This window comes from Pseudidiomarina salinarum (assembly GCF_000753715.1).
Lineage (GTDB): Bacteria > Pseudomonadota > Gammaproteobacteria > Enterobacterales > Alteromonadaceae > Pseudidiomarina > Pseudidiomarina salinarum.
This window is the reverse complement of sequence record NZ_JPER01000006.1, coordinates 1-115343: the sequence shown is the minus strand read 5'-3', so window position 1 is coordinate 115343 and position 115343 is coordinate 1. Positions and strand designations below refer to the sequence as shown.

The following is a 115343-nucleotide window of genomic DNA, read 5'->3' as shown; positions in this document are numbered from 1 at the left end:
TCTGCCAGGGGCTGTAATCAAAAATGGCTTCCGCATCATCGGTATAGCTTTGAACCTTAAGCCAACCCTTCACGCCGTAAACTGCGCCAAGCTGGCCAATAACCACGGTTTCAGATGTTGAGTTCATAGCCACCAGATGCGTTTAAATTAATACTTAAGCTGCGCTACGCGCATCTTTGATCAGCTTGTTGACGCGCTCAGATAAAGTTGCGCCGTTGCCCACCCAGTGGTCAACACGATCTAAATCAACACGCAATTTCTCTTCCTGGCCGCGGGCAAGCGGATTAAAAAAGCCGACATTTTCAATAAAACGACCGTCGCGGGCATTGCGACTGTCAGTTACTACCATCTGGTAGAATGGGCGCTTTTTAGCGCCGCCACGTTGTAAACGAATGGTTACCATTACGTTCCTCGATACAGTTTTTAATGTTAAGTAAATAAAAAAGCCTCCGACACGGACAAGCCTGAGTCAGAGCCCGGCAATTCTACTGATTTTTTGTCTGAATGCAAGTTTTCTCTGGCGTGGAGCCTTGCCTCAGTCAGCCGACTGCCTATCGTTTCGGGAGCATCCCCGGAGGCATTTTGCCCCCCATACCGCCAAGGCCGCGCATCATTTTTGCCATGCCACCGCCTTTCATTTTTTTCATCATTTTCTGCATCTGCATGAATTGCTTGAGCAGTTTATTCACATCCTGCACCTGAGTGCCCGACCCTGCAGCGATCCGGCGCTTGCGAGAGCCCTTAATTACATCGGGATGTTCACGCTCTTTCGGCGTCATAGAATTAATAATAGCTTCCATGCGCACGGTCATTTTGTCGTCCAGCTGACCTTTAACCTGTGAGCTCACGTTGCCCATGCCCGGCATTTTATCGAGCATACCCATCATGCCACCCATATCGCGCATCTGGACCAACTGATCACGGAAATCTTCAAGCGAAAATTTACCCTGCTTCATGACCTTGCGGGCAACTTTTTCAGCTTTATCCCGATCAACTTTGGTTTCCAGTTCATCGATCAGCGACAATACGTCGCCCATGCCGAGAATACGCGAGGCGACGCGCTCGGGATGGAAAGGCTCAAGCGCACTATTCTTTTCGCCAACGCCTAAAAACTTAATTGGCTGGCCGGTAATATGCCGGATCGATAAAGCTGCACCGCCGCGCGCGTCACCATCGACTTTGGTCAGAATAACACCGGTCAGGGGCAGCGCTTCACTGAAGGCCTTCGCTGTGTTGGCGGCATCCTGGCCGGTCATGGCATCAACGACGAACAGGGTTTCAATTGGCTTGACGGCGGTATGTAACTGCTGGATTTCCGTCATCATGACTTCATCGATAGCAGTCCGGCCGGCGGTATCTACCAGCACTACATCAAGAAACTTCTTGCGGGCATAATCAATTGCCGCCTGGGCAATAGCGACTGGCTTCTGTTCAGTTGAAGACGGGAAAAACTCAACGTCAACTTCTGCGGCAAGAGTCTGCAGCTGCTTAATCGCAGCCGGGCGATAAACGTCCGCGCTGACGACCAGTACTTTCTTTTTGTGCTTTTCGCGCAAATAGCGCGCCAGCTTACCGACGCTGGTGGTTTTACCGGCACCCTGCAAACCCGCCATGAGAATAACCGCTGGCGGTTGCGTGCTCAGATTGAGGGGAACGTTCCCTTCGCCCATCGCATGTTCCAGCTCCTGCTGCACAATCTTAATAAATACCTGGCCAGGCGTAAGGCTCTTGTTAACCTCAGCACCAATCGCGCGCTCTTTTACCCGGCTGATAAAATCGCGCACCACTGGCAGGGCCACATCGGCTTCCAGCAGCGCCATGCGCACTTCACGCAAGGTATCTTTAATATTGTCTTCTGTCAGCCGGCCGCGACCACCGATCGATTTTAGTGACTGTGTCAGTCGTTGGCTTAAGTTTTCAAACATGCCGATGCTTCCAATCTACTGCGTTAATTAGTTCAATTTATATGGCGACCAGTATACCTGAAATCAAGCAAAGTTTCTTGTTCCTATTGGGTTTCATTGTGACAATGCATATACTTGCTTATCACTTTATAGATCAGGTTAGGTCATGTTGATATTGCTGCTTATTACGCTGTTACTGTATCTGGCCAGCGCCATTGTACTGTGGCGCCGCCTGGCTTATCGCGCTGGCCCGCTGCTGTGGCAACAGTTACTGCCCTTTGCAGCCGTTCTGAGCCATGGTCTGTTGCTATGGCAATATCTCAGCGCCGACGATTTTGACCACCTGAACATCACCAGCAGCCTCAGTAGCGTCGCATTTTTCCTGGCGCTGTTGTCACTGGTGCGCCATAACCGCTCCGGCGGTTTGTTGCTACGGCCGGTGATTTACCTCTTTGCCGCGGTGAGTACGGTACTGCTGCTGGCGACCCCGGTGAACTGGGGCGCATCGCTGGGTAACAATTACGGGCTGGCTATCCATATCGTATTATCGCTGATCGCTTATGCCGTGCTGCTACTTGCGACCCTTTATGCGGTGCAGTTGCTGTATCTGACCTACCTGCTGAAACAGCATAAGGTGAATGCAGTGGCCAGTTACCTGCCGCCGCTAATGACAGTAGAGCGCTATTTTTTCCGGCTGCTCAGTACCGGTACCCTGATGTTGATTGCGGCTTTAATAAGCGGCTTTATTTTTCTCGACAATATGTTTGTGCAGGGGCAGTCACATAAAACTATACTAAGCTCTGTTGCTGCTGTCATTTACCTTGCCGTGGTCTATTTGCACGGCGTTCGTGGTATTCGCGGGCGCGGCCTGGTTATTGCCAGTGTGGTTGCCAGTGTCATACTGACTATCGCGTATTTCGGCAGCCGCTTTGTGAAGGATATATTGCTGGCTGCATAGCAGTACATATGATTTTGTCGCGGTTTACTTGACTTGACGGTCAGGCTGATTACATTAGGCAACTGGACTTCTACTACAGGTATCATTTTTGGACGAAATAGCCACCTCGACGCTGCTGATTATACTGGGCGTCCTTCTGTTCCTTTCCGCTTATTTTTCTGGTTCAGAAACCGGCATGATGTCGGTGAATCGCTACCGCTTACGTCATCTGGTGCAGCAAGATCATAGTGGTGCCAAACGGGTCCAATATCTGCTGGATCGTCCGGACCGGCTGATTGGCCTGATACTGATTGGCAATAACCTGGTCAATATCGCCGCCTCAGCTATCGCGACCATCGTCTGTTTACGCTGGTTTGGTGACGCGGGGATTCTGGTCGCCACGCTGGGACTAACCGTAGTGGTGCTTATTTTTGCTGAAATCACACCGAAAACCATAGCAGCGCTGCATCCTGAGCAGGTTGCTTTTCCCAGTTCGGTTATTCTCAAGCCGCTGCTGACTATCATGTATCCGCTGGTAGCAGCGATTAACTTTGTTACCAACGGTTTTATGCGGCTGCTCGGTATTAACCCCCGCAATATCGCCGGCCGGGATGCCCTTAGCAGCGAAGAGCTGCGCACTGTGGTTAATGAAGCGAATTCAATGATTCCACGCGGTCACCAGGAAATGCTAATAAGCATTCTGGATCTGGAAAAAGTAACCGTTGAAGATGTGATGATCCCGCGCGCTGAAATCAGTGGCATCGACGCCCAGGATGATCTGAAGACAATTATCCGCCAGTTATCCCAGGCGCAGCATACCCGGCTGTTGCTCTATCGCAACGAAATTGACGATGCCATAGGTTTCTTACACGCCCGCGATATTATGCAACTGGTCACCAAGGCAAGTAGTGAAATTGATAAAGCCGAGGTGATACGTGCAGCCAGGGAGATTTACTATATTCCGGAAGGTACGCCGCTTAATGTTCAGTTGCTTAAATTCCAGCGCAGCAAAGAACGCATTGGTCTGGTGGTGGACGAGTACGGTGATATTCAGGGCCTGGTTACTCTGGAAGATATTCTGGAAGAAATCGTCGGCGATTTTACCACCAGTATTTCGCCGCCACCAAGTGAATCTGTGATTATCCAGCCTGATGGTTCGGTGCTGGTCGAAGGCGTCGCCAACATCCGGGACTTAAATAAAGAACTGAACTGGAACTTACCAACCGACGGGCCCAAAACGGTCAGCGGCCTGATCATTGAACAGTTGGGAGATATCCCCCGTCAGCCGCTGTGTATGCGTGTTGATACCTATGCGCTTGAGGTTATTGAAAGTGGCGAGCATATGGTCAAGTTGGTGCGCTTTTTGCCTGATTACTTTATTTCCCGGACAGATTAACTTATCAGTCGAAAAATAGCCGCCACAGCCAGCCCCGCTGCAATTCTTCCTCACAGCTGCGTAACTGCGTGCCATAAATACCGGCGCGCTCTTTAACCCGGCGAGCGACTTTCACTAACCAGGGCTTCTTCACGTAAGTCTGCCGCCGGTAGCCGCCCCAGCCTTCATGGTAATTAAGGTACTGGGCATAAGCATCCCACTTCGATACCCCGTTTACTTTTGCGCTTTTAGTCACAAACCAGCCCATAAAATCGATGGCGTCATCGAAATTATCCCGGGATGCCCAGTTATTGCCGGTTTCACGCTGATAATCAGTCCAGGTTGGTGTTTTTGCCTGGGAATAACCATAAGCACTGCTTACCCTACCCCAGGGAATTACCCATAAGATATAGTCGCGGGGCGGTTTAGCATCGTGTTTGAATGAACTTTCCTGATACATCATCGCCATGGGAACCTGAATCGGGACACCGTATTTTTCGCTCATGCGGTTGGCGGCGTCATACCAGTCACGTTTTTCAAAAAACACTTCGCACAGGTCATCCGGCTTTTGTGGCGGCGCGGTACTACAACCAGCCAGGGCTACCGCACTAACAAGCAGCGTGGTACGCATTGTCCGATGTAATACCCGCCGGCCCATCAGAGGCACTCCGGACTGGCGCAGGCGGCGCGGCGAAAATATTCGGTAAGAAAATCATCAAATGAGCTGCCGGCATCTTGTTGCTCACGATCCTGTTGCTGCTTCAATGACAGCTCAGTCCACTCACTAAATTCGGCATCACTAAAGTAACGCAGTGGCTGCTGCATCGCGTCGCGATATTGAGCGGCAAGCTGCATACCAAATTCACCGTTATCAATATTTTCTTCCCGCAGAATGCGCATAAACTGCCCCGAGAAAGTCAGCTCCGGATTCAGGACCGCACGGTAATGATTCGCGACAGTTTGCTGATAATCGTTGCTGTTATGAGCTGCATCAAATGCGGCAGCGATTGGCTGAAAGTCAGCGAAGAGTTCTTCCAGCCAGTCTGCCAGTGGCCGCTCATACCCTTCGGTCAGTAATGTCAGCTGTGGATTACGGCCATCCAGTACCACCCGGTTGAAATTGCGATCCGCCTCATGCTGCTGCTCAAGATTAAGCCGCGGACTGGGTTGTAGCAGGCAGTACATCAGTAGCAGGTCCAGCAGGCGGATTTGTTCAGCGGTGATACCTATGGAACTGAAAGGGTTCACATCAAGGGCGCGGACTTCAATGTATTCAACACCACCGCGCTCCAGCGCCTGAGTCGGGGTTTCACCTGCGCGCGCCACCCGTTTTGGTCTGATTGGCGAGTAGAATTCATTCTCAATTTGCAGAATATTGTCGTTCAACTGCTGATACTCTCCGCCGACTTTTATACCCAGCCGGCCAAATTCCTTTGATGGCGTGGTAATAGCGCGACGCAGGCCATGGATATATTCTTCCACCGAGTTATAGGTGATCCGCAAATCCGCCTGTTCGCGGTTGGTGTAGCCCAAATCGCTCATCCGCAGCGAGGTGCTGTAGGGCCGGTAGAGCGTGCCCTTGCCATGCTCCTTAAATTCAATATCGCCTTCGGCATGTTTGAGAAAAGATTTACATACCGCCGGCGACGCACCGAACAGGTAAGGAATAACCCAGCAAATGCGCTTATAGTTACGAATCAGATCAAAATAGCGGCGCGAAATATAATGCGCGTCGGGCGTCACATTTTCCGCGGCTGCCAGTTGCTCCCAGATCGCCTGCGGTACCGAAAAATTATAATGCACGCCGGCAATGATCTGCATGCCACCGCCATAGCGCTGGGTCAGGCCTTTGCGGTATAGCGTTTTCATCTGGCCACTATGCGAGCTGCCATAACGGGCAATATGGATATCGGCGACGTCGCCAACAAAACAGGGCATGCTCAGTGGCCACAACAAGTCTTCGCCTAAATGCCGGTAAGTATACTTATGAATATCTTCAAGTTGTTGCAGCGTCACGTCGATGCTCTGGGCTACCGGCGTGATAAACTCCATCAGCATTTCGGCATAGTCGGTCGTTATATAGGGATGCGTCAGCGCAGCGCCTAAGGCCGGCGGGTGCTCAGTGGCGGCCAGTTTGCCTTGCGGGGTGATGCGCAGACACTCGCGTTCAATACCACGACTGATTTGCGTTAACGCCTCGCGGTGCGCGGGCTCAGCGAGAAGCTGCAACGAACTGGAAAATGGTAACTGCAAAAGGATATCCTGCCTTATAACGCAACTCGGTAACTTATGCCGAAAGCTTACTGGTAAATAACCCGCTAGTCCATGCCAGCAATGGCAAAAACAGGCAATTTCGTTACTTGGCGTTAGCCACTGTGCGTGGCATGATAGCCGGGACACTTTATGAGGTAAAACATCCGACTATGTCCGTTAGCTCCGTTTGGCACTGGCTCCGCAGCCGAATCAGCAAACCACAGAAACCATCCGCATCGGCCGTCCCTTCTGCGGCCGAACTGGCGCAGCTGGAAGAGATGCAACGGGCAATCCGCAGTGCTGAGCAGGCCAATCAGGCTAAAAGTGAGTTCCTGGCCAATATGAGCCACGAAATCCGTACCCCCATAAATGCCATTCTGGGCATGACCCAACTGTCGCTGAAAACCGACCTGAACGAAAAGCAGCGCGGGTATTTAAAGTCTATTGAAAGTTCGTCACGGATGCTACTTGGCATCATTAATGACCTGCTGGATTTTTCAAAACTTGAAGCCGATAAGCTAACCATTGAAGCTATTCCTTTTGATCTTGAGGAAGTGCTCGCTAACCTGGCAGATATGTTTGCCTACCGGGCGCATGACAAAGACCTGGAATTTATTATCAGTTTACCGGGCAATATCCCCACCCGCTTGATTGGCGATCCGCTGCGCATCAACCAGGTACTGGTCAACCTGGTCAGCAACGCCATTAAGTTTACCGAGCACGGCGAAATCGTCGTCTCCGCGACCTTACTCGATTTAGACACTGACGAGGTTTACCTGCGGTTATCGGTCACTGATACCGGTATAGGTATGGATGAAGAGCAGCGCGCCCGCCTGTTTCAGGCGTTTTCACAGGCTGACAGTTCCACCACCCGCAAATTTGGCGGTACCGGCCTGGGTCTGGCAATCAGCCAGCGTATCGTTAAGTTGATGAATCAGCATGGCCTGGGCGTGATCAGCAGTCTGGGTCAGGGCTCAACCTTTTTTCTCGAGTTGAAACTGCCGTTACAGCAGGACCAGGATACCAGCGCCCAGAACATGCTCCTGCCGCGGCTGGCTGGGAAGCGGGTACTGGCGATTGAAGACAATCTGACCACCCGCGAAATGCTCACCGAATTACTACGCAGCTACCAGGTGGATATCCGTACCTGTCGCACTGCCGAAGAGGGACTGGAATTAGTCCGGCAACAGGACTTTGATGTCTGTTTCGTTGACTGGCAACTGCCCGGAATCAGTGGCCTGGATTTCTGCCGCGAAATGCAGGACTACGACAATGCACCGCGGCTGATTCTTGCTACCAGCTTTCATGCCAGCGAACTGATCACTGCTGCACATCAGCTCGGAGTCGCCGATCACATCGTTAAGCCTTACACCAGTTCGGCGATAATCAGGGTCCTTTGCTCTGCGCTGGCCATAACCGCGCAGGAACAGCATCGCGATCCACTCAGCTTGCCCTGTGAACTGCACGGTGCGCCGGTTTTGCTGGTTGAAGATAACGATATCAACCAGCATATTGCCCGGGAAATGCTTGAACAGGCAGGCTTGCAGGTTGATGTGGCCAAACATGGTGAAGAAGCGCTCGCCCGGGTAGCTGAACGGGACTACGCGCTGGTGTTCATGGATATACAGATGCCGGTAATGGACGGGCTGACGGCAGCCCAGCGCATTCGTTCGCGTTACTCATACCGGCAGTTACCTATAATCGCCATGAGCGCCAATACCAGCCCGGAAGATGTGGAAAGCTCCCTGGCCGCTGGGATGCAGGATCATTTAAGTAAACCGATTGACGAACAGCTGCTGTATCAGGCTGCTGAAAAATGGTGTCTGCGGGGCGATTATCAAAACAATGCCGGCACCACCACGCTCGAACCACAACCTGCCCCTGTGGCCGGCGCCATTAACTACCCGCATCACCGGGATATTGATTTTACCGGCGCGATGAATCGCTTGCAGCATAACGTCACTTTATACGTGTCACTGGTAGAGCGTTTACATCAGGATTATCAGGAAGCACCGCTGCGGGTGGTCGACTTTCTGGCTAAGGGTCAGCATGATCAGGCACGGCGCTTCTTTCACTCGCTAAAAGGCGCGGCGGCCAATCTTGGCCTGACGCGTCTGCAGGCAACGGCAAGTACCTTAGAGCAATATATGAAAGAGGGACAGGTCGATTTACTGGCTGATCATATCACCCGGCTCGACCCCTTACTGGAACAGGCCCGCCAGGCGGCATCGGATCTGGCACTCTGGCATCAGCGCCAGCAACAAAACAGGAACTCATCATCATGACGCGCTTTTTATTTTTAATTCCCCTGGTATTGTCGATATTATGGATAGTGTACCTGCAAATAAACGGACACTCTTTGCGCCAGGGGCTGCGCGGATTCATCTATATAGCTATTATCAGCGCCTTTATTGCCGTAGTTTACACGCTGCTGCTGTGGCTAACCGGACGTTCCTGAAAACCTTCGCTTAGCCCACCAGCGCCAATAGCAAACCGGCAGCGACTGCTGAGCCGAGCACACCGGCCACATTGGGCCCCATAGCATGCATGAGCAGGAAGTTATTCGGATTAGCCTCCAGCCCAACCTTGTTAACGACGCGAGCCGCCATGGGCACTGCGGAAACACCGGCCGCGCCAATTAACGGGTTAATAGGTTTGCTGCTAAACCGCGCCATCACTTTTGCCATGAGCACACCCGATGCGGTACCTACCGAAAACGCAACTGCGCCAAGAGCCAGAATGCCCAGAGTCTGCACCGACAGAAATTCAGCGGCGGATAATTTGGCGCCCACTGCCAGCCCCAGAAAGATAGTTACGATATTAATCAGCTCGTTCTGTGCAGTCTTGCTCAGACGATCAACCACACCGGCTTCACGCATCAGATTACCCAGACAGAACATACCGATCAGCGGCGTCGCCGTGGGTAGTACCAGCAGGGTTAAAAAGAGCACCGCCAGTGGAAACAGAATTTTTTCACGCCGGCCTACCGGCCGTAACTGTTCCATTTTTACCGCCCGCTCTTCCTTGGTCGTCAGCAGTTTCATAATAGGAGGCTGAATAATAGGTACCAGCGCCATATAGGAATAGGCTGCCACAGCAATAGCACCAAGCAATTCCGGCGCCAGCCGCGAGGCCAGGAAAATGGCGGTCGGGCCATCCGCGCCGCCAATGATGGCGATGGCGGAGGCATCTGCCAGGGTAAAGTTAAAGCCGGGCAGCGAGTTCAGTGCAATAGCACCCAGCAGGGTCGCAAAGATACCAAACTGCGCGGCAGCGCCAAGCAACAGGGTACGCGGGTTAGCAAGCAAGGGACCAAAGTCAGTAAGCGCTCCCACACCCATAAATATCAAGAGCGGGAAAATGCCGGTTTCAATACCGACCAGATAAATGTAATACAGCAGGCCGCCGGGCTCGTTTAAGCCAGCCAGGGGGATGTTGGCGAGAATGGCGCCAAATCCGATCGGTAACAATAACAGCGGCTCAAACTTTTTACTGATCGCCAGATAAAGCAGCAGTGCGCCAACCAGCATCATGCCAGCCTGCCCCCAGGTAAATGCTGAGAGCGCGGTGCTGTTCCATAACATCATCCACCGTTCCATCGGCGTCTACTCCATCATCAACAAGGCATCACCAACATTGACACTGTCACCGTCACGAACCAGTAACTCTTTTACTGTGCCATCCTTATCGGCCTTAATATCGGTTTCCATTTTCATGGCTTCGAGGATGATCACGACTTCGCCGGCAGCAACCTGTTGACCAGGCTTAACCAGGATCTTAAACACGTTGCCCGCAAGCGGCGCCTTAATGGTGGTCTGATCGCCCTTAGCCGTTCCCTGAGCCTGTGAAGCTGTGGTGTCTGTGGTTGAGGTGATATTGCCAGCCGGGCCGACCTCTACATGGAATACTTTCCCTTCCACTTTAACCTGATAGCTGGCCGGTTCATCGGCGGCAGCGGGTTGTGCAGCTGGCTTATCCGCTGCTGACGGCTTATCTTCATCTGCCGTAGGGACCGGCTCAAATGCTGATGGGTCGTCGCGGTTTTTAAGAAACTTCAGACCAATCTGTGGAAACAAGGCATAGGTAAGCACATCGTCAATTTCGTTCTTGGCTAACCGGATACCTTCTTCTTTTGCCTGTTGCTTCAGTTCGCGGGTCAAATCATCCAGTTCATCATCAATCAAATCAGCCGGGCGCACGGTAATAGGTTCTTTACCCTCCAGCACTTGCTGTTGCAGCTCTTTATTGACCGGTGCCGCTGTGGCGCCGTATTCGCCCCGCAGCACGCCTTTAGTTTCTTTCGATATCGACTTATACCGCTCGCCGCTAAGTACGTTCATTACCGCCTGGGTGCCAACGATCTGGGAGGTGGGCGTTACTAATGGGATAAAGCCTAAATCTTCCCGTACTTTGGGGATCTCAGCCAGCACTTCGTCAAACTTGTCGGCGGCGCCTTGTTCGCGCAGCTGATTTTCCATATTCGTAAGCATGCCGCCCGGCACCTGCGCCAGCAGAATGCGGGCATCAACACCTTTGAGCGAGCCTTCGAAGCGGGCGTATTTTTTTCTGACTTCACGAAAATAACTGGCGATTTCTTCCAGCCGCGCTAAATCCAGTCCGGTATCCCGATCGGTATCTTCGGTCATCGCCACCAGGGTTTCAGTCGCCGAATGCCCGTAAGTCATGCTCATTGATGAAATCGCGGTATCGAGCATATCAATGCCGGCGTCAATGGCCTTCTGATAGGTTGCAGTGCTTAAGCCGGTGGTCGCATGACATTGCATGGCGATAGGTACGTCAACGGCCTGTTTGAGCGCTGTGATGAGTTCGTAGGCAGTCTGCGGACGTAATAAACCGGCCATATCTTTGATGCAGATTGAATCGCAACCTAAATCAGCCAGTTCTTCAGCCATTGCCACCCATTTTTCCAGCGTGTGAACCGGGCTGACTGTGTACGACATGGTGCCCTGTGCATGGCCGTCTACCGCCTTGGCAGCTTTAATCGCGGTGCGCAGGTTACGGACATCATTCATGGCGTCAAAAATACGAAATACGTCGACGCCGTTTTCGCGGGCGCGCTCGACAAAGCGGGTAACGACATCATCGGCATAGTGCCGGTAACCCAGCAGGTTCTGGCCGCGCAATAGCATTTGCTGTGGCGTCTTCGGCATGGCCTTTTTAATTTCGCGGATGCGCTCCCAGGGATCTTCGCCGAGATAACGAATACAGGAGTCAAAAGTCGCTCCACCCCAGGATTCCATCGACCAGTACCCGATTTCATCAAGCTGCGCCGCAATCGGCAACATATCGTCGAGCCGCATGCGTGTTGCTAGCAACGACTGATGCGCATCGCGCAGTACCAGTTCAGTGATTTTTAATGGGTTCTTCGCCATCCGTAAGCTCCTCTGTGCAGTGGGTTAGCGCCGGTCACGACGATATTTATGTACTGCTGCGGCCACCGCAGCCATAAGCTGCTCCTGCGGCTGGGCCGCGGTCCTGGCCGACGTACTCGCGGGCAGCTGGTCTGCACCAGCGGTAAACCAGCGCAATATCGCCATAGCGCCAATGAGCAAAGTCAAAAAGGCAAATACAGTCACCATACCGATGAGCATAATTGTTAGCGCTTCTGAGAGTAGTTCGTTCATTGAAATCGCCGCATTGTGTTAGTTTTGTTAACAATCTTAGCTGAAAGCCAGAATAACACAATCACCGGCGGTGTTCGAACGCGTCGGTTTATAGCAGGTATTCATCGGGGGAATGGTCAAAAAAGATGGCGCACTCGGGAGGACTCGAACCTCCAACCGCCTGGTTCGTAGCCAGGTACTCTATCCAGTTGAGCTACGAGTGCGTAGAAGACATATTGTATTAGCTAATCGATAATGGCGCACTCGGGAGGACTCGAACCTCCAACCGCCTGGTTCGTAGCCAGGTACTCTATCCAGTTGAGCTACGAGTGCGTATCGACAGTAAATGGCGGAGAGGGAGGGATTCGAACCCTCGATAGGGCTATAAACCCTATACTCCCTTAGCAGGGGAGCGCCTTCAGCCACTCGGCCACCTCTCCACTTACTTGTGGCGATGAATGATAGCGGCACCGCCAATAATGTCAAACGATTTTTTTGATTTCAACGTGCGTTTGTGGGATTTTTAAACATCTCGCTTAAAATTCCCACACAAAGGTCTATTTCTATAAGAAATCCGTGCAGCGGCCGATTCATTAAGATCAGCTTGTCGGGTGGGATTTATTTCTGATCAGAGCTATCTTCGTCATCCTGCGAGTCAGCGGAACCTTCCTGATGCTCGGCCTGAATACGCATATAGATTTCTTCCCGATGCACTGATACATCTTTAGGCGCGTTTACACCAATGCGTACCTGGTTGCCTTTGACACCCAGTACCGTCACTGTGACCTCATCGCCTATCATTAAGGTCTCACCCACTCTGCGGGTTAAGATCAACATTGTCCTGCTCCTTCCCTATTCTAGTTCAGCGCAGCCGCAACAGCCGCTATCACACGGCCTAACTACACAACCAGCTCTTGTTTTAATAGTTATCACTATTGTTATGGTAGTCTGTTCAGCCATTACACACAAGAGCGCAACGCACACCATAGCCAGATTATTCGAGTCCGCCTGGTCTGTCTACCACAGCTTCACTCTTAAATGGCCAAAACAGCCGATTTATCAGCTATCAAGCGAACTTTCAATATGCTTCTGAGCGGCCGCCAGCGCCTGTGGAATATGTTCTGGCATTGATCCGCCAGCCATAGCCATATCAGGCCGTCCACCGCCTTTACCACCGACTTCAGCCGCCGCCAGGTTAATCAGGTCGCCGGCCTTAATCTGATTCGTCAGATCTTTGGTCACACCGGCAATTAAGCTGACTTTTCCTTCGGCCGCAACCGCCAGCACCACCACCCCACTACCTAACTGGTTTTTGAGATCATCAACCATAGTGCGCAGTGCTTTAGATTCTACGTTTTCCAGTTGCGCGAGGATCACTTTATGTCCGCCAATCTTTTTTGCAGACTTCACCAGGTCACCGCCAGCCTGGGCTGCCAGCTTCTGGTTTAATTCAGTGATGGTACGCTCCAGTGCTTTGCTCCGGTCCAGCTGTTGCTGCAGGCGTTCAGCCAGATGCGTCGGATCGGCCTTCAGCAGGCCAGCAGCCTGGCGCAGCTGCTGTGTCTGCTGCTGCGTGAAGCGGATGGCGCCGCTACCGGTAACGGCATCAATACGACGTACACCCGAGGCGATACCGGCTTCGCTGACAATCCGGAATAAACCGATATCACCGGTTTGTTTCACATGGGTGCCGCCACAGAGTTCCATTGAGTAGTTGCCCATTTGCACCACCCGCACCTGATCATCATACTTCTCACCAAACAGCGCCATAGCGCCCGCTTGTTTGGCGGCTTCGATTGGCATCAGCTCGGTTGCCAGTTCGTGGTTGCTGGCAATTTCTTCGTTCACCTGGCGCTCCAGCATATCGAGCTGCCCGGCGCTGACCGCTTCATAATGCGAAAAGTCAAAACGCAGCCGCTCAGGGCTCACCAGTGAGCCTTTCTGGGTTACATGATCACCTAACAAATTACGCAGCGCCGCATGCAGCAAATGCGTAGCCGAGTGGTTACGTTTAATCGCTTCACGACGCCCGGCATCGACTTGCGCAGTAACCTGATCACCAACCCTGAGTGTCACATCACCCCGGCCATGATGAGCAATGGCTTTGCCGATGTACTGGGTATCTTCGACGGTAAATTGTCCAGCGCCGACAAGCAGTTTGCCGGTGTCACCGACCTGCCCACCACTTTCCGCGTAAAAAGGCGTACGCGACAACACCACAATACCTGGTTGCCCTGCCGCCAGTTCATTAACTGGCTCGCCTTCACTAAAGAGTTCTGCTACTTCACTCTGATCGCCAAGCAGCTGATAACCGGTAAATTCGCTGCGCTGGCTGGACTTAAGACGTTCGTTATAGTCAACCCCGAACTGGGACGCCTGCTGAGCGCGTTGCCGCTGTTGTTCCATGGCGGCGGCAAAGCCTGCTTCATCTACTGTCAGACCCTGCTCACGAGCAATATCAGCGGTTAAATCGACCGGGAAGCCATAGGTATCATAAAGCTTAAATACCAGGTCACCGGGCAGTACATTACCGCTCAGCCCTGCTAAAGCGTCCTGTAGGATCGCCAGACCACGATCCAGGGTTTTGCTGAACTGCTCTTCTTCGCGTAACAGCGCCTGTGCGATCACTTTTTCTTTTTCTTTGAGTTCCGGATACGCGGCGCCCATCTGTTTTACCAACTCAGGCACCAGCTTATAAAAGAATACATCGGTGGCACCCAGCAGGTTGCCGTGACGGACCGCACGGCGAATGATCCGCCGCAGTACATAACCGCGACCTTCATTCGAAGGTTGCACGCCGTCGGCAATCAGGAAGCTGCACGAGCGAATATGATCCGCTATTACCCGCAGCGATTTGTTTTCCCAGTCGTCGGTGCCGATGACTTTAGCCGCCGCTTCAATCAGCGCTTTAAATAAATCGATTTCATAATTGCTGTGCACTTTCTGCATAACCGCGGCGATCCGCTCAAGCCCCATGCCGGTATCAACGGAAGGCTTTGGTAACGGCCGCAGTTCACCGTCTGCCTGACGGTTATATTGCATAAATACCAGGTTCCAGATTTCTATGTAGCGATCGCCGTCTTCTTCAGGTGTGCCGGGTGGTCCGCCCCACACTTCCTCGCCGTGATCAAAGAATATCTCCGAACAGGGACCACAAGGGCCGGTATCACCCATTGCCCAGAAATTGTCTTTAGCGCCAATCCGGGAGATGCGACTCTCAGGCACACCGATCTCTTTAGCCCAGATATCGTAGGCCTCGTCATCTTCGGTGAAAACTGTTACCCAGAGCTTGTCTTTTGGCAGCTGCAATACTTCAGTCAGAAATTCCCAGGCATACTGAATAGCTTCGCGCTTGAAGTAATCGCCAAAGCTGAAATTACCCAGCATTTCAAAAAACGTATGGTGACGTGCGGTGTAACCGACATTTTCCAGATCGTTGTGCTTACCACCGGCGCGCAGACAGCGCTGCGAAGAAGTAGCACGATTGTAGTCACGTTGCTCGTCGCCCAGAAATACGTCTTTGAAGGGTACCATGCCCGCGTTAGTAAATAGCAGGGTCGGGTCGTTACCCGGAATCAGCGATCCCGACGCGACACGCTGATGGCCACGCTCGGCAAAGAACGCTAAAAATGCTTCACGGATATCGGCACTGGTCATATTCATGAACAACTTCCTACAAGAAAACGGTTAAACGAACGGCAAATTAATAGCGCGAAAGCGTACCATGAAAGCACCTTGCCGACTAGTCTGCAACAGCGTCAGATTGACGTTCCAGCGCCTGTTTTATATCAGGATAAGTAAAGCCACGTTGCAGCAGATGGCGAATGCGCCGATCGCGATCTTTAGGGGTTGCGGGTGGCTCAGAACCAAACTTTTTGCAGAGCCGCTCAAAGCATAGTTCAGCCCAATCCGGCTCTTCAGCGGCCAGTGCCTGTTCCAGCAGTTCGGAGCTGATACCTTTCGCGTTAGCGCTGGCTTTAATTTTATTAATACCATCGCCCCGTTGCAGGCAATGCCGGGTCCATAATTCAGCATAGCGTTCGTCACTCTGCCAGCCGCGCGCAATGGCTTCGTTTATGACCACCCGGATGATACTGGCAGCGAAACCGCGCTGGCTGAGCTTTTGCTCAAGCTCACGCACGCTATGCTCACGGCGCCCCAACAGTCGCAGCATAACTTCGTTCGCCTGTACCTGTTCATCATTGTCACTCATGGCTGCTCCTGACTTCTTTTCGGTAACGGCTGAATTAAAGGCGTATTCTATACTCTAAGAGAAATACCCTGCGATAAGCAAAACATTAACAACAAAAAACTAAGGATATTCCTATGCGTATGCTCTCTGGATTTATCATAACAGCAGCTTTGATCGCAGTAGCTGGCTGTAGCCCTGTCAGTACTCCTGAACGTACTATTACGGTGAGCGGCAGCAGTGAGGTCAGTGCTGTGCCTGATGTCATGAAACTCAATTTCTGGGTGACTGAGCGCGGTGCCACCGTAGCTGAACTAAAAACCCAGGTCGACATCACCACCGCGCGGGTGCTGGATTATCTGGCTGAGCAAGGCATCGAAGCCGAAGATATTAGCTCCTACGATTTGCAGGTACATCCTTATTATCACTACGACGACGATGGTGAACGCCACCTGACTGAATATAGTGTGCAGCGGCAAATTAAGCTGACGTTACATACTCCTCAACACTACGACGGCATCGTTAATTTCGCGCTGCAGCAAGGTATCACTAACGTAGGCTCGCCCACTTACGAAATCAGTAATGCCCGTGAGCTCTATCAACAGGCGCTCAACGGTGCCCTCGCCGATGCCCGCGCCAAGGCCGCTGCTATGGCCGCAGAAGGTGATCTGTCGCTAACCGGGGTTCAGCACATTCGCGAGCAATCCGGCGCGCCAGCCATGAGTCTTGAAATGGCCAGTTCGCGGATGCAAAGCGACAAGGTGTCATTACCGGGGCAACAGGATGTGCGGGCTCAGGTCGAAGTGGTCTTCGTCATCAATTAAGCTGACGCTGGCAGCAGCGGTGATTGCGGCAAGTTCAGAGTCATACAGTGCGGCCCGCCGCCGGCCATTATGAACTCACTGGCGGCAACGCCGCTAACCTGCAATTGCGGAAAAGCCTGGCGCATCGTCGCCAGCGCTTCGCTGTCGGTATCGAGACCAAACTGGGGCACAAGAATCGCCCGGGGCAGACGAATAAAATTGACGTAGCTGGGTAAGATGGCCTGGTCACCGCGCCGCCGCACACCGGCCTGTCGTCTTACCGTAATAAAGCGTTCAGCCGGCAGCCACAGCGGTTCGGGCTGGGGCAGTTCAATAATACGGTAGCACTGACCACGGCTATTACGTAGTTGCCGTACCGCGTCAGTTTCCTTCAGGTAGGCATCATAGAAAGCCGATTCTTTCGGCGGGCAGGCACAGACCAGGCTGTCTTCGTCTGCGAACAGCATCTGATTATCAACATGACCACCAGTTTCATCATCAGGGTGAGCCCAGTTGAGCCAGTGGATCTGCTGAACCCCAAGTAATTGCTTTAACTTATGCTCAATCTGAGTTTTCCGGAGCCCCGGATTATTCCGCATCACGCTCCGGCTATGGACAATAAGCGTACCCTGCCCGTCATGGCTGACTGCGCCGCCTTCCAGTACCAGCTTATCAGCCTGATAGCCGATACCCAGCTGACGTGCCAGCCCGCGGGCAAACTGCCGATCATGCTGATGATCCTGATACAGGCCGCCCCAGGCGTTAAAACCGAAGCCCTGTGCAACCGGGCTCTGCTGAAAAGCGGGCTGGCACCAGAGTGGCCCGATATCCCGCGGCCAGGCATCGTTGTAGCTTATCGGAAATAAAGGCACAGCGGCTGGCACCGACGCCCTGGCACGGGTAAGTTCGCGCGGGGTCACACCAAGTACCACAGGATGGAATGGCTGAACAGTCAGTAAGAGTTCGAGCAACTGCCGTTGGGCGGGAACACCCTGCTCACGCCACACATCGGCGCGAGCAGGCCAGAGCGCCAGCAAGGGGCCCTTCAGTTGCCAGTCAGCAAGTAGCATTAGCTGCGTGGTTTGCGGCTACCACGACCTGTTCCGGCCCGTGAGCCGGGTTTATTGGTCGGCTTACGACCTGACTTACCGGCCGGCTTCCCGGTCGGTTTGCCAGCTGGTTTGCGACTCACTGCGGCAGGCTTTTTCGGCGCCGCAGCGGCTTCAGCACGACCAGCCGGGGTCGGTTGCAGCCGTTGGGCCTGATTGCGGCGGGCCCGCGAATAACGCTTCTGCCGCGATTCAGCACGCAGCGGATCAATAAAGCTGCGTTCTTCCGGTGGCAAGCCCACCAGCTCGCGCAGATAATTAACCTTATCAAGCGGCAGCTCACCCCAGCCACTTTGCGGCAGGCCCTGCTCCAGCGGAATCGAGCCATAACGGACGCGCATCAGGCGACTGACCTGCACCCCCTGCGACTCCCATAACCGCCGGACTTCGCGGTTGCGGCCTTCAGTAAGAACAACATGGAACCACTGATTAATGCCTTCCCCGCCACCGCGTTTGATTTCCTTAAAAGCGGCCGGACCGTCTTCCAGCTGCACGCCTTTTTTCAGCTTACGCAGCATCTCATCAGTGACATCGCCAAATACACGCACTGCGTATTCCCGCTCAATCTGGTGACCAGGATGCATCAGTCGGTTGGCCAGTTCACCATCGGTAGTAAACAGCAGCAGCCCGGAGGTATTCACGTCAAGCCGGCCGACCGCAACCCAGCGCGCGCCCTGCATCCGCGGTAGCCGATCATAAACAGTCGGACGCCCTTCGGGATCACGGCGGGTACATAGCTCACCTTCAGGCTTGTGGTACATCAGCACCCGGCAAACAACATCTTCAACTGGTTTAATGGATACTTCGTGGCCATCAATACGAACCTTGGCATCGGCCTCGATACGCTCACCTAAGGTCGCGACCTGACCATCAACGCTTACCCGGCCGGCGGCAATTTTTGCCTCCAGTTCACGGCGTGAACCATGTCCCGAACGGGCCAATATTTTCTGTAATTTTTCACTCATGGGGCATTTTTACTCTGTAGCTGTCGCTGTCTCAGCGGTTGTTTGAGTGGTTTGCCCTGTATCCTTCGCCTTTTCAGCAGGCGCCGGAATAGCAGGTAACTCGGATAAATCCTGTAAACTAAAATAGTCCAGGAACTCGGCTGTGGTGGCATACAACTGCGGTCGGCCCGGTACTTCACGGTGGCCAACCACTTTCACCCAATTACGCTCCAGCAAGGTTTTCATCATCTGCGAACTCACACTGACGCCACGGATTTCTTCAATATCACCGCGGGTGATAGGTTGCCGGTAGGCGATCAGGGCGAGTGTCTCTAATAATGCTTGTGAATAACGGGGCGGTTTTTCCTGCCACAGCCTGCTTATTATACCACCCAATTCAGGCCGCGTCTGAAATCTGTAACCACTGGCCACTTGCTGCAATTGCACGCCGCGTTCCTGATAATCAGCGGCGATTTCATCAAGAATAGCACTGAGCTGTTTGCGGCTGACTTTCTGGTCTTGCAGGTGCTCAAGTAACTGCGTCTCACTGAGCGGCTGCTCAGCGACAAACAAGATCGCCTCGACAATTTGCTTAAGCTGTTGGTTCTGCATAAACAGGATCCCGGTTCGTAACATGGATTTCACTGAAGGCATCCACCTGTACAATATCTATAAGTGCTTCTTTCACCAGTTCAAGGACTGCCAGAAAACTTACCACGACGCCCTGCTTGCCTTCACTGACATCAAACAGCTCGGCGAACCGCAGTCGCTGGCGTTGCTGCAACATATCCATAATCCGGCTCATGCGGGCGCGGGTAGATAGCTTCTCGCGATGAACCTGGTGGTGATGCTGCAGTTCCGCCTGCGCCAGAGCCTGGCTAAAAGCCAGCGCGAGTTCAGCGAGGGTAATATCCGGTAGCGTCTGCTCCACATATTGGCGGGCGTCGGTAGCACTATGGGCAACAAAATTGTCGCGGCCGGTCTGCGGCAGTTCATCAAGATATTGCGCACCCTCACGGATGGCTTCATATTCCTGCAAGCGGCGGACCAGCTCAGCCCGGGGATCCAGCTCTTCGTCCTGTTCAGCTGGCGGCCGCGGCAGCAGCATCCGGCTTTTAATCTCTGCCAGCATGGCGGCCATCACCAGGTAGTCAGCTGCCAGCTCCAGCTTAAGATTTTTCATCATGTCCACATATTCCATATATTGCCGGGTGATAGGCAATATCGGCAAGTCGATGATGTCCAGCTTTTGCCGGCGGATAAGGTACAGCAACAGATCCATAGGCCCCGAGAAGCTATCGAGAATAAGCTCGAGCGCATCAGGCGGAATATAGAGATCTTCCGGCTTATCCAGTAAGGGTTCGCCGCGCACAAAGCCCAGTGGCAGCGACTGCTGCTGTGGATTGGGACCGGACACCGGTGCGCTCATCGCTGATCAGCCGCTGGTAAAAGGTGATACATCGCCGGAACCTTCACGGGTAATCCGCACTTCGTCATCGGCCATATCAACCACAGTTGTCGGAGCTTCCCCGCGGTGGCCGCCATCAATGATGACGTCGACCTGACGCTCGAGCTGATCGCGAATGTCATCGGGATCGGATTCGGCAAAATCATTACCACTTAAAACCAGACTGGTCGACATTAACGGCTCACCGAGAGAAGCCAGCAGGGCCATGGTAATAGGGTCATCCGAAACGCGGATGCCGATGGTTTTGCGTTTATCGTTCAGCAGCCGTTTGGGCACTTCTTTTGTGCCTTTAAGAATGAAGGTGTACCGGCCCGGGGTATTATTTTTCAGCAGCCGGAATGCCTGGTTATCTACCCGTGCATACACCGACAGTTCGGACAGATCGCGACACATCAGGGTGAAATGGTGTTCTTTGTCAATTTCCCGGATCCGGCAAATACGCTCCATCGCACTTTTGTCGCCGATACGGCAACCAATGGCATAGCCCGAGTCGGTCGGATACACAACTACGCCGCCACTGAGAATGATCTGCGTGGCCTGCTGTACCAGTCGGGTTTGCGGATTTTCGGGGTGGATTTTGAAATACTGACTCATAGTCTTTGTTCTACCCTTTCCTTAATGGCTTACCAATCGCTCCATATTGGCACACAGGCGGCAGGCAGACAAAGGTTTTTGCCCAATTCACGCCATGGCTTAGGGGCATGGAAATCAGAGCCCACAGAAGCTTTTAAGCCAATCTCACAGGCAAAGGTCGCCAGCGCTTCCCGTTGCCCCGGCGGTTGCTGGCCAATCGCTACCTCGACACCGTCAAGACCAAGGGATTTACCGGCCTGCAGTAACCTGCGCAGCCATTTGTTGCTGAGCTGATAGGCATGCGGGTGAGCCAGTACGGCCACACCTCCTGCCTGCTGCAATACGCTGGCAGCAGTTTCCAGCTCACACCACTCAGCGGCGATATAAGCTTGCTGGCCTTTACCTAAGTAACGGCGAAAAGCCGTTTCAAAGGACGAAACCCAGCCCTGCTCCACCAGCGCATCGGCGAGATGCTTGCGGGTTGGCATGGTGAGTTCCTGCGCCAGTGGTGGCTGTACTTCAATGCCCGCCCGTTGCAGCTTAGCGACCATAGCAGCATAACGGTCGCGCCGCCGCTGCTGTTGCTCAGCCAGCAGATCAATAATAGCCGGATGACTGGTGTCCATGTTCAGACCCACGACATGAATCTCGTGCTGCTGCCAGCGACAGGTCAGCTCCACGCCATTAATTAACCGCAACGGTAACTTATGTTCTGTGATGGCATGGCGCGCCTCGGGTAACCCGGCAATAGTGTCATGATCCGTGATAGCCAGATGGGTCACACCTTTTTCTGCAGCGCGCAGCACCAAGTCGGTTGGGCTGAGCGCGCCGTCAGAAAAATTACTGTGACAATGCAGATCGTAAACTTCAGACACCGTTAATTAAATCCTCGTTCCTAGTTCAACACCCTGGCGAATGGCGCGTTTTGCATCCAGTTCAGCGGCAACATCCGCCCCACCGATCAGATGAACAGTAACCCCTGCTTGTTTGAGCTCTTCGACCAGTTCCCGCTGGGGTAGCTGGCCAGCACAGGTCACTATAGTATCCACTTCCAGCAGCAATTCTTTATCATCGACGAGCACTTCAAGCCCCTCATCTGTAATGCGTTGATAGGTCACTGCCGGGATCATGTTGACGCCTTTCTTCTTCAATGTAGCGCGATGCACCCAGCCCGAGGTTTTACCCAGGCCGGCACCGATTTTACTGGCTTTACGCTGTAATAAATAAACTTCACGAGCCGAATGCTCAGGAACTTGCGGCTTCAGCGCACCCCTATGCTCATAGTCTTTATCTACACCCCATATTTCATGCCAGTCTTCAGGTACTAATGTCGGCGACATTTCAGTGGTCAGGTATTCGGCCACGTCAAAGCCAATACCGCCGGCGCCAATGAGGGCGACTTTTTTACCGACTTTTTTGTGATCCCGCAGCACATCAATGTAGCCAAGTACTTTGTCTGACTCAATGCCCGGCAACTTAACCTGGCGCGGCAATACGCCAGTTGCCAGCACTACTTCATCAAAGCCCGCCTGCTGCAAACTGGCGGCGCTCTGCCGGCTGTTCAGATGCAAGTGAACCCCGGTATCCTGCAAACGTTTATCAAAATAGCGAATGGTTTCGTAAAACTCTTCCTTGCCGGGTATCTGCTTGGCGTAATTGAACTGCCCACCGATTTCACTGCTACCCTCAAACAGATGGACCTCATGCCCACGTTCGGCAGCGATACAGGAAAATGCCAGCCCCGCCGGACCAGCGCCGACCACCGCCAGCTTGCGCGACTCAGCCACAGGGCTGACGACCAGTTCAGTTTCGTAACAAGCGCGCGGATTAACCAGACAACTCGCCCGTTTATTTTCGAAGACGTGATCCAGACAGGCCTGGTTACAGGCGATGCAGGTATTAATACGATCAGCCTGGTCGTTTGCCGACTTGTTGACGAAATCCGGATCTGCCAGCAGTGGACGAGCCATAGAGACCATATCGGCTTCGCCGCCAGCGAGAATTTTCTCAGCGACTTCCGGGGTATTAATGCGGTTCACCGCAACGATGGGAATCGACAGCTCTTTGCGAACCCGCGCTGTGATCCAGCTAAACGCCGCTCGTGGCACTGAGGTAACTATGGTGGGTACCCGCGCTTCATGCCAGCCAATGCCGCTGTTAATAATAGTAACGCCAGCGGCCTCAGCGGCCTTACCTAAGGCAATAACCTCGTCGTACTGATTGCCTTCCGGAACCAGATCCAGCATCGACAATCGGTAAATAAGGATAAATTCGTCGCCAACCTCGGCGCGAATAGCTTTGATAATTTCCAGCGGTAGCCGAGCACGGTTTTCAAAAGAACCACCCCACCGATCGGTGCGCTTATTGGTGCGTGGACAAACGAACTGATTAATCAGATAGCCTTCGGATCCCATCACCTCAACACCATCATAGCCAGCTTTTTTGGCCAGGCGGGCGGCGCGGGCAAAATGCTTGATGGTTTTTTTAATCTGCCGTTCACTCATCTCACTCGGAGTAAATGGCGTGATGGGTGATTTTATTTTGCTTGGTGCGAGGGAGAACGGATGATAGCCGTAACGACCGGCATGCAGAATCTGCAAACAAATTTTACTATCATGCCGGTGCACGGCTTCGGTTACCTGCCGGTGCTTGTTCACATGCCAGAACTTGCTTAGTTCACTGCCAAAAGGGCTCAGGCGACCCCGAAAGTTCGGGCTGATGCCACCGGTAACAATAAGCCCCACTCCGCCTTTGGCACGCTCCTCATAAAAAGCAGCCAGCTTTTCAAAGCCGTGCCGCTCTTCTTCAAGGCCGGTATGCATGGATCCCATCAGTACCCGGTTTTTAAGCCGCGTAAAACCAAGATCCAAAGGTTCAAGTAAGTGTGGATAAGGGCTTGTCACAGTGACCTCAACTTAAACAGGTGTTTGAATGAGGTCACTGTACTTGTTTCAGTCACAACCGACAAGTAGCCCGATCAGAAGTAATAGCCAATATTAATATTGAACCGGGTATTGGTTTCTTCCGACTCACCAACCATAGACCCGCCAATGAACGGCTGATTGCGCGCGGTGACCAGATCAAAATAGGTATACAGACCACCGGCGGTAACCGCCATGCCCAAGACATTCATCATGGTGTCTTCATCGTAACCGCGCTTATCGGTCATCAGGCTGAAGTCATTGTAGAATGTCAGGTTACTGACCGGCCCAATTTGTACCGGCATGCTGTAGGCCACATTAGCGGTATACATAGTGGCTTCTGAAGGGATGGTATCGTAGTAGGCATAGGCGCCCACGACGATTCCGTCATTGGCCATATCCATATCATAATCATACTGCGCCACCTGGCCCATAAAGGTCCAGCGGTCGATATTGTAGACGCCATGGGCGGCCCATGCCGTGCGGTCACCAACGTCATCCTGGCCATCGTGCATACTGCCCCACTGGCCTGACAAGCCAAGCTCCGCACTCTGTTCTTCGCCCAGATTAAACTTGCGGGCGCCACGTAACGCCCAGCTATTGGACTCCGCAACAGCCAGTGATGGTTCAGCGTAAATACCTTCGCCGTCTAAGCGGACGCCCAGCGGGTCATAGGCATAACGGTCAGTACGGTTACGCACCGCGCCGTCTACACCACCCTGCTCATCGTTTTTGAAGAAGGCGATATCAAGATCCCAGTCGTCGGTGCGATATAACATCTTAAGGCCGGTATCATGATCGTCTTCTAAGCCGATATAGAAATTCGAACTGAAAAAATAGTTGTTTGAGTTGTACGGCATAGTACCGAATGGCACTGTGGTAATCCCTACCTGGCCCTGCCACTGTTCGTTAAAGTTATAACCAACCCAGGCATGCTGAACGGCTTCCATATACTCGAACCAGCGGTATTGCGCAGATAAAATCACGTCACCGATTGAGCCTGAATAATCCAGCCGTAACAGGTCGAAATCAAAATCACCGCCACGATCTTTATTGCCTTCATTATAATCTTGCCAGACGTACTGGGTACGAACCGCCCCGCCGATATTGATCGGAGCGTTTTCTGCGGTCTCAAGATCCTGTTCGAGCTTATCCACCCGCGCTGCCAATGCAGCGCTGTTGATTTCCCGCCGCGATAGGGTAGTGACCTCCGCCGGAGGCCCATCACCACTATCTTGTACTACTATTTGCTGATCTGCCTGCGCCTGATCGCGCTCTTCGGCGGCCAGTGCCCGGGCTTCGAGTTCCGCCACCCGTTGTTGCAATGCCTCAACCTGCTCCAGCAACGCATGCACCTCTGCTGCGGAAACTGGCTTATCAGACGATTCCTGTGCCATGGCGGGCACAGTTAAACTGGCTGCCACGCAAAGAGCTAAAGTATGAATCTTCATGTCACCTCCGATTACCGCAGAATATGCAGAAAATGCATGTGCTTATGATAGTGGTCGATGATGTCGCCGATAACAGCTTCGCGTGACCAGCCCAGAATATCGTAGTCCTGTCCGCCTTCGCGTAAGTGCACCTCAGCGCGATAATATTTCTCTTCCTCAGCAACATTCTCGACATGGCTTTCGCCTTCAACAAATGCCGGGCGAATATGCCCTGCCAGTTGTACGCTGTAGACGAAGTCAATTTCATCGCCATGAATAACGCGATAGATAACCTGGCCTTCGGTCTCCGTGATAACTTCCACGGTCAGGCCTTTCTCACGCATCTCTGCGGCGACTTCCTTATAAGCAGGTAACACCACTTTATCGAGGAACCGCTGGCCTACCTCACGGGTCGGGAAGTCGACAATATTATTTAAGCGATCCCGCCAGTTTTTGGAACTGCTGCCGGTAGTCAGCAAGGCACTGTTTTGCAGCGTGTCGCGTTTGTGTACATCAATGCGCAACGCCTTAATCAGCCCGTAAGTGGCAACTAGCAGCACAATAGTGAACGGCAATGCAGCAGCGATCGTCATGGTCTGCAGTGCGCCTAAGCCGCCGGCTAAAAGCAGTACGATAGCGACTACGCCCTCACCACCGGCCCAGAATATACGTTGCCAGACTGGCGTGTCATCGCGACCATTCGAACACAGCATGTCGACTACCATGGAACCGGAGTCCGATGAGGTAACAAAAAACACCACCACCATCAGGGTAGCAATCATCGACAGCACCGAACTAAACGGGAAGGCCTCGAGGAAGGCAAACAGCGCCACGGATACATCACTTTGGACCAGCTCAGCAAGGCGGTCAGCGCCCTGATTCATGATGAGATCGATGGCGGTATTACCAAAGAAAGTCATCCACATCATGGTAAAGCCAGCCGGAATAAGTAATACACCGGCGACGAATTCGCCGATAGTACGGCCACGTGATACCCGGGCAATAAATAGCCCGACAAAAGGTGCCCAGCTTAACCACCAGCCCCAGTAGAATACCGTCCAACCGCCAATCCAGTCGGTTTTTTCGTAGGCAAACAGATTGAAGGTATTACCGACAATACTCGAAATATAGGACCCCGTATTCTGCACGAAGGCTTGCAGCAGAAACACCGTTGGCCCCAGTAACAGCACAAAGAGCAATAGCAATACCGCCAGGCCCATATTGAGCTCGGATAAACGGCGGATGCCTTTATCCAGACCAGTCGTGACTGAGATGATAGCCAACAGGGTTACCCCGACAATTAGCATCACCTGAACCGTCGTGGTAATGGGTACGTCGAACAGATAGTTAATACCTGCATTAATTTGGGTGACACCGTACCCGAGGGAGGTCGCCACGCCAAATACAGTACCTATGACCGCAAAAATATCGACCGCATGGCCAATCGGGCCATAAATCCGGTTACCGATAATAGGGAATAACGCGGAGCGCATGGTCAGCGGCAACCCGTGACGATAGGCAAAAAAGGCCAGGATTAAAGCAACAATGGCATAGATAGCCCAGGCATGCAGACCCCAGTGGAAGAACGTCAGGTTCATTGCCGCCCGGGCGGCTTCGACGGTGCCGGTTTCGGCTACTGGTGGATCCAGGTAATGCATTACGGGTTCGGCCACACCGAAAAACATCAGGCCAATACCCATACCCGCCGAAAACAGCATCGAAAACCAGGTCAGCTTTGAATAATCGGGGACCGAATGGTCAGGCCCAAGTTTGATGCTACCGAATCGTGAAAAGCCCAGATAAACCACGACCAGCAAAATCAGCGCCACGGCCAGCACGTAGAACCAGCTGGCATTGGTAATAATTGCGCCTTGTAAGGTCTGGAACCAGCTATCAGCGACTTCGGGCAAGATAGCGGCAAAAAGCAGGATAACAACAATTAACCCTGCTGCCGGGTAGAATACTGCGGGATTCAGTCGAGCTTGATCTTGTTTTTGCTCCATGCTGTCCTCTTTTTTATTAATATTTCAACGAAGTATAGAAAATATTCAGAATTTCGCTAATTTACGGACAAAAAAAATCGCAAAAAAAAACGGCTCCCGTAATGGGAGCCGTTTGTCTGTCAGTCAGTAATTAAATGACTTCTGCGCGCTCTACAATTTCAACCAGAGCCCAAGACTTGGTCTTAGACAGTGGACGCGTTTCGCGAATAATCACGGTATCGCCCATCTTGCACTGATTTTCTTCGTCATGTGCGTGCAGTTTTGTGGTACGGGTAATGTACTTACCGTACACAGGGTGTTTAACCCGACGCTCAACCGCAACAGTGATAGATTTATCCATCTTGTCACTGGTCACACGACCTTGCAGAGTACGTATACGCTTCTCTTGACTCATTACGCACCCGCCTTGTCATTCAGAATTGTTTTCACACGTGCGATATTACGACGCACTTGCTTCAACATGTGAGTTTGATTCAGCTGACCAGTTGCCGCTTGCATGCGATAGTTAAACTGCTCACGACGCAAACCCAACAACTCTTCTTGCAGCTGCTCAACGGTTTTATCTTTCAGTTCGTTCGCTTTCATTACATCACCGTCCGGGATACAAAGATGGTTTTGAATGGCAGCTTACGTGCAGCAAGAGTGAAGGCTTCACGTGCCAGCTCTTCTGATACACCGTCGATTTCATACAGGACACGACCTGGCTGAATCTGAGCTACCCAGTATTCCACGTTACCTTTACCTTTACCCATCCGCACTTCAAGAGGCTTCTGTGTAATAGGCTTGTCAGGGAATACGCGGATCCAAATTTTACCCTGACGTTTTACGTGACGCGTCATAGCACGACGAGCCGCTTCGATTTGACGTGCAGTCATACGACCACGGTCAATTGCTTTCAGACCGAAAGTACCGAAGCTGACTTTGTTACCTGCTTGCGCGAGGCCACGATTACGGCCTTTATGTACCTTACGGAATTTTGTACGCTTTGGTTGTAACATTTAGTCTCTCCTTACTTACGGCCTTTAGGGCGTTTTGCTGGAGCCGCTGGTTTTTCTTCGACAGGCATGCCACCGAGAACTTCACCACGGAAAACCCAGACCTTAACACCGATGATACCGTACGTAGTGCCTGCTTCTGCTGTTGCATAGTCGATATCCGCACGCAAAGTGTGCAGAGGAACGCGTCCTTCACGATACCATTCGGTACGTGCGATTTCGGCGCCGCCTAAACGACCGCTGACTTCTACTTTGATACCCTGGGCGCCAAGGCGCATGGCGTTCTGTACCGCACGCTTCATAGCGCGACGGAACATAACACGACGCTCCAGCTGACCCGCGATATTTTCAGCAACCAGTTGTGCGTCCAGTTCTGGCTTACGCACTTCTGAGATGTTGATCTGAGCTGGCACGCCAGTCAGTTTTGAAATTGCCTGACGCAGTTTCTCAACATCTTCACCTTTCTTACCAATCACCACGCCTGGGCGTGCAGTGTGAATGGTAACCCGGATGCTTTTCGCTGGACGCTCGATGACGATTCGGGAAACTGATGCATTGCTCAGTTCCTTCTTCAGCATCTTGCGAACCAGGTGATCGCTGTGCAGGTTATCGGCAAAATCTTTTGTATTCGCGAACCAGGTTGCATTCCATGGTTTGGTGATACCTAGGCGAATACCATTAGGATGTACTTTCTGACCCATAACTTATCTCCTAGCTATCTGATACAACCACAGTAATGTGGCTGGTACGCTTCAAGATACGATCAGCACGACCTTTAGCACGAGGCTTAATACGCTTCATGGTTGGACCTTCGTCTATCATGATTTTAGCGATTTTAAGCTCGTCAATGTCGGCACCTTCGTTGTGTTCAGCATTCGCGATAGCTGATTCCAGCACCTTTTTCAGCAGACCAGCTGCGTCTTTCGGGCTGTAGTTCAGAATATCCAGAGCTTTCGCTACTGGTAAACCGCGAATCTGGTCAGCAACCAACCGGCCTTTTTGCGGAGACAGGCGGGCAAACTTGTGAATAGCAATAGCTTCCATCTTTTGTCTCCCTTACCGTTTCTTCGCTTTCTTATCAGCGGCGTGGCCACGATAAGTGCGGGTTGGTGCAAATTCGCCTAACTTGTGACCAATCATTTCGTCAGAAACGAAAACTGGCACGTGTTGGCGACCGTTATGAACAGCGATAGTTAAGCCGATCATATCAGGGATAATCATTGAACGACGGGACCAGGTTTTAATTGGCTTTTTGTCCCCGGCTTCCAACGCTTTCTCCACCTTATTCAATAGGTGAAGGTCGATAAATGGACCTTTTTTAAGAGAACGTGGCATGTTTAATCCTCAACTCTTATTTGTTGCGACGACGTACGATGAATTTATCAGTACGCTTGTTCTTACGGGTCTTGTAACCCTTAGTCGGTGTACCCCAAGGAGTAACCGGATGACGACCACCTGAAGTACGACCTTCACCACCACCGTGTGGGTGATCAACTGGGTTCATGGCCACACCGCGGACGGTAGGACGAACACCACGCCAGCGCACTGCACCAGCTTTACCCAGTTGACGCAGCATATGTTCTGCGTTGCCTACTTCACCGATGGTTGCACGGCCTTCGGATTGAACCCGACGCACTTCACCAGAACGCAGACGTAAAGTAACGTACGCGCCATCGCGTGCCAGAATCTGAGCATAAGCACCGGCTGAACGAGCCAGCTGAGCGCCTTTACCAGGTTTCATTTCAATCGCGTGAACAGTTGCACCCACTGGGATATTACGCAGTGGTAAGCAGTTACCTGCTTTAATTGGTGCTTCTGAACCTGACTGGATCTTATCACCGGCTTTCATGCCTTTAGGGGCAAGAATGTAACGACGCTCGCCGTCTGCGTACAGAACCAGAGCGATGTTAGCTGAACGGTTTGGATCATATTCCAGACGCTCAACTTTTGCCGGGATGTTGTCTTTGTCACGTTTAAAGTCAACCATCCGGTAGTGATGCTTATGACCACCGCCGATATGGCGCACTGTAATGCGACCGTTATTGTTACGACCACCGTTCTTGCTGTTTTTATCCAGCAACGGGGCATAAGGCTTGCCTTTGTATAGGTCTTCGTTAACCACTTTAACTAGGTGGCGACGACCTGGAGACGTAGGCTTACACTTAACTAATGCCATGTGAATTCCTCCTGTTACTCAGCGCCGCCGACGAAGTCGATGTCCGCACCTTCTTTCAGGGTGACATACGCTTTTTTCCAGTCGCTGCGCTTACCGAAGCGCTGGCCGGTACGTTTGGTTTTGCCTTTTACGTTCACAGTACGAACGCCTTCAACTTCAACTTCAAACAGCTTTTCAACGGCTGCTTTAATTTCAGATTTCTTGGCATTCGTTGCAACTTTGAACACCACGGTGTTCATGTTTTCTGCAGTCATAGTCGACTTTTCAGAAACGTGAGGGGCAAGAATCACTTGGAGCAAACGTTCTTCGCGCATCATGACAATACCTCCTCAAGTTGCTTCACTGCTTCAGCAGTCATCAGAACCTTGTCAAAAGCAATCAGACTAACCGGGTCGATACCCTGTACGTCACGAACGTCAACCTTGTGCAGGTTACGCGATGACAGGAACAGGTTCTCATCAACATCTTTAGTCACGATCAGAACGTCGTTCAGATCCATAGACTTCAGTTTGCTGGCCAGCTCTTTCGTCTTAGGTGAGTCAACACCGAAGCTCTCAACAACGATCAGACGGTCCTGACGAACCAATTCTGACAAAATGCTTTTCAAAGCACCCCGATACATTTTCTTGTTTACTTTCTGTGCGTGGTTTTGTGGTTTCGCTGCGAAAGTTACACCACCACTACGCCAGATTGGGCTACGAATCGTACCAGCACGGGCACGACCAGTACCTTTTTGGCGCCACGGCTTTTTGCCGCCGCCAGATACTTCAGAACGCGTCTTTTGTGCACGGCTTCCCTGACGGGCGCCTGCTGCATAAGCGACTACTACCTGATGAACCAAGGCTTCATTGAACTCACGTCCAAAGGTAGCTTCGGAAACCTCAAGAGCGCCTGTTGCGTCTTTAAATGTTAATTCCATCACCATTCTCCTCAGACGTTACGCCTTTGCCTTGACTGCTGGCTTGATGATGACATCGCCGCCAATAGCACCAGGGACAGCGCCACGAATCAGTAACAAGCCACGCTCTGCGTCTACACGTACTACTTCTAGAGTTTGCACGGTAATTTGCTTGTTACCCATCTGACCTGCCATCTTTTTGCCCTTGAAAACCCGACCCGGAGACTGGTTCTGCCCGATAGAACCCGGCGCACGATGCGACAGCGAGTTACCATGGGTAGCGTCCTGAGTACGGAAATTCCAGCGCTTGATAGCACCTTGAAAACCTTTACCTTTCGAAGTGCCGGTAACGTCTACTTTTTTGGTGTCTGAGAAGAGTTCTACAGTGATTTCAGAACCAACTGAATAATCTTCACCTTCACCGTTCTCCAGGCGAAATTCCCAGAGTCCCCGACCTGCTTCTACACCAGCTTTCGCAAAGTGACCAGCAAGTGGTTTAGTAACGCGGTTAGCTTTTTTCTCGCCTGCTGTTACTTGAAGCGCGCGATACCCGTCTGTTTCCTCAGTTTTAATCTGAGTCACACGGTTTGCATTCACTTCAATCACAGTAACAGGTACAGAAGCGCCGTCTTCCTGGAAGACACGCGTCATTCCTACTTTACGACCGACTAGACCAATAGCCATTGTTAAAACCTCTCGTGTGTAATCCTATTACTGCCCGCTTAACCCAGGCTGATCTGTACATCAACACCAGCTGCCAGATCCAGACGCATTAGCGCGTCTACAGTCTTGTCAGTTGGGTCCATGATGTCGATCAAACGTTTGTGGGTACGGATTTCGTACTGGTCACGCGCGTCTTTGTTTGCGTGCGGAGAAATCAGCACAGTGAAACGTTCTTTGCGCGTAGGCAGTGGGATTGGACCACGTACCTGAGCACCAGTGCGTTTTGCAGTTTCTACGATCTCTGCAGTTGACTGGTCAATCAGACGGTGATCGAACGCTTTCAATCGAATCCGAATTCTTTGATTAGCCATAAAAAATCAAAGCCTCAAAATAAAGAGCATTTAAAAAAGAGCACAGAAAAAAACCTACACCCTGGCACATACCGGGCGAGGTATTTTCAACGAAAATCCATTCAATCCCCTATCGGGACTGCTGTGGCAACCAACTACCAACTGTCAGAACTGTGTTTAAAAAACAGTGAAGTTCAACAATTGTGGCCGCGAATTATACGCTTTCGCGGCCACTTGTCAACGGTTTCGGTAGGATAAAGCGCGGGTTAGTGGTTGGCTGCGTAGTTTTCCGCAGCACGCCACACGCGTATCAGATTCTGATACAGAATCTTTTCGATCTCAGCTTCGTTATAGCCACGATCCAGCAGTCCCTGAATCAGGTTCGGATAGGTTGAAACATCTTTCAGGCCAACTGGCAGCGAATCGCCAACGCCATCGTAGTCAGAACCTATGCCTACATAGTCGATACCAACCAGCTTCACGACGTGGTCAATATGATTAAGCACCTGCTCAAGGGTAGCGTAAGGGTATGGGTTGCTCGCCCGTAACGTGGCGATGCGGGCTTTCGCTTCTTCTGAATCAGCACCCAGTTCTTCGCGAATCTTCTCGGCCTGCTTGGCAATCATGGCATTGTAACGGTTCGCTTGCTGGGTCACGAAGGATGAACCGAAGTTAATCATGATGACGCCACCGTTTTCAGCCAGGCCTTTAATCATTTCGTCGCTCATATTACGCTCAAACCCAGGCGTATACTGACGTAACGATGAATGCGATGCGATCACCGGCACGTTAGTGACTTCCAGCGCCTGCCAGAAGGCCTCATCAGAAACATGAGAGATATCGACCATCACGCCGATGTTATTCATCGCGGTGACCAGTTCTTTACCAAACGGGCTTAAACCATTCCACTGCTTACGAATGTCATAAGACGAATCCGCGATGTGGTTGGATTCAGAATGCGCCAGGGTAATGTAGCGGATGCCACGGTTATAAAATGTGGTCAGGTTATCCAGGTCACCTTCAATTGGCGAGCCGTTTTCCATGCCCATTGCAATTGAAATCAAACCTTTTTCATACTGGGTCATCACGTCATCGACGCTATACGCGATAGCGAACTTATCGGGGGCACGCCAGGCCAGAGCTTCCATACTGTCAATCAGTTCATGGGCAAGCTGATAACTCGCACCCGGAGTCTGCTCCAGATTAGCCGGGATATAAATCGACATGAACGGGACATTGAGGCCGCCAGCTTTAGCGCGGGGGTAATCGAAATCACCACGCTCGGTGGCTACGGTGACGTCTTCCCAGTCTTTTTTCAGACGATAAGGAACGTCAATATGGGTATCAATGATAAGATGTTTCTGCGCCAGTTCATGCGCTCGTTCGCTCGCCTGATAAGGCGGTTTTTGTTCATCTGCAACAGCAACAGTGGTCAGGCTTAAGGCGCCAACCAAACCCAGCAATACCTGCTTTTTCACGATGCAACTTCCTCTTTTAATTGACAACTCTCAACGAGTTTCAGACGAAGTGCAGCCTACCACAACTGCTTCAGCGGGTCATCCGGATTTGCTGCTGCTTATCGCAGCTGAAGCGATAACGACCGTACCTGCAACCAGTGTCCCAAGTACGGGCGCTATCATGATTAGCGTGTACATGAATGGGTTAAGCAGCATCAGCTTAGTCCTCGTTCTTAGTCGTTACCGCTGTATTCAGCGCAGTCAGTTCAACCGCTTCGTCCGCCGGGCTGAAAGCCAGCTTGAGTTCAGCCAGTGTCTGTTGCAACGCATAGCGGGTAGCATTCGCTAATTCAGTTGTCACTGAGCTGGCCTGTTGTGAAAAGGCATCATTCAGATAGCTTCTGGTGCTGCTGTTATCGTCAATGTCAGCCTGGGCAGCGGTACTGCTCAGAGCAAGCGCGGCGGCAACAAAGATAGAGGCAATTTGGGTATTCATGGTAGAGCTCCTGTTTCAGTTACATGGTGGATTACCAGTTAAGTCGACAGGAGTTATGCGAAGGTTGTGCCAGCTTTCAAAACAAAATACTAAGCGATTGATTTTTAATCACATTAATCCGGGTGCCCGCGTTTTATAACGCTACCATTAAGCGATAGGGCGAGCGTCACATGACTTTATGAAGCGGGAGTGGCGAAATTGGCTACATTTTCGGCATATTTGCTACGGGCAATATCGATTTCCGCTAATGCCTGTTCCAGCAATTCGCCGGCGTCGGTCGCTGACGGGCCTTGCTGGCTGAGAACCTGACGCCAGCGCTTGGCGCCGGGAGCGCCCTGGAATAACCCCAGCATATGGCGCACCACATGCCAGCAGCGGCCGCCCTCAGCTACATGCTGGTTAATATAAGGGATCATCAGGCGTACGGCTTCTTCGTCAGTTACCGGCGCGGACTCATCCCCGAAAAACCGATCAAACTGACTCAGGAAAGCCGGATTCTGATAGGCTTCCCGCCCCACCATCACACCATCAACATGTTGCAGGTGCTGCGCGATGTCAGTGATTTGAGTGATACCACCGTTAACCGTAAGGTGTAAATCCGGATAGCGATCCTTCATCCGGTACACCCGCTCATAGTTCAGCGGCGGTACTTCACGGTTCTGTTTCGGACTCAGCCCTTTGAGCCAGGCGGTGCGCGCATGCAGGGTGAAGTGCTCACAGCCGGCTGCGGCTACGGTGTCGATAAACGTCTGCAGAAAGGCATCACTGTCATGCTCGTCAATACCAAGCCGGGTTTTGACCGAAACCCGTATCGGCGCCGCCGCCTGCATTGCCGCCACACACTCAGCGACTGTTTCTGGCGTTGCCATCAGACAAGCACCAAAGCTGCCGCTCTGAACCCGATCAGACGGACAGCCAACATTTATATTTACTTCCTGATAGCCGCGTTCCGCGGCTCTGGCCGTGCACTCAGCCATAGCGGCCGGGTCACTGCCGCCCAATTGTAAAACCAGCGGCTGCTCTGCGGGGTGATACTGGATAAAATCCTGCTTACCGTGAATAAGTGCGCCAGTTGTTACCATTTCAGTGTAAAGCACGGTTTTTTTAGTGAATAACCGATGAAAATACCGGCAATGGCGATCAGTCCAGTCCAGCATAGGGGCTACAGCCAGATAAGGCGACGACAGCTTTGCTCTGTTCATGAGATCGTTATTCACCGGTTAAAAAGGACGCCATAGTCTACTCATCAGGCTCGGTTTTGCAAGTTAAGTCCGGCGCGCGCCGGGCGCTGCTACACTGCTCATAAGCGTAGGCAGCGGCAATAAGCGTGGCTTCTGAACGCGCGGTACCAATAAAGCTGAGACCAACCGGCATTTCATGCACAAAGCCCATAGGCACGGTAATGTGTGGGTAACCTGCCACCGCCGGCGCGCTACTGGCGCTGCCAAGCAGATTATCGCCGTTGATCAGATCAATCTTCCAGGCCGGGCCTGAGGTGGGTGCGATCAGCAAATCCAGCTCATGTTTTTTCAGTAAAGCGTCAATGGTATCGTGCCCGGCAGCCTGCTTGGCACGCTTTACCGCGGCTTCATAGTCTTGCTGGCTTTCCTCGCTGAGCCCCTCGGCCAGGATAAACATTTCCTGGCCGAACCAGGGTAAAATGGCATCTTTGTATTTGCTGTTCGCTAGGATCAGATCTTTCAGCGAGTTAAATCCGGTGTCAGAGGTTTGCGCTAAATAATCGGCGATGTCCTGCCTGAATTCATGAAGCAACAAATCAAACTCATCCCGGGCCCAGCTTAGCCCGGACGGAAAGCGTAAGGCATCAACGAGTGTCGCGCCAGCTTGTTCCAGTAGCGGTAACTGCTGATCAAACAGCGCATCGACCCCGGCATGATAACCGGTCAGCTCACGTACCACGCCAATACGCTTCCCTTGCAGTCCTTGTTCGCTAAGGTAGTCGGTGAAATCGCGGTCATCACTGTAACTGTCGTCATCGCGTTGATCGTTGCCTGCCATTACCTGCAACATATAAACAGCGTCACGAACACTGCGGGCCATCGGACCGGCAGTGTCCTGGCTGCGCGCAATAGGAATAATGCCATCGCGGCTGATTAGCCCACGCGTTGGCTTAATCGCGACAATACCTGTAGTCGAGGCTGGCATGGTCAGCGAGCCGTCGGTTTCGGTGCCGATCGCAAGCGTCACCAGATTCGCGCTTACCGCCACCGCCGAGCCGGAACTTGAACCACAGGTTGAGCGCGTTGGGTCATAGGGATTTTTGGTCTGCCCGCCGAGACTGCTCCAGCCAGAGCTGGAGGCAGTTGACCGGAAGTTGGCCCATTCACTGAGATTGGTTTTACCCAGAATAATCGCACCGGCATCGCGTAGCTGCTTCACCACAAAGGCGTCATCCGGGGCCCGGTGCTCACGCAACAACAATGAGCCGGTGGTCGTCGGCATCCCGTCACCGGTATCAATATTATCTTTGATGGCCACGGGAATGCCGTGCAGAGGCCCCCGCGCCTTACCCTGCTGCCGTTCACGATCGAGCTGGTGCGCCTGCTCCATTAGCAGCTCCGCATCCTGCACCGTGATGAAGGCGTGCAGATTGGCGTCACCGTAGTTGTGGCTGGCGATCTGCTGCAGGTAATAATGGGTGATTTCTGCGGCGCTAAGCTCTCCCTGGTTCATGGCGTCCTGTAACTGGTCGACACCGACCTCACAAAGATTCATAGTGCATCCCTAACTGCTTAACCTATCGCCTATTATAGCAGCCTATCTCATTTTTAAAGGCCGTGGTAAACTAGCGGCATGAACCAAAAAGAAACCCAAAGGCTGGTCGCCAAGGCCGAAAAACTCTGTGAACACCGCGGTGCAAGGCTGACTCCTGCGCGTCGTGAAGTGTTCGAAATTCTGGCCGCCGAAACCGGTGCCATCGGCGCTTATGATTTACTGGATAAGCTCAAGTCAGCTGTGCCTAATGCCAAACCGCCGACGATTTACCGGGCGCTGGACTTTTTGCAGGAACAAGGCTTTGTGCATAAGATCAGTTCATCGAACAGCTACGTGCTGTGCAGCCACTTTGACCATCAACATCCGGTGCAAATGTTGATTTGCGAAGTCTGTGGCTCGGTGCAGGAAATACAGTCTGACGGGGTCTATGATGCGCTGCGCAAGCAGGCTGAAGAACAGGGTTTTAAGGTTGCCAGCCAGACCATAGAAGCCCACGGTCTGTGCCAGCAGTGCGATATCTGAAGCGAGTGCTAAGCACTCGCTGACTCAGTAGCCGTCAGGCTCACTGAGCGCAAGATTGTCAAAGCGCGAGAGATTACCCTGGAACTTCAGTTTCACCGTGCCAATCGGTCCGTTCCGCTGCTTACCAATAATCACCTCAGCAACACCCTGCTCATCTGTTTCCGGGTTATAAACTTCATCCCGGTAAATAAACATGATTACGTCCGCATCCTGCTCGATTGAACCCGACTCCCGCAAATCGGAGTTGATCGGGCGGCGGTTCGAGCGTTGCTCAAGCGAGCGGTTCAACTGCGACAATGCCACAACCGGAATACTCAGCTCTTTCGCGAGCGATTTCAGTGAGCGCGATATTTCAGCAATTTCCAGAGTACGGTTCTCATTATTGCCCGGCACTGTCATTAACTGCAGATAATCCACCATGATCATCGATAAACCGCCAGACTCACGAAACACCCGGCGCGCCCTGGAGCGGACCTCAGTAGGTGTCAGACCCGATGAATCATCGATAAAGATGTTGTTTCGTTCTTTTAAAATATTGATGGTTGAGGCAATGCGCGTCCAGTCTTCATCTTTGAGCTGGCCATTACGGATGCGGGTCTGATCAACATGACTCAGCGAGGCCAGCATCCGCATCATGATTTGCTCGGACGGCATCTCAAGACTAAACACCAGTACCGGTTTGTCATTCTTTAACGCGACGTTTTCACAGAGGTTCATCGCAAAAGTGGTTTTACCCATCGACGGACGAGCCGCAACAATAATCAAATCAGCTGGCTGCAAGCCTGAAGTCATGCGATCCAAATCGTAAAAGCCGCTCGAAATACCGGTGATACCATTTGGATTCTTGCTCCGGCTCAACAGGTCAATACGATCCACCGTACGTTGCAGAATCGGCGCGATCGCCTGCGGCCCTTCGTTCTCATTGGTCCGCTTTTCGGCTATCTTAAATACTTTACTCTCCGCCAGATCAAGCAACTCGGAACTGGTACGGTTCTGGGTATCGAAACCCGACTCAGCAATTTCGTTGGCCACGGCAATCATTTCACGCACTACCGCACGTTCACGTACGATTTGCGCATAAGCTCTGATATTGGCTGCACTGGGTGTGTTTTTAGCGATCTCGCCCAGATACGCGAAGCCACCAACGTCCTGCAGTTCACCGGTAGTTTCCAGCGTCTCCGATACCGTCACCAAATCAATTGGCAGATTGCGCTCAGACAGGTGGTGCATGGCCTGAAATATCAGGCGGTGCCCGCGATGGTAAAAATCATCGCCAATTAATTCGCCGGCGATAGTATCCCACGCCTGATTATCAAGCATCAGACCGCCGAGCACTGACTGTTCAGCTTCAATCGAATGCGGTGGTGTCTTTATTGCGTCAAGTTTAGCGTCTCGGCGCACTTGCTTTTCCGGGCGATTTGCAGGCATTTAAATCTCAAAGTTGGGGTAAATAATCTGTTGGCTGCAGTGACTATACAAAAGGATGTCGCGGGAGGGAAGCGGAACACAGGGTGTTCCGCTTAAACTTCTGATTTAGCGTGATTAATTTCGTAGGTGAATATCGCCACTGACTGTGGTCAGGCGCACCGAGGCGCTACCATCGCCCAGCTGAAAGCTGATACTCTCGCCCGGTCCGAAGCGCGGCCGCTGCGGCTGGTCATCGGTCAGCCGGTTATGAATGCTGCCGCCGGCGTTTGCTTCGGCATCAATCTCAGCATTAAGCGTACCTGTAAAAGTGAAGTTCATCTCGCCGCTAACTGAGCTGGCTCTGACCTGAGCGCGCGGCAGCAGTTCCAGCCGTGTCTGCAGATCGCCACTGACCGTATTGACCTTAAGATTATCGACCGTCCCGACATTCAGGTTAAGATCACCGGATACGGTTTCAGCATGCACTTTGGCCGCTTTTGAGAAGCCTTTGATATCACCACTCACCGCCTGATAGCTTAGTTCATCGCTGCTGGCATCGGCATCGTCAATATCGCCACTGACGGTCTTCAGCTCCACCGAGCCACCGAGTTCGCGACTAAATATATCACCGCTTACCGAATTGAGTATAACGCCACCAGTGACGTTACGGACATCCAGGTCACCGCTTACGGTGCGTACCTTGGTACCGCCGTCAATACGGCTAACAGTGAAGTCACTGGAAACGCCCTTAACATCAAGGGATACACCATGGGGCAAACGAATGGTCAGATCAGAGCCATCGTTATCGTTATAACTGCCCCGTTTTGGCATTTTTACTTTAATCGTCAGGGTGTCGCCACTCAGCGCAAAGATAAAATCTTCGGCGTGCTTATCCAGGGTACCCGTTACGGTCGCCTGATTCTCGTCCCAGCCGGAAACTTCCACTTTGCCGCGCATATTATCGATTACCACCCGGGTGTCGGCGCTGATAGTCATTTGCTCATCGATCTCGCGCCCTTGCGCCAGCACTAAGGTAGGGAGTAACGTCAGGGAAATCCCCAATAATTTAATCGTCTGTATATTCATGTCTTACTCCTTCAGGCTTGCTGCCATTTTGGTGTCGTTTCGTAACTGGTTCGGATTAGGTTTAATTCCTGCTGATGCACCCACTGCAACAGATCCCACAACGCTTGATTATTTGGATCCTGCTTCAACTGCGCAGTTATCTGCCGGGCCGCTTCACGCAGCTCCACTAATTCGGGTTCAAGCTGCTCAAGGTCACGCGATAAGCCAGCCTGCTCGTAACTTGTCAGCATCATGTCACGCTGCTGCTGATGCTGGGTCGTTAAGGTATTAACCAACTGGTAGATCCCTTGCTGTTGCTGCGGTTCCATCTGGATGGCCGTCATCACCCCTACGGCCACCACCATGCTTGCAGCACTGGCCCAGACCCAGTTTAACCAGCGGCCCGAACCTTGCTGCTGACGCGTCAGGCTATGTTCAATGCCCCGCCATAGATCCGTTGGGGGCGTTCTTTCCCCATCCTGCTTCATAGCATCAGCGATCAATTCATCTAATTTCTTTGCTGCGTCGGTTTTATTGGCTGTCATGGCTTAACCACCCCTCAAGTAAACTTCTGGCCCGGTGTACCTGGGCCTTACTGGTACCTACTGCAATTCCCAGCTCTTTCGCAATATCTTCGTGCCGCATTCCTTCAAGGCAGTGTAGAACAAACACCCAGCGCGTCTGCGGCGGCAACCGGCTAATCAGCACATCCAGCTCGGTCAGATCAGCACTATCCTGATGCACCAGCTCCTGTTGATAGCTATCGTCATCACTAAAGCTTAAGCGCTTAAACCAGCGCCGGTGCTTACGTAACTCGGTAATGGCAACCCGCGTTGCTACCGTATGCAGCCAGGTACTGAACTTGCTCTCCCCGCGAAAGCTGCGCAGGTTATTCCAGAGCTGAATAAATACATCCTGCGTCAGGTCCTGCGCCGTTTCGACATCGCCCGCCAGCCGCAGCACCAGTCCGTAGACCCGCCGGTGGTGGATCTCGAACAGCCGCTGAAAGGCCTTTACGTCGCCGGCGGCGGCTTGCCGGACCAATGCCTGGTCCGGATCGTCAAACGCGGCGGATGTTAAAATCGCTGCTGTCACTGGGTGTCCTTGTTATTAGTCAGATACAGCTTAAATCATGTTGTTGCAGTATAAGAGTAAGCTCAGTGCCCGATGGTTTACATCGATGGTAAATTTTATTCAAAAAAAAAGCTGCCCGAAGGCAGCTTTTCTATCACAAATACAGTGAACTTAATGCTTAGTCTTCCGACGGCACAACTTTCACAGTAATTTTCGCGAATACGTCGGCATGCAGATGCAGTTCGATTTCGTATTCACCAACTTCACGTAAAGTGCCGTGAGGCATGATAACTTCGCTCTTATTGACTTCAACGCCGGCAGCAGAAACTGCTTCAGCGATATCACGAGTACCAATAGAACCGAAGAGTTTACCTTCGTCACCAGCTTTTGAGCTGATTACGATAGCACTTAAGGCTTCAACTTTCGCTGCGCGGTCCTGAGCGGCTGCCAGATCACCGGCAATTTTCGCTTCAAGTTCAGCACGACGCTCTTCAAACTTTTGCTTGTTCGCTTCGGTTGCAGGAACTGCTTTACCTTGCGGGAACAAAAAGTTACGTGCGTAGCCAGACTTCACTGCAACCTGGTCACCCAGGCCGCCTAAGTTGGCGACTTTGTCTAATAGAATAATTTCCATTGTTCGCTACCTCTGATTTCTTAAAATCGTTCGCAACGCTGGCTTACTGATGTGAATCAGTATAAGGCAGCAGTGACAAATAACGGGCACGCTTAATAGCCCGCGCCAATTGCCGCTGATACTTCGCAGAAGTACCGGTAATACGGCTAGGAACGATCTTGCCACTCTCAGTAATGTAGTTTTTCAGGCAAGCGATATCTTTATAATCAATTTCTTTAACGCCTTCTGCTTTAAAACGGCAGAATTTACGGCGACGGAAAAAACGAGCCATGATGGTCTCCTCAAATCTTCACAAGTTGCTGGGCATGTAGTACCAGTTTAGCTAAACCGTTTTTATCTTCCTGACGGTTCAAAAATCCGGTTACCTGTACTGCACTTCCAACGGCTAATTCAGTTGCCCACTGCGGCGCTTCGTTACCACTTAATACCACCTGTATGCGAACATAACTGCGGCGGGGTAATCCGGCTTCGAGCTGCTCCGAAACATGTTCCAGAACAAATCTCAGGTGGCTGATGCCAGCCGGACTGCGAGTCAATTGCGGCGGCTTCGTAAGCTGACCGCTGATGATAAATTGATTCTGCAGCGTTTCCACAATGGATGGACGTTACGTCGCCAGCTTACGCCGCGTCGCTGTCGTCCTGCTCTTCGTGACGGCTGTCGCCTTTGCGCTCTTCTTTCTTGGTAAATACCGAGGGTTCAGAGACAGCTTCCTTCGTACGCATAATCATGTTGCGCAGAACGGCATCGTTGTAACGGAAAGCAGTTTCCAGCTCTTCGACAACTTCAGCAGACGCTTCGATGTTCATCAGTACGTAGTGTGCTTTGTGCAACTTGTTGATTGGGTAAGCCAGTTGACGACGGCCCCAGTCTTCCAGACGATGAATAGTACCTTCGCCCTGTTTGATCGTTTCGCTGTAACGCTCGATCATACCCGGGACTTGCTCGCTCTGGTCCGGATGGACCATGAATACGATTTCATAATGACGCATTTCTGCTCCTTATGGTTCATAGCTACTGTCCGGCTCAGTCACACCCTCAGCAGCAAGGAACGCTTTTGGTTTTTAGTTTAAAAACTTCAGACTGATTTAAGCGGCGGGAGTGTAACCGAACTTGGCCTGAATCACAAGCCAAATCACTGCTTTTGTGCTGATGCAGCCTCGCCCGACTCGACCAGATCGATAAGAACTTTAACGAATTGCGCCGGTAGGGCTCCGGAAGCCTCCGCTGGGCCCTGCACTTTAAAGCGCTGTTCGCTGCGGGTATCGGTATCAGCGATAGTTTCCATCAGCGGTGCAGTCAGCTCGCCGTGAATAACCAATTGGCCGGGCTGGCTCAGGGTCACGTCAAGCCGCCATATATAAGGCTCGGTGGAGTCAATAATTCGCCATTCATGGCGTTGCTCAAGGCGCTGCTGAAGATCGAACTGCAGATTGTTCAGTAGCTCTGAGTCGGCGTCTTCAAGTGCGTAGGTGACATACAGCTGAGGCTTATTAGAACGTTGCTCCGGCAGCAAGGATCCAGTCGGCAACCAGGCCAGTGCCAGCATCAGCATAATTACCGCGACCAGAATTACCGGCCGCCAGCGCAGCCCGCCAAGCCTTGGTATAATCATTGCTTAAGCACCTGAGCACCCTGCTGCTGCGCCAGGCGCTGGCGGACGACTTCATAAAGACAGACACCGGTTGCCACAGATACATTCAGGCTACTGACGGTCCCTAACAGAGGGATTTTGATTAATTCATCGCAGGTCTCACGGGTCAGGCGGCGCATACCGTCGCCCTCGGCGCCCATAACAATGGCGGTCGGCCCCTGATAATCAACCTGGTAGACACTTTTTGTGGCTTCACCGGCGGTGCCGATAATCCATACGTGCAGGTCCTGCAAATCACGCAGCGCGCGGGCCAGATTGGTGACCTGTACCAGTGGTACGGTTTCCGCCGCGCCACTGGCAACTTTTCTGACGGTGGGATTCACCGATGCTGATTTATCCTTAGGAACAATCACTGCCGTTACTCCGGCTGCGTCAGCTGTGCGCAAGCAGGCGCCCAGATTGTGCGGATCGGTAATACCGTCAAGGATCAGGAATAAAGTCCGGTCACCGGCTTGTTCAACTAAGCCAGGCAGATCATTTTCGGTGAGTTGCGGAGCTTCCAGCGCGGTCACCACAATGCCTTGGTGATTGCCGCCTTCAGCGCGTTTATCAAGCGTGGCCTTGGGCACAAACTGTGGCCGTACACCCAGCCGCTGCGCTTGTTGTATCAGTTCCTGCACCGCGGTGTCCTGCCGCTCACGGGTGGCATAGACTTCAACTAAGCGCTCCGGATGCTGATCCAGTAAAGCCCGAACTGAATGTAGACCAAAAATACTGATTTTCTTACTCATGTGCTCTTTTTCTTCGCTGCTGGCTTGCCACTCTTACCGCGCTTCCCGCCTTTTCTGGGCGCGCCGCGTTTCCCTCTACTGTCGCCGCTTTTCTTCTTGCCGTCTTTCTTGTCGCCTTTGTCAGAACTATCAGGCTCCGCCAGGCGCTCTTTGCCGGAAGGACTTTCCGCAGCGAGTAAAGTCAGATCGATTTTCCGCTCATCAAGATTGACCGAACGCACCTTCACTTTTACTTTATCGCCCAGACGATAGACCCGGCGGCTGTTCTCGCCGATCAGTAAATGGCGTTCGTTGTCATATTTGTAGTAGTCATTATCGAGATTGCTGATGTGCACCAGGCCGTCAATCTGCATATCGTCGATGCGGACAAAAAGACCAAAACTGGTAACTGAAGCAATCACGCCGGTGAACTCGCTACCTACGTGATCCTGCATGTATTCACACTTCAGCCAGTCGGCCACCTGACGGGTGGCGTCATCCGCACGCCGTTCGGTAGTCGAACAATGCTCACCCAGTTGATCCAGCTGATCGCTCGGATAAGTCCAGGCGCCAGCTAAAGCTGCGGCATCACCATCCTGCTTTTTCACCAGCGCTTTAATCGCGCGATGCAGAATTAAGTCCGGATAACGGCGAATTGGTGACGTAAAGTGCGCGTACTCGTCCAGTGCCAGACCGAAATGTCCCGCGTTGTCCGGGCTATAAACCGCCTGCTGCATAGAACGCAGCAACATGGTCTGAATTAATTCGGCATCAGGTCGATCCACTACCTGTTCGAGCACATCCGCGTAATCCTGCGGGCTCGGCTCTTCGCCACCTTTCATGGTGATACCCAGCTCCGCCAGAAAGGTGCGGAAAGCTTTACGCCGTTCGTCTGAAGGCGGTTCGTGGATCCGGAATAATGCGCCAACTTCTTCATGTTCTTCAATAAAGCGGGCGGTCGCCACGTTCGCCATAATCATGCATTCTTCAATGATGGTATGGGCAACATTCCGACGTACCGGCTCAATCCGCTCGATTTTACGCTGCGCATTGAAAATAAAGCGGGTTTCCAGAGTTTCAAATTCAATTGCCGCCCGTTGCTTGCGGGCTTTTTTCAGCACCCGGAACAAGGCATGCAGATTTTCGATAGTGGTAAGCACCCGGGAATAATCTTCCCGCAACTTAGCATCGCCATCCAGAATCGCCGCTACCTTGGTGTAAGTTAAGCGCGCGTGGGATTTCATTACCGCCGGATAAAACTTAGCTTTACCCAGTTTGCCTTTGGCTGAGATGTGCATCTCAGCGACCATGCACAAACGATCGACATCAGGGTTAAGCGAACATAAGCCGTTCGACAGTTTCTCTGGCAGCATGGGCACAACATAATTCGGGAAATAAACTGAGTTGCCCCGCTCGAGCGCATCTTTATCCAGCGCCGTATTCGGCCGTACGTAATAACTTACATCAGCGATCGCAACCCAGAGCCGCCAGCCATCGCCATCCGGTTCGGCGTGAACAGCGTCATCAAAATCCCGTGAATCTTCGCCGTCTATGGTAATAAGAGGCAGATCCCGCAGATCCTTGCGCCCTTCGTAGGCTTCTTCAGGCACCACTTCGCTGTAGCGGGTCATTTCCTGGTCGGTCGCTTTTGACCATTCGGTAGGAATGTCATGCTCACGAATCGCAATGTCAATTTCCATACCCGGCGCCATGTGGTCACCCAGTACTTCAATGACTTCACCTATGGGGCTGGTGCGGCGGTTCGGTCGGCGGGTAATGCGGACCATGACGATCTGACCATGGCGGGCTCCGCCTTTATCGGCTTCAGGAATAAGAATATCCTGACTCAGCCGGCTATCATCAGGAACCACCATGCCAATATCATGGTCAACAAAATAACGGCCAACGATGTCGCTGTCGTTCGGCTCGATAACGCGGACGATACGGCCTTCACGGCGGCCCTTGGAGTCCGTGCCATGTTCCTGCACCAACACCCGGTCACCATGCAATACACTGTACATCTGATGATGAGGGATGAACAAATCATCACCGCCATCCTCTGGCTTACAAAAACCAAAGCCGTCCCGGTGGCCAATAATACGGCCCTTAATCAGGTTCATCCGATCAGGCAGGCCATAAGCGTTGGCTTTGGTATAAATCAGTTGACCATCCCGCTCCATAGCGCGCAGACGACGTTTCAGCCCGATCAGCTGACGTTCATCCTGTAAATCAAAGCGCTCAACCAGCTCCTCAAACGTTATGGGCTTCAGGCGAGCGGTCACCGCTTCGAGCAGCTCTTCACGTGATGGAATTTCAACCTCGTATTCAGGTTGTTCGTTGGTATCTGGTTTAGTCGGTTCTGTCATAAATCCTCAATGGCTTTACAACACCCCATTGTGTTGTTTTCATTAGCACTAATAATAACAGAAATTCGAGTTAATGCCTTTTTGATTCATGCACTATATACTGACCTGGTCAAATAATAACCAAAACAAGGGGCAGGTCATGGGCATACGTTATATTAAGATTATTCTGGTCACTTTTGTGGGACTTCAGGGATGGTTGTATGTCGCTGGCAACATTGCCAACTGGGATGCGGCGATAGCAGCCATTGGCTATGTACTTAGCATGGCTGACCATCAGGTTTATAGCACCGCAATTTTTCCCGCGGTAACGAGCCCGGCTTTGGTCACCGCGGCATTTTTGATCGTCCTGGCCGGCGAATTCCTGGTTGGCGCTTTCTCTCTGAAAGGCGCATGGGATTTATGGAAAGTGCGCAACGCCAGTGCTGACGTGTTTAACGGGGCCAAGACATTTGCCCTCATGGGCCCGGGCATGGCTATGGTCGTCTGGTTTGGCGGTTTCATCGTTATCGGCGGGGCGCTGTTTCAGATGTGGCAAACGCAAGTGGGCGGAAATTCTTTCAATGGCGCCTTCACTTATGCCATAACGAGTGGATTAGTCATGCTTATTGTGTCTGTCAGAGACTAAGATGGTGCCGAAGGGGGGACTTGAACCCCCACGCTGTTACCAGCGGCGGATTTTGAATCCGCTGCGTCTACCGATTCCGCCACTTCGGCAAAAAGATAAGGAATAACCGGGTAAACTTTGTGGGACGCATTATACGCATGCACAACGCCCAATCAAGAAAATTATTTGTTCTGAATCCTGGCGTTAAATTGGGTATGATACCGCGCAATTTCATCAGTTTTTTTGAGAGACCCCCATGGCGAACCCATCGCAGACACTTCATGCCAGTTTCCCCAGCGCCAGCTTCACCCGACGTCTGGCCGCCTGGGTTTATGATCTGTTGGTTGCTACCGCCATCGTCATGCTGGCGTCTGCCCTGGCGCTTGGCTTCACCGCCCTGCTCACGGCCGCTGGTATTATCACCTTGCAGGGCGATATGGACCACGCTGGCTGGCTGACGAGTCAACCCCTTTATCAGGTCTACCTGGTACTGGTGGTGGCGTTATTTTTTGGCTGGTTCTGGTGGCGTAGCGGGCAGACTATAGGTATGCGGGCCTGGCGGCTGAAAGTACAGCAACGGGACGGCAGCCGGATCACGCCGCGGCAGGCGGTGATCCGAATGGTCACTGCGCTGTTCGGCTTGGGTAACCTATGGGTGCTGGTTGATTTTAAAAACCGCCGGGCCTGGCATGATTATGCCGCCGGCACTGAACTGGTTACCCTCTCCAAAGAAGCCAATCAGCTGTATTACTGGAAAGAACTCTAGTTAGCAGCAGCCTGAGCAATCAGGCTCCCCGCCTTCGCATCATCCAGATCGCTGCGCTGGCGAACAGCAGGCTTGGTAATAATGCCCCCAGTACCGGTGGCATTTGATAGACCTGCGCCAGCGGGCCAAAAATTTCATTACTGACGTGAAAGCTAAAGCCGGTAATTACTCCCAGCAAAATACGAGCGCCCATGGTGGTAGAACGTAACGGCCCGAAGATAAACGACAGTGCAACCAGCAGCATCACGGCCACAGTAACCGGCGCCAGCACCTTACGCCACAGGGCCAGCTCGTAACGTTCAGCCGCCTGCTGGTTAGCGTCAAGGTAGTCAAGATAATCAACCAACCCGCGGATGGACAGTGACTCTGGTTTTACCGTCACCACCCCAAGCTTGTCCGGAGTCAGCGAGGAGGTCCAGACCCATTGCGGGAGCTGTCGGCGATCAATTTGCTCCGGCCTGTGCGTGGTAATAGTCACCTGGCTCAGCAACCAGCGGTCGTTACGATACACCGCCGTCTGCCCTTGCACGACTGAATCCAGAATACGCTCCGCATCAAAGCGGTAAATCGTTATATTTCCTAAGCGTCCGGTATCCTCAACTTCGCCAATATTTACAAAGTGATTGCCATCTTTGGCCCAGACACCCTGCTGAGCGGAGATCAGGCTGCCGCCGGAAATCGCTGTTGCCCGCAGCTCGCGGCCTTTCGCTTCCAGTTGCGGCGCTATCCATTCACCCATTGCCATTACGGCCAGCATCATAATAACGGCGGCTTTCATCACAGAGCCGACAATATTAAGCCGCGAGCGCCCGGACGCCAGCATAACCACCAGCTCAGAATTACTGGCCAGCATCCCCATGCCAATCAGGCCACCGAGCAGAGCCGCCATCGGAAAGAACACTTCGATATCGCGCGGCAAGCTGTAAAGAACAAACAAGCCGGCTTCAGCTACCGAATAGGTGCCCTTGCCTACCGAACGCAGCTGTTCGACAAAACGGATAAGGCTCGACAGGCCACTAAGCACCGCCAGGCTGAGCAGCGAGGTATTCAGTACGGTGCGGGCAATATAGCGATCAAGAATAGTAAACATCAGCTATTCCTCCGCAGCCGGGCGAGCAATCTGAGCCCCGTTGGCCGCCCCTTAAATATCAGTATTACCCCAAACAAGATCAGCAGCCCGTGAATCCACCAAAGCCCTATGGCCGGCGGTATCAGGCCATCAGCCACGGCGGAGCGGGCGGTCATCAGCAATAAAAAATAACCCAGGTAAATCAGTAACGCCGGTGCCATCCTGGCAAACTTGCCCTGCCGCGGATTGACCCGGCTTAATGGCACGGCAATAAGTGTCAGTAATGGCATCGCCAGCGGAATGGCGAGCCGCCATTGCCACTCAGCATGGGCTTCAGGATTATCCTCATACCATAGTTCGGCAGTGCTGTAGGCTTCCAGCTTGCGGATATACTCAGAGCTTTCCTGCTCTTTGATCTGTAACCTGTAACTGGCAAATTCCATCACCTGATACTCGTTATTACTACGATCAGATGCGTAACGGGTACCATTGTTAAGTACCAGCGTCTGTGAGCCGGTTTCACTGGCGATAACATTACCGGTGTCGGCCATCACCACGCTGCCACCGGCAACCTGGTTGTCTTCGTCCAACAGTGACTGGGCCACGAATACTTCGTCCAGTTCGCCGGTTTCGGTCAGCCCTTGTACAAATATCACCGCCTTACGGTTGCTGGCCTGCTGGAAGCGACCGGGAATAATGACACTCAACCCGGTATCGCTGCGCGCACGCTCTTCCACCTGACGTTCCTGCTCCAGTGACCAGGGTACCAGCCATAGTGTTAATGCTGCCGTTACCAGTGCCAGAATAACCGCGACCACCAGGGTAACCCTGGCAACGTACCATTCGCTCACCCCACAGGCGTGCAGTACGGTCATTTCGTTATCCGCATAGATTCGGCCATGGGCCAGCAGGATGCCCAGGAACAGGCTCAGAGGAAGGATTAGCGCAGCCAGCGCGGGCAGATTAAGCCCTAAGAGTTTAATGACTAAATCACCGGGTATTTCGCCCGCTGAAGCGTCTGCCAGCACCCGAATGAATTTTTGGCTGATAAAAATGGTCATCAAAACCACCAGTACGGCGATTTGTGATTTAAATGTTTCTCGCATCAAATAGCGAAATATGCGCACTGGTAACCACTCTTAACGTTGCTTTTTGCTGGAAATACGGCGATTTTTCAGTAAACTTGTCGTTTTCACAAGAATTATTCTATGGCAGCCCCAAGCTGTCAACCGCCGAAAACGGGAGTACGTATGGAGTTCAGTGTCAAAAGTGGAAGTCCGGAGAAACAACGTTCGGCCTGTATCGTCGTTGGCGTGTTTGAACCCCGCCGTTTGTCCGGCGTTGCCGAACAACTTGATAAAGTAAGCGAAGGCTACCTGAGCAACCTTCTGCGCCGCGGTGATCTGGAAGGTAAAGCCGGCCAGATGCTGTTGTTGCACCATGTTCCAAATATCCTCAGCGAACGGGTTTTGCTTGTCGGCTGCGGTAAAGAACGTGAACTTGACGAACGACAGTATAAACAAATTATAGAAAAAACCATTAATACATTGAACGAAACCGGTTCAATGGAAGCTGTATGCTTTCTCAGCGAGCTGCACGTGAAAGGCCGCGACACCTATTGGAAGGTCCGGCAGGCTGTGGAAGCAGCGCAAGCCGGCCTGTATTGTTTCAATCAATTAAAAACCCGCAAAGAAGAACCGCGCCGTCCGCTGCGTAAACTGGTTTTCAACGTGCCGACGCGGCGTGAACTGCCGCTGGGCGAAAAAGCTATTCAGCATGGTATGGCGATTTCTAAAGGCGTTACCAGCTGCCGCGATGTGGCCAATATGCCGCCCAATATCTGCACCCCCCGCTACCTTGCCGAGCAGGCTGAAGCACTGGCGGCACAGCACGATAATATGACATTCACTGCGATAACCGAGCAGGAAATGGCAGAAAAAGGCATGAATGCCTACCTGGCGGTGGGCCGGGGTTCGGATAACGAGTCGGTGCTTACGCTACTGAACTACCGTGGTGGCGCTGATGATCAGGCGCCGGTGGTATTAGTCGGCAAAGGCCTGACCTTTGATTCCGGTGGCATTTCCATTAAGCCCTCGGCGAACATGGACGAAATGAAGTACGACATGGGTGGCGCTGCGGCAGTGCTTGGTACCATGCAAGCCATCGCTGAACTCAATTTACCGATTAATGTCATTGGCGCTATCGCCGGCTGCGAGAATATGGTCGACGGCAAAGCCTACCGCCCCGGCGATATTCTCAAGACCATGAGCGGACAGACAGTTGAAGTCATGAACACAGATGCCGAAGGTCGCCTGGTACTTTGTGATACCCTCACCTATGTCGAGCGGTTTGAGCCGGACACCGTGGTGGATATAGCTACCCTGACCGGCGCCTGTATTATCGCACTGGGAAATCATGCCAGCGGCCTGATGAGTACGCACAACCCACTTGCTCATGAACTGATTAACGCCTCAGAGCAAAGCGGCGATCGCGCCTGGCGCCTGCCATTATGGGATGAGTATCAGGACGCTTTAGACAGCCCCTTTGCCGACATGACCAATCTGGGTGGGCGTGAAGCTGGCACTATTACAGCGGCCTGTTTCTTGTCGCGCTTCACCAAGAAATATAACTGGGCGCATCTGGATGTTGCCGGCACCGCCTGGCGCAGTGGCGCCAAAAAAGGCGCGACCGGACGACCGGTTCCGCTGCTCACGCAGTTTCTGATCAACAGAACGCAAAACAGTACACAGGATTAATATGGCGCAAGGCATCTTTTATGTGCTGGACGGGCTCGATGATGATCAGCAGCTCAGCTTATTCTGTGACCAGATTGCTCAGCGCTGGCGTGAACAGCGCAGTGTGCGGGTCTGGTGCCGGGATCAGCTGCAGGCTGAGCAACTGGACGAGGCGCTCTGGCAGCAACCGGTAGATGCCTTCGTGCCACATAATATCTATGGTGAAGGTCCGCCCCAGGGCGCTCCGGTTGAAATTTGCTGGGCTGGCAATGATGCGCCGGCACGGCGCACTGCAGTGGTGGTGAATCTGATGGACGAGCTACCGCCGTTGCAGGGTGTGCGACTTATTATCGACCGGGTTCCGTCCGCTGAAACAGAGCGCCAGCAGGCCCGGGAACGTTACAAATCCTATCGCAGTCAACGCATTGAACTTCAAACTATCAATGCCGCCGAGCTGACATCCAATTCAGAAAAGTAGAACGAAGTGAAGGTTTCTATGGACAAAACGTATTCGCCAAACGCAATCGAAGAAGCCCTGTACCAGCAATGGGAGCAGAACGGCTACTTTAAGCCCTCCGGTCAGGGCGAGTCTTACTGCATCATGATCCCGCCGCCCAATGTGACCGGCAGCCTGCATATGGGCCATGCGTTTCAGCATACCATTATGGACACCCTGACCCGTTATAAGCGTATGGATGGTTACAATGCCCTATGGCAGGTAGGATCCGACCATGCTGGCATCGCGACCCAAATGGTCGTGGAGCGCAAGCTGGCGGCTCAGGGCACCACCCGCCAGGAACTCGGGCGTGAGGCTTTCATCGATAAGGTATGGGACTGGAAAGCTGAATCCGGCGGCACGATCACCCAGCAGATGCGCCGCTTAGGCGACTCCGTTGACTGGGATCGCGAGCGCTTCACTATGGATGAAGGCCTGTCACAGGCCGTTAAAGAAGTCTTTGTTCGTCTGCACAAAGAGCAGCTGATTTATCGCGGTAAGCGCCTGGTGAACTGGGATCCCAAATTACAGACTGCGATTTCCGATCTGGAAGTAGAAAACAAAGAACAGCAGGGCCAGATCTGGCATCTGCGATATCCGCTTGCTGATGGCGCCCGCACGGCCGACGGCAAGGATTATCTGGTAGTAGCAACCACCCGTCCTGAAACCATGCTCGGCGATATCTGTGTTGCTGTGCATCCCGATGACGAGCGCTATAGCTCGTTAATCGGTAAGTTCGTGGACTTGCCGCTGGTGGACCGCCGTATTCCTGTTATCGCGGACAGTTACGTTGATCGTGAATTTGGGAGTGGTTGTGTAAAAATTACGCCTGCGCATGATTTCAATGACTATGAAATTGGTAAACGTCATAACCTGCCGATGATTGCGATTTTTGATGACGTCGCCCATGTGCGCGCTGTAGCCGGCCTCTATACGCCTACAGGCGAGGTCCTTTCCGACATTGACGGCTTTGACGGGTCACTGCCGACAGCCTATCGCGACCTGGAACGATTCGCTGCCCGTAAGCAGATCATTAAAGACTTTGAAGGTCTTGGCCTGCTGGAAAAAGCAGAAGCCCATACCAACAAGATTCCTTATGGCGACCGCGGCGGCGTTCCCATCGAACCGCACCTGACCGATCAATGGTATGTGCGCGTGGCACCGCTGGCCGAAGTAGCAACCAAAGCTGTGGAAAACGGTGACATTGAATTTGTTCCTAAGCAATACGAGAACATGTACTTCTCATGGATGCGTGATATTCAGGACTGGTGCATTTCCCGACAGCTATGGTGGGGCCACCGAATCCCGGCCTGGTACGACAACGATGGTAATGTCTATGTCGGCCATAGTGAAGCTGAAGTGCGCGCTGAAAATGACCTGGGCGACCGGGAACTACGTCAGGATGACGACGTGCTGGATACCTGGTTCTCCTCAGCCCTGTGGACCTTCTCAACGCTTGGCTGGCCAGAGCAGACGGACGACTTAAAAACCTTCCACCCGACCGATGTGCTGGTCACGGGTTTCGATATCATTTTCTTCTGGGTCGCCCGGATGATCATGATGACCATGCACTTCCTGAAAGACAAAGACGGCAAGCCACAGGTTCCCTTTAAGACCGTTTATGTTACTGGCCTGATCCGCGATGATGAAGGACAGAAAATGTCCAAATCCAAAGGTAACGTGCTGGATCCGCTGGACATGATTGATGGTATCGATCTGGAATCGCTGATTGCCAAACGCACTGCGAATATGATGCAGCCGCAACTGGAGGCGAAAATAGCCAAACGCACCGCCCAGCAGTTCCCTGAGGGGATCAATGCCCACGGCACCGATGCGCTGCGCTTTACCCTGGCGGCACTGGCCTCGACCGGCCGTGATATCAACTGGGATATGAAACGCCTGGAAGGGTACCGGAACTTCTGTAACAAGCTATGGAATGCCAGCCGTTACGTGCTGATGAACACCGAGGATCAGGACTGCGGCACCCAGGGTGGTGAGATGGAGCTGTCACTGGCAGACCGGTGGATTATCGAACAGATGAATGACACCACGGCGCAGTTCCGTGCCGCGCTCGATAACTATCGTTTTGATCAGGCCGCTGGTATCGCTTATGAGTTCACCTGGAACCAGTTCTGTGACTGGTACCTCGAATTGACCAAGCCGATCTTGTTTAACGGCAGTGAAGCTCAGTTGCGCGGCACCCGACATACGCTAATTACCGTGCTTGAGCAGTTACTGCGGTTGTTGCATCCGTTACTGCCCTTTATCACCGAAGCGATCTGGCAACGGGTCGCTCCGGTAGCCGGTGTCAGTGGTGATACTGTGATGCTGCAAGCATACCCGCAGGTGAAGGACCAGCGCTTTGCCAATGCCCGTGACGATATGGAGTGGCTGAAGCAGGTTATTGTTGCGATTCGTAATGTCCGCGGCGAAATGAATCTGTCCCCGGCGAAGCCCCTGCCGGTACTGATCAGCAATGCCGACAGCAATGCCAAAGCACGGCTGGAAAATAATCTGAGCTTTCTGAGTTCACTGGCTAAACTCGAATCGGTGGACTTCATCAGTTCGTCGGAAGAAGCTCCAGCAAGCGCCACTGCCCTGGTTGGCCGCATGGAAATTCACATCCCTATGGCGGGTCTTATTGATACGGCGGCGGAACTGGCGCGGCTGGATAAGGCAATTGAAAAAGCCAGAAAAGATGTGGAGATGGTTAGTCGCAAGCTGAGCAATGAGAACTTTGTCAGCAAAGCCCCGGCGGAAGTGATTGAGAAGGAACGTGCCAAGCAGGCGGAAGCGGAAGAAACTCTGACCCAACTGCAACAGCAGCGGGAAAAAATCGCCGCGCTATAAAGCGCGGCGTTTTAATTGGTATTCGTTGGTATTAGTGCTCCGACTCCTCGTCGGAGTCATCCTCATACTCGTCTTCATCGTAATCTTCGTCGTCGCCGTAATAGGTGCCCCAGCCGTCATAGTCGACGCCGGCTAAGTCAGCAATTTTAGCAACTTCCTGGGTTTGCATATCCAATACATGCGCGTCCAGGCTGGTTTCTGAAACAGCAACAAAAGCAAAAAAGCGGGAGTTGTCATCGAGTTCGAACTCATCCGCATCATCCACATGGTAGCCGGCTTTAACCAGTTCTACCGCAGCCTTCTCAAGCTTACTGAAATCATTACTGGCCAGGTGATGCTCTATCGTATAGATATCATCAGCAGGCGCACCATCGGCAAGCAAGGCTTCAACCGTTTCTTCACTTTGCGCTCGGAGCGCATCCAGATCAACCGCCATAATGGCTTATCCTTGTGCTAATTCGTGATCCAGTTCGCGGATTTTCATCTGCATCAACTGGTGACAGTGCGCTGATAAAGCCCGCACGGACTCTGCGTCGTAATCCTTAATCGAAACTGGTGGCAGCATCTCCACGATGAGTTTACCGTTGTTCCAGCGGTTAAGCTTGATTCGACCATGCAGATTAGACACGCAGATCGGCACAATATCAACTTCTGCCTGCACGGCTGTGCGAAAAGCGCCGGTTTTAAATGGCAATAAGCCTCTGCCATAGCTGCGCGTGCCTTCAGGAAACAACAGAATTGAAATATTCCGGTCTCTGATGGCTGCCGCGGCCTGATCAATGGTACCGCGAGCGCGGCCCGTGTGCTTGCGGTCAATCAGGATATTCCCTGCCAGCCAGTAAAGCTGACCGAAAAACGGAATCCACTTCAGGCTCTTCTTACCTATACTTACCGTGCGATTAGGAATAGCCCCTGCGAGGGTAAAGATATCCCAGGTGTTCTGATGATTGGCGATATAGACGTATGCCTTGTTCTGATCAATTTCATCCGGGATCCGCACTTCCATTTTGATTCCCAGTAAATAACGCATACGCCCGTACCAGCGTCCCGCCAGCGGTGTATTCTGCGGGTGGAAAGGTCGCACCAGACAAATCAGCAGCAACAATGTACTACCTATCACAACAAACAAACCCAGTAGAATTATCCGTACAACTGCGAGCATGATATCTCCGGTTTAATCCTGATTCTCAACGACAATAGCGTCGACCCGCTGCAAGCCCCGCGGCAGCTTATTACCGCGCCGCCCGCGTTCACCGCGGTAGTGCTCCAGATCCGGCGCCTTCAGTGTCAGTTTACGTTTACCGGCCAACAAAGTCACTGGCGCGGCAACTGGTACGATGGCAGCCGCGACCACATATTCCTCGCGTGACTGCGCCCGTAACGTCGGAATGCTGAGCATCTTATTACCCTTACCTTTGGCCAGCTCAGGAAGTTCCGAGACCGGGAATATAAGCATCCGGCCTTCATTTGATATCACCACCAATTGATCGGTTTCGGTGCTCTGAACCTGGCTTGGCGGCAATATTTTCGCGCCCGTTGGGAGGTTCAGTATGGTTTTACCGTTTTTATTGCGGCTGACCAGATCGCCAAAGGTACAAATAAAACCGTAGCCAGCATCGGATGCGAGCAAATAGCGCTGCTCATCTTTCGCCATCAGTACGTGCTCAATGGTTTCGCCGGAAACCAGGTTAAAGCGGCCGGTCAGTGGCTCGCCCTGGGTACGGGCAGAAGGTAGCAAGTGCGCTTCACAAGAGAAGCTGCGCCCGGAGCTGTCGAGGAAGACGACCTGCTGGTTACTCTTGCCCTGGGCCGAGGCGAGGAAACGGTCACCCGACTTGTAGGCCAGCGTAGTGCCGTCCACATCATGGCCTTTGGCCGCGCGGACCCAGCCTTTTTCCGACAGCACTACAGTCACCGGCTCAGCCGGTGTGAGGTCGCGCTCGCTCAATGCTTTCGCTTCCTGCCGTTCAATTAATGGCGAGCGACGTGGATCGCCATATTTTTCTGCGTCGGCCAGTATTTCTTTACGGATCAGGGTTTTCAGGCGGCGATCTGAGCTAAGTAATAACTCCAGTTGCTGGCGTTCCTGCTCCAGTTCGTTCTGCTCACCGGTCAGCTTCACTTCTTCAAGCTTGGCTAAATGCCGCAATTTCAGTTCGAGAATAGCTTCAGCCTGGGTGTCGCTTAATTTAAACCGCGCCATCAGTTCAGCTTTAGGCTCATCCTCATAGCGGATGATCGCAATCACTTCATCAATATTCAGGTAGGCAACCAATAAACCTTCGAGGATATGCAAACGCGCCAGTACTTTGTCCAGGCGATGCTGTAACCGCCGGGTGACTGTGGTCTGGCGAAACTCAAGCCATTCCTTAAGTACCGTTAATATTGATTTGACCTGAGGCCGGCCATCCAGGCCCAGCATATTGAGGTTAACCCGATAGTTCTTTTCAAGATCCGTGGTGGCGAACAGGTGTTGCATCATCTGCTCGGTATCCACCCGGTTAGAGCGTGGTACCACCACCAGTCGGGTCGGATTCTCATGATCCGACTCATCCCGCAGGTCGGTTACCATCGGCAGCTTTTTCGCCTGCATCTGGGCGGCAATCTGCTCAAGAACTTTTGAACCCGAGGCCTGATGCGGTAGCGCGGTAATGACCACTTCGCCGTCTTCGAGTACATATTTTGCGCGCATGCGGATGGTACCGCGGCCGCTTTCGTAAATTTTAACGATTTCATCATGGGGGGTGATGATCTCGGCATCGGTCGGATAATCCGGTCCGTGCATGTGCTCCATGACATCAGCCAGGCTGGCACTGGGTTTCTCCAGCAGCATAGCGCAGGCATGTGCAACTTCGCGGGCATTGTGCGGCGGAATATCTGTTGCCATACCAACCGCAATACCAGTAACACCATTTAACAGGATGTGTGGCAACCGGGCCGGCAACATCCGCGGCTCTTTCATGGTGCCATCGAAGTTCGGACTCCAGTCAACGGTACCCTGCCCCAGCTCTGACAACAGCACTTCACTGAAACGCGACAGCTTGGCTTCGGTATAACGCATGGCGGCGAAAGATTTCGGATCGTCCGATGACCCCCAGTTGCCCTGACCGTCAACCAACGGGTAGCGGTAGGAGAAGGGTTGCGCCATCAGCACCATAGCTTCATAGCAGGCACTGTCGCCGTGGGGGTGGAATTTACCCAAGACGTCACCGACGGTACGCGCGGACTTTTTATATTTCGCCAGTGCGGTCAGGCCAAGCTCTGACATGGCGTAGATAATGCGCCGCTGAACCGGCTTCAGGCCGTCACCGATATGGGGTAAGGCCCGGTCCATGATCACGTACATGGAATAATTTAAGTAAGCGTCTTCAGTAAACCGGCGTAGCGGAACCTGTTCTATATTTTCCATCGTCATTCGCAGTATTCTCCTTACAGCTCAGCCAGATCGACCAGGTTGCCTTTACTTTCCAGCCACTCCCGGCGATCACCGGATCGTTTTTTCGCCAGCAGCATGTCCATTAACTCATCCGTTGCGGCAATGTCATCAACGGTCAGTTGCACCAGCCGCCGGGTATTCGGGTCCATAGTGGTCTCACGCAGTTGCAGCGGATTCATTTCACCCAGGCCTTTAAAGCGCTGTACGTTGACTTTGCCTTTACGTTTCTCGGCCTCAATACGGTCGAGAATGCCCTGTTTTTCATCTTCATCCAGGGCGTAGAAAACTTCCTTACCAACGTCCACCCGATACAGTGGTGGCATGGCCACATACACATGGCCATGATCAACCAGTGTGCGGAAGTGCTTCATAAAGAGCGCACACAGCAGAGTGGCGATGTGCAGCCCGTCGGAATCCGCATCGGCAAGGATGCAAATTTTCCCGTAGCGCAGCTTTTCCAGATCCCCTGAATCGGGATCGACCCCAAGCGCCACGGAAATGTCATGAATTTCCTGCGACCCCAGGATCTGATCAGATTCAACTTCCCAGGTATTGAGGATTTTTCCGCGCAATGGCATTACTGCTTGAAAATAACGGTCCCGTGCCTGCTTCGCTGAGCCGCCGGCAGAATCCCCTTCCACCAGGAAGAGTTCACTGCGACTGGTGTCCTGCGTGGCACAGTCAGTTAATTTGCCCGGCAGCGGTGGTCCCTGGGTGACTTTTTTGCGCACCACCTTTTTGCTGGCACGCATCCGGCGCTGTGCATTGTTGATACATAAATCAGCCAGTAGCTCAGCTTGTTCGGTGTGTTCATTCAGCCACAAACTGAACGCATCTTTGACCACGCCTGACACGAACGCTGCACACTGGCGTGATGATAAACGCTCTTTGGTTTGCCCAGCGAACTGGGGATCCTGCATTTTTACTGAGAGGATGTAGCTGCAACGTTCCCAGATATCTTCCGGGGTCAGCCGGACGCCGCGCGGTAATAAATTACGGAAATCACAGAAGTCGCGCATGGCTTCAAGCAACCCCTGGCGCAGACCATTAACGTGAGTTCCGCCTTGCGGCGTCGGAATCAGGTTTACATAACCTTCCATGACGCCCTCGCCGCCTTCCGGCAGCCAGGTTACCGCCCATTCAACCGCTTCTTCATTGCTGGTGAACGACCCGATAAAGGGCTCTTCCGGCAGGGTCGGCAGTTCCTGAACAGACTCAACCAGATAATCCCGCAGACCATCTTCGTAATACCAGGATTGTTCGGTTTCATCGACCAGGTTGCGGAAGGTGATTTTCAGACCGGGACACAAGACCGCTTTGGCGCGCAACAAGTGACTCATCTTCAGCACCGAAAAGCGCGGCGAGTCAAAGTATTTGGGATCCGGCCAGAAATGCAGGCTGGTACCCGTATTACGCTTACCGACGGTGCCGGTCACGGTCAGTTCGCTGACCTTATCGCCGTTCTCGAAGGCCATTTCATAAACCTGACCATCACGTTTCACGGTGACTTCGACACGGGTCGACAGGGCGTTCACCACCGAGATACCGACACCGTGCAGACCACCTGAAAACTGATAGTTCTTATTCGAAAACTTGCCGCCGGCATGCAGCTTGGTCATGATCAACTCGACGCCGGGCACCCCTTCTTCAGGATGCACATCCACCGGCATTCCGCGCCCGTCATCCTGAACCGACATCGACTGGTCCGGATGAAGGATGACGATCATCTCACGGGCGTGGCCCGCCAGCGCTTCATCAACACTGTTATCGATGACTTCCTGGCCAAGATGGTTAGGGCGTGAGGTATCTGTATACATGCCGGGTCGACGGCGAACCGGCTCGAGGCCGTTGAGGACCTCTATCGAATCTGCTTTGTAGTCTGACATGCGCTCTTCTTATACTATTTGGCACCGGAAATGATGCCCATATACTGTTACAGGACGTTGAGAAACTCAAGCGCCGACGGGAGGTATCGTGCAAATCGGGTAAAGCTGTGATCGCCTCCGTGCTCAATGATCATGCGCTGATTGCGGTAATAGTCACGGGCCGCCCGATAATCCAGCTGCGCATCGCCATTCTGCAATAAAACCAGCAGCTCCACGGCCGGGTCAAGCTGCCGCTCAACCTCGGTTAAGATTTGCTGATCGTTATTACCCAGCTGATAGCGCTCGCCGGTATAGGGATGTTCCCGCACCGGCATATCGCCGGCCAGCCATTGCACCGGTTGCACCGCCGGGTTGATGAGAACCCCGCGCACTGATTTACCGGAACCACGGAGCTGGCTGACGGCGTAATGCGTCCAGAATCCGCCCAGCGAACTACCCATCACCGCTGTTGGCTGACGGCTGCTAAGCAGATCATCAATATAGTCACGGGTAGCTGCCATACTAGCCGGCAGCTGTTCGGCAACAAGCTCCGGGGCATTCGGCTGGTATTTTAAGAATTTCTTCAGTTCGATAATTTTGGGTGAAGCCGGCGAGCTTTCGAAACCGTGCAGGTACAACAGCACTGATTAATTCTCCTGCGCCATTCCGGAACGACTAAGAAGTTGTAGCCACTCCTGCAAAAAATAATTGACCTGATGCTTTTCATCAGCCTGATGCATATCGCGGTTCGGCTGCGGATAAAATGGTCGTAACCGCGCAATACCCTGGCTGCGGATGACCTCGGCCAACTGGGCATCGTGATACAGGCGCACATCCATCTGTGCTTCCCGCAGCCCGGGCAACTGCTGGCTGAGTGCCTGCTGCTGAATACGGATCTCGGTGGTATAAGGAGCCGAATCAGTTACGGCCAGACTGAACCGCAAATTACGGCCAGCCTTTACCACCCGGTTCCCCTGGGCTGGTATGCCACTGACAAGCTTATCCAGCGCAGCATAATTCACTGCTGCCAGACGCTGCAGCGCGGCAAGATCAAACTGATAACGACGAGTGCGGACATCTGTAGTCATGGATGTATTAAATGTTGCCTGTGTAGTTGCAGCCATTGTAACGCAATCACACTGGCTGCGTTGTTAATTTTACCTTGCTCTAACAGCTCAATAACCTGGCTGCGGGGCAGTACATGTACCAGAATATCTTCATTTTCAGCAGCTAACCCACCCTGCCGGGAGGCTTTACTGCTATCGACTAACGCGATATAGACGGAAATCTTCTCGGTACAACCACCGGGGGTTGATAAATAAGTAAGCGCGTAGTGTAGCTGATCAGTAGTTAAGCCTGCTTCTTCGGCGAGTTCACGGTGCGCCACCTGCTCAGCCGGTTCATCATCATGATCAATCATGCCCGCGACGAACTCGAGCAACCAGGGGCTGTCATCCAGATCCAGAGCACCGATGCGGAACTGTTCCAGCAGCACAATAGTATCCCGTTGCGGATCATAGGGTAGCACCACCACCGCATGACCGCGGTCCATCACTTCGCGCTCAAATTCAGGAGACCAGCCGCCGCCAAACAGGCGATGGCGTAACTGGTATACCAAAATACTCAGAAAGCCCTCACGTACTGATTTTCGCTTAACTATTTCAACATCTTTTCGATTAAATTTTTGCACAGTAAACCTTTTTAAGTTATTTGACGTCTTAACTACTCGATTCAGCTTATCGCGGTTTATTGCTGATTGAAAAAATAGCCGAAAACATCACATAATTCGTTACACTTGAACTCAGACTGTTGCAACTTCCTGACAGAATTCCGGCCTATTAAAGAGTAAGCTGGTATGCATTCAACAGTGTATGTAAAATAAATGCCATTAACCTAAAGCAATCTGCTGCTTTCAGATAATTCAGGACATCCGATAACATGAAAAAGTTCGTACTGACCACTCTCATTGGCTTAACTCTTACAGCAGGCCATAGTGCCGCATACGCGGACAACTTAGAACAGGTATTCCAGCTTGCTCTGCAAAATGATCCTACCTTACAACGGGTCGATGCCGAACGTCGCGCCGCACAGCAAGGCGTTGATATTGCCCGCGCCGACTGGTGGCCGCAAATCGGATTCGAGGCTGGTTATAGCCGTTCTACTGCGGAGCGCGCGCAGTTTGACAGCACTGGCTTCTTTACCCTGGATTCAGAAAGCCGCGGCTGGGACGCCGGCGTAAGCCTGACCCAGAGCCTGTTCGATATGAGTGTGTGGGAGCAAACCCAGATCTCCGAAAAGCAGGCCTATCAGGCTGAAGTGACTTATCGTAATACCCGTCAGGAACTTATGTTACGGGTGGTCAACGCCTATTTCACCGTACTTGAGCGGCAGGACGATCTCGAGTTTGCCCGCGCTGAGAAAAAGGCGATTGAACGTCAGCTCGAACAGACCAAACAACGTTTCTCCGTCGGTCTGACCGCCATCACCGATGTGCATGAGGCACAAGCTCAGTTCGACAATGCTGTCGCCCGGGAGATTCAGGCTGAAAATGCGGTCTCGATTGCCCGCGAAGGCCTGCGCGAAATTACTGGCCGTTATCATGAACGCCTGGCAAGTCTGGACACCTCAGCTTTCGATCCGGAAACGCCATCACCTGCCGATGCCCAAAGCTGGGTGAAAATAGCCGAAGATAAGAATTTAGCGCTGATGGTACAACGCGTTGTGGTCGAAGTAGCAGAACAACGTATTGAGCTGGCGCAGAGCGGTCACTATCCGACCGTATCGTTGAGCGGTAACTATTCCACCAATGAAACCACCACTGAAACTCAGGGCAACACCATTGATATGCCGCGCATGGACTCCCGTTCGATCGGCCTCAACTTACGGGTTCCTATCTTTACCGGTTTCCGCACTTCAGCCCAGGCCGACCAGGCCCGTGAGAATTACGTAGCCAGCAGCCAGCAGCTCGAATTTGTGCGCCGTAATGTTGAACGCGAAGTGCGTACTGCCTACTATGATGTCGAAGCATCCTTAGCCAGTATCCGCGCACTTAAACAAGCTGTGGTATCTGCTGAAAGCGCATTAAAAGCAACGCAAACCGGCTTTGAAGTTGGCACCCGGACTATCGTCGATGTGTTGAACAGCACCCAGAACTTGTTTAACGCCCGACGCAATTTATCGACCGCACGCTACGGCTACATTCGTCAGTACCTGACACTGCAGCAGGCATCCGGTCAGATTACCGAGCAGGATTTATCAGCCATCAACTCCAGCCTGGCATATGAAAGTAATTGAAACCCCTAAATTCCAGGCCAGGTTCTTACTGCCAAAATACTGGCTGACCTGGCTTGGAGTTGGGATCCTCTACACGATTTCCTGGTTACCTTATCGCCTACAGTTGGGGATGGGACGCGGCCTGGGCCGCCTTTTTTATAACTTTGTCCCGAAGCGCGCCAATATTGCCCGACGTAATGTTGAACTGTGCTTTCCGGAAAAGTCTGCCGATGAACTTGAAGATCTGGTGCGACGGAATATGGAAAACACCGGGATCGCATTTTTCGAAACCGGTATGGCCTGGTGGTGGCCGGACTGGCGTATTCGCCGCAAGCTGCATGTACACGGCGCTGAACATATTAAGGCGCCACTGGCCGAGGGAAAGGGCGTTCTAATGCTGATGTTCCACTTTCTCAGTCTCGAGGTGCATGCCCGTATGCACGGCTTCGTTAAGCCTGCTGTCGGACTTTACCGACCACACAACAACGCGGTGATGGAGTTTCTGCAAACTCGCGGCCGCGGCCGGTCGAACAAGTACCTGATTCCCAGAACCGATGTCCGCAGCATGCTGCAGGCGCTGAACCAGGGCGAGATAGCCGGCTACCTGCCGGATCAGGACTATGGCCGCAAACGGACCGTATTTGTTCCTTTCTTTGAAGTAGCCGAAACCAGTACCACCACCGGAACCACGCTGTTTGCCGGCAATGCGAACTGTGTGGTGGTGCCATCAACCTGTTTTCGCCGGGCCGATGGCAGCGGCTATGATCTGAGCTTTTATCCCCAGTTCGAAAATTTCCCGACTGGCGATGAGTTAGCTGATGCTACCCGGATTAACAAGATGGTGGAGTTTGCGGTACAACAGGCCCCGGAACAATACCTCTGGGTGCATCGCCGCTTTAAGACCCGTCCGAACCCCGGGGATCCTGATTTATATCAAGGTTAAAGCAGTGTTTCCAGGCGCTGATAACAGCTGTTCGCGCCTGGCTTAAATCCTGCCGCGTTACCGGGCCCTTTTTGTCCAGCGCCAGCTGATGTAACACCCCGCGCTGTTCAATATAGGCGCTGATAAGGCCGCTAACTTGTTCATCACTGAGCAGCCCGTGGCTACCAGCGGTTTCCAGAATCCTGATATTATCGGTGTAACGGGTGAGCTCCGGATACTCACTGCTGTACGCAAGCACCAGATACTGAACTAAAAATTCAATATCGGTAATGCCGCCGACGCCCTGCTTGGTATCAAACTCCTGCTCCCTGACCGCATTGTGTAAATGCTCTCTCATCTTCGCGCGCATGCTGACCACTTGTTCCTGCAATTCCCGCTGGTCGCGGTGCCGCTGCAAGTGCTGTTGGCGCATCGTCGTGAGCTGTTGCTGCAATTCTTTATTTCCATAGACGGGTCTGGCCCGCACCAATGCCTGTAATTCCCAGGTCCAGGCATCTTCTTTCAGATACTGTTCGAAGGTATCCACCTGGGTGACCAATAAGCCGGATTTGCCCGAAGGCCGCAGGCGCATGTCCACCTCGTACAAAACTCCGATCATAGTGCGGGTGGTAAAGATGTGCAGAATACGCTGGGCCAGTCGCAGATAGAATTGCTGAATTTCTATTGGTTTCTGGCCGTCGGTTTCGCCCTCATATGGGGTATTGGTCAGAAATACCAGATCAAGATCAGAACCATAGCCCAGCTCCAGGCCGCCCAGCTTGCCATAAGCCATGACAGCGAGACCGTTATCATCCACCGAACAACCGGGCGGTACACCGTGCTTCTCTGCCAGCTGGAACCAGGCCAGCCGTACCACATGACCAATCATGGCTTCGGCCAGATAGCTTAAATGATCGCTTACTTTCATCAGCGGTAGCGCGCCACTAATGTCCGCAGCCGCCACTTTTAGCTGCAATGCCTGCCGCGCCTGGCGCAATGCATTCATCTGCGCTTCCAGATCAACTTCCTGCTCAGGAATCCGCAACAGGTACTCTTCCAGCAGCCGCGGATACTCAGCGAATTCCGGTAACTGATACAGATGCGCCGGGTCAATGAGTTCATCGAGCAGTAACGGATAATTGGCCAGTTGATCAGTCAGCCAGGAACTCGCCCGGCAGAGTTTCAGCAGTTGTTCGCGGGCCCCCTGGTTTTCGACCAGAAGTTCGACATAAGCCGTCCGGCTCATGATTTTCCGTAATACGTTTAGTACCCGTTCAAGGACGAATTCAGCATCTTCAAACTGAATAATCCGCCCAAGTAACAGCGGTACCAGGCGTGCCATCGCTTTGCGCCCGCGGGGGCCACTACCGCGTTTACGGACTTCCTGGCGCAGCTGATTGACCTGTTGCCAGATCATATTGGCGGTATTTTTTCCGACTCCCGTGTCCTGCAATACACTCAGCGCCGTTTCGTCTTCGACCATATCCTGCCACAGCAACTGCAGCGGACCAGCTTCTTCATCATCCTGTTCCGGATCGCCAATCACCATCTTAAAGTGACCGTGGACCTTGTTCATACTGGTGGCAATATCAGCGGTGATTTGTTCCCAGGGCTGATCAAATACCCGGCTGATACGTTGCTGTGTTTCTTTGTCGTCAGGCAGTGTCTGGGTTTGCTCATCATTAATCTGCTGCAATACATGTTCAACTTTGCGCAAATGCTCATAACAGCTAAGCAGTTCGGTCACCGCCGCCGGAGCGAGCAGATTCAGATCCCTAATAGCGGCGTAGGCAAGGTATAAAGACTGTGTCTGCAGTTGCCGCTCCTGCCCGCCGCGAATCAACTGAAAGGCCTGCGCTATAAATTCAATTTCCCGGATACCTCCCGGGCCCAGCTTAATATTGTTACGGACGCCCTGACGTCGGGTCTCCTGAGTGATCAGGCTTTTCATCTTGCGCAGTGCATCGATTGCTGAAAAGTCGATATAGCGCCGGTAGACAAAGGGTCGTAACAGGCTTCTTAGCTCTTCCTGCCAGGCGGCCTCAGCACCAATCATGCGAGCCTTGACCATGGCATAGCGCTCCCAGTCACGGCCTTGCTCCTGATAGTAGTACTCCAGCGCCGACATGCTGGCCACCAGCGGCCCCGACTGCCCAAATGGCCGCAGCCTTAAATCCACCCGGAACACCCGGCCATCACCGGTTGGCGCATCTAACAGGCCGACCAGCGCTTGCCCCAGCCGGGTGAAAAAAACACCGTTTTCGATCGGTTTGCGGGAATGATCGGTTTCTCCCTGTTCGGGATAGCAGAAAATAAGATCAATATCCGAAGAAAAGTTCAGTTCGCCACCACCGAGTTTACCCATACCGATCACCAGCAGTTGCTGCTCCTGGCCGTCCGCATTCAGGGGGGTGCCATGGCGACTGGTAAAGCGGGGATATAACCAGGCTAATGAAGCGCTGATAAAAGCGTCGGCAGCAGCAGTCAGATGGGCCAGCATCTGTTGCAACGTTAACTGACCAAGCAAATCGGCAGCGGCCAGCGCCGCAAACCAGGCATTGCGCTGTAATCGCAGTTCCTGCTGGGCGCGATTCTCGTCATCAACGCTCGCCAGCCGCTCATCAATACGCTGTCGGTAGTTCTGCGGAGCGCACAGCTGAATCATGCCGTCATCCGCGGTCTGAATCGCCTCAGGTTGCTGTTCCAGCACCCGGCCAATGAAAGGGCTGACTTCGGTCAGAAAGATGCGTTGCTGGTCATTTAACATGATTTAAATAACCCAGTACGGTTCTTGCTTCAGCGCCGAACGCCGGGAATGCTCCAGCGCATACAGCAAAGATTCAAGCTGAACCTCCTGCCAGTTCAGTAAGCGTTCGGTATTGACGTCGTCCGTATCTTTTATGGCTTCACGCAGTAATTTCAGTGCCATAATTTCGCGAATGCCGCGCACCATATCCAACCAGGGTGCACGAAACCGTTCCCGGTCTTCTTCATCAAACAGGTAACCGACACAATAACCCAACTGCAGCGAGCCAAGTAATAGCGGCAATTGCTTAAGATAGTGTTCAGGCCGCAGCTCGCGCTCACGGGTGAATGCTTCTGCAACCTGTTGCCAGTCTTCGCGCAGGCGCTGTGACGCCCAGGCCCGCAACGGCACCTGCATAAGTTGTTCATGGCGCGGCTGACGGTTGCATAACTCACCGAGTTCCAGCAACGTCAGTTGATAATCGTCACGCTTGACCAGATTAAGCACCAGCTCCATCTGCACCGCATGTTCCTGCTGCTCCATGATATGTTCATGCAGCTTTGGTTGCTGCTTCAGAGCACGGTGGTAGGCGCCGTCTTCAGCGGTTAGCTCTGCCAGCCCGTCATAGCGGCTTAACCAGCCTAAGTGACCAAGCATCTGCTCGAGGCGGACAATATGATCACTGACCTCAACCTCCAGCATCATCAGCTGCTGCAACACCACGCGGGCCAGCCGGATACCATCGGTAATACCTGCTACTGCCCGCACTGTGGGCTGCTCCAGCAAGCAGGCATCGTTATGTTGCCAGTACTGCAAGGCATAGGTCAGCGCCCGGTACAATCCAGTGCCAACGTCGTCCTGGGTTTGCTGGCGCACAAAGTCGGCCTGGGTTGATGGCTCGAGTGCGCTCTTGTTAGCCAGCAGATAACCACGGGCGGCCTTGCTAAGGCTTCCAACCCGGGCATCAACCCGGGTAATAAAGCGCCGCGCCATTTTGTACAGCTCGGAGAGATCACCACCCTGCAGCTCAAGTTCTATTTCACATAACGAGCGCTGATTCGCGTCTGCGATGATAATGCCCTCATCAAAAACCAGTTCAATCATTCCATCACCGCTTGGCAGACGCCAGCGCTGGCGGGTAAAGTTGGTCCGAAAAATCTCGTCCAGCTCACGCTGGATGTCAAATAACGGAAAATCATCAGGCCAGATATCTTCATCAAATAAGGTCAGATCGGGTTTGTCACTGGTGGTGGCGGCATTGTATTCAGGCCGCCGGTGCATGCCCCCGATTACATCCCCGGCAAGTTTAACGGTTTGCTCCCGGTCATCGCCGCACTGGCGGATACGCAAGCCCATGTCATATTCGCGCAGCCGCAGATCCGGCGTGTCAAAGTAGCGGTTTGTCAGTTGCAGCTCGGCCGGTTGTTGCTCACCAGCCAGCTGCTGACACAAACGCAATGCAGCCTCGCGTCGCGCTGGTTCAATATAAAGTTTCAGTTCCGTTTCCTGACTCACAGAAGCTCTCGTTAGCTAAATTTTCAGTTAACAATACGGTACTCGCACGCGTTAACCCGGTCAACCTATATGCCCCTTGAATAGCGGCTGAATGCCCACAAGATCAGGTGCATGACATGGATAAAAATATTATGTTCTGATAGGCTTTACGTGCGCAAAAAAAGGCCTATACTTGCGCGCAAAATCCGTCCAGCCACGCTTTTGGCTGAGTGCTACAGGAGACGCTATGTTCAAAGCAAGTGAAGTACTTGCGGCTCAATACTCTGATGCTGACCTTGGTCGACTTCAGCAAGCCATTACCGACAATTATCTTATTGACGAAAATGCCTATGTTAAAGAGCTGATGGAGCTCGTACCGAGCGATGAAGAAAGCTTGGATAAGGTGACGGAACGCACCGCTAAACTGGTTAAAACCGTTCGTGAACGCGCGGATGGCGGTGGTGTCGATGCCTTTTTGCAAGAATATAGCCTGGATACCAAAGAAGGCATTATTTTGATGTGTCTGGCAGAGGCGCTGTTGCGGGTTCCAGATGCAGCTACCGCCGACGCACTCATCCAGGATCGCCTTTCAGGCGGTGACTGGCACAAACATATGGGCCAAAGCGGCTCCTGGCTGGTCAATTCCGGCTCCTGGTCACTGGCATTAACGAACTCTGTGATTAACCCCACCGGTCAACCGATGGAAACACCCCGCGGTGTATTCCGCCGCCTGATCCGGCGTCTGGGGATGCCGGTAGTGCGTACCGCAACATATGCAGCCATGCGCATCATGGGTAAGCAGTTTGTACTGGGGCGCACCATTGAAGAGGCCCTGAAGAACAGCCGTGCCAATCGCACCAAGGGCTACACCCATGCTTATGACATGCTTGGCGAGGCTGCGTTAACTTCCGCCGATGCCCGTCGCTATCATGCCGATTACGTCAACTCAATTAAGGTTGTTGCGAAAGAAAACTTTAACAACCCGAAAGCGCCGCGGCCGACCATTTCAATTAAGCTTTCAGCACTGCACCCACGCTACGAAATGGCGAACCGTGATCGCGTCTTAATTGAACTGGCACAAAGCCTGAGCGACCTGGTCAAACTGGCGAAAGACGCGGACGTTGGCGTTACTATTGATGCCGAAGAGGCTGACCGTCACGAACTGTCGCTGGAGCTGTTTGAGAAAGTGTATCGCAGCGGTGTCTGTAAAGACTGGCCACGCTTTGGTCTGGTGGTGCAGGCTTACTCTAAGCGCGCCCTGCCCACTTTATGCTGGCTTACCGCACTGGCCCGCGAAGGTGGTGACGAGATACCTGTGCGGCTGGTGAAAGGGGCTTACTGGGATACTGAAATCAAGCTGTCGCAAATGAACGGCCTGACGGCATATCCGGTATTTACCCGTAAAGCCAATACCGATGTCTCATACCTTGCCTGTGCGCATTATCTGTTAAGCGATGCCTCCGATGGCGCTCTGTATCCGCAGTTTGCTACCCATAACGCGCAGAGTGTTATGGCAATACGGCACCTGAATGAAAAGTATAAGCGCCGGATCGAGTTCCAGCGCCTGCACGGAATGGGTGCTGATCTCTATGACACCCTGCTGGACGAAGATCCAGACACCACAGTGCGCATTTATGCGCCGGTCGGTGCCCATAAGGATTTACTACCCTACCTGGTCCGGCGTTTGCTGGAAAATGGTGCTAATACCTCCTTTGTGCATAAGCTCCTGGACCCAACGGTACCCGTTGACCAGCTTAGCAAGCACCCGGTACATACGCTGGCGCAGTTCGACACTTACGCTAACAGCAAAATTCCTATGCCGACGCAGATTTTCAGCGATCGCAAGAACTCATTAGGATTGAATATGAACGTTCACTCTCAAGCAGATGATTTTATTGCTGCGGTGCAGCAATACCGTGACAAACAGTGGCAGGGCGGCCCTATCGTTAATGGCGATGTCGTCGATGCGCACCATCGCGTATCGATTTCCAGTCCTCAGGAAATGGACCGTACTGTAGGTACTATTAGCTGGGGCGATAAAGCGCTTGCCGAGAAGGCACTGGAAAGTGCCAATGCAGCGTATCGCCGTTGGCGCGATACCGATGTGGAAATCCGTGCTAAGGCACTGGAGAAATTCGCTGACCTGATGGAAGCGAACCGCGACGAGCTGATTGCGCTATGTAGCCTCGAGGGCGGCAAAAGCCTGCAGGACGGCATCGACGAAATTCGCGAAGCAGTAGATTTCTGTCGCTACTATGCAGTGCAGGCCCGTGAACTTATGAGTGAGCCAACAGAACTGCCAGGCCCTACCGGCGAAGACAATGAACTCTTTTTACAGGGTCGCGGCACCTTTATCTGTATCAGTCCCTGGAACTTCCCGGTCGCCATTTTTGTCGGCCAGGTTGTCGCTGCGCTGGTAACGGGTAACTGTGTTATCGCTAAGCCTGCAGAACAGACCGGCCTCGTGGCCTTCCGTACTGTACAGCTGGCTCTTGAAGCGGGCATCCCGGGTGATGTCCTGCACTTCATGCCGGGTAGCGGCGCCGAAATCGGTTCTTACCTGGTATCCCAGGAAGACATCGGCGGCGTATGCTTTACCGGTTCAACTTATACCGCGCAGGCCATTAACCGCGCCCTGGCTGCCCGTACCGGCAACATAGTGCCTTTAATCGCTGAAACAGGCGGTCAGAATGCCATGCTGATTGACTCCACCGCATTACCTGAGCAGGCAGTGACAGATATCGTAGGTAGTGCCTTTAAGAGCGCCGGACAGCGCTGCTCCGCGCTGCGGGTGCTTTATGTGCAGGACGACATTGCTGATCGGGTTATCGAGTTGCTCAAAGGCGCGATGGCCGAGCTTAAGGTCGGCGACCCTATGCTGCATGAAACCGATGTCGGCCCGGTTATCGATGGCGTGTCGAAAACCAACCTGGAACGACATATCAGTGACATTACGCAGACCGGGCGCCTTATTGGCCGGGCCCAGTTACCTGAATACACTCAGGGCGGTTTATTCGTGGCACCGACCGCGATTGAAATTGACAACATCAACCAGTTGGTGAAAGAAAATTTCGGGCCGATTCTGCACGTGATTCGTTACAAAACCAGTGAACTTGATGACGTTATCAAGAGCATTAACAATACCGGTTTCGGTCTTACTTTCGGTATTCATAGCCGCAATGAAACCTTCGCCTATGACGTAGCGCGCCGGATTGATGTCGGTAACGTTTATATCAACCGCAACCAGATTGGTGCCGTGGTTGGGGTGCAGCCATTTGGTGGCCGCGGCCGCTCAGGTACCGGACCGAAAGCTGGTGGCCCACACTACCTCACGCGCTTTATTACCGAGAAAACCCGCAGCAATAACATTACTGCGGTCGGTGGTAATGCAACCCTGTTGTCGCTCGGCGACTAACAGGGCTGCGGCATGCACCGGGCAATCAGAATTCGTCCGGTTCGTGCTGATACAATGACTGGCTGCCGTCTTCAATAGCGGCGGCCAGACTCTGTATCCGGGGTAACAGTCGCGCCATATAGAAACGCGCCGTTTTTACCTTACTTGCCAGGTACGGCCGCTCACTTATCTTATCTTCAGCGGTGATTGCCATCCGCAACCAGACATAAGCAAAACAGACGTAACCCACCAGATGTAAATATTCAACAGCAACGCTGTTGATAATATTTTCATCTTCTGCTGCCTGCCGCAAAACCATCCCGGTGACCCGTTCAAGCAATTTAGTAGCTTCATCCAGACGCGCGAGTTCATTCTCAAAGCCAGCCGCAGGTTGGGCTGTCAAAGCAGCAATATCTTCCAGCAGCGGTTCCAGCAACTTACCGCGCGAACCACCAACCTTTCGCCCTAACAAGTCCAGCGCCTGAATACCGTTAGTGCCTTCATATATCTGCGCAATGCGGCAATCGCGAACCAGCTGTTCCTGACCCCACTCCCGCACATAGCCGTGACCACCAAGGATTTGCTGTCCCAGCACAGTCGCTTCAAATCCGGTATCGGTAAGAAACGCTTTAGCCACGGGGGTCAACAGGTCTACTAACGCCTGGGCCCGTTCCCGTTCAGCGTCATTATCGCTGAATTTGGAGATATCCAGTTGCTTGCCGACGTAGGTTGAAAAGGCCCGGCCGCCTTCCACGAAGGCCTTCATTGTTAACAGCATCCGCCGCACATCGCCATGGACTATCAATGGATCAGCTTCTTTATCTGCTGCCCGGGTGTCGCGTGCGCCACGCCCCTGCAGGCGATCCTGAGCATATTCAAGCGCAGTCTGGTAAGAACGTGCGGCGGCGCCCAATCCCTGAATACCAACGCCAAGGCGTTCATAGTTCATCATCGTAAACATGGCCGGCAAACCACGATGAGGTTCGCCGATCAGCCAGCCCTTCGCGCCATCAAAATTCATCACGCAGGTCGCAGACGCATGGATCCCCATCTTATGTTCGATGGCGCCGCAGAATACCTGATTGCGCTCGCCGGGCGAGCCGTCTTCATTAACCAGAAATTTCGGCACCAGAAACAGGCTGATGCCTTTGCTGCCGGCCGGGGCGTCAGGCAGTTTTGCCAGTACCAGATGAACGATATTGTCGACCAGATCATGCTCACCGCCGGTGATGAATATTTTTGTTCCGCTAATCTGGTAGCTGCCGTCATCGGCAGGCACAGCTTTGGTGCGGATCATTCCGAGATCCGTGCCGGCATGGGCTTCGGTCAGGCACATCGAGCCGGTCCACTCACCGGCAATCATTTTCGGCAGATAGATATCTTTAAGTTCATCGCTGCCATGCTGATCCAGAGTCATGATGGCACCGGCAGTAAGACCAGAATAGAGAGAGAACGAGATATCCGCAGCGCAGAGGATCTCTTCATACTGGGCCGAGATCGACTTGGGCAGCCCCATACCGCCGAACTCAGGATTTGCGGTTACACCAACCCAGCCACCCGCGGCCAGTTGTTTGAAGTTTTCTCTATAACCAGAGGGGGTAGTGACACGGCCTTCGCTAAACTGAACGCCTTCTTCATCGGCGGCCCGGCAATTAGGCGCTATTAAGGTTTCGGCCAGCTTGGCACCTTCGTCAATAATAGCCGCTGCTGTATCCATATCCAGATCAGCTAGCCTGGAGAACCTGGCCCAGTCCTGATCAACCTGAAATACATCCTGCAGTACAAACTGCATATCCTCGCGCGGAGCCCGATAGTCTGCCATGCCAACACCCTCTTATTTTTATTAAACAATAGATTTAAACAGGTGTTTTAATATCAAGTAATCAGGGGCTTGTCCAGTCCTCCAATGCGGGTTGTTGAAATGCCTGATAATTTTTTGACAGTACCAGGTAAGCCGGAGCAATGCGGACCACCGTCAGCCCCTGCCAGCTGTCCCCTTCAAAGAGTCTGTTGCCGCCCAGCACCACCCAGCGCGAGCTGTCACGCGATGAATACTGATGGCCATCATAAGTAAATGCCGGAATACTGCGCTGAAAGCTGAGATCCAGATCCCGCAAGTCAGGTACCACCGAGTTACGGCCAGCGTCGTCGCCATCAGTAGCGGCAACGGCATCTTCAAAAGCGTTCAGCAGTTCCGGCGACACGTCATTCAGATTGATGGCCTGTGGCAACGCCGGTTGCTCAGCGCCACGCGACTGCATAACGGCCGGCTGCGAACTGGCCTCAGCTACTGCTGCTGGTAGCGTCGGCTGGCGAACTTGCGGGATTGCTCCCAACTGATAACGGCTGCTGGCAACGGTCGTAACCACCGGCTCAGTAATAACCTCCTGAGTCTGGCGATCTGCCAGTAACCAGCCCCCGATGCCCGCGGCAACCACCACCAGAGCGAGCGCCAGCCAGCGCCAGCTCCGGCCAGGGCTGGTATCGACTGCAGACGAAAGCCATACCGGTGGGCGTTCCTGTAGCAGCGGCGAAGACTGATTACGCAAAGCTTTTAATACCGACGACATTACTTGAATTCTCCCGTGACAGCCTGCTGGTTCGTGGGATTCAGGCGTGGACCGCCCTGCTGCGTTCGCGCGCTCAGCCAGCTTAAGGTCACGCCATCTGGCTTGCCGGTTACCGGAATGCCAGCACTAAGCTGCAGGTTCTGGATCTGATCGGTTACCGCCAGGCTCTTGTCGGCGCCATAGCTGACCAGGGCATCCAGCAACCACTGTTGATATAGCTCGCCGTCCTCGCTCTCATAGCCGGGCGGATGCTGCCACAACAGAACAAAAGCGCCGGTCCACTCTGGATCCGGCTGAATATCATGTGCATTTACGAACTGATAGCCCCCACCGCTAAGTTCAAGCAACACCGGGTAGTTAATTTTCATCAGCTGGTCGTAGCGCAAAGTGCCCTGCAAGCAGCCCAGGTCATAGGCTCCAACCCATTCACAGATCGGCTTATCGATGGCCGGCCTGGGCAGCTGCCAGCTGCGGGTCAGCGCCAGCAGTGGGTCTTCGGTGACCGTGATAACCTGACTCTCAGACTCGTCAGCTGCCACTTCAGTCGGACTGCCCTGCTGGTTCAGCCAGTAACTACCTGCAAACCCAGCCAGCAACGCAAAGACTACTGCTACAGCAGCCCCAGCCGACCAACTAACCCGTCGGCGCTGCACCGGTCGGTGTCCATCAAGTTCCACCGCGGCTTCGCGGATATGTTTGCTGGTAACCAGTTGCGATTGCTCGTTATAAGCCGCGAGTAAGGCCCGGTCACACAACAGATTTAAGCGCCGCGGAATGCCTTCACTGAGCTTATGCACTAACGCAATGGCACGGCCATCAAAGAGTCCGCGACTGGCACCAGCCACCTGCAAGCGATAGTTGATATAGCGTTCGGTATCGCTGCCCTGTAACGGCAGCAGATGATAGCGAGCGGTGATTCGCTGAGCCAGTTGTCGCAATTCACGACGGCGCAGCAGATCCTGCAGCTCGGGCTGACCAATCAGAATTACCCGCAGCAGTTTATGCTGGTTGGTTTCCAGATTCGTCAACAGACGCAGTTGCTCAAGCACCTGGGGCTGAAGATGCTGGGCTTCATCAATCAGTACCACGCATTGCTCACCTTCAGCATGAGCCGCGAGCAGAAAACTACTGAGTTTATCGGTAAGTTTTTTATCGGTGATCGAACGTTTGGCATAGCGAATACCGAACTCGTCACAGAGGGTGGCCAGCAGTTCGTGCTCATTGAGCATCGGGTTCAGAATAAAAGCGGTACGTGTTTGTTCCGGCAGTTGTTCCAGCAACGCCCGTGATACCGTGGTTTTACCCGTTCCTACTTCACCAGTCAGTAAAATAAAACCACCGCTTCCCTGCAGGCCGTAAGTCAGGTGTGCCAAGGCTTCCTGATGCCGTTCACTCATATATAAGAACTGCGGATCCGGTGCGATCGAGAAAGGTGCTGTATGTAAACCAAAGTAATTCAGGTACATTGTTATATCGCTACATGTTGTTCTGCGCTTTTACCAGTGTAACCACTGCCATGCGTCAGAGCTAGTCATTCGCGATCATCGAATTAAACCATAGGAGATTGGTGTGCAAATATACCTGGTTGGCGGCGCCGTACGGGATAAATTACTGGGTAAGCCAGTAACAGAACGAGACTATGTGGTAATTGGCAGCACCCCGTCCCAATTACAGAGCTTCGGTTTTCGTCAGGTCGGCAAAGATTTTCCGGTATTTTTACATCCCAAAACTGGTGAGGAATATGCCCTGGCCCGGACTGAGAGAAAGTCCGCTGCTGGCTACACCGGTTTTGCAGTCGACGCCGATCCCTCTGTCACCCTTGAACAGGATCTACGCCGCCGTGATCTGACCATCAACGCTATCGCCGAGAGCGAAGAAGGTGAACTCGTTGATCCTTACCATGGTCTTGCTGATCTGAAAGCAAAAATACTCCGTCATGTTTCTCCGGCTTTTGTCGAAGATCCATTAAGGGTATTGCGGGTTGCCCGCTTTGCTGCCCGTTTTCATGATGACGGCTTTACTATTGCCGACGAAACCATGCAGTTAATGCGCGACACTGCCGCCACCGGTGAACTGGCAACGCTCAGTTGCGAGCGGGTCTGGCGTGAAACCCGTCTGGCATTATCGACCAAGGATCCGCACATCTATTTTGATGTGCTAGCTGACGCCGGCGCTCTGAAACCCTGGTTTATTGAACTTACTGATGACACCCGCCGGGCAACGGCACTAAGTTACCTCGCAGCACTGGAGCGGGATGATACCTTACTGCGCTTCGCTGTCTTTGCCAGTGCTTTTAGCGCGGTTGAGGTGGAAACACTCTGCACCCGTCTGAAAGTGCCAAATGAGTACAGGTTTCTGGCGATTCTGGCCCAACGCATAACACCTGAACAAGTCGCCAGTGCTACGGCCACCGAACTGCTCGCGCTCTTTAATCAGAGCGACAGCTGGCGTCGCCCCGACCGTCATCAACAACTGGCCGCAATCTGGCATGCCCGTGGCGTAGCCGATGAGCGACTGAATCTCATTAATGAAGCCTGGGAAGCCGCTGCAGCAGTTGAGGCAGGCCCGCTGTTAGCATCTGCTGCAAGTCGTGGTGAGGCATTACGCGGCCCCGCTGTGGGCGAGGCCGTTGAACAATTAAGACTGCAGCGAATCCAGGAAGTCCTGGACGGCTCGCAAGGCTTATCCGAAGACCAGCCAGAGCAGCACAGCTCCGAGGATTAGGCGGTAAATCACAAAAGGCAGCATGCCCATGCGCTCGATAACTTTCAGGAAGTAGTGAATACACAGATAGGCCGCAACAAAAGACACCAGCATGCCGGAAATAACCGCCAACCAGGCAACGGGTTCAGGCTGCTGGGCAAGCTTCAGGCCCTGGTAGCCACCGGCCATGATAATAACCGGAATTGATAACAAGAACGAAAAGCGCGCCGCGTCCACGCGTTTCAAACCGATCAGCAAGCCTGCCGTCATCGTGATGCCTGAACGCGAGGTGCCGGGAATCAACGCCACTGCCTGAGCAATACCTATTAATATCGCTTGTCTTAGAGTAAGAGAGTGAATCCCTGCCCGGTCACTTGCCCGCACATCGGCGTACCAGAGTACCAGACCGAAAACGATCGTCGTTATCGCTATAACCAGTGCCGAACGCGTGTAATCTTCAATTAATCCGGCACCAAATAAACCAGCAAGACCAGCGGGTACCGTCGCCCAGATCAACAGCCAGGCCAACCGGCTATATTCGTTATGCTGGCCACGCCACGACGCAAACCAGCCCGCGGTAAGCTCACCGACATCCTTGCGATAATAGGCAATTACTGCCAGTAAGGTACCCACGTGAACTGCAACATCAAAAGCTAAGCCTTGATCTTCCCATCCCAGCACCTGTGAGGGCAGAATCAGATGGGCGGAACTGGAAATCGGCAGGAACTCGGTAATACCCTGAATTAAGGCCAGAATAATAGCTTCAAATGTGCTCACGCTTAAATCGTCCCTGGTAGATGTTGATGAGAATGACGCAGGTGAGGCAAGGCCTCAAAGGTAAATGATATAGGCTCCAATTGCTGGGCGCTACGATAATTCTGCCAGATCTCAGCAAAAGTTTTTCCGGTAACTGGATGCTGGACCGTCGGGGCCAGTTCGGCAAGCGGCCAGAGCACAAACGCATTGGACAGGATCTCGTCACGCGGCAACTGCACCGGACTTCGGCTAATGACCTGGTCGTATAGCAAAACATCAATATCCAGGGTGCGCGGACTGAATTTGGGACCGGAATGCTGATGGCCAAATCGTTGTTCTATCACTTTACACTGCTGGTTCACTGCTGCCGCAGACATTGAAGTGCTTAGTTCAGCGACCAGATTATAGAAAGGTTTACCGTCAAAGCCTACCGCAGCACTTTCGAATACCCGGGATACGCGCAGCGGCTTATGTTCAGCCGCAAAAAAGTCATGCAGGGCTTTTACGCCTGCATGAATATGATATTCACGTTCACGGTTACTGCCGATGCCAAGAAATACACGAGCCATAAATCAGGCCGGAGTTTGCTGTCTGACAATAATAACCGCAGCCTGACGGGCTGCTACAATCGCCTGTGGCTTGCCAACTTTGACCTGCACCCGCATTACTTTAAAATCCTGCATAATCATGGCCGCAACGGCTTCTGCCAGGGTTTCGATAAGCTGCCACGACTGGGCCTTTACCAACTTAATTACTGCTTCACTCAGGGTGCTGTAATCCAGTGCATCGGCTAAGTCATTGGTGGTTGCGGCGCGGGCATTATCCCAGTCCATTTCAAGGTCAATGATGAGTGGTTGCTCGCGTTCGTGTTCCCAGTCATGCACTCCTATATAGGCATCAACCCGCAACCCTTCTACTAGTACCTTATCCATCCGTTATACTCACTTGGTTAACAATAGAAATTCTGCGATAAACCGCTTATGCTATGGGCTTTGCATAGTAACGGAAAGCAGGCCGGAAGCAAAATCCTATGGGTGCCTTGATCATACTAGCCGTACTGACCGCTTATTTATTCGGGTCAATAAGCAGCGCCGTACTTATTTGCCGGCTTTTTCGGCTGCCTGACCCACGGGCCGCTGGCTCAGGAAACCCGGGCGCGACCAATGTTTATCGGCTGGGCGGCAAAATTCCCGCGGCACTTACCCTGTTCTTTGATGTCCTGAAAGGAATGATTCCGGTGTGGGGGTCATACTTTTTGGGTATTGAGCCGTTTTATCTGGGGATCATCGCAGTGGCCGCCTGCCTTGGGCATATTTTCCCGCTTTACTTTCACTTTCGTGGCGGCAAAGCCGTGGCCACGGCGCTTGGCGCTATGTTCCCGGTGGCCTGGGAAATGGCACTCCTGCTGATTGCCACCTGGGTGCTGGTGTTTCGCATCGGCAAGGTATCTTCACTCGCCGCCATTATTACCGTTTCTCTGGCGCCATTTTACGCTTACTGGATTAAGCCCCAGTACACAGTTCCTGTCATTATGATTTCATTACTTATTCTGTGGCGGCATCAGTCCAATATCATGCGCCTGCGCAGCGGCGACGAACACCGCATTAAACGGAAGTAAGCTCGGTCAGCGGCCAGCGCGGCCGGGTTCTGATTGCCAGACTCTCGTGCTCACCGGCCAGCAACCGTTGCGCGCCGGCAAAGGCGATCATGGCGCCGTTGTCGGTGCAGAATTCATTGCGGGGGAAAAACACCTGACCACCGATTTTATCCGCGAATTGGTGCAGCTTCTCGCGCAGATGTTTATTGGCGCTGACGCCGCCCGCTACCACCAGTCGCTTCAACCCGGTTTCGTCAAGTGCCCGGCGGCATTTTATCACCAGGGTATCGACCACTGCGTCCTGGAAGGCACGGGCAATATCGGCATGGGTTTGCGGCGAATCATCAGCGCTGGCGATAGTATTCGCCGCATGCGTCTTCAGGCCGCTGAATGAAAAATCCAGCCCCGGGCGGTCTGTCATCGGCCGCGGAAACTGATAACGATCCGCACGGCCCTGCTCAGCCAGCGCCGCCAGCCGCGGCCCGCCCGGATAGTCCAGACCAAGTAATTTAGCGGTTTTATCAAAAGCTTCACCGGCAGCATCATCGACCGACTCGCCCAGCAACTGGTACTGGCCGATACCGTCAACCCGCACCAGTTGGGTATGCCCGCCGGAAACCAGCAGCGCGATAAAAGGAAACGCCGGTACGTCATCCTCCAGCATCGGCGCCAGCAGATGACCTTCCATATGATGAACCGCCACCGCCGGAATCTGCCAGCCCAAAGCCAGGCTTCTGCCGATACAGGCACCAACCAGCAGCGCCCCGATAAGACCAGGCCCGGCGGTATAGGCAACCCCGCCAAGATCCGCCGCAGTGATTCCGGCTTCGTCTAGCGCAGCTTCAATAAGCGGAAGGGTTTTACGAACATGATCACGCGAGGCCAGTTCCGGTACCACACCACCATAGTCGGCATGCAGTTTCACCTGTGAATAAAGCTTATGAGCAAGCAGGCCACTATCCGTATCGTAAATAGCTATGCCTGTTTCATCACAGGATGTTTCAATACCCAAAACCCGCATGCAGCAACCTCGTTCAGCGACTTATAGTAAGGGCGGCTATTCTAATAGAAATCACTCCAGATCAACAGTCACCCCGGATAAGGCACTTTCACCGCCCCCTTTGTCATCACCGCTTAGCTTAATCCGCAGCCGCAGATCATTCGGCGCATCGGCGTGGCGCAAGGCATCCTCATAGGATATCCGCTTGGCTTTGTAGAGGTCATATAGGGCCTGGTCAAAGGTTTGCATGCCCAGCTCTCTTGATTTGGCCATGATTTCTTTAATCTCGCCCATATCGTTATTGGCAATTTTTTCCGCCACTATCGGGCTGTTTAACAAGATCTCGATGGCGGCCACCCGGCCGCCTTCGACCGTAGGAATCAGCTGCTGCGCGACAATGCCACGCAGGTTCAGTGACAAATCAAACATCAGCTTGCCGATTTTTTCTTTTGGTACCATATGCATGATCCGCTCAATGGCCTGGTTGGCGTTGTTGGCATGCAATGTAGCGACGCAGAGGTGGCCAGTTTCGGCAAAAGTCAGTGCATATTCCATAGTTTCCTGAGAGCGAATCTCACCAACCAGAATCACGTCAGGGGCTTGCCGCAGCGAGCTTTTTAACGCGGCTTCAAAAGACTCAGTATCCGTTCCGACCTCTCGTTGCGTAATCATCGACTTAGCGTGGTCATGAACAAATTCAACAGGATCTTCAATGGTGAGGATATGGCCGCGTGAATTCCGATTCCGGTGTCCAATCAAAGCCGCCAAGGTTGTGGATTTACCGGTACCCGTGCCCCCGACAACTAACATCAGACCACGCTTACTCATGATGAGCTTGGTCAGAATTTCAGGTAATTTCAGATCCTCAGCACTTGGTATCTCAGTGACAATGCGGCGGATGACCATGCCGGCTTGTTGCCGCTGCCAGAACGCACTGACGCGGAAGCGGCCGATACCTTCGCGGAAAATCGCGAAATTCGCCTCTTTGTGCTCCATATATTCCTGCAGGTGTTGTTCACCCAGAGCTTCTTTTACCAGTGCTAAAGCACCGTTATTCCCAAGATTTTTTTCGGTGAGCGGAGTCAGCTCACCGTTTATCTTAGCGCTCGGCGGTAACCCGGCGGAAATAAAGAGATCAGACGCATCGCGCTCGATCATGGCATTAAGTAATCTATCCAGTACCATCACGGCCTCTCATATCCTGCTAGTTATTAAACGCATCTTTACTGCTGGCTTTTGCTTTAGCATCAATCCGTGAAATGAGTCCGTCATTCACCAGATTAATGAGACATTGATCCAGCGTCTGCATGCCATGCGCCGCTCCAGTCTGAATCGAGGAATACATCTGCGCGACTTTATCTTCCCGAATCAGGTTCTTGATCGCAGAAGTCGCAATCATAATTTCGTGCGCCGCTACCCGGCCGCCACCGACTTTTTTCAGCAGCACCTGCGAAATAACTGCCCGCAGTGACTCAGAGAGCATCGAACGCACCATCGGCTTTTCGTCGCCCGGAAAAACATCAACAATACGGTCAATGGTTTTTGGTGCTGAGGTGGTATGTAAGGTACCAAAGACCAGGTGGCCGGTTTCAGCCGCCGTCATCGCCAGTCGGATCGTTTCCAGATCACGCATTTCACCAACCAGGATAACGTCAGGATCTTCCCGCAAAGCTGACCGCAGCGCCGCGGCGAAACTATGGGTATCACGGTGTACTTCCCGCTGATTCATCAGACTCAGCTTGTTTTTATGAACAAACTCAATAGGATCTTCAATAGTCAGAATATGATGGTGCTTCTTCTCATTAATATAATCAACCATCGCCGCCAGGGTCGTCGACTTACCCGAACCAGTGGGTCCGGTCACCAGCACCAGACCGCGCGGAGCGTCCGCTATCGAACGGAAGATTTCCGGACAACCCAGCTGATCAAGGGTAAGCACTTCGCTTGGAATGGTACGCAGTACTGCTGCGGCACCACGATTCTGGACAAATACGTTCACCCGGAATCGCGCCAGATCCGGCACCTCAAATGAAAAGTCAGCTTCCAGGTTCTGTTCGTACTCCTTCCGTTGGCGGTCATTCATAATGTCATAAACCAGCTCCTGAACCTGTTTATGGTTCAGCGCCGGAATATTAATTTTACGAACATCGCCATCAACCCGTATCATAGGCGGTGAGTCTGCCGATAAGTGTAAATCCGATGCATTGTGCTTAACGGCGAAGCTGAGTAACTCAGTAATGTCCATGCGACGGCCTCTTGTCTGGTCTGAAGATCATTTAACTAAAACGTGAACATGATGAATACCATAGCTGAACGCTTAAAAGAAGTCCGCAATCAAATCATTCTGGCCTGTGAAGCGGCACAGCGTTCGCCCGCTGATGTCCGCCTGCTGGCCGTAAGTAAAACCCGCTCCATTGAGGAAATACTGCAGGCACGGCAAGCGGGGCAAATGGAATTTGGTGAAAACTATGTCCAGGAAGGCGTCAGTAAAATTGCGCAATTAGAGGAACATAGTGAAATAACCTGGCACTTTATTGGCCCGGTTCAGTCAAACAAAACCCGCGATATCGCCGGCTCGTTTGGGTGGGTGCACAGCGTGGACCGTGCCAAAATAGCCAGACGCCTGAATGACCAGCGCCAGCACGCGCAGCCACCGCTTAATGTACTCATCCAGGTAAATATTGACCAGGAAGATACTAAAGCCGGCGTGCTGCCGGCTGATATCGCCGAACTTGCCGGACTCATCAGTTCGTTGCCCGGGCTCCGCTTACGCGGGCTTATGGCGATTCCCGCGGCAGCGGCTGATGCAGTCGCCCGCGCCGCCAGCTATGCCCGCATGCAAGGCTTGTATTCAGGATTACAAGCCCAATATGATCAAATCGATACACTCTCAATGGGAATGAGCGACGACCTCGCTACCGCCATTAAGTATGGCGCGACCACAGTTCGCATCGGCACCGCTATATTCGGCAGCCGCCCATCCGACAAAAAATAACTAAGGAGTAGTTCATGACAGCCAAGCTACGTAAAATTGCCTTTATCGGTGCTGGCAATATGACCCAAAGCATTGTTGGAGGAATGGTCCGCAGCGGCTATCCTGCCGACCACATCTACGTCAGTAATCCCAGCCCCGGCAAACTGGAAGCGATTTCCAGCCAGCTAGGGGTGCATACCAGCCAGGACAACGCCGAAGTCGCAACCGCCGCTGACGTGGTGGTACTGGCAGTCAAACCACCGTTAATGGCCGATGTTTGTGAAGCCCTTCGTAAGGCCGTTCCAGCCATTAGTGACAAACTGATTGTCACTATCGCCGCCGGTATCCGTATGCCCAAATACCGCACCTACCTGGGTGATGACATCCGCATTATCCGGGTAATGCCTAATACGCCGTCGCTGGTCGGTAAGGGCATGTCTGGTCTGGTCGCTGATGACCGCGCTGATGAAAGCGATCGTGAGTTTATCCGCTCTGCATTTGACGGCGTAGGTGCTACACTTTGGGTTAATAACGAAGATGAACTGGATATACTCGGTGCGGTCGCGGGAAGTGGTCCGGCCTACTTCTTTGAATTTATGGCAAGCTTGCAAAAAGCCGCGGTGGTATTAGGTTTTGACCGCGATAAAGCCCGGCAAATGGTGCAACAGACCGCCCTGGGTGCTGCAGAAATGGCGATTAACAGCGAGCTGGAACTGGAAGACTTACGTAAACAAGTCACCAGCAAAGGTGGTTCGACCGCCAAAGGCCTTGAAGTTTACCAGGGCGCCGATATTAATGATATTTCGGAGCAAGCGATAAAAGCCGCAGTGAAGCGTAATCAGGAAATGGCTGATTTATTTTAATTTACCGCACGTTACATTGAACAGACAGGATACTTATGGATTTGATGACTTTTCTTATCACTATTGCCTTCGACTTATACCTGACAGTAGTGATTTTGCGTATTTGGCTACAAGTAGTGCGGGCTGACTTTTACAATCCTCTCAGCCAGTTTGTGGTAAAAGTAACGAATCCGTTCGTTTTGCCTTTACGCCGTCTGTTTCCGATGGCAGGGAACTGGGACCTCGCGACCATAGTGCTGGCGCTGATTGTCAGTATCGCCAAGTCCATGGTCCTTATTGCGATCGCAGGCATTGGCATCTACTGGTTTGAGTCCATTGTGGTAGGTTCATTTAACGTGCTTCACCAGTTCCTCGAACTGCTGTTTTGGGTGGTCATTATCCGCGCGTTACTGAGCTGGTTCAGTCAGGGACCAGGCCGTAACCCGATGGAAGTTTTACTGATTCAGCTAACTGAACCCATTCTGAATCCTATCCGTCGTATCATCCCACCCATTGGCGGGCTGGACTTATCGGTTCTGGTTGCCATCATTGGTATCCAGGCACTGCAAATTCTGCTCGGTATGCTGCGTCGGGCCGTTCTTGGCTTTTAAACAAGGGGAATTCGATGACGAGTTTAATGAAATCATTTGCTATAGGATTGATCGCGATAGTCATGGCATTTATGGTTACCGCGCCGGTAATGGCTGAAGGGGTTACCCGGTTAGGCCCCTGGGAAGTCCGGTACAATGCATTCAATTCGACTTTGCTGCGACCAGAAATGGCCGATCAGTACGATCTTGAGCGAAGCCAGTATCTGGCCACTCTGAATATTGTGGTATTTGCTGCCGAAGAACCGGGCAAACCAGCCCAGCAAGTGGAATTGAGCGGCTACGCAATGAACCCTCTTAGCCAGCAGCAGCAGTTAGAATTTCAGGAAGTAATCGAAGGCGAGTCGGTCTATTATCTGGCTCAGACGCGCTTTACCAATGCCGAGACGCTGCGCTTTTTTATCACTATAGAGCAAGGTGAAACGCAGGAAGAACTGACCTTTAGTAAAACCTTCATGGCCAATTAATTTTCGCTTTGGGTTAGCTTCCAGCGGTCGGGGTTAAGTCAGTAGCTTAACCCCGACACTGGCAATTTCACCGTTGTCTCGCAGTTCCCGCACCGTAAGCTGCACCTGACCAAGTCGCAGTTGATCGCCTACGACCACCCGCCGATGAAATTTTTCACCGAAATAGTCGTTTAGCGTTTTACCGGCAATACCATCAGGCAAGTCGCCAAGGGGATAGAAACCGGCCACATCCGCCAGCGTCAGATTGCCACGCAGGCTAAAGTCACCAAAGAAGTCACTGCTGGTCAGATCGCGCGCTTTGCCGCCAGGCGCCAGCACCCTGCTAATTTCATCCTTATGCTGTAGCTTGGCAACCACCAGCGCAATATCACCTTCTTCGAACTGTGGCTCCTGAATAGGAAGTAACCACTCACCATCACGAATAACGCCGACAAATTCAACCGGCACCGACCAGCGCAGCTCATCCCAGTAGTGATCGCAGGCTGGTGAGCGATCACTTACCAGATATGCCCATAACTCCATCGGATCCTTACTACCAACGCTATCAAGAGCCATACGCCTGTCGGGGGCCGCCTCAGCGGGAACTTCCAGACCTAACCAACGCGCCATAGGCACTAAAGTCCAGCCCTGCAATACCAGCGATACCAGCACCACGACAAAGGCAATATCAAAGAACAACTGCTGATCTTCGACCCCGCTTAGCCAGGGATACAGAGCCAGAATAATAGGCACGGCGCCGCGCAGCCCCACCCAGCTCACAAACATCTGCTCGCGCCAGGGGAAAGAAAATGGCAATAAGCTGATAACGACTGCCACCGGCCGGGCAACAAAAATCATGAGCAAGGCGACACTTAACGACAGTGGCAAAAACTCAAGCAGATGCGATGGGGTAACCAACAGGCCGAGAATCAGAAACATCATGATCTGGCTGAGCCAGGCAAGGCCATCCTGAACCTGCAGAATATGCATGAGCTGCGGCAGGCGCGCGCCGCCAATCAGATAGCCCATGAGGTAAACCGCCAGAAATCCGCTGCCACCAATACCGGAGGTAACCGCAAAGATAACCACCGCTGACGCAGCTGCCAGCAGTGGGAAGAAAGTGAACTGGACCGTGATCCGCCGCGCCATAATCACGAACAGACGCCCGCCAAGCCAGCCAATCGCGTAACCCAGTACCAGTTGCTGCAGCACGTCCAGAGCCATGGCCGTATACGAAAACGCCTGACTGGAAACGATAACCGTGGTCATGGTCATCGTCAGGATGACCGCCATCGGATCATTGGTGCCGGACTCAATCTCGAGGGTTGCAGCCACCCGCTGCTTGATTCGTAAATTTTTCGACTGAAAGATGCTGAATACAGCGGCAGCATCAGTGGAACTGAGAATCGCGCCGATAAGCAGCGCAGTCACCCACGGCAGGTCAAATAACCAGACCACTGCCATGGCTGTTATAGTGCAAGTCAGAGCCACCCCGACCGTGGCCAGACTTATGGCCGGCCACAGGGCTACCCGAAACCGTTCTTTATGGGTGCGCATACCGCCGTCGAACAGAATAATAACCAGCGCCAGCGACCCAATAAAAAACGCCAGTTCGGGATTATCAAATTCAATACCCAGCAAGCCTTCTTCACCGGCCAGCATCCCGACTACCAGAAAGGTCAGTAACAGCGGCGCACCCAACCGGTTAGACACCACAGCCGCCAGTATACTGACCAGCAATAGTGAACCTATCAACAGCATGATTCCGGTAATCTCGGTCACTCGCTATCTCCCTTGGTGATGACGCCCCTTAACCCGTATAATAACAGCCAAATTCGAGATCCGGGGAATTCATTATGCGGGAAATTGTGCTGGCTACCGGCAATCAGGGCAAAGTACAGGAACTGCAGGATCTGCTTGCACCCTTACAGTGGCAGGTGTTTCCACAGTCGAAGTGGGGGTTTACCGAGGCTGAGGAAACGGGACTGACTTTTGTTGAAAACGCGCTGATTAAAGCCCGCCATGCGGCATTGCATACCGGCCTGCCGGCGCTTGCTGACGATTCCGGCCTGGCGGTCGATGCGCTGCGCGGTGCGCCCGGCATTTACTCCGCGCGCTACGCCGGCAACGATGCGACTGACAGCGATAACGTCGGGAAACTTCTGCAAGCCCTTGCTGATGTTCCCCCGGCACAACGGCAGGCGAGCTTTCACTGTGTACTGGTCTTTCTCGAACATGCCGAAGACCCGACCCCGGTTATCTGTCACGGCCGCTGGGACGGTCTGATTACCGAACAGCCCCGCGGCACACAGGGTTTCGGCTACGACCCGGTATTCTGGGTCCCCGCAGAAAACTGCACTTCGGCTGAACTCAGTCGGGCAAAGAAACAACAGTTAAGCCACCGTGGCCAGGCCCTGCGCCAACTTATTCAGCAACTTGAGCAGCGCTGATGCAGTTACCGCCGTTATCACTTTATATCCATATTCCCTGGTGTATCCAGAAATGCCCCTACTGCGACTTCAACTCTCATGCAGTGAAGCAGGACATGCCCGAAGCAGCCTACATTAACCGCTTGCTTGACGACTTGCGCGCTGACCTCGACTGGGCGCAGCAACGACCGCTGATCAGTATTTTCATTGGCGGCGGCACGCCCAGCCTGTTTTCAGCGGCGGGTATAGAGCGTCTGTTAGCTGGTGTGCGTAAGTTGCTGCCGCTAGCCGCTGATTGCGAGATCACCCTTGAAGCGAATCCCGGCACGTTCGAAAAGGAACGCTTTAGCGGCTATCTTGAGGCAGGAGTGAACCGCCTTTCAATTGGCGTACAGAGCTTGCAAGAGGACCAATTGCGAGCATTGGGCCGTATCCATGACCCGCAACAGGCAACGGAAGCCGCAATGCACGCCGCCAGCCTGCCGCTACGGAGTTTTAATCTGGATCTCATGCATGGATTGCCCGGCCAGACTATCGAGGCCGCTATGGCCGATCTGGACGGCGTCATCGCTCTGCAACCGCCGCATATTTCCTGGTATCAGCTCACCATAGAACCAAATACTGCCTTTGCCAGCCGGCCACCGCGCCTGCCAGAAGACGATGATCTCTGGGAGATTCAGGAGCAGGGCCACCAAAGGTTACTGGCTGCAGGCTATGAGCAATATGAAGTCAGCGCCTATGCCAAACCAGGCCATCAAAGCCGGCATAACCGCAATTACTGGACTTTCGGTGACTACCTGGGGATCGGTTGCGGTGCCCACAGCAAAACCACCCTGCCCGGCACGAATAAAATCCTGCGCTGTGAGAAGATCAAACACCCACAGGGCTACCTGGATCTTACCCGGCCACTGCGTTACAAAGAATGGCAGGTCAGTACAGATGAACGGCCGTTTGAGTTTTTCATGAACTACCTGAGGCTGATGGAACCGGTGCCCCGCCAGCTTTTTGCCGAGCGTACCGGCTTACCCGACAGCGTCGCCGAACAGGCGATGGCGCCGGCAGTCCGGCTGGGGCTGGTTGAAAGCCAGCAGGACCACTGGCTTACCACCACTTTAGGAAGGCGTTATCTGAACAGTATTCTGGATGAGATGGTTTAGCTGATCCGTTCGAACTTTAAATCCCATACACCATGACCAAGCCGCTCGCCACGTTGTTCAAATTTAGTCAGCGGGCGGTCTTCCGGCCGTGGCACATAGGCATTGTCAGCTGCCAGATTGCGCCAGCCTGAAGCATCCTGCATCACCTCAAGCATGTGCTCGGCATAATTCTGCCAGTCAGTGGCCAGATGCAATACGCCGCCGACAGCTAACTTAGAGCGAATTAATTCAACTAATTCGGGCTGGATCAGACGGCGCTTGTGATGACGCTTCTTATGCCAGGGATCCGGAAAGAAAACCTGAACGGTATGCAAAGCGTTATCGGCTATGCAATCGCGCAGAATCTCTACCGCATCGTGCTCATAAACCCGCAGGTTATGCACGCCGGCCGCCTCGGCCTCTAATAAACAAGCCCCGACACCCGGCCGATGAACCTCAATACCAATGAAATTTTTCTCCGGCGCGGCGGCCGCCATCGCCACCAGTGATTTGCCCATGCCAAACCCAATTTCCAGCACCGTTGGCGCCTGTCGGCCAAAGGCTGCTTTCAGGTCCAGCGGCTCGCTGCTGTATTCAAGCCCCATAGTCGGCCAGCTGCGTTCAAGTGCGCCGGCCTGCCCCTTAGTCAAACGGCCTTCACGTTTAACAAAACTGCGGATGCGGCGGATATATTTACCGCTGGCCTCAGCCTGTTCGAGATTCTGGTGTCGGGATTGGTTTTGATCCTGAGGTTTATCAGCCATGGCGGTCACTTTGGTCAGTTACGGTCGGAAGAAAGTAAAAAAGCGCGTATAAATTTACCGCGCTCATTATGCAAAAAGGCGCGCCGAACGCAAGTTCCGGCACGCCTTTGTTTTTGCTGTTAACTAATCAGCAGAACTAAAGTCTGTATTAGTCTTTAATTGCTGTCTTCTTAGTTACTGACATTTTCGCTTCAACGCGACGGTTGTCCGCGCGGTTAGCTTTACTGGTATTTGGTACCAGCGGCTGTGCTTCACCGTAGCCTACGGTGCTAACACGTGACTCGTTAATGCCAAAGTCTTTAACCAGCGTGTTGCCAACTGCTTTGGCTCGTTCCTGAGACAGCTTCAGGTTGTAGCTTTCCGGTCCGATATCATCAGTATGGCCTTCAATCACAACATCCAGCTGAGGATATTCTTTCAGGAACTCCGCCGTAGAGCGGATAGCAGTATCCTGGCCGGCAGAAATCTTCGCTGAGTCAAAGCCAAAGGTAACCATCAGTCGCTTAGTGATGGTTTCGTCACGGTACATTACGCAACCATCCGCATCGACTTTATAGCCAGCCTGGGTGTCAGGACACTTATCACGGCTGTCAATTACGCCATCACCATCGCTATCAACGGGACGCTGTTCAGGCTGCGGCTGAGGTGCTACAGGTTCCTGAGCCGGAGTGGTATAGGTAGCCGGCTTACCAAAGTACCAGCGCAAACCAGTCTGGAACAAGAACTCAGTCAGATCACCGTCATTTTGCTGAACACCACCTTCTACGGTAAACGCAAGGTTTTCAGTTATATACTCTTTATAACCGGCAGAAACGCGCACAAAGCGGTTAGTCTGGCTACCAAGCTCGGTAGAGTTAATACCTAAACCGCCGTAAAAGTTTTCGGTGAAGCTATAAAGCGCATCAATACCGAACACATTGCCGCTTGAAGTACCGCCGCTTTCCAGGTTACCACGCAGGTGATCCCAGTAAACGCGATAGCCCCATTTAGGAGTGAACTGAAAGCCGCCTTCAAGACCAGCGAAGGAAGCACCCAGGCCGCCTTTAAACTTCGCGATATCGCCATCTTCAATTGTGCGACGATCAGAGTCAGGACCGAACACACCAATCCGCGGGCCTAAATAATATTGCCCTACTTCGCTTGTGTTATCCTGGGCCATAGCCGGGATCGCAGAACACGCTGCAACAACTGCAACTGATAATGCTGTTAATCGTTTCATGAGATGCTCCTTTTTTGTTCTCATTTCCGTTAAAATCATTGGCTCTAATATACACCATAATTGTAAAGATTTCATGGTTGCACTGGCTTTCGCCCGTACTTTACCTTAACTTTGCAAAGCCATAGCGTTCCCTCACCCTAACCAAAGCACTGATTATTCATATGACGCCCACCGATACGCTTGAATATGCAGAAAACGTTATCAGCCGCTCTGATTTAAGTGCCACTGTTAAAAACTGGCAACAACAGCATGGGCGGCATAACCTGCCCTGGCAGCTTGCACGCGATCCCTATCACGTGCTGGTCAGCGAAATTATGCTGCAACAAACCCAGGTTGCCACGGTAATCCCCTATTTTGAGCGATGGCTGGAAAGCCTGCCGACGGTCACTACGTTAGCAGCAGCCAGTGAAGATCAAATTATGGCGTTGTGGCAGGGGCTCGGTTATTACTCCCGTGCCCGCAACCTGCATCGGGCTGCCCGTGAAGTATGTGCAAGCTATAACGGCAAGATCCCTGACTGCCCCGCAGAACTGAGAAAAATACCCGGCATTGGTCCTTATACCGCCGGAGCAATTACCGCGTTTGCTTACGATAAATCTGCCGCCTTAGTGGACGGTAATATCGCGCGCTTATTTTGCCGGCTCTTTGGCATTGCCGAGCCCTTGCCCGCATCAGCAACCAGCAAACTGCTCTGGCGCCTGGCGGAATACTATACGCCGGCCCACGACAACCGGATTTATGCCCAGGGCCTGCTCGATCTGGGTGCTACCCTATGTAAACCCCGGCAACCGGATTGCCCCCGCTGTCCGTTACAGGCAAACTGTGTCGCCTTCCGCACTGGCCGAACTGCTGAACTGCCATTAAAAAAAGCTCGCCGCGCGCTGCCGCAGCGCCATGGCAATTTCTTACTCAGCATTAATGAGACTGGTCTGCTCCTTGAACAGCGACCCGCCGGCGGTATCTGGCCGCGCCTGTGGAGCCTGCCCGAACTGACCGAAACCGCCGCCGAAAGCTTTAAACTGGATGGTGAATTCAAACATACCTTTTCACATTACAAGCTGCAGGCAAAAGTCTGGTGCGCTGTCACCTCTGAGGCAGAGGCGCCTTATGCAACTGCAACCTGCCGCCGGATCCCCCTCGCGCAGCTTAGTAATTATGGCTTACCCGCACCGATAGCCACTTATTTGCAACCTTACCTGACGGTACATTTGCAAAAAGCAGCCAACGGGACTTAAAATTAATCTACACTTAAAAATCTGAGGTTGTTATGAGCCGTACCGTATATTGCCAACGTCTAAAAAAAGAGGCTGAAGGCCTGGATTTTCAGCTTTACCCGGGGGAACTCGGCGAGGAAATTTTTGCCAATATTTCTAAAGAAGCCTGGGCTGAATGGCAGAAAAAACAGACCATGCTGATTAATGAGAAACGCCTCAACCTGATGGATCCTAAGTCACGGGAATTGCTTGAAAAACACATGCGCGAGTTCCTGTTCGAAGGCAAAGATGTCGACATCGAGGGCTATACACCACCCGCGAAGTAAGTTTGAAACAAGCTTCGCGCCGCCGCGAAGCTTGTTCCCGCTATCCCGATATTGCCTGCGGCTAGAGAAGCCCCCCTAAATCTGTTAAACTACCTACTCGTTTTTTCAAGAGGGAACCCCTATGAATATGCCTTCCTGGCAGCGTGCTGTGATAAAAGTAGGCAGCGCGTTAATAGCGCCAGACGAGACAGGAACGAGCAGTAAATACTTACTGGCAATTGCCCGATTTATTATCGAATGCCATGAACGCGGTCAGGAAATCGTTTTAGTTTCCTCCGGCAGTGCCGCGGCAGGTCGTAAATATATCAAATACGACAGTGATACCATTCCGGTTACTGTCAAAAAAGCGATGGCAGCTGTCGGCCAGAATGAAATGATGGCAAGCTGGACCCGCTTCTTCGATTTCCCCTGCGCGCAGGTGCTGATGACCCACGGCGACCTTCGTGATCGGGCTCGCTATGTAAGTATCCGTAATACCCTGCGTACTTTGTTGGAACACGACATCTTACCTATAGTGAATGAAAATGATGCGTTAGCTACCGACGAAATGAAAGTCGGTGACAACGATAACCTGGCCGCTATGGTAGCGACCCTGGTTGACGCTGACGCCCTGTTTATTTGTTCTGACATTGATGGTTTATTCGACGCTGACCCGCGGGTTAAACCAGACGCTAAGAAGATTCCGGTGGTAGAAACTATTACCGAGGAAATCTTCGCTTTAGCGGGCGGTACCACCAACAAGATTGCCACTGGCGGTATGCGCACAAAAATTGAGGCTGCTGAAAAAGCGACCTCGCACGGTGTTGATACTTACATCGTCAACGGTCGTAAAGGGAATACCTTCGAACTGCTACTACGCGGTGAAAACCCCGGCACTCTGTTTAAACGTCAGAAAGACCCGATGAGCAATAAGAAACATTGGTTGCGGCACACATTGGTTTCGCAGGGCGAAATTGTTGTTGATGCGGCTACAGCCAGCTCACTGGCAAACGGCGAACCTTTGATCACCACGGGTATTCTCGATATTCAGGGTGATTTCAATCGCGGCGATGCGGTCGTTATCCGCAGCGGCGATGACGCTGAAGCAATTGCCAAAGGAATATGTCAGTACAGCTCACATGAGTTAATGCACTTAAAGGGCCAGGAAGTAAGTCATATTGCTGAGCAATATGGTTATAGCCCGATAACTGAAGTCATCCACAGTAACGATTTAACGATTCTGGAGGAAGTATGAGTAACTCCGTAGCAACTGAAATTTCTAAGCGCGCTGCAGTAGCAGCCCGCGCTGTTGCCAAGCTTGATGAGAAAGAAAAGAACGCGGTTCTGCAGCTCATGGCCGACGCCATTCGAAAAGCGCAGGACGATATTCTCGCGGTAAATAAAAAAGATGTCGATGCCGGTAAAGAAAAAGGCTTATCTGAAGCCATGCTGGATCGCCTGCAGCTTGATCCAGAGCGTATCGAAGGAATGGCAACAGCCATCGAAGAGATCATCGAACTGGATGATCCGGTCGGTCAGCGTAAACCTTTTACCATCCGCCCTAATGGCCTGGTGGTCGAGAAAATGCGTATTCCGCTGGGTGTTATCTGCATGATCTATGAAGCGCGTCCGAATGTGACCGCTGATGCCGGCGCCCTGTGCTTTAAATCTGGTAATGCGGTAATCCTGCGTTGTGGCCGCGAAGCGATCGAAACCAGTAAAGCGATTGCAGCTGCGCTGCATCAGGCACTGCGTGACAGCAACTTGCCGGAAGACGTCATTACCGTGGTTCCCGATCCTGATCGCGACCTGATGCTGCAACTGCTGAAACAGGATAAGTATATCGATCTGGTTATCCCCCGCGGCGGCGAAGGCCTGATCCACTTTGTCAGCGATAACAGTAAAATTCCTGTTATCCAGCACTATAAAGGTGTCTGCCACTTGTACGTCGATAAAGACGCTGATCAGGACAAAGCACTGGATATTCTGATCAACGGTAAAACTCAGCGTACGGGAGTCTGTAACGCGCTTGAAGGGTTACTGGTACACAAAGATATCGCTGAGGATTTCCTGCCCAAAGCGGCGGCGAAGCTGGCAGCAAAAGATGTCATCGTACATGCCGACAACTTTTCGGCGAAGTATTTTGAAAATGGCGATGTCATCACTGACGATGAATTTGGTGAAGAGTACCTGGCGCTGGAAATCGCAGTGCGCACCGTCGATGACTTTGAAGGCGCGTTAGATCACATCGATCGCTTTGGTAGTGGACATACCGAAGTTATTGTCACCGAGAATAACCTGACCGCAGCGCGCTTTATCCGTGAAGTCGATTCAGCAGTGACTATGGCGAATGCCTCTTCACGCTTTAGTGACGGCGGCCAGCTGGGCTTAGGTGCAGAAATTGGTATCTCTACCAGCAAACTGCATGCCTATGGTCCAATGGGCTTAGAGGCACTCACTACAGAGAAGTTTGTGGTTACAGGTACCGGCCAGATCCGCTAATCAGCGGATCCATTAAACTGGTATCCCGCCATTAACAGAGGCCAGTCGCGTTCTTCCAGCCAGAAGAACTCCGTACTGGCCTCTTTTGCTTTATTGGCTTCTTTCGTGAAAGACCGCAACAGGCGATCCAGGTTTGCCTGACGCCACTCCCCCGGACTTCTGAAACCGCATTTATCAAAATCCACCAACCAGGCCTTACCCTGAACATCAAGCATCAGGTTGTGGCAGTTGAGATCAGAATGATAGACGCCGAGTTCATGCATCTTGCGGATCTCCCGCCCGAGAATTTGCCACTCTTCAGTCGTCAGTTGACGCGCCTGCAGTAAATGAAAAACATCTTTTGCATCAGGGATGGTCTCAACCAATATATCGGCGCGATAGCCCCACAGCGGCGCTTTTTGGTATCGGGCTGCGACCGGCCGGGGTACCGCTAAATCAAGCTCTCTTAACTGCAGCAAGAGGCTAAATTCAGCCATTGCCCGGCTGTGGGCAACGGCTTCACGCTTAAAACGGTCTTTATTGAGTTTACCGACCATGCCGCCGCGGTAATAATGCCGGAGCAACAATCCGTGCCGCCCATCATCAATAAACCAGGCGGTGCTTCTGCCTGTTGCTGATCCCTTAATTTTATTTGCCGCGCGCCAGTATTCCGGGCTGAAGAAGGCATCCGTCAGATCCGGAACCTGCTTCGCATCAAACCAGATCTCGCTGTCGTTATCGGGATTTTTAACAGTTATCATTTTCAGCGTCCTCACCTCGGCTGCGGGGGGTGGTATAAGGCGTTTCACATCGGCCAACATCTGCCGGGTCGCCCCCTGGTCGGTGGCAAACTCATCGCGCGCCGCGGCGGCCAGGGCTGCGCGTAATTCATCATCGTCCAGCAAGCGCTGCCATTGTTCAGCCAGCCCGCTGGCGCTGTCAGCCCAAAGCAAAGCGTCCCGCGCGTTAAGTCGATCGTAAATTTCCTGAAAGTTGAAAACTGTGCGACCAGAAACCACAGGCGTATTGGTTGCAATGGGCTCCAGTGGATTATGTCCGCCCCGTTCAATTAAACTACCGCCAATGAACGCCGCGTCAGCAACGGCGTACCAGAATAACAGCTCGCCCATAGTGTCGCCCAGCAACACAGCGGTACTACTGGTAACCGGCAGTCCCGAACTTCTGCTAACGCATTGCAAACCACTGCTTTCGATCAGTCGCCCTACTGCCGCAAAACGCTCCGGGTGCCGGGGTACCAGGATCAATAACGCATCAGGATGACTTTGCAGCAGTTTCTGGAATGCAGTAATAACCTGTTCATCTTCGCCCTGATGCGTACTTGCCGCTACCACCACCGGGCGCTGGTGTTGTTCGCGCCAGAGCTGCGCCTGATACAACAACTGATCAGGTAACTGAAAATCGAACTTTAAATTACCACGTACCGCCACCTGCTCTGGCTGCATACCTAAGTTGAGAAAACGCTGGGCACTGGTATCTGTCTGCGCCGCAAGCCAACGAATCGCGGGCCAGATCGGCCCCACCAGCCAGGCATAGTTCCGATAAGATCGCGCTGAGCGATCTGACATACGGGCATTTAATACCACCACGGGAATGTTGCGGGAGTCAGCTTCTTCTAGCAGGCAGGGCCAAAGCTCGGTTTCCAGAATCAACACCGCCCGCGGCGCCAGTTTGTTGAAAAAGCGGCGCATAGCTCCGGGGGTATCCAGCGGTAAATAATAGTGGTGAACGCGATCAGTGAATAACTTATAGGCCAGATCAGCGGCAGTCGGAGTCATTGAAGTGAGGGTAACCGGCAATTGTGGGTAAGCTTCCAGCAAGCCCTCAATAAAACCCCGCGCAGCCACAGTTTCACCTACGGATACACAGTGAACAACTAATCCGTCGCGCGCTGTCGGTGGCACCGGCTGCAATGCCAGTCGCTCGCGCCAGCGCTGCCGGTAAGCCGGCGCTTTGCGCCCACGCAGCCACAGGTAAACAAATACCAGCGGTAGCAGTAACCGGATAAGCAGGCGGTAACTAAAGGTCATGACGGCTTAACGCCAGTATTCTTTGATCCAGGTAGTTGGCAAAACTTTGCGATACCACTTACCACTGCGTCCGGCGACGGCGTCATCCGGATGCGGTCTGCCATGGAAGATAATGACCTTAGCGCCTTCAGGAATCCGGGGTTGCTGAAAGAAACTGAGCGGAAACGGGCGCAAACAATGGCGTTTAAAGCTACGGCACCACTCCGCCGGCCAGTATTTCAATTTGCCCTGGCGAGCGACAAACTGGGTAATATATTCCTGTTCATTACGCACATCTTTACGGGCGCCGACAGGATCTTTCTTCAGGTGTTCAAGCGCATCAACGTGGGCACCGATTTCATAACGAAAAACCGAGGTATTACCCGTCGCATCGGATTTATCCCATTCTTTGATCACCATGAAATCGCCGTCCGGCTCAAAGAACTCGTCCAGGCTGTCGACAATCACAATATCCAAATCGAGGAACAAGGTCTGCCCTTCAAGATCATAAAGCGGCTTGGCAAAACAAGTTAGTTTCAGCCACCCATGGGCGAAGGTCCAGGCTTTACGCTTATCAAAGTCCTCAAAACCGATCTCAGGAATAGGTTTGACTTCGACTTCATCCCGGATACCTTCGGGATCATCGCTCAGACAGACAAAGCGAAATGGCCGGGATAAATTACGGCTGACCATAGAATAGAGTGTATTAACGTAATCGGAACCGTACTTGGTTCCCCATTTGATACAAATGACATTTACTGGCTGCATGACTGATCCCCGCCTGTTATTCGGAAAACCTCTTATGCTGCGCATGATGCCAAATTTTACCGGTTGCGGCTATACAAAAAGTAAGCCCGCCGCTGTGGAAACCACAGGGCGGGCTAATAAATCAGAAACTATTCGTCAGTTACTGAAAGCGACGGCTACGACCTTTATCGGCGCGACCATCTTTGCTGCGCGGACCGCCAGCTGAACGGGGAGCGCCTTTAAATGCCGGACGTTCGCCACGAGCTGGCTTATCGCCACGTGGACGGCGGGTAATAGCTTCATCAGCCAGAGTAATGTCCATCTGTGTCTGACGCACCCGGGCCCGCTGCAAAATCTTCAGTACCGCGGTAGGCAAACCTTTTGGCAGTTCAACCAGGCTATGGCTGTCAAACAACTGGATTTGACCAATATAGCGGCTGTCAATTTCGCCTTCATTGGCGATAGCACCAACGATGTCCTGAGGACGTGCGCCATGTTCACGACCAACCTTAATACGATAGGTATCAAAATCGATATTCGCATCACGACTGTCGCGTCCTTCACGGGGCGCACGTTCAGTGCGATTAGCCCGCGCTGACCGATCGCTACGCTCAGGCCGTTCGGCCCGTTCAGCAAACTTCCGCGGCGCAGGATCTTCGCTCACAATTAACGGCCGCACACTGTTCTGCTGGGCAAGTAACGCCGCAGCAATTTGCAATGGGCTTAATTCAGTTTGTGACTGAATACGCTCAATGATCGTCGTCAGTGCGGTCAGGTCCTGACCAGCAACGTACTGCTGAATTTGTTCCTGCAGTTTGGTCTGGCGATGCGCGCTCAACTGCTTCGCATCAGGCACTTCAAAAAATTCGATGGTGCCGTTAGTTAAACGCTCATAATGGCGTAACAAATGCTTTTCTTTGGCGCGATAAAACAGAATCGCTTCGCCGCTACGACCAGCCCGACCAGTACGGCCGATACGGTGTACATAAGATTCAGTGTCACCTGGCAGATCATAATTCACTACGTGAGTGATCTCAGGAACATCAAGGCCCCGTGCAACGACGTCAGTCGCAACCAGGATCTCAATCTTACCACTGCGTAGCTGGCTGACGGTTTGTTCACGTTGCGTCTGGTTCAAATCGCCACTTAATGGTGATGCTTTGAAACCAGCCGCCTGCAACTGTTCAGTCACTTCCATGGTATCTGAGCGAGTACGAACAAAAATCAGTACGCGCTGGTATTCCATCGTTTCCAGTAACCGGGTTAACGCGGTTAATTTAGTCAGGCCACGTACCTGCCAGGCACGCTGACGGATACTCGCTTTCGTTTGCGGCTGCGCAGCGATCTGAATATTTACTGGTTGCTCACCAGCTTCATTAACCAGAAAGGTTTTTGCCAGTTTACGAATTGCCGGTGGCATAGTCGCAGAAAATAGCGCGCGCATTGAAGAAGGTGGCACTGAACTCATAATTGTTTCAATGTCTTCGATGAAGCCCATATTGAGCATTTCATCCGCTTCATCCAGCACCGCCAGGCGCAGCGCGGATAAATCCAGCACGCCTTTTTTCAGCAGGTCGAGCAAGCGACCAGGAGTACCAACCACAATCTGAGCACCGCCACGCAGGGCTTTGATCTGTGGTGGGAAAGGTGAACCGCCATAAACGGTGGTCACTTCCACGCCACGTGCCTGTTGGCCGAATTCAGCAATTGCTTTAGCAACCTGCATCGCCAGTTCACGGGTAGGAGCTACCACCAGCATTTGGGTTTTCCGCAACTTCGGATCCAGCAGGCTTAAACCTGGCAGACCAAAAGCAGCAGTTTTACCGGTACCGGTCTGGGCTTCACCCAGAACATTTTTGCCCGCCATCAGGGCTGGAATAGCCTGCTCCTGAATAGGGGTCGGGACGGTGAAATTCATTTTTTCAAGTTGTTTAAGCACAACAGGAGGCAGGCCCAAATCGGCGAACGATTGGCCAGTCATTACTTCAGTCATATTTTTCTCACATCAAGTTCTGTACATCATTAGGGGGGAATTCGTACGCCTGACGACAGAACACGATGAACACTCTGGCAGGATATCGGCGCTGTTTACCCCAGCGATTCAGGGGTAAGTCCGCTCCCATCAATAGCGGTAATGACCCTGAGGACGCGCACTATACCCGAAACCGCCCGAAAACTCAAGTGAAACTAACATTGAACAATCCTGAGTTAGGTCCAATACTTACAAGTATCTGTTTATGCAAAAGGAGTACCTGATGTCTGCTCATAGTATGAAGTCGCTGACCAAAACGAATGCGTTTATCGACGGTCACTGGGTGCCTGCGGATCAACGCTTCGAGGTCACCAATCCGGCCACCGGAGAGGTCATTGCCGAAGTGGCAGACGCGGACACTGTTTTGGCAGAACGAGCTGTTGAAGCAGCGTACAACGCGCTTGAAGGCTGGCGCACCAAGCCCGCCAAATACCGGGCCGACCTGCTACGCAAGTGGTACAACGCAATGCTGGAAAATAAACAGGCGTTGGCTGAAATCATGAGCGCTGAACAGGGCAAGCCGATTGCCGAGGCTGCGGGTGAAATTGAATACGGCGCCAGCTTTGTTGACTGGTTTGCTGGCGAAGCAGAACGCACCTATGGTGATGTACTACCTGTTACTGACAGTGACAAGCGTAGCTGGATCATCAAACAGCCGGTGGGCGTCTGCAGTGCGATTACGCCATGGAATTTTCCCAACGCAATGATCACGCGCAAAGTGGCACCGGCCTTAGCGGCCGGCTGCACGATCGTGGTCAAACCGCCGCAGCTGACGCCATTATCAGCACTGGCGATTGCCCAGCTGGCTAATGAGGTCGGCATTCCGGACGGTGTCCTGAATATCGTGCCGACCACCGATTCCAAAGGTGTTGGTGAGGTGCTGACTACGCATCCGCGCATCCGTAAGTTCTCATTTACGGGCTCCACCGCGGTCGGGAAACAGCTGATGAAGCAGTGCGCCGACTCCATCAAAAAATTGTCACTTGAACTGGGCGGCAACGCTCCTTTCATCGTGTTTGATGATGCCGATCTGGACGTCGCCGTTGAGCAGTTGCTGACCGCTAAATTCCGCAACGCCGGGCAAACCTGTATTGCCGCCAACCGCATACTGGTGCAGGAAGCTGTTCAGGACGAGTTCCTCGACAAGCTCAAGACCGCAATCAGTAAACTGAAAGTAGCTCGCGGCAATGCCGATGAAGTTGATTACGGGCCACTGATTGATCAGGATGCCATTGATAAAGTAAAACGGCTGCAACAATCGGCGCTCGATGATGGCGCTGAAATCCTTTGTGGTGGTAAAGTGCTTGACGAGATCGGGCCCCTCTTCTACGCCCCCACGCTTATTAAGGGGGTAACCCCGGAAATGGATATCAGCAAAGAAGAGATCTTTGGCCCGGTGGTTGCCGTACAAAGTTTCAGCGATGAAGCAGAAGGTATCCGTCATGCCAATGATACGCCTTACGGCCTGGCCGGTTATTTTTGCGCAACCGACATGAAGCGTATTTATCGTGTCAGTGAATTACTGGAATGCGGTATGCTGGGCGTCAACGCTGGCGCTATTTCGCACGCGTACAACTCTTTTGGCGGAGTTAAACAGTCCGGTATCGGCCGCGAAGGTTCGCGCTACGGCCTGGCCGAATATCAGGAAACCAAAACCATTACCTTAGGTGATCTTGGATGAATTCAGTCATAACAGACTTGCGGGCAACTTATACCAGTGGCTTGACCCGCCCACGCGAGTGGCGGTTACAGCAGCTACAGCAGTTGGCCCTGATGCTTGAAAAGCACGAGTCTGAGCTGCTGCAGGCACTTGAAAGCGATTTAGGAAAATCAGCGGCTGAGGGCTGGCTTACTGAGCTGGGCTTTCTGAAGTCAGATATTGGCTACACCAGTAAGCAGCTAAAAAAATGGATGCGTCCCCGTTCTGTGTCACAGCCGTTACTGGCGTGGCCGGGGCGCAGTCAGGTCTACCCCGAACCGCTGGGGGTGGTGCTGATTATCGGTGCCTGGAATTATCCGGTGCAGCTACTGTTAAGCCCGCTGGTAGCGGCACTTGCCGCTGGCAATTGCGCCGTCCTTAAACCATCAGAGCATGCCCCGGCAACCGCCGATGTACTGGCACGGCTAATTCCCGATTACCTGTCGCCGGAAGCTGTCACTGTTATCACCGGCGGTGCCGATGTTGCGGAGCAATTATTAAAGCAGAAGTTTGACCATATTTTGTACACTGGGGGTGGCCGCGTTGGCCGCCTGGTCATGAAAGCGGCGGCGGAACATCTTACCCCCGTGACCCTGGAGTTGGGCGGGAAAAGCCCGGCAGTGGTGCTAAGCGATGCTGATCTTAAAGTTAGTGCACGCCGCATTGCCTGGGGAAAATGGCTGAATGCGGGGCAAACCTGTATCGCGCCAGACTACATTTTGGTCGATGAACAAGTACGAAGCGACTTTATTGACGAACTAAAAAAGGCGATAGAGAGCTTTTTTGGCGAGGATGCTGAGCTGGCGGAGGATTATGGTCGTATTGTCAATCAGGATCACTGCCAGCGCCTGATTAGCTACCTCGATCATGGGACCATCGCCTACGGTGGTAACTATGATGCCGAACTGCTTTATATCGAACCGACCATACTCACCGACGTCGAGGCTGACAGCCCGGTCATGCAGGAAGAAATATTCGGGCCTGTGCTGCCGGTGCTGAGCGTTCGCAACCTGGCCGAGGCAATACAATTTATCCGCGATCGCGACAAACCCCTGGCGCTATACGGATTCAGCCGTTCGGAGCGTTCATTAAAGCAACTCACTGAACAAACCCACGCGGGCAATCAGTGTAATAACGACACCCTGATGTTTATGCTGAATCCGGAATTACCTTTTGGCGGCGTCGGCGCTAGTGGTATGGGCCGCTATCACGGCCGCTACGGCTTTGATACCTTCAGTCACCAGAAAGCGGTTATGAGCCGTCCGTTCTGGATGGATCCGTCGTTTCGCTATCCTCCCTACACTTCTTTTAAACAAAAATTGATGCGCTGGTTTACTTGAACCTGCCCGATTTAGCCCCATGTAGATCGCATCTACAGCGATTACGTGGGGCAGCTTGTGCAAACCAATAACATCATTAATGTAACCATTGAAAACTTCGAGCAGGTTATTCTGCAGGGTTCTCAGGACAAACTTGTTCTGGTCGACTTTTGGGCTGACTGGTGCGAGCCTTGCAAACAGCTGATGCCGGTGCTGGAAAAACTGGCGCGCGATTACGCTGATCGTGTTGTTCTTGCCAAAATTGATTGTGATGCACAGCAGCAACTGGCCGCCCAGTTTGGCGTCCGCAGCCTGCCGACCGTGGCTTTCTTTAAGGATGGTCAGCCGGTAGATGGTTTTGCCGGCGTCGAACCTGAAGCCAGCATCCGCGAACGTATTGAACAGCACATCCCGGGGCCGGCAGATGATCTGCTTAAAGAAGCACAACGCCTGCTGGAACAGGAAGCGTATCAGGACGCCTACACGGCGGCCAAGCAGGCTTATGACATTAATCCGACCGATGCCGCGGTCCGCTTAACCCTTGCCGATGCGGCCTGCAGTGTGGGTCGGCTTGAGCAAGGCAAAGAGCTACTGAACAGTATCGGCATGGCCGACCAGGACAGTTACTACCAGCATGTGCTCAGTAAGTTGAATCTCGCTGAACAGGCAGCTGACTCGCCCGAGCTACGAGCCCTGGTTGCCGCTGTTGAGGAAGCTCCTGAAGATTTGGAAAAACGGCTGGAGCTGGCAGCGAAGCTCTACCAGGCACAACGCACTGAAGAAGCGCTGGAGCATGTGTTTTTTGTATTGCGCCGTGAACTGTCATTCGGAGATGCGCGCAAACAGGCGCTGGATATGCTCAATGGCTTACCAAAAGGCGATCCGCTGGCGGCCAGATACCGCCGTATTCTGTACAGCATGTTGTACTAGTCGCGCCCGAGCTGCTGCCGGTAAAAACCGACAATTTCCTGTGCCCTTTCCGGTGCCGAAAAACGCTGCATCGGATAGGTTACCCGCTGCTTACCCCGGGCGGCCAGATCTGTCATGGCAGCAGCCAGCGCCTGCACATCGTTTACCGGCACCAGCGATTCAGTGAAACAGTCCTGCAGGTAGCTGGCGCCCTGCGAAGCAGTTGCCAGTATCGGCAGACCAGCGGACATCGCTTCCAGAAATACCAGCCCAAAAGGTTCGCTGCGGGCAGCACTAACAAAACCATCAAAAGCTGCATAGCAGTCCTGCGGACTAGGATGAAATCCTGCAAAAATCACATTTTCAGGTGCATCAGCCCGAAGCTTTTCAAGCGCGGTTCCGCTACCCACAATAACTAAGCACGCGTCAGCAATAGCTGCTGTGCGGAAGGCTTCAATTAACACATCGTGGCCTTTACTGGGCTCGACCCTGCCAAGGGTCCCAAACACGAAAGTGGCATCGCCCGCGCCCCACTTATCCCTTAATTTCGATCTGGCATCGACAGCCGGAGCCAATCCCATAGTCCAGTTGTCTATTTGCCTACTACGTTGGCGGAGTGCCGGCGGCACCTCAGCCAGTTGCCAGGGAGCCACTGCCACCAGCGCATCCATATGAGCATGCTGCGCGGCTTTATAATGGATATGTAATGACGCTACGCATAACGTACTGTTTTTGATCCCTTTTAGCGCTTTGCAGGCAGCGCTCAGATGCGCATGAGCGACTTCAGGTTGCAAACGCCGGACCAACCGCCTCGCACGCCTGCTGGCCAGCCATTTGGGACCGCTAACGAGATAGACCTTAACCTTTGGATCCACATGTTGGGCAATGGCGTTGGCCCGGTCTTCCGCACCGCGCTTATGCAAAATCATAGCGACATCATGATGCTGCGCCTGCAAGTTAGCCAGTTCCACTGCATAGCGCTCACTACCGGCAAAGCTGTGCGTCAGGATTAGATGGATTATTTTCATTTAAAAACCTTTGGTGGCGGACCAATATCGATGCCCGCAGTCCTCAGCTGCCTGGCAAGATCCCGGCGGAAGCACTGGTAATCCACTTCGGTGGAATGCCGCCCACCCGACTCAAATGGCAGATGCGGGTGCGCGATCTCATGCTGAATCGCTGCAGCCATATCCCCGGGTCGCTGATAACGCCGCTGAATCTCCGCCACGGCCAGTCGTGCCTGGTGATCGGCTAACGGCCAGATACAGCCCAGGGGCTGAAACAGGCCGATGAAATAGAGGTTCTGGTATTGTTCGTGCATCATTTTTAAATACAAGGGCGTTCGCTGGTGATGTTCAAAATCAATCAGATCCGCGTCAAAAAACGGGAAGCTGATGCGAAATCCTGTGCAGGCAACAATAATATCAAAATTTTCCGTTGTGCCATCAGCAAATTCCACACCAGTTTCACGATAGCTGGCAATTGCCGGGTGTGGAATTATCCGCCCGTGACGAATGTAATCCAGTAAATCAGAATTGACGGTCGGATGCTGGCTAAGTAGAGGCTTTTCTGGTTTCGGCAAATTATAGCGCTTCTTATAGTCGCCCTGCAGCAACCGCACCAGCCAGGTCAACAGGCGTTGACGCAGCCACACCGGAACCCAAAGCGGCATGCGCGAACCAAGTTCATCGGTCGGTACACCGAACATGAATTTTGGCAAGAACCACTGCGGACTACGCATGCTGAGCGCGACGGCGCCAGCCACCCTTGCTGACTCGACCGCGACATCACAGGCCGAGTTACCGGCACCTATAACTAACACCCGCTTATCCCGCCAACTGTCATCAACACCTTTAAAATCATGGGAATGCATCAACCGGCCAGCAAACTTACCCGGATACTCGGGATACTTGGGATTCCAGTGGTGGCCGTTCGCTACCATTAAATGAGTGAATACCTGCCGCTTGGGCTCACCCTGCTCAGTAATATAAGTTAATTCCCATAACCCCTCCGGCGTACGGGTTGCACGCTTTACTTCAGTATTAAACTGAATCACCGGCAACACCCAAAAATGTTCTGCGTAGCTGTGGAAATAAGCCTGTAACTGACGATGGTTAGGATAGTCAGGGTAATCTTCCGGCATCGGGAAATCTTCATACTCAGACCAGTAACGGGAACTGATAATATGGGTGTTTTCGTACACGCTGGAGTGTCCGGTCTTACTGTTAAATACCCAGTTGCCACCCACTTGATCATTCTTTTCAAACAGGGTGACTTTCAGCCCCTGCTGAAGGCAGTTCTTTGCCGCAGCCAGGCCGGAGGGGCCGGCGCCAATAACAGCAACGTGAATTGCTGCAGCCATAGCTATTTCCTTATTTTTTTTGTTGCGAATACGATCGCATGAAGTGCCTGGCAAAACAATACGAATGGGCAGCTTGCCGCCAACATGTGCATGCGCTAGGATTGGGGCAATTTGGTCCTTCAACAATAATAACGAAAAGCAGGATTTCTTATGAGCGCACCCCGCGAGCATTTTAGTTCCAAAATAGGCTTTATTCTGGCCGCCGCCGGTTCAGCTGTTGGTATCGGCAACCTGGTCGGCTTTCCCGTTGCTGCAACCAAAAATGGTGGCGGTGCCTTTTTAATCTTGTACGCACTGTTTGTGGCTTTTATTTGTTTGCCAGTGATGCTGGCAGAAATGGGGCTGGGAAGAAAAACCCAGCACAGCCCTTACTCAGCCTACAATGAAATAGGCGAAGGCAAAGGGATCTGGCGCCTGGCCGGTTGGTTAGCCACTATTACGCCCTTTATGATTGCCGTTTTTTACATGGTCATTACGGTGTGGATCTTCGGCTATCTGTATCAGTCCGTACTCGGTAATCTGGATCTGCTTGCCAGCGAAGGTTACTTCGGTAAATTCGTTAATAGCTACCACTTTGTCGGCTATCTGATTGCTGTCACTATCATTGTCAATGTCATCCTCATAGGCGGCGTGCGCAAAGGTATTGAGCGCGCGTCAAAAATACTGATGCCCACCCTGTTCTTAATGCTTATCTTGCTGGTCATCTTCGTGTTAACCCTTGATAACGCCATGGCCGGTGTGAAATTCTACCTGATCCCTGACTTCAGCCAGATTAATGGCAGCGTCATTAACGGCGCCCTGGCCCAGGCCTTTTTCTCGCTATCACTGGGCATGGGTATCCTGATAACGTACGGGTCTTATTTCCGCCGCAAAGATGACATCGTCACCTCAGGTAAACTGGTCGCCGTTACCGATACCGCGGTAGCTTTCATCGCCGGTCTGATGACCTTACCAGCGATTTTTGCGATTTACCCGAACACTGATCCTGAAACCCTCAGCGATTCATCAGTGAGTATGATTTTCTCGTTTTTCCCGAATATTTTCCTCGCTCTCTCGAACAGCGTTGGTTATGTTGCAGCAAGTATTGCCGCGACCATATTCTTTTTGCTCGCTTTTGTCGCCGCCATCACCTCGCTGGTATCTATTATTGAGGTTCCGACTTCTTCTTTCATGGAGCAGCGTAATGTCAGCCGCAAAAAAGCACTCTTATTAATGGGCGGCGCCATTACTATATTGACCTTAATTGCCGCCACTTCCTTCGGCATGGTGCCCTGGTTCACGACTTTCGTGTTTTACGCAGACGTCGATAAATCTGTCTTTGACGTCATTTATGATGTCTTTTACGACACGATTTTACCGCTTAACGGTTTACTGATTTGTCTGTTCGTCCGCTATCGCTGGAAACGCACGCAGCTGACCGCTGAGCTGGCAGAAGGTAATGAGGCCTATCCGACCTCATGGCTGGCAAAATATGTCAGCTTTTCGATTGGAACCTTTATTCCGGTTATTCTTGCCATCGTATTCGCCAACACAGTGCTGACCAAATTTTTTGGTTATTCATTCCTGTAATGGCGCGCTGAATGCAGGAATTGCTAAGCAAGTTAAAGACAGCACAACGCCGTGCTGTCTTTTTATTTAATGGCCCGTCCGAATGGCTTCGCGCACAGCAACAGGCCCTGACTGGTCAGTTTCCCGGCATGCTGCATCTGGCTGAACATCACGACGACCACAGCGCAATGCATCGTTACCGTGATTATCTGGGAACCTCCCAGTCAGCCGTTTTACTCGATTTTTCCAGTCAGATACATGCCGATGCACTAGCCGCACTAAGTGGCACTGTGATTGGTGGCGGCGTGCTTTTTGTATTGTTGCCTGCTGCGGATAGTACATTCCGCCAACGGCTATTAAAAACCAGCACCTCATTTGATTTTATCGAAACCCTTACTCCGGCTTTTTCGCTGGACCAAGCGGTGGCAAAGCTGCTTCGTAAGGATCCTGCCCCGGCCGCCCAACCTCAGCTTCCCAATACTGACCAGGCGGCGGCCATCGAAACCATGGTAAAACTTCCCGGTACCTGTCATTTGCTATTAGCCGATCGGGGCCGGGGCAAGAGTACCGCGCTCGGGCTTGCCTGCCGCGCCTTTGTTCAGGCCTATCAGGGGCGCAAGTTAATTGTTACCGGCCCCCGCCCGGTCGCTGTCGCTACCTTGCTTGAACATGCTGGCGAGTCAGTACAGTTTGTTGCCTGGGATCGATTGCTCGGCCATTACGACCCCAGTACCGTCAGGCTCGTTATTGACGAGGCCGCCGCGTTGCCAATGCACATCCTCAAGCAGCTCACCACCACCTTTTCGGTATGGGCCATTGCAACCACAGTGGACGGCTACGAAGGCTGTGGCAGGGGATTCGCGGTGCGCTTTGTTGAATGGCTGGGCGAGCAGAAGGTTTGCAAGGCCCATCAACTAACTGAGCCGGTACGCTGGTCGGCAGAAGATACCTGTGAGGCCTGGTTAAACCAGGCCTTGCTGATGAAATCCAGTATTTCCCAAAAGCAAAAGCCAGCGCTGGCAAAACCCGCTTTTCAGTCTTGCCATGCCAGTCAACTGTCTGAGCAGCAATTACATGATGTGATGGGCCTGTTGCTGGACGCTCATTACCAGAGCAGCCCCAATGACCTGCGTCTGCTGCTGGATAACGATGATCAACGATTGTTGTTGTGCCTGGAGCAAGGCCAGCTGTTAGGGGTGATCTGGTACGTTCTGGAAGGCCCGATCGACGACGATCTACATACGGATATCATGCAAGGGCAGCGCCGGCTCCCCGGCCAAATCCTGCCCCAGGCGCTTAGCTTTTATCTGCAGCAGCCGGCAGCACTGAGCTGGCGATGGTGGCGTATAACCCGGATCGCTGTCGACCCCGATGCCCGCCGGGCTGGTATCGGCTCCCAACTGTTGAACGAACTGATGCAAAACGCTGCTGCCGATGGTGTTGCCGCCATGGGTTCCAGCTTCGGAGCCAGCGGCGATGTACTCAAATTCTGGCTCAGTAATAATTATCAGTTGGTCCGTATGGGCCGGCGCCTCAACATGGCAAGTGGCTACCCGAATGCGCTCATGGCGACAGGATTAATACCGGAAGCAAAACTGCATATTCAACAGTGGGAACGTTACTGCCAAAGCGAAGTTGCCTGGCAGCAGCAACGCCTTGAAACGCTTCCGCGCTCCTTGTGGGGCACTGCCGAAGCCGTTCTGCGTGGCTTTGCCTATGGCAATTTGCCTTTTACCGAGGCGCAGTTCGCCTGGTTCGTCTGCAACCGTATGCACTCAGCACAACAGCTGGGGGTCACTCTACCTGCGCAGTTATTAGAAAAGGCCGCCACCACCGCTGAGCTGGCCCAGCGCTTTGGTTACAGCGATCAGCTTTCAATGCAGCAACAGTTGCGGCAGATGGCCCGCCATTATTTAGAGCAGCTATACCGCTAGAGACGTCTAATTTCTGCTGTGGTTCATGCTGTTTGCGTAAAAATATGCTATCTTTCAACCTTAATGTTCGCCCCTCTACTGATTGAAAAAAGGGTAGTCTTCATGTCTCGAGTATTGATTATTGGTGCCGGCGGTGTAGCTGGCGTAGTGGTAAAAAAATGTGCAATGCTGCCGGAATATTTCTCTGAAATTCATCTGGCCAGCCGCACCCTTTCTAAATGCGAAAAACTGCAGCAGGAAGCTGGCAAAGATCGCGTGGTAGGTGTCTATCAGGTTGACGCTGATCATGCGTCAGAGGTTGCTGAACTGATTCGCAAGGTCGAGCCGGCGCTGGTTATTAACGTCGCCCTGCCTTACCAGGATCTGCCAATTATGGACGCCTGCCTTGAAACTGGTGTTCATTATCTTGATACCGCGAATTACGAGCCTAAAGACGAAGCCAAGTTTGAATATTCCTGGCAGTGGGCGTACCACGATAAATTTAAAGAGAAGGGCATCATGGCGCTGCTGGGCGCAGGCTTTGACCCGGGCGTTACCAACGTCTTTACTGCCTATGCCGCCAAACATTATTTCGACGAAATCCACTACCTCGATATTGTTGACTGTAATGGTGGTGAACACGGCCAGGCATTTGCGACCAATTTCAATCCGGAAATTAATATCCGGGAAATCACTCAGCGGGGTAAATATTGGGACAACGGCGAATGGCACGAAACTGATCCTATCAGCGTGCGTGAAGAGCTTGATTATCCGAACGTTGGGGTACGCTCATCGTATCTGCTGTTCCACGAAGAGCTGGAATCGCTGGTCAAACATTTCCCGACCCTGAAGCGGGCGCGTTTCTGGATGACCTTTGGCGATGCCTACCTGACGCACCTGCGGGTGCTGGAAAATGTTGGCATGACGTCAATTGCGCCGATTGATTTTCAGGGCCAGAAAGTCGTGCCGCTGGAATTTCTTAAAGCCGTACTTCCTAACCCCGGCTCGCTGGCCGAAGGCTATACCGGCCTGACCTGTATTGGTACTTATGTAACCGGTATTAAAGACGGCGAAGAAAAAACCATCTTTATTTTTAATAACTGTGATCACGCCAAATGTAACGAAGAAGTGGGCGCCCAGGCGGTATCCTACACCACTGGGGTACCAGCCATGATTGCCGCATCAATGATGTTGCAGGATAAATGGAAGAAGCCAGGCGTGTGGAACATGGAACAGTTTGACCCGGACGAATTCATGGAGCGCCTGAACAAATACGGCCTGCCATGGCAGGTGGTTGAATGCGATTCACCGTTTAAGCGTTAAGCACTATGACCAATCCTTATTTGAATAAGGCGATTCCGTCACCGGCTTACGTTTGTAACGAGAGCTTGTTGAAGCGCAACCTCGAGCTCATGCAACGGGTGCAGGATGAAAGTGGCGCCCAGATTATTCTGGCGCTGAAAGGCTTCTCTATGTGGAGCACCTTTCCCCTGATCCGCAAATACCTGGTTGGCTGTACCGCAAGCTCAGTGTGGGAAGCTCGTCTCGCCGAAGAAAAATTCGGTCGCGAAGTGCATGCTTATGCCCCCGGCTACAAGCCTGAAGAAATGGAGGTCTTGTTGCCTATAGTGCAGCACATCTCATTTAACAGCCTTAACCAGTGGCAACGCTACCGCGAACAGACGATGGCCAGTGGCGTTTCTGCCGGTCTGCGAGTCAATCCCGAGCACCAGGAAGCGGAAACTGAACTCTATGATCCCAGCGCTCCGGGTTCGCGCTTAGGTGTGCGTGTCGCTGAGCTCGAAAATGCTGACCTGACCGGTATTGAAGGATTTCATGTACACAACCTCTGTGAATGTGACTCCTTTGCGCTGGAGCGCACCTTAAACGCCGTCGAAAGCAAATTCTGTCGCTATCTGCATCAGCTCAAATGGCTGAATCTCGGCGGCGGTCATCTGATGACCCGAGCCGGTTATGATGTGGATCATTTAATCAAGCAACTGAAACGCTTACGCGAAACCTATGACTTACAGGTTATTCTTGAGCCCGGCTCCGCAGTTGCCTGGCAAACAGGCCCGCTGGTTGCTGAGGTCGTTGATATTGTCGAAAACGATGGCCAGATAGCCATTCTCGACATCTCTGCTACCGCGCATATGCCTGATGTACTGGAGATGCCTTATCGCCCCACCATCACCGGTGCTGATAAGCCAGGTGTACTCGCGCACACATATAAACTGGGCGGAAATTCCTGTCTGGCGGGCGATGTCATCGGGCTTTACAGCTTCAGTGAACCGCTGCAGCCGGGAAGTCGGATTATATTTGAGGACATGATGCATTACACCATGGTGAAAACCAGCTTTTTTAACGGTGTGGAGCACCCGTCAATAGGGATCCTGCGGGAAAGCGGAGAGTTCGACCTGATCCGTAAATTCAGTTACGAGGATTTTCGTGACCGCTTGTCGTGAAGCTCCCAAGCAGATCAAAAACAGCGCCCTGATGGCGCTGTTTTTTTATGCCTGGTTTATGGACGATGTTTATGCGATCGGTGTGCGAGCATAGTGAGCGAGCCCCTGCAATACCAATTCGGTGCGCAGTTCGCCCCGCCGTTTTATGTCAGGTGGCAACAACGGCACCGAGCCGCCGCTAAACAACAATCTAAACTGGAACCAGTCCAGTTCTGTTTCAGTCACCAAAAGTGCCTGGCGGACCAAGCCTGAAAAGGCATTTACACAACCATTAGCCAAGCCATCAGGGGTACTGCGGCCAAGCTGATTGGTTTTACCCCAGCCCAATTGCGGATCAGCAAAAACGCGTGGCGCACGCTGCACCACGGATTCCTGCATGAGCTCAACGCCGGGCGCAATCCAGCCTCCTAAATGGTGGCCTTCACCATCAATCCAGTCCACTGTGATGGCTGTCCCGGCATCAATGATAAGGGTTGGCTTCGGCTGTTCATTAAAGGCGCCAATAATTGCCAGCCAGCGATCCACACCGAGATCCCCTGGGGTGGTATAGGCATTGGTGACGCCAAAAGCTGTTGCCTGGCTATGCACCTCATGAGTTTCAGCGTTAGTTTGTTGCAACCAGTCCAGCAGCTGTTGCCGTTTCTGCATATTGCTCACCGCTGCCAGCCATATTGAGGTCAGTTCAACGGGCAGTTCAGCAGAGCCCAGTTCGTCGTAGGGCAGATTAAATAGTGGTTCAAGATGGCCTTCAGCATCCATAACCGCCGTTTTGACTCTTGTATTACCAGCATCAACTAATAATTTTTTATTCATAACGTAAACTGACTTCCCCTGCGTGGTAGCGCTCAATCTTTCCGTTTCGGCTCAGGAGCAATGCTCCCTGCTCATCAATACCCTCGGCAATACCTTCGATAACGTTATCACCCATTATTACTTTCACGGGCTGCAATGCCAGCCGGTCATAGTGTAACCAGGTTCGGATAAAAGGCTTAAGCCCTTTTTCTTCAAATGTCTGCAGCCCCTCACGGCAGCGATAGATCAGATCTGCCGCTAACAAATTACGGTCAAAAGGGCCTTGTAACGCCTGCCGCAAATCAGTCCAGGGCTGATCAATATTTTGCTCTACTGAAAGGGGCATCGCCAGATTAATGCCAACCCCGATGACCGCATTGGCTGCACCGGTAGCCTGACCTTCCAGCTCAACCAGAATTCCGGCAATCTTACGGCCGTCAACTAATACGTCGTTTGGCCATTTAAGTTCAACCCCAAATACACCGAGATTGTGCAGCATTTCCGCTATCAGGGTACCAACGGCAATACTTAATCCCATGGCTCCTGCCATGCCCTGGGTAAGCGGCCAGTGCATGCTCATATAGAGGTTACTACCAAAAGGTGAATGCCATACCTTGCCTCGTCGCCCGCGCCCCTGTGTTTGTGCTTCTGCCAATACAGCAAATCCAGCAGGCGTGGTGACCTCGCGCAATTGTCGTAAATAGTCATTGCTGGAACCAACCACTCGTTCCAGCACCACATCTGCGTTTTGAGCTGTCGCTGAGCCGCTTGTCGCGACCAATTCGGCAAGCGCCGCGGACACACGATCTTTACTGAGCAATTGCAGTGGTTCAGCCAGACGGTAGCCCTTTCCGGAAACTCTGAACACGTCCAGTCCCAGCTTCTCTATGGCGCTGACGTACTGGCCCACCGAGGTACGACTCACACCAAGTAGTTCACCGATGTCCGAACCAGAATGGAACTGGCCATCGGCGAGTAATTCAATAATACGAATAATATTAAGCTCACGTTGCTTCATAACTGGATCAATTCCCTTTCTCCAAGAATACGTACTTCGGCTTCAAGCTCAATCCCGAAGCGCTCAGCTATACTTCCTTTTATTGCGTTCGCCAGTTCAGTCACGGCCTCGCCGTTTTGGGCGCTTCGGTTCACTAACACCAGTGCCTGGTTAGCATGTACCGCAACGCCATTGTGCGACTTACCTTTCCAGCCGTCCTGCTCGATCAGCCAGCCAGCAGCTAATTTAACGCGCTGTTCGCTAACCGGGTAAAAGGGAATGTCCGGATAATTTCGCTGAAGTTCGCTAAGTACTGTTGTTGATACTACCGGGTTCTTAAAGAAACTGCCCGCATTTGGTTGTAATGCCGGATCCGGCAGCTTGTGTTGGCGTACGGCGATTACCCGTTGAAATATTTCCAGCGCTGTAGCTGTCGCCCCCAACTGCTGTAATTCACCGTAACTGGTCACTGGTTGCCATAATTTGGGCAGCGTAAAAGTGACTGAAGTGATGAGCCACCGGCCTGGGTTTTGCTTAAATATACTGTCCCGGTAGGCGAAATTGCACTCCTCAGCAGCCAGCGTAAGATGCTTTTTATCAAGCCTGTCCCAGACATGAATGACAGCAATGAACGGTGCTATTTCGACGCCGTATGCGCCAATATTTTGTACTGGCGCGGCTCCCACCGTACCTGGGATTAGCGCCAGATTCTCAAACCCAAAGATGCCTCTGTCCAGCAGCGCACAAACAAACTGATGCCAGTTTTCACCGGCACCGGCGGTAATCTGCCAGGCGTCAGGCGTTTCTTTATAAAGAATGCCGCGGATTTCGACTTTGACTAACGGCACTTTGAAATCCGTCGTAAAAATAGTATTACTGCCGCCACCGAGTACATAGTAATCAGTGTCAGGTAATTGCCCGCAATCCTCCGCACTTTTCAGATACAGCAGTGTCGCGGCTGTAGCTGGCAGGCGAAAGGTATGTAGAGAGGCCAGAGGAACATTGGTTTGGGTATTTAGCATAGCGCTGATTGTAAACTGAATTTCCGAGCTCTGCTATGGCTCAACTTACCGGAAAGGTAAGGAAGGCATAAAAAAAGCCCCTG

At 52.7% G+C, this 115343-nt stretch carries 109 protein-coding genes, 4 tRNA genes and 1 pseudogene (1 of these 114 running past the window's edge); 33 read left to right on the top strand and 81 right to left on the bottom strand.

Translation table 11 applies throughout. From position 1 onward, the window contains the following. The 3 genes from rimM to ffh all read right to left on the bottom strand — a co-directional run. Nucleotides 1–127: the 5' portion of a ribosome maturation factor RimM gene (gene rimM / locus IDSA_RS10660; protein WP_198024067.1), read on the bottom strand. It extends 404 nt beyond the left edge of the window; 127 of the gene's 531 nt are visible here — the first part of the coding sequence; the start codon lies at nucleotides 125–127; the stop codon falls past the left edge of the window. A gap of 27 nt (nucleotides 128–154) precedes the next feature. Then, nucleotides 155–403: a 30S ribosomal protein S16 gene (rpsP, locus tag IDSA_RS10655; protein WP_034776758.1), complete on the bottom strand. Its 249-nt coding sequence runs from the start codon at nucleotides 401–403 to the stop codon at nucleotides 155–157. Between the two features lie 148 nt (nucleotides 404–551). Next, nucleotides 552–1925 carry a signal recognition particle protein gene (gene ffh / locus IDSA_RS10650; protein WP_034776756.1) on the bottom strand — a complete coding sequence of 458 codons (1374 nt, stop codon included), beginning with the start codon at nucleotides 1923–1925 and terminating at the stop codon, nucleotides 552–554. 145 nt (nucleotides 1926–2070) lie between these two features. On the opposite strand from ffh, the gene IDSA_RS10645 reads away from it, so the two are divergent. Both IDSA_RS10645 and IDSA_RS10640 read left to right on the top strand, forming a co-directional pair. Then, the gene (locus IDSA_RS10645) at nucleotides 2071–2862 is read left to right on the top strand and encodes a cytochrome C assembly family protein (protein ID WP_034776754.1); all 792 of its coding nucleotides are present in this window, start codon (nucleotides 2071–2073) and stop codon (nucleotides 2860–2862) included. Nucleotides 2863–2950: 88 nt separating this feature from the next. Then, a complete protein-coding gene (locus IDSA_RS10640; protein ID WP_034776751.1) occupies nucleotides 2951–4237 on the top strand; it encodes an HlyC/CorC family transporter in 1287 nt (428 codons plus the stop codon). Between the two features lie 4 nt (nucleotides 4238–4241). On the opposite strand, the gene IDSA_RS10635 is transcribed toward IDSA_RS10640, so the two are convergent. Together IDSA_RS10635 and gshA are read right to left on the bottom strand one after the other, a co-directional pair. After that, on the bottom strand, nucleotides 4242–4847 hold the full coding sequence (locus tag IDSA_RS10635; RefSeq protein ID WP_232221298.1) for a transglycosylase SLT domain-containing protein: 606 nt from the start codon (nucleotides 4845–4847) through the stop codon (nucleotides 4242–4244). A gap of 26 nt (nucleotides 4848–4873) precedes the next feature. Further along, a complete protein-coding gene (gene gshA / locus IDSA_RS10630; protein WP_051986237.1) occupies nucleotides 4874–6469 on the bottom strand; it encodes a glutamate--cysteine ligase in 1596 nt (531 codons plus the stop codon). A gap of 170 nt (nucleotides 6470–6639) precedes the next feature. Here gshA and IDSA_RS10625 point away from each other — a divergent pair, with 170 nt between their 5' ends. Both IDSA_RS10625 and IDSA_RS12125 read left to right on the top strand, forming a co-directional pair. Then, nucleotides 6640–8754 carry a response regulator gene (locus IDSA_RS10625; protein WP_051986236.1) on the top strand — a complete coding sequence of 705 codons (2115 nt, stop codon included), beginning with the start codon at nucleotides 6640–6642 and terminating at the stop codon, nucleotides 8752–8754. Continuing rightward, a complete protein-coding gene (locus IDSA_RS12125; RefSeq protein WP_034776746.1) occupies nucleotides 8751–8927 on the top strand; it encodes a hypothetical protein in 177 nt (58 codons plus the stop codon). Before IDSA_RS10625 ends, IDSA_RS12125 begins: the two co-directional genes overlap by 4 nt. Nucleotides 8928–8937: 10 nt before the next feature. On the opposite strand, the gene IDSA_RS10615 is transcribed toward IDSA_RS12125, so the two are convergent. The 9 genes from IDSA_RS10615 to IDSA_RS10575 form a co-directional block, all read right to left on the bottom strand. Continuing rightward, complete coding sequence (locus IDSA_RS10615; RefSeq protein WP_034776743.1) at nucleotides 8938–10068, bottom strand: sodium ion-translocating decarboxylase subunit beta; 1131 nt, start codon at nucleotides 10066–10068, stop codon at nucleotides 8938–8940. 6 nt (nucleotides 10069–10074) lie between these two features. Then, the gene (oadA, locus tag IDSA_RS10610; RefSeq protein ID WP_034776741.1) at nucleotides 10075–11862 is read right to left on the bottom strand and encodes a sodium-extruding oxaloacetate decarboxylase subunit alpha; all 1788 of its coding nucleotides are present in this window, start codon (nucleotides 11860–11862) and stop codon (nucleotides 10075–10077) included. A 24-nt stretch (nucleotides 11863–11886) separates the two neighbouring features. Next, complete coding sequence (locus tag IDSA_RS10605) at nucleotides 11887–12114, bottom strand: OadG family protein (RefSeq protein WP_034776739.1); 228 nt, start codon at nucleotides 12112–12114, stop codon at nucleotides 11887–11889. Between the two features lie 126 nt (nucleotides 12115–12240). Next, a tRNA-Arg gene (locus IDSA_RS10600) sits at nucleotides 12241–12317 on the bottom strand. Nucleotides 12318–12349: 32 nt separating this feature from the next. Further along, nucleotides 12350–12426 (bottom strand) — tRNA-Arg (locus IDSA_RS10595). 14 nt (nucleotides 12427–12440) lie between these two features. Further along, nucleotides 12441–12533 (bottom strand) — tRNA-Ser (locus tag IDSA_RS10590). 178 nt (nucleotides 12534–12711) lie between these two features. Then, the gene (gene csrA / locus IDSA_RS10585; RefSeq protein ID WP_034776737.1) at nucleotides 12712–12930 is read right to left on the bottom strand and encodes a carbon storage regulator CsrA; all 219 of its coding nucleotides are present in this window, start codon (nucleotides 12928–12930) and stop codon (nucleotides 12712–12714) included. Nucleotides 12931–13152: 222 nt separating this feature from the next. Beyond that, nucleotides 13153–15756: an alanine--tRNA ligase gene (gene alaS / locus IDSA_RS10580; protein ID WP_034776735.1), complete on the bottom strand. Its 2604-nt coding sequence runs from the start codon at nucleotides 15754–15756 to the stop codon at nucleotides 13153–13155. A gap of 79 nt (nucleotides 15757–15835) precedes the next feature. After that, nucleotides 15836–16306: a regulatory protein RecX gene (locus tag IDSA_RS10575; RefSeq protein ID WP_034776733.1), complete on the bottom strand. Its 471-nt coding sequence runs from the start codon at nucleotides 16304–16306 to the stop codon at nucleotides 15836–15838. Nucleotides 16307–16419: 113 nt separating this feature from the next. Between IDSA_RS10575 and IDSA_RS10570 the strand changes: the two genes are divergently transcribed. Continuing rightward, complete coding sequence (locus tag IDSA_RS10570) at nucleotides 16420–17106, top strand: SIMPL domain-containing protein (protein WP_034776731.1); 687 nt, start codon at nucleotides 16420–16422, stop codon at nucleotides 17104–17106. Here the strand turns inward: IDSA_RS10570 and IDSA_RS10565 are convergent. The 24 genes from IDSA_RS10565 to IDSA_RS10450 form a co-directional block, all read right to left on the bottom strand. Beyond that, nucleotides 17103–18155, bottom strand: a complete 1053-nt coding sequence (locus IDSA_RS10565) for an agmatine deiminase family protein (protein WP_034776729.1) — start codon at nucleotides 18153–18155, stop codon at nucleotides 17103–17105. The two genes, IDSA_RS10570 and IDSA_RS10565, sit on opposite strands and share 4 nt — an antisense overlap. Further along, nucleotides 18155–19159, bottom strand: a complete 1005-nt coding sequence (gene rluB / locus IDSA_RS10560) for a 23S rRNA pseudouridine(2605) synthase RluB (RefSeq protein WP_034776727.1) — start codon at nucleotides 19157–19159, stop codon at nucleotides 18155–18157. Before rluB ends, IDSA_RS10565 begins: the two co-directional genes overlap by 1 nt. A 9-nt stretch (nucleotides 19160–19168) precedes the next feature. Next, a complete protein-coding gene (gene scpB / locus IDSA_RS10555) occupies nucleotides 19169–19750 on the bottom strand; it encodes an SMC-Scp complex subunit ScpB (RefSeq protein ID WP_034776725.1) in 582 nt (193 codons plus the stop codon). Next, nucleotides 19731–20567: a segregation and condensation protein A gene (locus IDSA_RS10550; RefSeq protein WP_034776723.1), complete on the bottom strand. Its 837-nt coding sequence runs from the start codon at nucleotides 20565–20567 to the stop codon at nucleotides 19731–19733. Before IDSA_RS10550 ends, scpB begins: the two co-directional genes overlap by 20 nt. Before the next feature lie 6 nt (nucleotides 20568–20573). Further along, a complete protein-coding gene (locus tag IDSA_RS10545) occupies nucleotides 20574–21200 on the bottom strand; it encodes an L-threonylcarbamoyladenylate synthase (protein ID WP_034776721.1) in 627 nt (208 codons plus the stop codon). 29 nt (nucleotides 21201–21229) lie between these two features. Continuing rightward, the gene (locus IDSA_RS10540) at nucleotides 21230–22054 is read right to left on the bottom strand and encodes a PHP domain-containing protein (RefSeq protein ID WP_034776719.1); all 825 of its coding nucleotides are present in this window, start codon (nucleotides 22052–22054) and stop codon (nucleotides 21230–21232) included. A 6-nt stretch (nucleotides 22055–22060) separates the two neighbouring features. Further along, nucleotides 22061–24082, bottom strand: a complete 2022-nt coding sequence (locus IDSA_RS10535) for an NADPH-dependent 2,4-dienoyl-CoA reductase (RefSeq protein ID WP_034776717.1) — start codon at nucleotides 24080–24082, stop codon at nucleotides 22061–22063. 74 nt (nucleotides 24083–24156) lie between these two features. Next, complete coding sequence (locus tag IDSA_RS10530) at nucleotides 24157–25551, bottom strand: porin family protein (protein WP_051986235.1); 1395 nt, start codon at nucleotides 25549–25551, stop codon at nucleotides 24157–24159. 11 nt (nucleotides 25552–25562) lie between these two features. Further along, nucleotides 25563–27533, bottom strand: a complete 1971-nt coding sequence (locus IDSA_RS10525; RefSeq protein ID WP_034776715.1) for a BCCT family transporter — start codon at nucleotides 27531–27533, stop codon at nucleotides 25563–25565. 130 nt (nucleotides 27534–27663) lie between these two features. Next, on the bottom strand, nucleotides 27664–27927 hold the full coding sequence (gene rpsQ, locus IDSA_RS10520; RefSeq protein ID WP_034776713.1) for a 30S ribosomal protein S17: 264 nt from the start codon (nucleotides 27925–27927) through the stop codon (nucleotides 27664–27666). Further along, the gene (rpmC, locus tag IDSA_RS10515) at nucleotides 27927–28118 is read right to left on the bottom strand and encodes a 50S ribosomal protein L29 (protein WP_034776711.1); all 192 of its coding nucleotides are present in this window, start codon (nucleotides 28116–28118) and stop codon (nucleotides 27927–27929) included. The genes rpsQ and rpmC overlap by 1 nt, the downstream gene beginning before the upstream one ends. Continuing rightward, on the bottom strand, nucleotides 28118–28531 hold the full coding sequence (rplP, locus tag IDSA_RS10510; RefSeq protein ID WP_034776709.1) for a 50S ribosomal protein L16: 414 nt from the start codon (nucleotides 28529–28531) through the stop codon (nucleotides 28118–28120). Before rplP ends, rpmC begins: the two co-directional genes overlap by 1 nt. 11 nt (nucleotides 28532–28542) lie before the next feature. Next, nucleotides 28543–29229 carry a 30S ribosomal protein S3 gene (gene rpsC / locus IDSA_RS10505; protein WP_034776707.1) on the bottom strand — a complete coding sequence of 229 codons (687 nt, stop codon included), beginning with the start codon at nucleotides 29227–29229 and terminating at the stop codon, nucleotides 28543–28545. Nucleotides 29230–29239: 10 nt separating this feature from the next. Then, the gene (gene rplV, locus IDSA_RS10500; RefSeq protein WP_034776705.1) at nucleotides 29240–29572 is read right to left on the bottom strand and encodes a 50S ribosomal protein L22; all 333 of its coding nucleotides are present in this window, start codon (nucleotides 29570–29572) and stop codon (nucleotides 29240–29242) included. A gap of 12 nt (nucleotides 29573–29584) precedes the next feature. Next, nucleotides 29585–29863 carry a 30S ribosomal protein S19 gene (gene rpsS, locus IDSA_RS10495; protein WP_026860408.1) on the bottom strand — a complete coding sequence of 93 codons (279 nt, stop codon included), beginning with the start codon at nucleotides 29861–29863 and terminating at the stop codon, nucleotides 29585–29587. A gap of 16 nt (nucleotides 29864–29879) precedes the next feature. Continuing rightward, nucleotides 29880–30704, bottom strand: a complete 825-nt coding sequence (rplB, locus tag IDSA_RS10490) for a 50S ribosomal protein L2 (RefSeq protein WP_034776702.1) — start codon at nucleotides 30702–30704, stop codon at nucleotides 29880–29882. 14 nt (nucleotides 30705–30718) lie between these two features. Next, complete coding sequence (gene rplW, locus IDSA_RS10485) at nucleotides 30719–31021, bottom strand: 50S ribosomal protein L23 (RefSeq protein WP_034776700.1); 303 nt, start codon at nucleotides 31019–31021, stop codon at nucleotides 30719–30721. Next, a complete protein-coding gene (gene rplD / locus IDSA_RS10480) occupies nucleotides 31018–31623 on the bottom strand; it encodes a 50S ribosomal protein L4 (RefSeq protein WP_034776698.1) in 606 nt (201 codons plus the stop codon). The genes rplW and rplD overlap by 4 nt, the downstream gene beginning before the upstream one ends. 18 nt (nucleotides 31624–31641) lie before the next feature. Beyond that, entirely contained in the window at nucleotides 31642–32286 is a 645-nt protein-coding gene (gene rplC, locus IDSA_RS10475) for a 50S ribosomal protein L3 (protein WP_034776696.1), read from the bottom strand. 38 nt (nucleotides 32287–32324) lie between these two features. Beyond that, nucleotides 32325–32636, bottom strand: a complete 312-nt coding sequence (rpsJ, locus tag IDSA_RS10470; protein ID WP_034776694.1) for a 30S ribosomal protein S10 — start codon at nucleotides 32634–32636, stop codon at nucleotides 32325–32327. A 245-nt stretch (nucleotides 32637–32881) separates the two neighbouring features. Next, a complete protein-coding gene (locus IDSA_RS10465) occupies nucleotides 32882–34069 on the bottom strand; it encodes a dipeptidase (protein ID WP_415752599.1) in 1188 nt (395 codons plus the stop codon). Nucleotides 34070–34292: 223 nt separating this feature from the next. Continuing rightward, complete coding sequence (locus IDSA_RS10460) at nucleotides 34293–34568, bottom strand: hypothetical protein (protein ID WP_034776684.1); 276 nt, start codon at nucleotides 34566–34568, stop codon at nucleotides 34293–34295. 176 nt (nucleotides 34569–34744) lie between these two features. After that, nucleotides 34745–35770: a tRNA dihydrouridine(20/20a) synthase DusA gene (gene dusA / locus IDSA_RS10455; RefSeq protein WP_034776672.1), complete on the bottom strand. Its 1026-nt coding sequence runs from the start codon at nucleotides 35768–35770 to the stop codon at nucleotides 34745–34747. A 37-nt stretch (nucleotides 35771–35807) separates the two neighbouring features. After that, nucleotides 35808–37304 carry an amidase gene (locus tag IDSA_RS10450; protein WP_051986234.1) on the bottom strand — a complete coding sequence of 499 codons (1497 nt, stop codon included), beginning with the start codon at nucleotides 37302–37304 and terminating at the stop codon, nucleotides 35808–35810. Nucleotides 37305–37382: 78 nt separating this feature from the next. On the opposite strand from IDSA_RS10450, the gene zur reads away from it, so the two are divergent. Continuing rightward, nucleotides 37383–37826 carry a zinc uptake transcriptional repressor Zur gene (zur, locus tag IDSA_RS10445; protein WP_034776670.1) on the top strand — a complete coding sequence of 148 codons (444 nt, stop codon included), beginning with the start codon at nucleotides 37383–37385 and terminating at the stop codon, nucleotides 37824–37826. Nucleotides 37827–37850: 24 nt separating this feature from the next. On the opposite strand, the gene dnaB is transcribed toward zur, so the two are convergent. The 11 genes from dnaB to rnr form a co-directional block, all read right to left on the bottom strand. Further along, nucleotides 37851–39254, bottom strand: coding sequence for a replicative DNA helicase (gene dnaB, locus IDSA_RS10440; protein WP_034776667.1), 1404 nt, complete (start codon nucleotides 39252–39254; stop codon nucleotides 37851–37853). A gap of 114 nt (nucleotides 39255–39368) precedes the next feature. Then, nucleotides 39369–40319, bottom strand: a complete 951-nt coding sequence (locus IDSA_RS10435) for a DUF4097 family beta strand repeat-containing protein (RefSeq protein ID WP_034776665.1) — start codon at nucleotides 40317–40319, stop codon at nucleotides 39369–39371. Nucleotides 40320–40330: 11 nt separating this feature from the next. After that, complete coding sequence (locus IDSA_RS10430) at nucleotides 40331–40843, bottom strand: hypothetical protein (protein WP_034776663.1); 513 nt, start codon at nucleotides 40841–40843, stop codon at nucleotides 40331–40333. Then, nucleotides 40830–41393: an RNA polymerase sigma factor gene (locus tag IDSA_RS10425; protein WP_232221297.1), complete on the bottom strand. Its 564-nt coding sequence runs from the start codon at nucleotides 41391–41393 to the stop codon at nucleotides 40830–40832. Before IDSA_RS10425 ends, IDSA_RS10430 begins: the two co-directional genes overlap by 14 nt. A gap of 157 nt (nucleotides 41394–41550) precedes the next feature. Continuing rightward, nucleotides 41551–42006: a 50S ribosomal protein L9 gene (gene rplI, locus IDSA_RS10420; protein WP_034776660.1), complete on the bottom strand. Its 456-nt coding sequence runs from the start codon at nucleotides 42004–42006 to the stop codon at nucleotides 41551–41553. Nucleotides 42007–42049: 43 nt separating this feature from the next. Continuing rightward, nucleotides 42050–42277 carry a 30S ribosomal protein S18 gene (gene rpsR, locus IDSA_RS10415; RefSeq protein ID WP_034776657.1) on the bottom strand — a complete coding sequence of 76 codons (228 nt, stop codon included), beginning with the start codon at nucleotides 42275–42277 and terminating at the stop codon, nucleotides 42050–42052. A 10-nt stretch (nucleotides 42278–42287) separates the two neighbouring features. Beyond that, entirely contained in the window at nucleotides 42288–42602 is a 315-nt protein-coding gene (gene priB, locus IDSA_RS10410) for a primosomal replication protein N (RefSeq protein WP_034776655.1), read from the bottom strand. 22 nt (nucleotides 42603–42624) lie between these two features. Continuing rightward, nucleotides 42625–42996, bottom strand: coding sequence for a 30S ribosomal protein S6 (gene rpsF / locus IDSA_RS10405; RefSeq protein ID WP_034776652.1), 372 nt, complete (start codon nucleotides 42994–42996; stop codon nucleotides 42625–42627). Between the two features lie 143 nt (nucleotides 42997–43139). Further along, nucleotides 43140–43619, bottom strand: a complete 480-nt coding sequence (locus IDSA_RS10400) for a hypothetical protein (protein WP_034776650.1) — start codon at nucleotides 43617–43619, stop codon at nucleotides 43140–43142. Continuing rightward, nucleotides 43616–44389, bottom strand: a complete 774-nt coding sequence (gene rlmB / locus IDSA_RS10395) for a 23S rRNA (guanosine(2251)-2'-O)-methyltransferase RlmB (protein ID WP_034776648.1) — start codon at nucleotides 44387–44389, stop codon at nucleotides 43616–43618. The genes IDSA_RS10400 and rlmB overlap by 4 nt, the downstream gene beginning before the upstream one ends. Beyond that, nucleotides 44386–46734: a ribonuclease R gene (rnr, locus tag IDSA_RS10390; RefSeq protein ID WP_034776646.1), complete on the bottom strand. Its 2349-nt coding sequence runs from the start codon at nucleotides 46732–46734 to the stop codon at nucleotides 44386–44388. Before rnr ends, rlmB begins: the two co-directional genes overlap by 4 nt. 139 nt (nucleotides 46735–46873) lie before the next feature. On the opposite strand from rnr, the gene IDSA_RS10385 reads away from it, so the two are divergent. Further along, the gene (locus IDSA_RS10385) at nucleotides 46874–47359 is read left to right on the top strand and encodes a DUF2165 domain-containing protein (protein WP_034776644.1); all 486 of its coding nucleotides are present in this window, start codon (nucleotides 46874–46876) and stop codon (nucleotides 47357–47359) included. Nucleotides 47360–47361: 2 nt separating this feature from the next. Here the strand turns inward: IDSA_RS10385 and IDSA_RS10380 are convergent. Then, nucleotides 47362–47448 (bottom strand) — tRNA-Leu (locus tag IDSA_RS10380). Nucleotides 47449–47594: 146 nt separating this feature from the next. Here IDSA_RS10380 and IDSA_RS10375 point away from each other — a divergent pair. After that, on the top strand, nucleotides 47595–48104 hold the full coding sequence (locus tag IDSA_RS10375) for an RDD family protein (RefSeq protein ID WP_034776642.1): 510 nt from the start codon (nucleotides 47595–47597) through the stop codon (nucleotides 48102–48104). 19 nt (nucleotides 48105–48123) lie between these two features. On the opposite strand, the gene lptG is transcribed toward IDSA_RS10375, so the two are convergent. Both lptG and lptF read right to left on the bottom strand, forming a co-directional pair. Then, complete coding sequence (gene lptG, locus IDSA_RS10370) at nucleotides 48124–49194, bottom strand: LPS export ABC transporter permease LptG (RefSeq protein WP_034776640.1); 1071 nt, start codon at nucleotides 49192–49194, stop codon at nucleotides 48124–48126. Beyond that, nucleotides 49194–50300, bottom strand: coding sequence for an LPS export ABC transporter permease LptF (gene lptF / locus IDSA_RS10365; RefSeq protein ID WP_198024066.1), 1107 nt, complete (start codon nucleotides 50298–50300; stop codon nucleotides 49194–49196). Before lptF ends, lptG begins: the two co-directional genes overlap by 1 nt. Before the next feature lie 123 nt (nucleotides 50301–50423). On the opposite strand from lptF, the gene pepA reads away from it, so the two are divergent. From pepA to IDSA_RS10350, 3 genes are read left to right on the top strand one after another with little or no spacing between them, the layout of a single operon-like run. Continuing rightward, complete coding sequence (pepA, locus tag IDSA_RS10360; RefSeq protein WP_034776637.1) at nucleotides 50424–51929, top strand: leucyl aminopeptidase; 1506 nt, start codon at nucleotides 50424–50426, stop codon at nucleotides 51927–51929. A gap of 1 nt (nucleotide 51930) precedes the next feature. Next, the gene (locus IDSA_RS10355; protein ID WP_034776634.1) at nucleotides 51931–52386 is read left to right on the top strand and encodes a DNA polymerase III subunit chi; all 456 of its coding nucleotides are present in this window, start codon (nucleotides 51931–51933) and stop codon (nucleotides 52384–52386) included. A gap of 18 nt (nucleotides 52387–52404) precedes the next feature. Then, a complete protein-coding gene (locus tag IDSA_RS10350; RefSeq protein WP_034776632.1) occupies nucleotides 52405–55254 on the top strand; it encodes a valine--tRNA ligase in 2850 nt (949 codons plus the stop codon). A gap of 31 nt (nucleotides 55255–55285) precedes the next feature. Here IDSA_RS10350 and rraB read toward each other — a convergent pair whose 3' ends face one another. The 7 genes from rraB to nudF are packed head-to-tail and all read right to left on the bottom strand — an operon-like array spanning nucleotide 55286 to nucleotide 62245. After that, a complete protein-coding gene (gene rraB / locus IDSA_RS10345) occupies nucleotides 55286–55690 on the bottom strand; it encodes a ribonuclease E inhibitor RraB (RefSeq protein WP_034776631.1) in 405 nt (134 codons plus the stop codon). A 6-nt stretch (nucleotides 55691–55696) separates the two neighbouring features. After that, entirely contained in the window at nucleotides 55697–56416 is a 720-nt protein-coding gene (locus IDSA_RS10340) for a 1-acylglycerol-3-phosphate O-acyltransferase (RefSeq protein WP_034776628.1), read from the bottom strand. A 12-nt stretch (nucleotides 56417–56428) separates the two neighbouring features. Continuing rightward, nucleotides 56429–58669 (bottom strand): DNA topoisomerase IV subunit A, encoded by a 2241-nt coding sequence (gene parC, locus IDSA_RS10335; protein WP_034776625.1) that lies wholly within the window; start codon nucleotides 58667–58669, stop codon nucleotides 56429–56431. Between the two features lie 14 nt (nucleotides 58670–58683). Then, entirely contained in the window at nucleotides 58684–60576 is a 1893-nt protein-coding gene (gene parE / locus IDSA_RS10330; protein ID WP_034776623.1) for a DNA topoisomerase IV subunit B, read from the bottom strand. A gap of 47 nt (nucleotides 60577–60623) precedes the next feature. Beyond that, entirely contained in the window at nucleotides 60624–61199 is a 576-nt protein-coding gene (locus IDSA_RS10325) for a YqiA/YcfP family alpha/beta fold hydrolase (protein ID WP_051986233.1), read from the bottom strand. 3 nt (nucleotides 61200–61202) lie between these two features. Continuing rightward, on the bottom strand, nucleotides 61203–61643 hold the full coding sequence (locus tag IDSA_RS10320; RefSeq protein ID WP_034776621.1) for a DUF1249 domain-containing protein: 441 nt from the start codon (nucleotides 61641–61643) through the stop codon (nucleotides 61203–61205). Next, nucleotides 61640–62245, bottom strand: a complete 606-nt coding sequence (gene nudF, locus IDSA_RS10315; RefSeq protein WP_034776619.1) for an ADP-ribose diphosphatase — start codon at nucleotides 62243–62245, stop codon at nucleotides 61640–61642. Before nudF ends, IDSA_RS10320 begins: the two co-directional genes overlap by 4 nt. A 248-nt stretch (nucleotides 62246–62493) precedes the next feature. On the opposite strand from nudF, the gene tolC reads away from it, so the two are divergent. After that, nucleotides 62494–63849, top strand: a complete 1356-nt coding sequence (gene tolC, locus IDSA_RS10310) for an outer membrane channel protein TolC (protein ID WP_034776617.1) — start codon at nucleotides 62494–62496, stop codon at nucleotides 63847–63849. After that, nucleotides 63836–64771 (top strand): LpxL/LpxP family Kdo(2)-lipid IV(A) lauroyl/palmitoleoyl acyltransferase, encoded by a 936-nt coding sequence (gene lpxL / locus IDSA_RS10305; RefSeq protein WP_034776615.1) that lies wholly within the window; start codon nucleotides 63836–63838, stop codon nucleotides 64769–64771. The genes tolC and lpxL overlap by 14 nt, the downstream gene beginning before the upstream one ends. Here lpxL and glnE read toward each other — a convergent pair. After that, a pseudogene (gene glnE, locus IDSA_RS10300) lies at nucleotides 64725–67505 on the bottom strand (bifunctional [glutamate--ammonia ligase]-adenylyl-L-tyrosine phosphorylase/[glutamate--ammonia-ligase] adenylyltransferase); the annotation flags it as partial. The gene lpxL and the pseudogene glnE overlap by 47 nt on opposite strands. Before the next feature lie 15 nt (nucleotides 67506–67520). Further along, nucleotides 67521–69011: a CYTH domain-containing protein gene (locus tag IDSA_RS10295; RefSeq protein ID WP_034776613.1), complete on the bottom strand. Its 1491-nt coding sequence runs from the start codon at nucleotides 69009–69011 to the stop codon at nucleotides 67521–67523. Nucleotides 69012–69237: 226 nt separating this feature from the next. Between IDSA_RS10295 and putA the strand changes: the two genes are divergently transcribed. Beyond that, the gene (gene putA / locus IDSA_RS10290) at nucleotides 69238–72405 is read left to right on the top strand and encodes a bifunctional proline dehydrogenase/L-glutamate gamma-semialdehyde dehydrogenase PutA (RefSeq protein ID WP_034776610.1); all 3168 of its coding nucleotides are present in this window, start codon (nucleotides 69238–69240) and stop codon (nucleotides 72403–72405) included. 25 nt (nucleotides 72406–72430) lie between these two features. Here putA and IDSA_RS10285 read toward each other — a convergent pair whose 3' ends face one another. The 3 genes from IDSA_RS10285 to IDSA_RS10275 all read right to left on the bottom strand — a co-directional run bounded on the left by IDSA_RS10285 (nucleotide 72431) and on the right by IDSA_RS10275 (nucleotide 76420). Further along, entirely contained in the window at nucleotides 72431–74206 is a 1776-nt protein-coding gene (locus IDSA_RS10285; protein ID WP_034776608.1) for an acyl-CoA dehydrogenase C-terminal domain-containing protein, read from the bottom strand. Nucleotides 74207–74267: 61 nt separating this feature from the next. Next, the gene (locus tag IDSA_RS10280; RefSeq protein ID WP_034776606.1) at nucleotides 74268–74954 is read right to left on the bottom strand and encodes a general secretion pathway protein GspB; all 687 of its coding nucleotides are present in this window, start codon (nucleotides 74952–74954) and stop codon (nucleotides 74268–74270) included. Next, a complete protein-coding gene (locus tag IDSA_RS10275; RefSeq protein ID WP_034776604.1) occupies nucleotides 74954–76420 on the bottom strand; it encodes an ExeA family protein in 1467 nt (488 codons plus the stop codon). Before IDSA_RS10275 ends, IDSA_RS10280 begins: the two co-directional genes overlap by 1 nt. Nucleotides 76421–76523: 103 nt before the next feature. Here IDSA_RS10275 and IDSA_RS12255 point away from each other — a divergent pair, with 103 nt between their 5' ends. Beyond that, on the top strand, nucleotides 76524–77678 hold the full coding sequence (locus IDSA_RS12255; protein WP_034776601.1) for a CCA tRNA nucleotidyltransferase: 1155 nt from the start codon (nucleotides 76524–76526) through the stop codon (nucleotides 77676–77678). Here the strand turns inward: IDSA_RS12255 and IDSA_RS10265 are convergent. Genes IDSA_RS10265 through folB form a run of 3 tightly spaced genes read right to left on the bottom strand, consistent with a single transcriptional unit; the run spans nucleotide 77637 to nucleotide 79345 of the window. After that, nucleotides 77637–78434 carry an undecaprenyl-diphosphate phosphatase gene (locus tag IDSA_RS10265; RefSeq protein WP_034776598.1) on the bottom strand — a complete coding sequence of 266 codons (798 nt, stop codon included), beginning with the start codon at nucleotides 78432–78434 and terminating at the stop codon, nucleotides 77637–77639. The genes IDSA_RS12255 and IDSA_RS10265 overlap by 42 nt on opposite strands. Nucleotides 78435–78436: 2 nt before the next feature. Next, nucleotides 78437–78982: a 2-amino-4-hydroxy-6-hydroxymethyldihydropteridine diphosphokinase gene (gene folK / locus IDSA_RS10260; RefSeq protein WP_051986230.1), complete on the bottom strand. Its 546-nt coding sequence runs from the start codon at nucleotides 78980–78982 to the stop codon at nucleotides 78437–78439. A 3-nt stretch (nucleotides 78983–78985) separates the two neighbouring features. Then, nucleotides 78986–79345, bottom strand: coding sequence for a dihydroneopterin aldolase (folB, locus tag IDSA_RS10255; protein WP_034776596.1), 360 nt, complete (start codon nucleotides 79343–79345; stop codon nucleotides 78986–78988). Nucleotides 79346–79443: 98 nt separating this feature from the next. On the opposite strand from folB, the gene plsY reads away from it, so the two are divergent. Continuing rightward, nucleotides 79444–80031: a glycerol-3-phosphate 1-O-acyltransferase PlsY gene (plsY, locus tag IDSA_RS10250; protein WP_034776594.1), complete on the top strand. Its 588-nt coding sequence runs from the start codon at nucleotides 79444–79446 to the stop codon at nucleotides 80029–80031. On the opposite strand, the gene tsaD is transcribed toward plsY, so the two are convergent. From tsaD to IDSA_RS10235, 3 genes are read right to left on the bottom strand one after another with little or no spacing between them, the layout of a single operon-like run. Then, nucleotides 80018–81031: a tRNA (adenosine(37)-N6)-threonylcarbamoyltransferase complex transferase subunit TsaD gene (gene tsaD, locus IDSA_RS10245; protein ID WP_034776591.1), complete on the bottom strand. Its 1014-nt coding sequence runs from the start codon at nucleotides 81029–81031 to the stop codon at nucleotides 80018–80020. The two genes, plsY and tsaD, sit on opposite strands and share 14 nt — an antisense overlap. A gap of 51 nt (nucleotides 81032–81082) precedes the next feature. Beyond that, complete coding sequence (locus IDSA_RS10240; protein ID WP_034776589.1) at nucleotides 81083–82195, bottom strand: PilT/PilU family type 4a pilus ATPase; 1113 nt, start codon at nucleotides 82193–82195, stop codon at nucleotides 81083–81085. Between the two features lie 19 nt (nucleotides 82196–82214). After that, a complete protein-coding gene (locus IDSA_RS10235; RefSeq protein ID WP_034776587.1) occupies nucleotides 82215–83255 on the bottom strand; it encodes a type IV pilus twitching motility protein PilT in 1041 nt (346 codons plus the stop codon). 48 nt (nucleotides 83256–83303) lie between these two features. On the opposite strand from IDSA_RS10235, the gene IDSA_RS10230 reads away from it, so the two are divergent. Genes IDSA_RS10230 through IDSA_RS10215 form a run of 4 tightly spaced genes read left to right on the top strand, consistent with a single transcriptional unit; the run spans nucleotide 83304 to nucleotide 85901 of the window. After that, nucleotides 83304–84005 (top strand): YggS family pyridoxal phosphate-dependent enzyme, encoded by a 702-nt coding sequence (locus IDSA_RS10230; protein WP_269624679.1) that lies wholly within the window; start codon nucleotides 83304–83306, stop codon nucleotides 84003–84005. Between the two features lie 14 nt (nucleotides 84006–84019). After that, a complete protein-coding gene (gene proC, locus IDSA_RS10225; RefSeq protein ID WP_034776583.1) occupies nucleotides 84020–84847 on the top strand; it encodes a pyrroline-5-carboxylate reductase in 828 nt (275 codons plus the stop codon). Between the two features lie 35 nt (nucleotides 84848–84882). Further along, nucleotides 84883–85437 (top strand): YggT family protein, encoded by a 555-nt coding sequence (locus IDSA_RS10220; protein WP_034776581.1) that lies wholly within the window; start codon nucleotides 84883–84885, stop codon nucleotides 85435–85437. Between the two features lie 14 nt (nucleotides 85438–85451). Then, nucleotides 85452–85901 carry a DUF4426 domain-containing protein gene (locus tag IDSA_RS10215; protein ID WP_034776579.1) on the top strand — a complete coding sequence of 150 codons (450 nt, stop codon included), beginning with the start codon at nucleotides 85452–85454 and terminating at the stop codon, nucleotides 85899–85901. 33 nt (nucleotides 85902–85934) lie between these two features. On the opposite strand, the gene IDSA_RS10210 is transcribed toward IDSA_RS10215, so the two are convergent. Then, nucleotides 85935–87662, bottom strand: coding sequence for a potassium/proton antiporter (locus IDSA_RS10210; RefSeq protein WP_332248934.1), 1728 nt, complete (start codon nucleotides 87660–87662; stop codon nucleotides 85935–85937). A gap of 74 nt (nucleotides 87663–87736) precedes the next feature. On the opposite strand from IDSA_RS10210, the gene rdgB reads away from it, so the two are divergent. After that, a complete protein-coding gene (gene rdgB, locus IDSA_RS10205) occupies nucleotides 87737–88330 on the top strand; it encodes an RdgB/HAM1 family non-canonical purine NTP pyrophosphatase (RefSeq protein ID WP_034776576.1) in 594 nt (197 codons plus the stop codon). Continuing rightward, nucleotides 88330–89466, top strand: a complete 1137-nt coding sequence (hemW, locus tag IDSA_RS10200) for a radical SAM family heme chaperone HemW (protein ID WP_034776574.1) — start codon at nucleotides 88330–88332, stop codon at nucleotides 89464–89466. The genes rdgB and hemW overlap by 1 nt, the downstream gene beginning before the upstream one ends. On the opposite strand, the gene trmB is transcribed toward hemW, so the two are convergent. Then, nucleotides 89463–90209, bottom strand: a complete 747-nt coding sequence (gene trmB / locus IDSA_RS10195) for a tRNA (guanosine(46)-N7)-methyltransferase TrmB (protein WP_034776571.1) — start codon at nucleotides 90207–90209, stop codon at nucleotides 89463–89465. The genes hemW and trmB overlap by 4 nt on opposite strands. 148 nt (nucleotides 90210–90357) lie before the next feature. Next, on the bottom strand, nucleotides 90358–91428 hold the full coding sequence (locus IDSA_RS10190; RefSeq protein WP_034776568.1) for an OmpA family protein: 1071 nt from the start codon (nucleotides 91426–91428) through the stop codon (nucleotides 90358–90360). 161 nt (nucleotides 91429–91589) lie between these two features. Between IDSA_RS10190 and mutY the strand changes: the two genes are divergently transcribed. The 4 genes from mutY (at nucleotide 91590) to IDSA_RS10170 (ending at nucleotide 95449) form a co-directional block, all read left to right on the top strand. Beyond that, the gene (gene mutY, locus IDSA_RS10185) at nucleotides 91590–92663 is read left to right on the top strand and encodes an A/G-specific adenine glycosylase (RefSeq protein WP_084694110.1); all 1074 of its coding nucleotides are present in this window, start codon (nucleotides 91590–91592) and stop codon (nucleotides 92661–92663) included. Nucleotides 92664–92695: 32 nt separating this feature from the next. Continuing rightward, a complete protein-coding gene (locus tag IDSA_RS10180) occupies nucleotides 92696–92968 on the top strand; it encodes an oxidative damage protection protein (protein ID WP_034776566.1) in 273 nt (90 codons plus the stop codon). Nucleotides 92969–93089: 121 nt separating this feature from the next. Beyond that, nucleotides 93090–94202, top strand: a complete 1113-nt coding sequence (gene proB, locus IDSA_RS10175; protein ID WP_034776563.1) for a glutamate 5-kinase — start codon at nucleotides 93090–93092, stop codon at nucleotides 94200–94202. After that, a complete protein-coding gene (locus IDSA_RS10170) occupies nucleotides 94199–95449 on the top strand; it encodes a glutamate-5-semialdehyde dehydrogenase (RefSeq protein WP_034776561.1) in 1251 nt (416 codons plus the stop codon). The genes proB and IDSA_RS10170 overlap by 4 nt, the downstream gene beginning before the upstream one ends. Here IDSA_RS10170 and waaA read toward each other — a convergent pair. The 3 genes from waaA to IDSA_RS10155 form a co-directional block, all read right to left on the bottom strand. Continuing rightward, on the bottom strand, nucleotides 95446–97476 hold the full coding sequence (gene waaA, locus IDSA_RS10165) for a lipid IV(A) 3-deoxy-D-manno-octulosonic acid transferase (protein ID WP_034776559.1): 2031 nt from the start codon (nucleotides 97474–97476) through the stop codon (nucleotides 95446–95448). The two genes, IDSA_RS10170 and waaA, sit on opposite strands and share 4 nt — an antisense overlap. Nucleotides 97477–97482: 6 nt before the next feature. Further along, nucleotides 97483–98223, bottom strand: coding sequence for a glycosyl transferase (locus IDSA_RS10160; RefSeq protein ID WP_034776557.1), 741 nt, complete (start codon nucleotides 98221–98223; stop codon nucleotides 97483–97485). 139 nt (nucleotides 98224–98362) lie between these two features. Further along, nucleotides 98363–100195, bottom strand: coding sequence for a DEAD/DEAH box helicase (locus tag IDSA_RS10155; RefSeq protein ID WP_034776549.1), 1833 nt, complete (start codon nucleotides 100193–100195; stop codon nucleotides 98363–98365). Nucleotides 100196–100457: 262 nt separating this feature from the next. Here IDSA_RS10155 and IDSA_RS10150 point away from each other — a divergent pair, with 262 nt between their 5' ends. The 3 genes from IDSA_RS10150 to trxA are packed head-to-tail and all read left to right on the top strand — an operon-like array spanning nucleotide 100458 to nucleotide 104182. Further along, nucleotides 100458–101915 carry an NAD-dependent succinate-semialdehyde dehydrogenase gene (locus IDSA_RS10150; protein WP_034776547.1) on the top strand — a complete coding sequence of 486 codons (1458 nt, stop codon included), beginning with the start codon at nucleotides 100458–100460 and terminating at the stop codon, nucleotides 101913–101915. Beyond that, nucleotides 101912–103273: an aldehyde dehydrogenase family protein gene (locus IDSA_RS10145; protein ID WP_034776546.1), complete on the top strand. Its 1362-nt coding sequence runs from the start codon at nucleotides 101912–101914 to the stop codon at nucleotides 103271–103273. The genes IDSA_RS10150 and IDSA_RS10145 overlap by 4 nt, the downstream gene beginning before the upstream one ends. A 57-nt stretch (nucleotides 103274–103330) precedes the next feature. Continuing rightward, on the top strand, nucleotides 103331–104182 hold the full coding sequence (gene trxA, locus IDSA_RS10140) for a thioredoxin (RefSeq protein WP_034776813.1): 852 nt from the start codon (nucleotides 103331–103333) through the stop codon (nucleotides 104180–104182). On the opposite strand, the gene IDSA_RS10135 is transcribed toward trxA, so the two are convergent. Both IDSA_RS10135 and IDSA_RS10130 read right to left on the bottom strand, forming a co-directional pair. After that, nucleotides 104179–105189, bottom strand: a complete 1011-nt coding sequence (locus tag IDSA_RS10135; RefSeq protein WP_034776544.1) for a glycosyltransferase — start codon at nucleotides 105187–105189, stop codon at nucleotides 104179–104181. The genes trxA and IDSA_RS10135 overlap by 4 nt on opposite strands. Further along, the gene (locus tag IDSA_RS10130) at nucleotides 105186–106523 is read right to left on the bottom strand and encodes a flavin-containing monooxygenase (protein WP_034776542.1); all 1338 of its coding nucleotides are present in this window, start codon (nucleotides 106521–106523) and stop codon (nucleotides 105186–105188) included. The genes IDSA_RS10135 and IDSA_RS10130 overlap by 4 nt, the downstream gene beginning before the upstream one ends. A 150-nt stretch (nucleotides 106524–106673) precedes the next feature. Here IDSA_RS10130 and IDSA_RS10125 point away from each other — a divergent pair, with 150 nt between their 5' ends. The 4 genes from IDSA_RS10125 (at nucleotide 106674) to nspC (ending at nucleotide 112449) form a co-directional block, all read left to right on the top strand. After that, complete coding sequence (locus IDSA_RS10125; protein WP_034776540.1) at nucleotides 106674–108092, top strand: sodium-dependent transporter; 1419 nt, start codon at nucleotides 106674–106676, stop codon at nucleotides 108090–108092. An 11-nt stretch (nucleotides 108093–108103) separates the two neighbouring features. Beyond that, complete coding sequence (locus IDSA_RS10120) at nucleotides 108104–110005, top strand: GNAT family N-acetyltransferase (RefSeq protein ID WP_034776537.1); 1902 nt, start codon at nucleotides 108104–108106, stop codon at nucleotides 110003–110005. Nucleotides 110006–110107: 102 nt separating this feature from the next. Further along, nucleotides 110108–111307: a saccharopine dehydrogenase family protein gene (locus tag IDSA_RS10115; RefSeq protein WP_034776534.1), complete on the top strand. Its 1200-nt coding sequence runs from the start codon at nucleotides 110108–110110 to the stop codon at nucleotides 111305–111307. A gap of 5 nt (nucleotides 111308–111312) precedes the next feature. After that, nucleotides 111313–112449 carry a carboxynorspermidine decarboxylase gene (gene nspC, locus IDSA_RS10110; protein WP_034776531.1) on the top strand — a complete coding sequence of 379 codons (1137 nt, stop codon included), beginning with the start codon at nucleotides 111313–111315 and terminating at the stop codon, nucleotides 112447–112449. A 69-nt stretch (nucleotides 112450–112518) separates the two neighbouring features. Here nspC and IDSA_RS10105 read toward each other — a convergent pair whose 3' ends face one another. Genes IDSA_RS10105 through murB form a run of 3 tightly spaced genes read right to left on the bottom strand, consistent with a single transcriptional unit; the run spans nucleotide 112519 to nucleotide 115260 of the window. After that, complete coding sequence (locus tag IDSA_RS10105) at nucleotides 112519–113262, bottom strand: type III pantothenate kinase (protein WP_034776528.1); 744 nt, start codon at nucleotides 113260–113262, stop codon at nucleotides 112519–112521. Beyond that, nucleotides 113255–114259: a bifunctional biotin--[acetyl-CoA-carboxylase] ligase/biotin operon repressor BirA gene (birA, locus tag IDSA_RS10100; protein ID WP_034776526.1), complete on the bottom strand. Its 1005-nt coding sequence runs from the start codon at nucleotides 114257–114259 to the stop codon at nucleotides 113255–113257. Before birA ends, IDSA_RS10105 begins: the two co-directional genes overlap by 8 nt. Then, nucleotides 114256–115260: a UDP-N-acetylmuramate dehydrogenase gene (murB, locus tag IDSA_RS10095; protein ID WP_034776524.1), complete on the bottom strand. Its 1005-nt coding sequence runs from the start codon at nucleotides 115258–115260 to the stop codon at nucleotides 114256–114258. Before murB ends, birA begins: the two co-directional genes overlap by 4 nt. Nucleotides 115261–115343: the final 83 nt, after the last annotated feature.

Excerpts from the sequence above, each read along its gene's own strand:
- rpsP (WP_034776758.1), bottom strand. The coding sequence starts at position 403 with ATGGTAACCATTCGTTTACAACGTGGCGGCGCTAAAAAGCGCCCATTC.
- ffh (WP_034776756.1), bottom strand. The coding sequence starts at position 1,925 with ATGTTTGAAAACTTAAGCCAACGACTGACACAGTCACTAAAATCGATC.
- IDSA_RS10645 (WP_034776754.1), top strand. The coding sequence starts at position 2,071 with ATGTTGATATTGCTGCTTATTACGCTGTTACTGTATCTGGCCAGCGCC.
- IDSA_RS10635 (WP_232221298.1), bottom strand. The coding sequence starts at position 4,847 with ATGCGTACCACGCTGCTTGTTAGTGCGGTAGCCCTGGCTGGTTGTAGT.
- IDSA_RS10625 (WP_051986236.1), top strand. The coding sequence starts at position 6,640 with ATGTCCGTTAGCTCCGTTTGGCACTGGCTCCGCAGCCGAATCAGCAAA.
- IDSA_RS12125 (WP_034776746.1), top strand. The coding sequence starts at position 8,751 with ATGACGCGCTTTTTATTTTTAATTCCCCTGGTATTGTCGATATTATGG.
- IDSA_RS10615 (WP_034776743.1), bottom strand. The coding sequence starts at position 10,068 with ATGGAACGGTGGATGATGTTATGGAACAGCACCGCGCTCTCAGCATTT.
- oadA (WP_034776741.1), bottom strand. The coding sequence starts at position 11,862 with ATGGCGAAGAACCCATTAAAAATCACTGAACTGGTACTGCGCGATGCG.
- IDSA_RS10605 (WP_034776739.1), bottom strand. The coding sequence starts at position 12,114 with ATGAACGAACTACTCTCAGAAGCGCTAACAATTATGCTCATCGGTATG.
- csrA (WP_034776737.1), bottom strand. The coding sequence starts at position 12,930 with ATGTTGATCTTAACCCGCAGAGTGGGTGAGACCTTAATGATAGGCGAT.
- alaS (WP_034776735.1), bottom strand. The coding sequence starts at position 15,756 with ATGAATATGACCAGTGCCGATATCCGTGAAGCATTTTTAGCGTTCTTT.
- IDSA_RS10575 (WP_034776733.1), bottom strand. The coding sequence starts at position 16,306 with ATGAGTGACAATGATGAACAGGTACAGGCGAACGAAGTTATGCTGCGA.
- IDSA_RS10570 (WP_034776731.1), top strand. The coding sequence starts at position 16,420 with ATGCGTATGCTCTCTGGATTTATCATAACAGCAGCTTTGATCGCAGTA.
- IDSA_RS10565 (WP_034776729.1), bottom strand. The coding sequence starts at position 18,155 with ATGCTACTTGCTGACTGGCAACTGAAGGGCCCCTTGCTGGCGCTCTGG.
- rluB (WP_034776727.1), bottom strand. The coding sequence starts at position 19,159 with ATGAGTGAAAAATTACAGAAAATATTGGCCCGTTCGGGACATGGTTCA.
- scpB (WP_034776725.1), bottom strand. The coding sequence starts at position 19,750 with ATGCAGAACCAACAGCTTAAGCAAATTGTCGAGGCGATCTTGTTTGTC.
- IDSA_RS10550 (WP_034776723.1), bottom strand. The coding sequence starts at position 20,567 with ATGAGCGCACCGGTGTCCGGTCCCAATCCACAGCAGCAGTCGCTGCCA.
- IDSA_RS10545 (WP_034776721.1), bottom strand. The coding sequence starts at position 21,200 with ATGAGTCAGTATTTCAAAATCCACCCCGAAAATCCGCAAACCCGACTG.
- IDSA_RS10530 (WP_051986235.1), bottom strand. The coding sequence starts at position 25,551 with ATGAAGATTCATACTTTAGCTCTTTGCGTGGCAGCCAGTTTAACTGTG.
- IDSA_RS10525 (WP_034776715.1), bottom strand. The coding sequence starts at position 27,533 with ATGGAGCAAAAACAAGATCAAGCTCGACTGAATCCCGCAGTATTCTAC.
- rpsQ (WP_034776713.1), bottom strand. The coding sequence starts at position 27,927 with ATGAGTCAAGAGAAGCGTATACGTACTCTGCAAGGTCGTGTGACCAGT.
- rpmC (WP_034776711.1), bottom strand. The coding sequence starts at position 28,118 with ATGAAAGCGAACGAACTGAAAGATAAAACCGTTGAGCAGCTGCAAGAA.
- rplP (WP_034776709.1), bottom strand. The coding sequence starts at position 28,531 with ATGTTACAACCAAAGCGTACAAAATTCCGTAAGGTACATAAAGGCCGT.
- rpsC (WP_034776707.1), bottom strand. The coding sequence starts at position 29,229 with ATGGGTCAGAAAGTACATCCTAATGGTATTCGCCTAGGTATCACCAAA.
- rplV (WP_034776705.1), bottom strand. The coding sequence starts at position 29,572 with ATGGAAGCTATTGCTATTCACAAGTTTGCCCGCCTGTCTCCGCAAAAA.
- rpsS (WP_026860408.1), bottom strand. The coding sequence starts at position 29,863 with ATGCCACGTTCTCTTAAAAAAGGTCCATTTATCGACCTTCACCTATTG.
- rplB (WP_034776702.1), bottom strand. The coding sequence starts at position 30,704 with ATGGCATTAGTTAAGTGTAAGCCTACGTCTCCAGGTCGTCGCCACCTA.
- rplW (WP_034776700.1), bottom strand. The coding sequence starts at position 31,021 with ATGATGCGCGAAGAACGTTTGCTCCAAGTGATTCTTGCCCCTCACGTT.
- rplD (WP_034776698.1), bottom strand. The coding sequence starts at position 31,623 with ATGGAATTAACATTTAAAGACGCAACAGGCGCTCTTGAGGTTTCCGAA.
- rplC (WP_034776696.1), bottom strand. The coding sequence starts at position 32,286 with ATGGCTATTGGTCTAGTCGGTCGTAAAGTAGGAATGACGCGTGTCTTC.
- rpsJ (WP_034776694.1), bottom strand. The coding sequence starts at position 32,636 with ATGGCTAATCAAAGAATTCGGATTCGATTGAAAGCGTTCGATCACCGT.
- IDSA_RS10460 (WP_034776684.1), bottom strand. The coding sequence starts at position 34,568 with ATGAATACCCAAATTGCCTCTATCTTTGTTGCCGCCGCGCTTGCTCTG.
- dusA (WP_034776672.1), bottom strand. The coding sequence starts at position 35,770 with ATGAACAGAGCAAAGCTGTCGTCGCCTTATCTGGCTGTAGCCCCTATG.
- IDSA_RS10450 (WP_051986234.1), bottom strand. The coding sequence starts at position 37,304 with ATGAATCTTTGTGAGGTCGGTGTCGACCAGTTACAGGACGCCATGAAC.
- zur (WP_034776670.1), top strand. The coding sequence starts at position 37,383 with ATGAACCAAAAAGAAACCCAAAGGCTGGTCGCCAAGGCCGAAAAACTC.
- dnaB (WP_034776667.1), bottom strand. The coding sequence starts at position 39,254 with ATGCCTGCAAATCGCCCGGAAAAGCAAGTGCGCCGAGACGCTAAACTT.
- IDSA_RS10435 (WP_034776665.1), bottom strand. The coding sequence starts at position 40,319 with ATGAATATACAGACGATTAAATTATTGGGGATTTCCCTGACGTTACTC.
- IDSA_RS10430 (WP_034776663.1), bottom strand. The coding sequence starts at position 40,843 with ATGACAGCCAATAAAACCGACGCAGCAAAGAAATTAGATGAATTGATC.
- rplI (WP_034776660.1), bottom strand. The coding sequence starts at position 42,006 with ATGGAAATTATTCTATTAGACAAAGTCGCCAACTTAGGCGGCCTGGGT.
- rpsR (WP_034776657.1), bottom strand. The coding sequence starts at position 42,277 with ATGGCTCGTTTTTTCCGTCGCCGTAAATTCTGCCGTTTTAAAGCAGAA.
- rpsF (WP_034776652.1), bottom strand. The coding sequence starts at position 42,996 with ATGCGTCATTATGAAATCGTATTCATGGTCCATCCGGACCAGAGCGAG.
- IDSA_RS10400 (WP_034776650.1), bottom strand. The coding sequence starts at position 43,619 with ATGATTATACCAAGGCTTGGCGGGCTGCGCTGGCGGCCGGTAATTCTG.
- rlmB (WP_034776648.1), bottom strand. The coding sequence starts at position 44,389 with ATGAGTAAGAAAATCAGTATTTTTGGTCTACATTCAGTTCGGGCTTTA.
- rnr (WP_034776646.1), bottom strand. The coding sequence starts at position 46,734 with ATGACAGAACCGACTAAACCAGATACCAACGAACAACCTGAATACGAG.
- IDSA_RS10385 (WP_034776644.1), top strand. The coding sequence starts at position 46,874 with ATGGGCATACGTTATATTAAGATTATTCTGGTCACTTTTGTGGGACTT.
- IDSA_RS10375 (WP_034776642.1), top strand. The coding sequence starts at position 47,595 with ATGGCGAACCCATCGCAGACACTTCATGCCAGTTTCCCCAGCGCCAGC.
- lptG (WP_034776640.1), bottom strand. The coding sequence starts at position 49,194 with ATGTTTACTATTCTTGATCGCTATATTGCCCGCACCGTACTGAATACC.
- pepA (WP_034776637.1), top strand. The coding sequence starts at position 50,424 with ATGGAGTTCAGTGTCAAAAGTGGAAGTCCGGAGAAACAACGTTCGGCC.
- IDSA_RS10355 (WP_034776634.1), top strand. The coding sequence starts at position 51,931 with ATGGCGCAAGGCATCTTTTATGTGCTGGACGGGCTCGATGATGATCAG.
- IDSA_RS10350 (WP_034776632.1), top strand. The coding sequence starts at position 52,405 with ATGGACAAAACGTATTCGCCAAACGCAATCGAAGAAGCCCTGTACCAG.
- rraB (WP_034776631.1), bottom strand. The coding sequence starts at position 55,690 with ATGGCGGTTGATCTGGATGCGCTCCGAGCGCAAAGTGAAGAAACGGTT.
- IDSA_RS10340 (WP_034776628.1), bottom strand. The coding sequence starts at position 56,416 with ATGCTCGCAGTTGTACGGATAATTCTACTGGGTTTGTTTGTTGTGATA.
- parC (WP_034776625.1), bottom strand. The coding sequence starts at position 58,669 with ATGACGATGGAAAATATAGAACAGGTTCCGCTACGCCGGTTTACTGAA.
- parE (WP_034776623.1), bottom strand. The coding sequence starts at position 60,576 with ATGTCAGACTACAAAGCAGATTCGATAGAGGTCCTCAACGGCCTCGAG.
- IDSA_RS10320 (WP_034776621.1), bottom strand. The coding sequence starts at position 61,643 with ATGACTACAGATGTCCGCACTCGTCGTTATCAGTTTGATCTTGCCGCG.
- tolC (WP_034776617.1), top strand. The coding sequence starts at position 62,494 with ATGAAAAAGTTCGTACTGACCACTCTCATTGGCTTAACTCTTACAGCA.
- lpxL (WP_034776615.1), top strand. The coding sequence starts at position 63,836 with ATGAAAGTAATTGAAACCCCTAAATTCCAGGCCAGGTTCTTACTGCCA.
- putA (WP_034776610.1), top strand. The coding sequence starts at position 69,238 with ATGTTCAAAGCAAGTGAAGTACTTGCGGCTCAATACTCTGATGCTGAC.
- IDSA_RS10285 (WP_034776608.1), bottom strand. The coding sequence starts at position 74,206 with ATGGCAGACTATCGGGCTCCGCGCGAGGATATGCAGTTTGTACTGCAG.
- IDSA_RS10280 (WP_034776606.1), bottom strand. The coding sequence starts at position 74,954 with ATGTCGTCGGTATTAAAAGCTTTGCGTAATCAGTCTTCGCCGCTGCTA.
- IDSA_RS10275 (WP_034776604.1), bottom strand. The coding sequence starts at position 76,420 with ATGTACCTGAATTACTTTGGTTTACATACAGCACCTTTCTCGATCGCA.
- folK (WP_051986230.1), bottom strand. The coding sequence starts at position 78,982 with ATGGCTCGTGTATTTCTTGGCATCGGCAGTAACCGTGAACGTGAATAT.
- folB (WP_034776596.1), bottom strand. The coding sequence starts at position 79,345 with ATGGATAAGGTACTAGTAGAAGGGTTGCGGGTTGATGCCTATATAGGA.
- plsY (WP_034776594.1), top strand. The coding sequence starts at position 79,444 with ATGGGTGCCTTGATCATACTAGCCGTACTGACCGCTTATTTATTCGGG.
- tsaD (WP_034776591.1), bottom strand. The coding sequence starts at position 81,031 with ATGCGGGTTTTGGGTATTGAAACATCCTGTGATGAAACAGGCATAGCT.
- IDSA_RS10240 (WP_034776589.1), bottom strand. The coding sequence starts at position 82,195 with ATGGTACTGGATAGATTACTTAATGCCATGATCGAGCGCGATGCGTCT.
- IDSA_RS10235 (WP_034776587.1), bottom strand. The coding sequence starts at position 83,255 with ATGGACATTACTGAGTTACTCAGCTTCGCCGTTAAGCACAATGCATCG.
- IDSA_RS10230 (WP_269624679.1), top strand. The coding sequence starts at position 83,304 with ATGATGAATACCATAGCTGAACGCTTAAAAGAAGTCCGCAATCAAATC.
- proC (WP_034776583.1), top strand. The coding sequence starts at position 84,020 with ATGACAGCCAAGCTACGTAAAATTGCCTTTATCGGTGCTGGCAATATG.
- IDSA_RS10220 (WP_034776581.1), top strand. The coding sequence starts at position 84,883 with ATGGATTTGATGACTTTTCTTATCACTATTGCCTTCGACTTATACCTG.
- IDSA_RS10215 (WP_034776579.1), top strand. The coding sequence starts at position 85,452 with ATGACGAGTTTAATGAAATCATTTGCTATAGGATTGATCGCGATAGTC.
- rdgB (WP_034776576.1), top strand. The coding sequence starts at position 87,737 with ATGCGGGAAATTGTGCTGGCTACCGGCAATCAGGGCAAAGTACAGGAA.
- hemW (WP_034776574.1), top strand. The coding sequence starts at position 88,330 with ATGCAGTTACCGCCGTTATCACTTTATATCCATATTCCCTGGTGTATC.
- trmB (WP_034776571.1), bottom strand. The coding sequence starts at position 90,209 with ATGGCTGATAAACCTCAGGATCAAAACCAATCCCGACACCAGAATCTC.
- IDSA_RS10190 (WP_034776568.1), bottom strand. The coding sequence starts at position 91,428 with ATGAAACGATTAACAGCATTATCAGTTGCAGTTGTTGCAGCGTGTTCT.
- mutY (WP_084694110.1), top strand. The coding sequence starts at position 91,590 with ATGACGCCCACCGATACGCTTGAATATGCAGAAAACGTTATCAGCCGC.
- IDSA_RS10180 (WP_034776566.1), top strand. The coding sequence starts at position 92,696 with ATGAGCCGTACCGTATATTGCCAACGTCTAAAAAAAGAGGCTGAAGGC.
- proB (WP_034776563.1), top strand. The coding sequence starts at position 93,090 with ATGAATATGCCTTCCTGGCAGCGTGCTGTGATAAAAGTAGGCAGCGCG.
- IDSA_RS10170 (WP_034776561.1), top strand. The coding sequence starts at position 94,199 with ATGAGTAACTCCGTAGCAACTGAAATTTCTAAGCGCGCTGCAGTAGCA.
- waaA (WP_034776559.1), bottom strand. The coding sequence starts at position 97,476 with ATGACCTTTAGTTACCGCCTGCTTATCCGGTTACTGCTACCGCTGGTA.
- IDSA_RS10160 (WP_034776557.1), bottom strand. The coding sequence starts at position 98,223 with ATGCAGCCAGTAAATGTCATTTGTATCAAATGGGGAACCAAGTACGGT.
- IDSA_RS10155 (WP_034776549.1), bottom strand. The coding sequence starts at position 100,195 with ATGACTGAAGTAATGACTGGCCAATCGTTCGCCGATTTGGGCCTGCCT.
- IDSA_RS10150 (WP_034776547.1), top strand. The coding sequence starts at position 100,458 with ATGTCTGCTCATAGTATGAAGTCGCTGACCAAAACGAATGCGTTTATC.
- IDSA_RS10145 (WP_034776546.1), top strand. The coding sequence starts at position 101,912 with ATGAATTCAGTCATAACAGACTTGCGGGCAACTTATACCAGTGGCTTG.
- IDSA_RS10135 (WP_034776544.1), bottom strand. The coding sequence starts at position 105,189 with ATGAAAATAATCCATCTAATCCTGACGCACAGCTTTGCCGGTAGTGAG.
- IDSA_RS10130 (WP_034776542.1), bottom strand. The coding sequence starts at position 106,523 with ATGGCTGCAGCAATTCACGTTGCTGTTATTGGCGCCGGCCCCTCCGGC.
- IDSA_RS10125 (WP_034776540.1), top strand. The coding sequence starts at position 106,674 with ATGAGCGCACCCCGCGAGCATTTTAGTTCCAAAATAGGCTTTATTCTG.
- IDSA_RS10120 (WP_034776537.1), top strand. The coding sequence starts at position 108,104 with ATGCAGGAATTGCTAAGCAAGTTAAAGACAGCACAACGCCGTGCTGTC.
- IDSA_RS10115 (WP_034776534.1), top strand. The coding sequence starts at position 110,108 with ATGTCTCGAGTATTGATTATTGGTGCCGGCGGTGTAGCTGGCGTAGTG.
- nspC (WP_034776531.1), top strand. The coding sequence starts at position 111,313 with ATGACCAATCCTTATTTGAATAAGGCGATTCCGTCACCGGCTTACGTT.
- IDSA_RS10105 (WP_034776528.1), bottom strand. The coding sequence starts at position 113,262 with ATGAATAAAAAATTATTAGTTGATGCTGGTAATACAAGAGTCAAAACG.
- birA (WP_034776526.1), bottom strand. The coding sequence starts at position 114,259 with ATGAAGCAACGTGAGCTTAATATTATTCGTATTATTGAATTACTCGCC.
- murB (WP_034776524.1), bottom strand. The coding sequence starts at position 115,260 with ATGCTAAATACCCAAACCAATGTTCCTCTGGCCTCTCTACATACCTTT.